Source organism: Tessaracoccus pujii (assembly GCF_055326215.1).
Genome location: NZ_JBUZNP010000007.1, coordinates 11,927 through 127,269 on the forward strand (window position 1 = coordinate 11,927; position 115,343 = coordinate 127,269).

61 protein-coding genes and 1 riboswitch (1 of these 62 cut by a window edge) are annotated in these 115,343 nt (G+C 70.0%); of the genes, 35 read left to right on the forward strand and 26 right to left on the reverse strand.

Features of this window, described 5'->3' with window-relative positions; all coding sequences use genetic code 11:
- Positions 1 to 137 precede the first annotated feature (137 nt).
- Positions 138 to 650 carry a mycothiol transferase gene (locus tag ACZK5N_RS10970; RefSeq protein WP_459018491.1) on the reverse strand — a complete coding sequence of 171 codons (513 nt, stop codon included), beginning with the start codon at positions 648 to 650 and terminating at the stop codon, positions 138 to 140.
- 196 nt (positions 651 to 846) lie between these two features.
- Between ACZK5N_RS10970 and ACZK5N_RS10975 the strand changes: the two genes are divergently transcribed.
- Positions 847 to 3,288 carry a glycoside hydrolase family 3 protein gene (locus ACZK5N_RS10975; RefSeq protein WP_463624946.1) on the forward strand — a complete coding sequence of 814 codons (2,442 nt, stop codon included), beginning with the start codon at positions 847 to 849 and terminating at the stop codon, positions 3,286 to 3,288.
- 54 nt (positions 3,289 to 3,342) lie between these two features.
- On the opposite strand, the gene ACZK5N_RS10980 is transcribed toward ACZK5N_RS10975, so the two are convergent.
- The 4 genes from ACZK5N_RS10980 to ACZK5N_RS10995 all read right to left on the reverse strand — a co-directional run bounded on the left by ACZK5N_RS10980 (position 3,343) and on the right by ACZK5N_RS10995 (position 7,742).
- Positions 3,343 to 4,137, reverse strand: a complete 795-nt coding sequence (locus ACZK5N_RS10980; RefSeq protein ID WP_463624947.1) for an endonuclease domain-containing protein — start codon at positions 4,135 to 4,137, stop codon at positions 3,343 to 3,345.
- A 295-nt stretch (positions 4,138 to 4,432) separates the two neighbouring features.
- A complete protein-coding gene (locus tag ACZK5N_RS10985; RefSeq protein ID WP_463624948.1) occupies positions 4,433 to 5,617 on the reverse strand; it encodes a S8 family peptidase in 1,185 nt (394 codons plus the stop codon).
- A 217-nt stretch (positions 5,618 to 5,834) separates the two neighbouring features.
- Entirely contained in the window at positions 5,835 to 6,563 is a 729-nt protein-coding gene (locus ACZK5N_RS10990; protein ID WP_459018495.1) for an FMN-binding negative transcriptional regulator, read from the reverse strand.
- Between the two features lie 189 nt (positions 6,564 to 6,752).
- The gene (locus ACZK5N_RS10995; RefSeq protein WP_463624949.1) at positions 6,753 to 7,742 is read right to left on the reverse strand and encodes an alpha/beta hydrolase; all 990 of its coding nucleotides are present in this window, start codon (positions 7,740 to 7,742) and stop codon (positions 6,753 to 6,755) included.
- Positions 7,743 to 7,970: 228 nt separating this feature from the next.
- Here ACZK5N_RS10995 and ACZK5N_RS11000 point away from each other — a divergent pair, with 228 nt between their 5' ends.
- Together ACZK5N_RS11000 and ACZK5N_RS11005 are read left to right on the forward strand one after the other, a co-directional pair.
- Positions 7,971 to 8,969, forward strand: coding sequence for a squalene cyclase (locus tag ACZK5N_RS11000; protein ID WP_463624950.1), 999 nt, complete (start codon positions 7,971 to 7,973; stop codon positions 8,967 to 8,969).
- 118 nt (positions 8,970 to 9,087) lie between these two features.
- A complete protein-coding gene (locus ACZK5N_RS11005) occupies positions 9,088 to 9,876 on the forward strand; it encodes an LppM family (lipo)protein (protein WP_463624951.1) in 789 nt (262 codons plus the stop codon).
- A gap of 29 nt (positions 9,877 to 9,905) precedes the next feature.
- Here the strand turns inward: ACZK5N_RS11005 and ACZK5N_RS11010 are convergent, their stop codons facing one another.
- Positions 9,906 to 10,622 carry an NYN domain-containing protein gene (locus tag ACZK5N_RS11010; protein WP_459018499.1) on the reverse strand — a complete coding sequence of 239 codons (717 nt, stop codon included), beginning with the start codon at positions 10,620 to 10,622 and terminating at the stop codon, positions 9,906 to 9,908.
- Between the two features lie 221 nt (positions 10,623 to 10,843).
- Positions 10,844 to 11,887, reverse strand: a complete 1,044-nt coding sequence (locus ACZK5N_RS11015) for a LacI family DNA-binding transcriptional regulator (RefSeq protein WP_459018500.1) — start codon at positions 11,885 to 11,887, stop codon at positions 10,844 to 10,846.
- Between the two features lie 211 nt (positions 11,888 to 12,098).
- Between ACZK5N_RS11015 and ACZK5N_RS11020 the strand changes: the two genes are divergently transcribed.
- The 4 genes from ACZK5N_RS11020 to lacZ all read left to right on the forward strand — a co-directional run bounded on the left by ACZK5N_RS11020 (position 12,099) and on the right by lacZ (position 18,236).
- Complete coding sequence (locus tag ACZK5N_RS11020) at positions 12,099 to 13,388, forward strand: ABC transporter substrate-binding protein (protein WP_459018501.1); 1,290 nt, start codon at positions 12,099 to 12,101, stop codon at positions 13,386 to 13,388.
- A 72-nt stretch (positions 13,389 to 13,460) separates the two neighbouring features.
- The gene (locus tag ACZK5N_RS11025) at positions 13,461 to 14,423 is read left to right on the forward strand and encodes a carbohydrate ABC transporter permease (protein WP_459018502.1); all 963 of its coding nucleotides are present in this window, start codon (positions 13,461 to 13,463) and stop codon (positions 14,421 to 14,423) included.
- Positions 14,416 to 15,228, forward strand: a complete 813-nt coding sequence (locus ACZK5N_RS11030; RefSeq protein ID WP_459018503.1) for a carbohydrate ABC transporter permease — start codon at positions 14,416 to 14,418, stop codon at positions 15,226 to 15,228. The genes ACZK5N_RS11025 and ACZK5N_RS11030 overlap by 8 nt, the downstream gene beginning before the upstream one ends.
- Positions 15,225 to 18,236: a beta-galactosidase, LacZ type gene (lacZ, locus tag ACZK5N_RS11035; RefSeq protein WP_463624952.1), complete on the forward strand. Its 3,012-nt coding sequence runs from the start codon at positions 15,225 to 15,227 to the stop codon at positions 18,234 to 18,236. Before ACZK5N_RS11030 ends, lacZ begins: the two co-directional genes overlap by 4 nt.
- A gap of 61 nt (positions 18,237 to 18,297) precedes the next feature.
- Here lacZ and ACZK5N_RS11040 read toward each other — a convergent pair whose 3' ends face one another.
- Positions 18,298 to 19,689 carry a uridine kinase family protein gene (locus tag ACZK5N_RS11040; RefSeq protein WP_463624953.1) on the reverse strand — a complete coding sequence of 464 codons (1,392 nt, stop codon included), beginning with the start codon at positions 19,687 to 19,689 and terminating at the stop codon, positions 18,298 to 18,300.
- 322 nt (positions 19,690 to 20,011) lie between these two features.
- On the opposite strand from ACZK5N_RS11040, the gene ACZK5N_RS11045 reads away from it, so the two are divergent.
- From ACZK5N_RS11045 to ACZK5N_RS11055, 3 genes are all read left to right on the forward strand, one after another.
- Positions 20,012 to 57,469, forward strand: coding sequence for a hypothetical protein (locus tag ACZK5N_RS11045; RefSeq protein ID WP_463624954.1), 37,458 nt, complete (start codon positions 20,012 to 20,014; stop codon positions 57,467 to 57,469).
- 91 nt (positions 57,470 to 57,560) lie between these two features.
- Positions 57,561 to 58,898: a right-handed parallel beta-helix repeat-containing protein gene (locus ACZK5N_RS11050; protein ID WP_459018507.1), complete on the forward strand. Its 1,338-nt coding sequence runs from the start codon at positions 57,561 to 57,563 to the stop codon at positions 58,896 to 58,898.
- A gap of 4 nt (positions 58,899 to 58,902) precedes the next feature.
- Positions 58,903 to 60,312 (forward strand): phage tail sheath family protein, encoded by a 1,410-nt coding sequence (locus tag ACZK5N_RS11055; RefSeq protein ID WP_459018508.1) that lies wholly within the window; start codon positions 58,903 to 58,905, stop codon positions 60,310 to 60,312.
- A 279-nt stretch (positions 60,313 to 60,591) separates the two neighbouring features.
- On the opposite strand, the gene ACZK5N_RS11060 is transcribed toward ACZK5N_RS11055, so the two are convergent.
- The 3 genes from ACZK5N_RS11060 to ACZK5N_RS11070 form a co-directional block, all read right to left on the reverse strand.
- The gene (locus ACZK5N_RS11060; protein WP_459018509.1) at positions 60,592 to 62,037 is read right to left on the reverse strand and encodes a glycoside hydrolase family 43 protein; all 1,446 of its coding nucleotides are present in this window, start codon (positions 62,035 to 62,037) and stop codon (positions 60,592 to 60,594) included.
- On the reverse strand, positions 62,034 to 62,186 hold the full coding sequence (locus tag ACZK5N_RS11065; RefSeq protein WP_459018510.1) for a hypothetical protein: 153 nt from the start codon (positions 62,184 to 62,186) through the stop codon (positions 62,034 to 62,036). Before ACZK5N_RS11065 ends, ACZK5N_RS11060 begins: the two co-directional genes overlap by 4 nt.
- Before the next feature lie 85 nt (positions 62,187 to 62,271).
- Positions 62,272 to 63,675: an HNH endonuclease signature motif containing protein gene (locus ACZK5N_RS11070; RefSeq protein WP_459018511.1), complete on the reverse strand. Its 1,404-nt coding sequence runs from the start codon at positions 63,673 to 63,675 to the stop codon at positions 62,272 to 62,274.
- A gap of 205 nt (positions 63,676 to 63,880) precedes the next feature.
- Here ACZK5N_RS11070 and ACZK5N_RS11075 point away from each other — a divergent pair, with 205 nt between their 5' ends.
- Complete coding sequence (locus tag ACZK5N_RS11075) at positions 63,881 to 65,815, forward strand: acyl-CoA dehydrogenase family protein (protein WP_459018512.1); 1,935 nt, start codon at positions 63,881 to 63,883, stop codon at positions 65,813 to 65,815.
- Between the two features lie 85 nt (positions 65,816 to 65,900).
- Here the strand turns inward: ACZK5N_RS11075 and ACZK5N_RS11080 are convergent, their stop codons facing one another.
- The gene (locus tag ACZK5N_RS11080; RefSeq protein WP_459018513.1) at positions 65,901 to 66,296 is read right to left on the reverse strand and encodes a four-helix bundle copper-binding protein; all 396 of its coding nucleotides are present in this window, start codon (positions 66,294 to 66,296) and stop codon (positions 65,901 to 65,903) included.
- Positions 66,297 to 66,394: 98 nt separating this feature from the next.
- Here ACZK5N_RS11080 and ACZK5N_RS11085 point away from each other — a divergent pair, with 98 nt between their 5' ends.
- Together ACZK5N_RS11085 and ACZK5N_RS11090 are read left to right on the forward strand one after the other, a co-directional pair.
- Entirely contained in the window at positions 66,395 to 66,832 is a 438-nt protein-coding gene (locus ACZK5N_RS11085; RefSeq protein WP_459018514.1) for an SRPBCC family protein, read from the forward strand.
- A gap of 137 nt (positions 66,833 to 66,969) precedes the next feature.
- Positions 66,970 to 68,463, forward strand: a complete 1,494-nt coding sequence (locus ACZK5N_RS11090; protein WP_459018515.1) for an FAD-dependent oxidoreductase — start codon at positions 66,970 to 66,972, stop codon at positions 68,461 to 68,463.
- 71 nt (positions 68,464 to 68,534) lie between these two features.
- Here the strand turns inward: ACZK5N_RS11090 and ACZK5N_RS11095 are convergent, their stop codons facing one another.
- Positions 68,535 to 69,356, reverse strand: a complete 822-nt coding sequence (locus ACZK5N_RS11095; RefSeq protein ID WP_459018516.1) for a TspO-related membrane protein — start codon at positions 69,354 to 69,356, stop codon at positions 68,535 to 68,537.
- 200 nt (positions 69,357 to 69,556) lie between these two features.
- Between ACZK5N_RS11095 and ACZK5N_RS11100 the strand changes: the two genes are divergently transcribed.
- From ACZK5N_RS11100 to ACZK5N_RS11115, 4 genes are all read left to right on the forward strand, one after another.
- Complete coding sequence (locus tag ACZK5N_RS11100; protein ID WP_459018517.1) at positions 69,557 to 70,927, forward strand: FAD-binding oxidoreductase; 1,371 nt, start codon at positions 69,557 to 69,559, stop codon at positions 70,925 to 70,927.
- A 108-nt stretch (positions 70,928 to 71,035) separates the two neighbouring features.
- Positions 71,036 to 71,620 (forward strand): DUF4956 domain-containing protein, encoded by a 585-nt coding sequence (locus ACZK5N_RS11105; RefSeq protein ID WP_459018518.1) that lies wholly within the window; start codon positions 71,036 to 71,038, stop codon positions 71,618 to 71,620.
- On the forward strand, positions 71,617 to 72,384 hold the full coding sequence (locus ACZK5N_RS11110; protein ID WP_459018519.1) for a polyphosphate polymerase domain-containing protein: 768 nt from the start codon (positions 71,617 to 71,619) through the stop codon (positions 72,382 to 72,384). The genes ACZK5N_RS11105 and ACZK5N_RS11110 overlap by 4 nt, the downstream gene beginning before the upstream one ends.
- Before the next feature lie 35 nt (positions 72,385 to 72,419).
- Entirely contained in the window at positions 72,420 to 74,027 is a 1,608-nt protein-coding gene (locus ACZK5N_RS11115) for a carbohydrate-binding domain-containing protein (RefSeq protein WP_459018520.1), read from the forward strand.
- Between the two features lie 10 nt (positions 74,028 to 74,037).
- Here ACZK5N_RS11115 and ACZK5N_RS11120 read toward each other — a convergent pair whose 3' ends face one another.
- Both ACZK5N_RS11120 and ACZK5N_RS11125 read right to left on the reverse strand, forming a co-directional pair.
- Positions 74,038 to 75,120, reverse strand: coding sequence for a Gfo/Idh/MocA family protein (locus ACZK5N_RS11120; RefSeq protein WP_459018521.1), 1,083 nt, complete (start codon positions 75,118 to 75,120; stop codon positions 74,038 to 74,040).
- Positions 75,104 to 76,036: a DUF808 domain-containing protein gene (locus tag ACZK5N_RS11125; protein ID WP_459018522.1), complete on the reverse strand. Its 933-nt coding sequence runs from the start codon at positions 76,034 to 76,036 to the stop codon at positions 75,104 to 75,106. Before ACZK5N_RS11125 ends, ACZK5N_RS11120 begins: the two co-directional genes overlap by 17 nt.
- Positions 76,037 to 76,206: 170 nt before the next feature.
- On the opposite strand from ACZK5N_RS11125, the gene ACZK5N_RS11130 reads away from it, so the two are divergent.
- The 5 genes from ACZK5N_RS11130 to ACZK5N_RS11150 all read left to right on the forward strand — a co-directional run bounded on the left by ACZK5N_RS11130 (position 76,207) and on the right by ACZK5N_RS11150 (position 80,560).
- The gene (locus ACZK5N_RS11130; protein ID WP_459018523.1) at positions 76,207 to 77,151 is read left to right on the forward strand and encodes a Sir2 family NAD-dependent protein deacetylase; all 945 of its coding nucleotides are present in this window, start codon (positions 76,207 to 76,209) and stop codon (positions 77,149 to 77,151) included.
- A 79-nt stretch (positions 77,152 to 77,230) separates the two neighbouring features.
- Positions 77,231 to 78,463, forward strand: a complete 1,233-nt coding sequence (locus ACZK5N_RS11135) for a dicarboxylate/amino acid:cation symporter (RefSeq protein WP_459018524.1) — start codon at positions 77,231 to 77,233, stop codon at positions 78,461 to 78,463.
- A 35-nt stretch (positions 78,464 to 78,498) separates the two neighbouring features.
- A complete protein-coding gene (locus ACZK5N_RS11140; protein ID WP_459018525.1) occupies positions 78,499 to 79,101 on the forward strand; it encodes a DsbA family protein in 603 nt (200 codons plus the stop codon).
- Between the two features lie 114 nt (positions 79,102 to 79,215).
- A complete protein-coding gene (locus ACZK5N_RS11145; RefSeq protein WP_459018526.1) occupies positions 79,216 to 79,701 on the forward strand; it encodes a flavodoxin domain-containing protein in 486 nt (161 codons plus the stop codon).
- A gap of 106 nt (positions 79,702 to 79,807) precedes the next feature.
- On the forward strand, positions 79,808 to 80,560 hold the full coding sequence (locus ACZK5N_RS11150) for an extensin family protein (protein WP_459018527.1): 753 nt from the start codon (positions 79,808 to 79,810) through the stop codon (positions 80,558 to 80,560).
- Here the strand turns inward: ACZK5N_RS11150 and ACZK5N_RS11155 are convergent.
- The 5 genes from ACZK5N_RS11155 to ACZK5N_RS11175 form a co-directional block, all read right to left on the reverse strand.
- A complete protein-coding gene (locus tag ACZK5N_RS11155; RefSeq protein WP_459018528.1) occupies positions 80,551 to 82,215 on the reverse strand; it encodes a DUF885 domain-containing protein in 1,665 nt (554 codons plus the stop codon). The two genes, ACZK5N_RS11150 and ACZK5N_RS11155, sit on opposite strands and share 10 nt — an antisense overlap.
- 25 nt (positions 82,216 to 82,240) lie before the next feature.
- On the reverse strand, positions 82,241 to 83,281 hold the full coding sequence (locus ACZK5N_RS11160; RefSeq protein ID WP_459018529.1) for an LLM class flavin-dependent oxidoreductase: 1,041 nt from the start codon (positions 83,279 to 83,281) through the stop codon (positions 82,241 to 82,243).
- A gap of 125 nt (positions 83,282 to 83,406) precedes the next feature.
- Positions 83,407 to 84,258, reverse strand: coding sequence for a DUF559 domain-containing protein (locus tag ACZK5N_RS11165; RefSeq protein ID WP_459018530.1), 852 nt, complete (start codon positions 84,256 to 84,258; stop codon positions 83,407 to 83,409).
- A gap of 151 nt (positions 84,259 to 84,409) precedes the next feature.
- Positions 84,410 to 84,470, forward strand: a riboswitch (guanidine-III (ykkC-III) riboswitch).
- A 128-nt stretch (positions 84,471 to 84,598) separates the two neighbouring features.
- Positions 84,599 to 86,146: a choice-of-anchor I family protein gene (locus ACZK5N_RS11170; protein ID WP_459018531.1), complete on the reverse strand. Its 1,548-nt coding sequence runs from the start codon at positions 86,144 to 86,146 to the stop codon at positions 84,599 to 84,601.
- 52 nt (positions 86,147 to 86,198) lie between these two features.
- Entirely contained in the window at positions 86,199 to 88,106 is a 1,908-nt protein-coding gene (locus ACZK5N_RS11175; protein ID WP_459018532.1) for a penicillin-binding transpeptidase domain-containing protein, read from the reverse strand.
- A 166-nt stretch (positions 88,107 to 88,272) separates the two neighbouring features.
- Between ACZK5N_RS11175 and ACZK5N_RS11180 the strand changes: the two genes are divergently transcribed.
- The 3 genes from ACZK5N_RS11180 (at position 88,273) to ACZK5N_RS11190 (ending at position 91,070) form a co-directional block, all read left to right on the forward strand.
- Entirely contained in the window at positions 88,273 to 89,463 is a 1,191-nt protein-coding gene (locus tag ACZK5N_RS11180; RefSeq protein ID WP_459018533.1) for a TerC family protein, read from the forward strand.
- A gap of 12 nt (positions 89,464 to 89,475) precedes the next feature.
- Entirely contained in the window at positions 89,476 to 90,801 is a 1,326-nt protein-coding gene (locus ACZK5N_RS11185) for an MFS transporter (protein ID WP_459018534.1), read from the forward strand.
- 143 nt (positions 90,802 to 90,944) lie between these two features.
- Positions 90,945 to 91,070, forward strand: coding sequence for a DLW-39 family protein (locus ACZK5N_RS11190; RefSeq protein ID WP_459018535.1), 126 nt, complete (start codon positions 90,945 to 90,947; stop codon positions 91,068 to 91,070).
- 70 nt (positions 91,071 to 91,140) lie between these two features.
- On the opposite strand, the gene galE is transcribed toward ACZK5N_RS11190, so the two are convergent.
- From galE to ACZK5N_RS11205, 3 genes are all read right to left on the reverse strand, one after another.
- Positions 91,141 to 92,130, reverse strand: coding sequence for a UDP-glucose 4-epimerase GalE (gene galE, locus ACZK5N_RS11195; RefSeq protein WP_459018536.1), 990 nt, complete (start codon positions 92,128 to 92,130; stop codon positions 91,141 to 91,143).
- Positions 92,131 to 92,373: 243 nt separating this feature from the next.
- Positions 92,374 to 92,997 carry an MBL fold metallo-hydrolase gene (locus ACZK5N_RS11200; protein WP_459018537.1) on the reverse strand — a complete coding sequence of 208 codons (624 nt, stop codon included), beginning with the start codon at positions 92,995 to 92,997 and terminating at the stop codon, positions 92,374 to 92,376.
- Positions 92,994 to 93,584 (reverse strand): TetR/AcrR family transcriptional regulator, encoded by a 591-nt coding sequence (locus ACZK5N_RS11205; RefSeq protein ID WP_459018538.1) that lies wholly within the window; start codon positions 93,582 to 93,584, stop codon positions 92,994 to 92,996. Before ACZK5N_RS11205 ends, ACZK5N_RS11200 begins: the two co-directional genes overlap by 4 nt.
- 108 nt (positions 93,585 to 93,692) lie before the next feature.
- Here ACZK5N_RS11205 and ACZK5N_RS11210 point away from each other — a divergent pair, with 108 nt between their 5' ends.
- The 5 genes from ACZK5N_RS11210 (at position 93,693) to ACZK5N_RS11230 (ending at position 103,950) form a co-directional block, all read left to right on the forward strand.
- On the forward strand, positions 93,693 to 96,350 hold the full coding sequence (locus ACZK5N_RS11210; protein ID WP_459018539.1) for an MMPL family transporter: 2,658 nt from the start codon (positions 93,693 to 93,695) through the stop codon (positions 96,348 to 96,350).
- Entirely contained in the window at positions 96,347 to 98,836 is a 2,490-nt protein-coding gene (locus ACZK5N_RS11215) for a YhgE/Pip domain-containing protein (RefSeq protein ID WP_459018540.1), read from the forward strand. The genes ACZK5N_RS11210 and ACZK5N_RS11215 overlap by 4 nt, the downstream gene beginning before the upstream one ends.
- A 475-nt stretch (positions 98,837 to 99,311) precedes the next feature.
- Complete coding sequence (locus ACZK5N_RS11220) at positions 99,312 to 100,085, forward strand: MIP/aquaporin family protein (RefSeq protein ID WP_459018541.1); 774 nt, start codon at positions 99,312 to 99,314, stop codon at positions 100,083 to 100,085.
- A 23-nt stretch (positions 100,086 to 100,108) separates the two neighbouring features.
- The gene (gene glpK / locus ACZK5N_RS11225; RefSeq protein ID WP_459018542.1) at positions 100,109 to 101,629 is read left to right on the forward strand and encodes a glycerol kinase GlpK; all 1,521 of its coding nucleotides are present in this window, start codon (positions 100,109 to 100,111) and stop codon (positions 101,627 to 101,629) included.
- Between the two features lie 146 nt (positions 101,630 to 101,775).
- Positions 101,776 to 103,950, forward strand: a complete 2,175-nt coding sequence (locus tag ACZK5N_RS11230) for an ATP-dependent DNA ligase (protein WP_459018543.1) — start codon at positions 101,776 to 101,778, stop codon at positions 103,948 to 103,950.
- Here ACZK5N_RS11230 and murJ read toward each other — a convergent pair.
- From murJ to ACZK5N_RS11245, 3 genes are read right to left on the reverse strand one after another with little or no spacing between them, the layout of a single operon-like run.
- On the reverse strand, positions 103,937 to 107,677 hold the full coding sequence (gene murJ / locus ACZK5N_RS11235; RefSeq protein ID WP_463624955.1) for a murein biosynthesis integral membrane protein MurJ: 3,741 nt from the start codon (positions 107,675 to 107,677) through the stop codon (positions 103,937 to 103,939). The two genes, ACZK5N_RS11230 and murJ, sit on opposite strands and share 14 nt — an antisense overlap.
- Positions 107,674 to 109,554 carry a DUF6049 family protein gene (locus ACZK5N_RS11240; RefSeq protein ID WP_463624983.1) on the reverse strand — a complete coding sequence of 627 codons (1,881 nt, stop codon included), beginning with the start codon at positions 109,552 to 109,554 and terminating at the stop codon, positions 107,674 to 107,676. Before ACZK5N_RS11240 ends, murJ begins: the two co-directional genes overlap by 4 nt.
- A gap of 40 nt (positions 109,555 to 109,594) precedes the next feature.
- Positions 109,595 to 111,073: a CCA tRNA nucleotidyltransferase gene (locus ACZK5N_RS11245; protein ID WP_463624956.1), complete on the reverse strand. Its 1,479-nt coding sequence runs from the start codon at positions 111,071 to 111,073 to the stop codon at positions 109,595 to 109,597.
- A gap of 124 nt (positions 111,074 to 111,197) precedes the next feature.
- On the opposite strand from ACZK5N_RS11245, the gene ACZK5N_RS11250 reads away from it, so the two are divergent.
- The 5 genes from ACZK5N_RS11250 to ACZK5N_RS11270 form a co-directional block, all read left to right on the forward strand.
- Complete coding sequence (locus ACZK5N_RS11250) at positions 111,198 to 111,641, forward strand: CHRD domain-containing protein (RefSeq protein WP_463624957.1); 444 nt, start codon at positions 111,198 to 111,200, stop codon at positions 111,639 to 111,641.
- Positions 111,642 to 111,704: 63 nt separating this feature from the next.
- On the forward strand, positions 111,705 to 112,577 hold the full coding sequence (locus ACZK5N_RS11255) for a mechanosensitive ion channel family protein (protein WP_463624958.1): 873 nt from the start codon (positions 111,705 to 111,707) through the stop codon (positions 112,575 to 112,577).
- 226 nt (positions 112,578 to 112,803) lie between these two features.
- The gene (locus ACZK5N_RS11260) at positions 112,804 to 113,250 is read left to right on the forward strand and encodes a hypothetical protein (RefSeq protein WP_459018547.1); all 447 of its coding nucleotides are present in this window, start codon (positions 112,804 to 112,806) and stop codon (positions 113,248 to 113,250) included.
- 99 nt (positions 113,251 to 113,349) lie between these two features.
- A complete protein-coding gene (locus ACZK5N_RS11265) occupies positions 113,350 to 113,757 on the forward strand; it encodes a hypothetical protein (protein ID WP_459018548.1) in 408 nt (135 codons plus the stop codon).
- An 89-nt stretch (positions 113,758 to 113,846) separates the two neighbouring features.
- A protein-coding gene (locus ACZK5N_RS11270) for a transglycosylase domain-containing protein (protein WP_459018549.1) crosses the window boundary here: on the forward strand, positions 113,847 to 115,343 show its 5' portion. It continues 789 nt past the right edge of the window; the window shows 1,497 of its 2,286 coding nt (coding positions 1-1,497); it begins with the start codon at positions 113,847 to 113,849; its stop codon lies off the right edge, out of view.

The following is a 115,343-nucleotide window of genomic DNA, read 5'->3' on the forward strand; positions in this document are numbered from 1 at the left end:
AAGAGTGTTTCCCCCCCTGTTGGCCCTTCCTCCCCCCTTGTTTTGGGTCCCCCCGCGACGTTCTGTGGGCGTGTGGTGCGGTGCGGGGCGCTGCAGGCGACACGGACTGGGACCGCGACGGTGCGGGGCGTGCCCGGTCAGCGACCCGGGAACGGCATCCCGCAGACGTAGGCGGCCTGGGCGATGTGTTGTGTGGCGTCGTCGATGATGCTCACCAGCCGCACGCCACGGGTCACATGGGGAGTCCAGTGGCGGTCCACCACATCGTCGAGGGCGGCCTCGTCGAGGGAGCGGATGTAGTCCTGGAGCGCCTCGACCGTGGCGGTCACGTACTCCACCAGCAGGCCGCCATCGTCGACGACGATGGCGCGGGCCTCGTCGTCCGAGTGACCGTAGCCCACGCCGTCGCCCACCGCGCCGAGGGCGAACCGGTCACGGAAGCCGTCGCTGGTCCATACCTCCTCGCGGCAGGACAGGTGGGTCAGCTGCACGTCGATCTCTCGGCCGCTGTGCCAGAGCAGCCATGCGATGGAGTTGGGATGCCCCCCCGGATGTTGGTTGAGGGTCTCCGGGGTGAGGCAGCCGCGGAAGTCCGCCATCGCTTCGAGAGGGCGGGAGGTGGCGTCGAGGAGGATTTCGAGGGCGTTCATGACTCCTAGTGTCGCGCGGACGTGTGCGGATGGTCCCTCGGGGTCAAATCAGGACATCCGGTGGATGACGAGGCTGTGTCGGCGGCCCTGGCGGCGTCGAAACGCTTCGCCTAGGATGGGGTCTCCACAGAGTGGTGATTTACGGACGGTCTACCATCCACGGACCACCACTCACCGAGCCCTCCGAGGACCCCGCATGCCACAGCAACTCTGGCGCCTCTATCACCGCGCGATGCAGCGCGTATTCAACGGCCTGTCACAGCAGTCGGCCGCCCTGGTCAACATGGACCGTGGGGTCGCCCCCCGCCTCGTCGAGTTGTCGCGCCGAGCGGCCGCCGACGGCGTGGTGCTGCTGCGCAACGAGGGCGCGGTGCTGCCGCTGGCCGGGGAAGTGGAGGTCGCGGTGTTCGGCCGCGTGCAGTGCGACTGGTTCACCGTCGGCTACGGCTCAGGTGGCGACGTGAAGCCGCCGTACCGGATCTCACTGATGGAGGCGCTGCGGGAGGCGGGCGTCGCGGTGAACGGCGAGCTCGCCACCACCTACGCGTCCTGGTCGGAGGCCAACCCGCCGGACGAGGGGTACTGGGGCCACTGGCCGCGACACTTCGACGAGATGCCGCTGGACCCGGGGCTCGTGTCGCGTGCGGCGCACACGGCTGGTGTCGCCCTTGTAGTGGTCGGGCGGGCGGCCGGCGAAGACAGGGAAAGCGTCCTGGAGAAGGGCTCGTACTACCTCACCGACGCGGAGCGCGCCATGCTCGACGCCGTCGTCGCCCGCTTCGAGCGGGTGGTGGTGGTCGTCAACACCGGCAACGTGGTGGACCTGGCCTGGGCCGACGACTACGGCAGCCGGCTCGCCGGCCTGATTCTCGCCTGGCAGGGCGGCATGGAGGGTAGCCGCGCGCTGGCAGACGTGCTCACGGGACGGGTGTCGCCGTCCGGCCGTCTCACCGACACCATCGCCCGGCGCTACGAGGACTATCCTTCCGCCGGCAACTTCGGCCACCGCGCCCACAATGTCTACGCCGAGGACGTCTTCGTCGGCTACCGCTACTTCGAGACGTTCGCCCGGGAGGCGGTGCAGTTCCCGTTCGGGTTCGGCCTGTCGTACTCCACGTTCGAGCTAGGTGCGGCCGAGTTCACGGCCGACGACGTGGTCCGGGTCTCCGTCGAGGTCCGCAACGTCGGCAACCACGCAGGACGGGAGGTGGTGCAGCTGTACGTCGAGGCTCCCGACGGCGCGCTGGGCAAGCCGGCCCGGGCGCTGGTGGCTTTCGCGAAGACCGCAGTGCTGGCTCCCGGCGCCGGCGAACGCGTCGGATTGTCCGTCCCGGTGACCGCGCTGGCGAGCTTCGACGACGGCGGGGCCACCGGCCACCGCTCGGCCTGGGTGCTGGAACCGGGTTCGTACACCATATATATAGGTGCAGACGTGCGCGGCGCGGAGCCTGTTGGCGTCGTCGAGGTGCCGGAACTGTGCGTCGTGGAGCAACTGGAGGAGGCGTGCGCCGTTGACCCGGCCGCCGCGTTCCGCCGGATGGCCGTGCAGCGCACCGGCGGGGCGGCGACGGTTGGGTGGGAGGACGTGCCGGTGCGCACCGTCGACCTGCGCCGTCGCATCCTCGACGGGCTGCCCGCGGAGGTTCCCGTGACCGGGGATCGGGGCATCACGTTGGGCGAGGTGGCGGCCGGGGGAAGGACGATGGAGGAGTTCGTCGCGCAGCTCAGCGACGAGGAACTCGAAGCGCTGACGCGCGGACATGGGCGGATGAACAGCCCGCTCGGCGCGCCCGGCAACGCGGGGGTGTTCGGCGGGACTCTGGACTCGCTGCGGGCGAAGGGGGTGCCCGCGGTGACCTGCACAGACGGACCGTCGGGCATCCGGTTGAGCGCCTACGCGTCGCTGCTGCCGTCCGGCACGACACTGGCGTCCACGTGGGACCCGGCGCTGGTGAGGGAACTCGCAGCCGAGCATGGGCGCGAGATGCTGGCGAAGGGGTCCGACGTGCTCCTCAGCCCAGGGATGAACATCCACCGCGACCCTCTCTGTGGCCGCAACTTCGAGTACTTCTCCGAAGACCCACTGGTGACGGGGCGGATGGCGGTGGCTGTGGTGGGCGGCGTGCAGTCCCAGGGGGTCGCGGCGTGCCCCAAGCACTTCGCTGCGAACAACCAGGAGACCAACCGCAGCCACAACGACTCGCGCGTGTCCGAGCGCGCCCTGCGGGAGATCTACCTCAAGGGATTCGAGATGGTGGTGAAGGAGGCGCAGCCGCAGACCATCATGACCTCGTACAACAAGATCAACGGCGTGTGGGCGCATTACCACTATGAGCTGGTCACCACCATCCTGCGGGGGCAATGGGGGTACGAGGGCATGGTGATGACGGACTGGTGGATGCAGCACTCCCGCGACCCCCACTTTCCAGGCCTGTGGGACTCTGCGTACCGGGTGCGGGCCGGAGTGGACGTGCTGATGCCGGGGTCCACGGTCGACGGTATGCGCCGCGGGAAGGATCGCTCGTTGTCGAGATCGTTGGCTAAGCCCGACGGGATTGGTCGCGGGGAGATCCAAGCCGTGGCCGGGCGTGTGCTGAGGTTCGCGATGCTGTCGCGGCCGTTCCGGGGCGAACGCTGACGGGTCGAGTTTCAGTGTGGGATCCCGGACGGTCTTTCGTCCGGGATCCCACACTCACGAGACACCCGCCAGCCGACACCTCGGGCACCGTCGGCGGATGCCGCTCCAGCCCCTGCCCTGAAGTGCCCGGGCGAGTTGCGACGCGGCCTCGCAGGGCCGCGTGGTGACGTCGTGCCATCCGTATCGCAGCGTCATGTAGCCCTCGAAGGCGAGGCGATTGTCGCGCTGCATGTCGCGGAATGCCTGCTCGTGGCCGAGGTGGCCGTCCAGTTCCACCACGAGTGCGTACTCGTTCCAGACGTTGTCGGAGCGGGTGCCAACGATGACCCGTTCCTGCCGGACCGGTTCGGGCAGGTCGTGGGCGCGGATGATCTCGGTGAGGAATCGCCATTCCAGGACCGATTCGACTCCCTTGGATCCCTCGGCGCACAGGACCCTGAGGAGCCTCCTGTTCCGCAACCGAGTCCGGGCGGCAACCCCCTCGAGTACTTCCTCCGAGGTGACCTTCTCCTCCGCCAATGCCTTGGCGACCAGCGCCACGAGAGAATCCTCGTCGGCCTCCGCCGCGGCATCCAGGATCGCGTTGGTCGGGTCCGTGTGGGTCGGGTCCCCGCTGCCCTTCCTGTGACCCCGGCGGAACACCACCCGCACCGATGGGTCGTTGAGTGAGTCGATGGGGAAGCTTCTGGTGTGCCACACGGTGATCTGCTCGGGAGCCTTGGTGACCAGCCCGTCGAGGTGGGCAGCGGCCAGCCCACTGATGACCGATCCCTCCCCAGCCCTGACGAGTCCTGCCCAGCACCAGCTCGCCCAGCTGGGAGGTGTCAGGCAATACAGCCCGGATGCCATCGTCACCCACCCCGTCCGCCAGCGCTTCGATGCCCCCGGCGGGGCCTTCAGCGCGCTGAGTTGAGAGCTTGAGAGGACCCCTTCCTGGGCCGCGGCGAGTCGGAGCAGGTCTGGGGACGGGTCTTTACGTGCGTGCACGCTCCACTCTTGTCGGGGAAGCGTCAGGAATCCCGCTCCCTGACGAGGCTGTGGAGCGAGCCGATCGCAGTGTGGGATCCCGGACGAATGACCGTCCAAGATCCCACACTGCGATCGGGGCCTGAATCTGGTGCTCTACGTCACCTCACCGGCACTGTCAGAAGGCCGGGTCGGCGTAGAGCAGCCTGTTGGGGGTGTTCCGCCCGACATGCGAGATCACGTCTCTCGTCGCGCTGTCGGTGATGGCGGCGCCCGCTGCGGACGGTGCCAGGGCTTCCCGTTGGAGCAGGCGCGCCACCGCGCCCGCGACGTGCGGGGCGGCCATGGAGGTGCCCGAGATGGTGGCCGTGGCGGAGTTCGACGCGCCGATCCACGCGGAGGTGATGGCCGACCCAGGGGCGAACAGGTCGACACAGGAGCCGTAGTTGGAGTATGAGGCCCGGGCGTCGGTGATCGTCGAGGCGGCCACTGTGATCGCGGCCTTCACCCTGGCGGGCGAGAAGTTGCAGGCGTCCCTGTTGCTGTTGCCGGCCGCCACCACGACGGTCACGCCGTCGGAGATCAAGCGCCCCACAGCGGCGTCCATCGCGGTGGACTTGGCGCCGCCGAGGCTCATGTTCGCGACTGCCCTCTGGTTCGCGTGGTTGCCCACCACCCAGTCGAGCCCGGCGATGACCCCGCTCGTGGTCCCCGAGCCGGAGCAGTTCAGGACGCGGACCGGGACGATCGCCACGTCCTTGGCGACCCCGTAGGTGGTGCCGCCGACCGTGCCGGCGACGTGGGTGCCGTGACCGTTGCAGTCGGTGGGGTCGCCGTCGCCGTCGACCGCGTCGAAGCCGCCCTGGACACGAGTACCGAAGTCGATGTGGGTGGCCAGAACGCCGGTGTCGATGACATACGCCGTGACCCCGTCGCCGGTGGAGTTGAAGGTGTAGGACGTCGAGAGCGGCCTGTCCCGCTGGTCGATGCGATCGAGGCCCCAGGTGGCGTCGGTCTGGGTGACGCTGGCGGTCACCACCTGATCCTTCTCCACGAGGACGACGTTCGGGTTTCTGGTCAGGGCCGCCGCCTGCGCCTCGTTCATCGTCGCGATCATGCCGGGGTACACGTTCGTGAGGACCCGGCTCACGCCCAGACCCCGCCCTGCGCCGGTCGCGGCCTCGGCGCGCGCGTCGACGCCGTCGCGGAACTGCACGGTATAGGTGGCTTTGGCCGACGGCGCCGCCGGTTGAGCCGTCGCCGCGCCGGGCACCATGGCCAGGGGTAGGACGAGAGCGAGAACTGCGAGGGAGCGCTGCCACGCCCGTCTCCCGATGGTGACAGGATGATCGTTCGATGCCATGGCGCTCTCCCCGCTGTCCGAAGCCTGGTCCGAATGTATCCCTCGGGGCCGCTGCAAATGAGGGGCCGGACCTCCCATTTCCGACCCGGACGACGGGGGCCGGCGCCGATGCCGGGGTGCTTGCCAGCGGCACGCTGCAGGCGGTTTCGGAGCCCGGCCGTGGGTTTCCCGCCCCGACTTGTTGCCCGACGCAACAAGGTCGGCGGGTAGCCGGCTCCTAGCCGGGCGGCAGTGGGTCCACGGACGCGACGGCGTCGGCTACCCTCAGGTCGCGGTCACGCCCCCGCTCCCGCAGGCCGTCGACGACGCCCGCCCGGTCTGCGTCAGTCCGGTTGCGCGACAGCTTGAACCGCCCCACCACCTCGGTGATCTCCAGCTCGACCCCGATGATGCTCTGCAGCATCGCGGCCATGTAGTCGGCCGGCGCCTCGTCGTCGGACCAGGGCCCGCGGTGGGCGTCGGGGGAGTGGGGGGTGTCAGACAGCCGGGCGGCGTCGAGCGCCTCGGCCTGGCGCATGACCTCGTCGCGGAGGCGGTCCGGGTCGCGGTGGGTGGTGAGCCAGCCGGCGATCTGCACCTGCTCGTAGTCCCATGTGCCGACGGCCCTGCCCTCCGCACGGCCGCGCGCCGCGCCGCCGTGCTCAACGGGCTGGATGCTCGGGTACCAGCGGGGGCTGACATAGGCGTGCGCGCCCTGGATCACGACCCGGCAGGGGACGCGCGAGCCGAGAGGTAGGTCGAATTGGGCGTTGTGCGCCGACGCGTGGGCGACGAGCCGGTCGGCGTCCCAGGTGGTGGGCAGCAGGGTCGCCGACGGGGACCCATCGCCGCCCGTGATCCACAGCGCCGCACCGACCTCTGCCAGCAGGGCGCGGCACCGCTCGACGTCGTCGACCCGTTGGCTGGCCGGCACGTAGACGGAGCTGGTCGGTTGGGTGGTCTCCATGGGGGCACATCGTACTGCTCGGTTCATCGCCGCCCGCGGGGGCTGCTTCCAGGCGCGGTGGAGCGTCGACCAGCCCCGGCCAGGACAGTTCTACTGGTTCAGCCCAGTCGCTTACCGCCACGAAGTCGCCCCAGCGGCCCTATCCGCATGCTCGCCTCAGGTCGGACCGGAGCGGTCTCGCTCAGCGGGTCAACCCAGCGTGGAGAGCTCCCGCTCGAGCGCGGCCAGCGACTCGGGCGAGATGGCCGCGGGCTGGTAGCCCATCAACTGGCGGACGGAGATCGCCCCCGCGAAGGGGTCGGTCTCCAGGGCGGCGGCCAGCGCCGGGGCGTGCCTGAGGACGGCGTCGGCGGCCCGCTCGTCGGCGACCAGGCGACCCAAAGGCATGTCGAGCCCGAGGCGTCGGCGGTCCACGAGCGTGCGGAACGACTCGGGCTCACCTTCGGTGGCGAACTCGCCGAACACCGTCCGCAGGAACCGAACCGACTCCGGCAGCCACTGCGCCACTGAACCCTCCACCATCGGGCCTTGGCCGTTCGCGGTCAGCGGCTTCGCGAGGCTCAGCCCGTGGGGCCCGAGCAGGTAGATGTGCGACTCGAACGGCACCCCGTGCTCGGCCAGAGCGGCCAGGAAGGCGATGGAGTTGCGAATGGGTACGACGGTGTCGTCGCTGGTGCTGAACAGGAACGTCGGCGGGGTCTGCGAGGAGACGTGGCTGGGCACGTCGAGGAGTTCCTTGCCCACCGGCGGGCCGAACTCCTCGAGCGTCACCGGGTAGCCGGCCACCAGCGCGTCGGGCTTCTCCTCAGCCGCCGTCGCGAGGCTCGCCGCGAGGTGCCCGCCGGCGGAGAACCCGACGACTGCGACCTTCGCCGGGTCGATGTGCAACTCGGCCGCGTGCTCCCGGATCCAGCCCAGCGCGGCCTTAGCGTCGTCGAACGACATTTCAAACGGCGACTCGGCGCCCACGGCGTAGCGGAGCACGAACGCGTTGAACCCCTCGGCGAGGTAGGCCAGCGCCACGGGCTCGGCCTCGCGATCCGACGTCATGAAGTAGCCGCCGCCCGGGAGGACGAGGACGGCGGGTCGTGTCGTGGCGGTGGCGAGCTCGGCGCTGGGCTCCTGGACGTAGCAGGTGAGGGGGGCGTCGTGTCCGACGGTCTGGGTGAAGATCTGCATGGCCCCATTCTTGCGGCACGCCCGAGTGCTGAGGAGCCGGGCCCATCCTGCGGGTCGGTGCCGTGCCACGGCCGGCTGAGGAGCGGCTTGCCCGTCTTTCGGCGACTCTCGCGTCGCCTCCCCCCGGGCACGACACGCCGCAGGAGTGCCCGCTCGTGGCGGTCCTCGTCGTCGAGGTTTGTACTCGACGGCGTGTCGTGCCCGGGAGGGGCGCCTAGGCTCTGTGCCATGAGGCACGACTCGGAACTCATCGGCTGGCTGCTCGACACCGACCCTGCTCTGCGCTGGCAGGTGCAGCGCGACCTCGTCGGGGAGCCCGAGGACGTCTGGCAGGCAACCCGCGCGCAGATGGCCGGCACCGGGATGGCCGCGCGGCTCCTCGCGCTCCAGGACGACGACGGCCAGTGGGCCGGTGGCGCCTACTTCCCGACGCGGGCCGATCCGCGGGCGGTGAACCATGACGACGACGACGAGGGCCAGCCCTACACCGCCACCACCTGGACGCTGAACACCCTGCGCGAGTGGGGCCTGGATGCCTCCGCGCTGGCGGGGACCGCCGAGAAGCTGGCCGCCAACAGCCGGTGGGAATACGACGACCTTCCCTACTGGGGCGGTGAGGTCGACTGTTGCATCAACGCGTTCACCCTTGCCAACGGCGCATGGCTGGGCGCGGACGTCAGCGGTCTGGCCGAGTGGTTCCTCGAGCATCAGTTGGACGACGGGGGATGGAACTGTGAGTGGGTGGAGGGGTCGGGGCGGTCGTCGTTCCATTCCACGCTCAATTCGTTGCGCGGCATGCTGTGGTACGAGCGGGCCGTGGGTGGGCACGACGCGCTCAAGGCAGCCAGGCAGCGCGCGCATGAGTACCTGCTCGAGCGGCGGCTGATGTACCGGCTGAGCACCGGCGAACGGGTGGGGGACTGGGTGGGTTACCTCGCGTACCCGCTGCGCTGGGTCTACAGCGTCCTCAACGTGCTCGACTATCTCCGCCAGGCCTCGGTGTACGACGGGGTGTCACCGGACCCACGCGCCGCCGAAGCGGTCGAGGTGGTCAGGGCGGCGCGCCAGGACGACGGACGCTGGCTCCAGGGAGGGCGCTACAAGGGGCAGGTGTGGTTCGAGATCGACGTGCCGAAGGGTCAACCGTCGCCCTGGCTGACCTTCTACGCGACGCGGATGCTCCACTGGTGGGACGGGGAGGCAGCCGCCACGACTCTTCCGGGTTGATCCTGGGGATAACCCGAAAGGCCTGGGCGAATGGTCCGGGGCGGGGTCTAACGTCGGAACCATGACATCACCTGGGGGGCGCGCACCTGCGCTGGTACTTCTTCCGCTACTTCTGTTGATGAGCGGATGCATCAAGTTCGACACGGACATCCAGATCTCCGGCAGCACGGTTGACATGACCATGTTGATCGCCATGCAGGACGAGTACGCGGACTCGATCGGCGAGGAGTGCGCCCCCGTGGTGGAGGCGGGACGCACCGTCACGCCCTACAACGAGGACGGCTTCATCGGCTGCATCCACGAGATGAAGGGGGTGCCTCTGGCGGAGTTGGCCGACGCTGGCCCGGATCTCAGCATCGTCCACGAGGACGGGCAGTACACGTTCACGATGGCCATGTCTGAGCTCGGTGACGGCTCAACCGATGACGCCCGGATGACGGCGGCCTTGTTCGCGGACTTCAGGGTCGCGGTGGAATTCCCGGCCGAAGTCACTTCCCACAACGGCTCGAGCACCGTCGATGGCACCACTGTGACCTGGACCAACGCGATGGACCTGGCCTCCGACGAGGGCCTCAGGGCCACCAGCAGGGAGCCGAACCCTGTGCTCGCGCTGTTGCCATGGATCGGGGCCGGGCTGTTGGTGGCGGCGGGCGTGGTCATCGGGTTGTTGCTGCTCTGGAACCGTGCCCGGACGCCTCAGCCGGTCATCACTCCGGCCGAAGCCTGGACCACTCAGCCACCAGCCCCGGCGGGTGGCGCTGTCGGAACGCAGTACGGCCAGTGGTCCGCGGGAACCCCCTCGGCGGGGCAGCCGACGCCTCACCAGCACCCGCGGGATGAGCTCTACCCGAACGGCCCAGTCGTCCAGGGCCAGGAACCGGGCAACCCCTGGGGCCCTACTCCCTGACGCCGCCGTCGGCCGTATGGGCCACCTGCCTATTTGGGCTGGACCAGAACCTCGTTCGGCTTTGACTGGGTCACGTACCCGGGGTGCGCGGCGAACAGGTCCTTCAGCTTGGCGAAGCCCCACGTGCGTGAGTCGAAGTCCGACGCGAGGCGCGATAGGTTGCTGCCCACCACGCCGAGGTTGGCCCAGTTGTCGTCGCCGGCGGCGGCGTCGACGGCCTCCGCCAGTAGCTTGTCCAGGAACGCGTCGGTGGTCAGCTTGTGGGCGGTGACCGTCGCCGGCTTGACGGACGGCGCCACCGTCGTCAGGTTCTCGACGTAGATGAAGGTGTCGCAGGCGGCGACGAAGGGCTTCGGCGTCTTGCGCTCCCCGAACCCGTAGACCAGGCGGCCGTCCTCGCGGATTCGGGCTGCCAGCCGGGTGAAGTCGCTGTCGCTGGAGACCAGGCAGAAACCGTCGAGGTTGCCCGCGTGGAGGAGATCCATGGCATCGATGATGAGCGAGCTGTCGGTGGCGTTCTTGCCCGTGGTGTAGCTGAACTGCTGGATGGGCTGGATGGAGTGCTGCAGCAACTCGGTCTTCCACGACGTCAGCTGGGTTGAGGTCCAGTCGCCGTAGGCGCGCCGGACGGAGGCCCGGCCGTACTTCGCCACTTCCACGAGCAGTTGATCGATGTGCTGCGCGCGCGCGTTGTCGGCGTCGATCAGCACGGCCAGGCGCGCCTCGCGGGGGGTTTCATTCGTCATCTCTGTCCCAACAGTTCCGCCGGAGCTCGGGGCCGTGGTCGGCCACTCCAGACGTTGACGAGCCTAGCGCTCCATGGAACGCGGGCCGCTGGCCCACGCGTCGGGGCCGTTTCTCCGTGCACGAAAGTGCGGCAAAGTCCCCCCTCGGCGCCACCTGGGGCCTCCGGGTGTGCTTCCGTCGGCGTGTCGTGCCCGGATCGGGGGCAGGGCGGACGACGTGGTCAGCCCGGCGGTGGGCCCGTGGTGCCGCGGATGAGCAACTCTGTGGGCACGATCACCCGGTCATGCCGCGCCATCGAGACGCCGCGAGAGCGGATCTGCGCCACTACCAGCTTCACCAACTCGCGTCCGATCCGCTGGAAGTCGTGCCGCACCGTCGTCAGCGGTGGGTAGGAGAATTCGCTCAGCGCGATCGCGTCGAAGCCCACCACCGACACGTCCTCGGGGACCCGCCGCCCCGCCTCGTGGAGGGCGCGTAGCAGCCCGAACGCCATCTCGTCGTTGGCCACGAACACCGCCGTGACATCCGGGTCTGCTGCGATCCTGTGCCCGAGCTCGTAGCCCGAACGGGGAGTCCAGTCGCCGATCCAGGGCTCGGGAGTTGGCCGACCAGCCGACTCCAGGGTGCGTTGCCATGCCCCACGGCGCATGAGCGCGGGCTCTGAATCCTCGGGGCCGGCCAGGTGGTGGACGGTCCGGTGACCCAGCTGGAGGAGGTGGCGGGTGGCGTCCCGGGAGCCCTGCAACTGGTCGCCCATGACGGCCGGATAGTGTCCGACCAGACGCGAGTCCGACACAGCAACCGGCATGCCCGCGGGCAACGTGAGGGTCTCCGGGGTGGCCTCCTCCGCGCGGATGATGACCAGCCCGTCGATGGCCTGGTTCGAGATCCGGCGGGCGGCGCTCTCCCAGTCCTGGGCTTCCGCGGACTCCGTCTCGATGCTCAGGAGCGTCACCGTGTAGCCCTCGTCGTCGGCGGCCCGCACCACCGCGCCGGTGGTGAGCACCTCTCCCGTCCGCTCGTAGCGGTGGGCGAGCAGGCCGATGGTCCCGAAGGAGCCGTTGCGCAGCGCCCTGGCCGCCCGGTTAGGTGTGTAACCGAGCTGGGCCATGGCCGCCAGCACCTTGGCCTTCGTCTCCGGACGGACGGGATCTGCGCCTGTGGAGACTCGGGAGACCGTCTGGGCGGAGACGCCGGCCAGCCGCGCCACGTCCTCGATGGACGGGCCGGTCTTGCGTCGTCCTCGACCCGAGACGGTACCCATGGGCCGGAGTCTAGCTGGCCTCCAATGTTGACGTCACCAGGAGTGAGCGATTGCCAAAAAAAGGCCCCGCGGAATGTTATCGGACCGTTATGGTCGGTCGGTGGCGCGATGATCGCGCGCGTGATACGTTTACGTAAACATTCTTGCCAACGCCGGCGGGATGCCCACTGGTCACACAACGGTGTCGGCCACAACGGACTAAGGAAGTCACATGAAATCGTGGAAGAAGCTCGCGGCCATGGCCGTCGTGGTGCCGCTGGCTCTCACCGCCTGCGGCTCAGGCAACACAGGCTCGGAGGCCCCTGAGGGCGACGGCAAGCTGACCGTCTGGACCTGGGACCCTGCCTTCAACATCTATGCGATGAACGAGGCCGCGAAGATCTACCAGGAGGAGAATCCCGACGTGGAGGTCGAGGTCATCGAGACCCCCTGGGATGACCTGCAGACCAAGCTCACCACCTTGGCGCAGTCGCAGGAGACCGGCGAACTGCCGGACATCTTCCTGATGCAGAACAACGCGTTCCAGAAGAACGTCATCAACTACCCGGACCTGTTCGCTGACTTCGAGGACGCGGACATCGACTTCTCCGAGTTCCCGGAGGGCGTCGTGGCCTACTCCACCGTCGACGACGTCAACTACGGCGTGCCGTTCGACAACGGCACCGCCATCAGCGCGCTGCGCACCGACGTCCTCGAGGAGGCCGGCTACACCCTCGATGATTTCACCGACATCACGTGGAGCGAGTTCATCACCAAGGGTGAGGATGTCCTGGCCAAGACCGGAAAGCCGCTCGCCTCCGGCATGGCCGGCTCGGCGGACCTGATCATGATGATGCTGCAGAGCGCGGACGCCAGCCTGTTCGACGATGAGGGCAAGCCCACCATCGTCGGCAACGAGGCCCTCATCGAGTCGATCGAGACGTACAAGGCCCTGGTGGACTCCGGTGTCTTCGTCGAGGTCAACTCGTGGGATGAGTTCATCGGCACCTTCGTGAACTCCAACGTGGCAGGAGTCATGCAGGGCGTGTGGATCCTCGGTTCCATCCAGTCCGCCGCGGACCAGAGCGGCAAGTGGGGCATCACCAACCTGCCCAAGCTCGACAACATCGACGGCGCCACCCACTACACGGCCAACGGCGGGTCCTCCTGGGCCATCAGCGCCAATGCCGACAAGGAGCTGGCTGCGGACTTCCTGGCCAAGACCTTCGCCGGCTCGAGCGAGCTGTACGACACGATCCTCCCCTCGTCCGGCGCACTGGCCAACTGGCTGCCGGCTGCGGACAGCGACGTGTACGGCGAGCCGCAGGAATTCTTCGGCGGCGAGCCCATCTTCACGAAGGTCCTGGAGTACTCGGCAGAGGTGCCCAGCAACAACACGGGTGTCTACTACTACGAGGGCCGTGACTCCGTGAGCGCCGCGGTCACCAAGATCATCGGTGGCACCGACATCGACACCGCGCTCGAAGAGGCCCAGAAGGCCGTCGAATTCGCGATGCAGTGATTTCCTGACTAGTCAGCGTGGTGGGGGCCGGCGTGCCGGCCCCCACCCGCGCGAAAGGTGGTGTGATCGAACATGAGTCAAAGCTCCCGGGTGGCGGTCCGCAAGGCCGCGCCACTCGATGCCCTGGACGGGCAACCGTCCAGGAATCGGCGTCGCTTCGGCATCGAGGCGCAACGCAACCTCACCGGCTGGATCTTCCTGCTTCCAGCCGCCGTCCTCATCCTCTGGATGAACTTCTACCCCATGCTCCAAGCCCTGATCCTGTCCCTGAAGACGGGCCGAGGCACCCGGGTGGACTTCGCGGACCCTCTCTACTTCAACTACGAGAGGCTCTTCAGCGACGAGATCTTCAAGCTCACCGTCCAGAACACGTTCATCTACCTGATCATCCAGGTGCCGATCATGTTGGTCATCGCGCTGGTCCTGGCCAACCTGCTCAACGACAAGAACCTGCGATTCAAGGGCCTCTGGCGCACCGCGATCTTCCTGCCGTGCGCGGTGTCGCTCGTGTCCTACTCGCTGGTGTTCCGGACCATGTTCGCCAACGACGGCCTGGTCAACGACATGCTGATGGGGCTCAACTTCGTTGATTCGCCCGTCAACTGGCTGGGCCAGACCGGCACCGCGCGGTTCGTGATCATCCTGGGCCTGCTGTGGCGCTGGACGGGCTACAACATGGTGTTCTACCTTGCCGCGCTGCAGAACATCGACTACTCGTCGCTCGAGGCCGCCAAGATCGACGGCGCCAGCTCGTTCCAGACCTTCTGGTACGTCACCGTCCCGCAGCTCAAGCCCATGATCCTGCTCACCGCGATCCTGTCGACCAACGGCACCATCCAGCTGTTCGACGAGTCCTGGAACCTGACGCAGGGAGGCCCGGCGTACACATCGATGACGATGTCGCACTACCTGTTCGAGGTCTCGTTCCAGCGCAACCCCAATTTCGGCTACGGAGCCGCGCTGTCCTACGTGATCCTCATCATGGTGGCGGTCCTGGCATTCATCCAGATGAAGGTGGGTGACAAGCGTGACTAAGACCCAGCTGCGCAAGGTCCCGGCATACCTGTTCCTTGCGGTCTCGGCCATCGTGTCGATCTTCCCGCTCTACTTCATGGTGGTCTCGGCCACCAACACCAGCCAGGACGTCCTCAACTCCCGGATGCTGCCCGGCACGGCCCTCTTCGACAACTTCTCCTCGTTGGTGGCGCAGCAGGACGTGGCCTCGGCCATGTGGTACTCCACCGTCAACGCCGTCGGCACCACGGTGCTGGCTCTCTTCGTGTGCTCCATCGCGGGTTACGGCTTCGAGGTCTTCCATTCCAAGGGCAAGGACCTGCTCATGGGCGTGCTCCTGCTGGCCATGATGATTCCCTTCGCCGCGACCATGATCCCCCTGTTCCGGATGTTCGCGGACTTCGGGATGATCAACTCGGTGGGCGCGGTGATCCTGCCCGCGATCGCGACCCCGTTCCTGGTCCTCCTGTTCCGTCAGGCGTCCCGGTCCTTCCCGCACGAGATCATCGAGGCGGCCAGGATCGACGGGTTGCGCGAGTTGAGCATCTTCTTCCGCATCTTCATCCCGACGATGAAGTCCACCCTGGCGGCCGCGGCCGTCATCACCTTCATGACCGCCTGGAACAACTTCCTGTGGCCGAAGGTGATCCTTGTCAACAACAACTTCCAGACCATGCCGATGCTCATCTCGAACCTGCGCGCCGGCTACGTGACCGACTACGGAGTGCTGATGCTCGCCGTCCTGTTGGCGTCCCTGCCCACGATGGTGATCTTCCTCGTGCTGCAGCGCGCCTTCGCCGAGGGCATCACAGGAGCTATCAAATGACGTTCGATCGCAGCAGAATCCCCGACCCCACCTACTTCGCCGAGAACCGGCTCCCCGCACACTCGGACCATCGCTGGTTCGCGGGACCGGCGGAGGCCGCGTCGGGGACCAGCAGTTTCGAGAAGTGCCTCAACGGCGTGTGGAAGTTCCACTACGCCAAGAACCTGTCGCTCATCCCGGAGGGATTCGAGGCGTCGGACTACGACACCGACGCCTGGGACGACATCCGGGTCCCCGGCCACATTCAGCTGCAGGGCTACGACCGCCCCCAGTACGCCAACGTCCAGCACCCGTGGGACGGGCTCGAGGACATCTGGCCGGGCCAGATCCCGCAGAAGTTCAACCCTGTGGGCAGCTACGTCACCCACTTCACCCTCGACCACCCGCTGGCCGACGGCGAGCGCCTGAGCGTGTCGTTCAAGGGAGCGGAGTCCACCATCGCGGTGTGGCTCAACGGCCACTACGTGGGCTACGGGGGGGACGCGTTCACGCCGTCGGAGTTCGACCTCACGCAGCACCTCGTCGACGGCGAGAACAAGCTGTCGGCGCAGGTGTACAAGTGGAGCGGTGCCGCCTGGATCGAGGACCAGGACTTCTACCGGTTCTCCGGGATCTTCCGCGACGTCATGCTCTACCGCCGGCCGGCCGTGCACGCAGAGGACCTGCGAATCACCACGGATGTGGCCGACGACCTCGCGTCGGCGGTGGTGCGGGTCGCCGTGTCGCTGCAGGGGGAGGGCTCCGTGCGGGCCCGCCTGGGCGGGGTCGGCGCGCTGACCACGGCCGACGACGGGGTCCTGACGGTCGCCGTCGAGCAGCCCCGCCTGTGGAGCGCGGAGGACCCGCACCTCTATGACCTCACCGTCGAGGTGCTGGACACGGGCGGCGCCGTCGTCGAGGTGATCCCTCAGCGGGTTGGCATCCGCCGCTTCGGCATCGAGGACGGGTTGTTGAAGATCAACGGCCGCCGCGTGGTGTTCAACGGCGTCAACCGGCACGAGTTCGGGCTCGAGGGCCGGGTGATGAGCCGCGAGCAGACCGAGACGGACATCCGCCTGATGAAGGCCCACAACATCAACGCGGTGCGCACCAGCCACTACCCGAACAACTCGTTCCTGTACGAGCTCACCGACGAGTACGGGCTGTACGTCATCGACGAGATGAACCTCGAGTCCCACGGCATGTGGGACGCGGTGGTCCGGGGGCGCGTCACGTTGGAGCAGGCGGTGCCGGGAGACCTGCCCGAGTGGCGCGACGTCCTGCTGGACCGCGCCTCCAACATGCTCGAGCGGGACAAGAACCACGCCTCGATCGTCATGTGGTCCTGCGGCAACGAGAGCTTCGGCGGCACCAACCTGCGCGACGTGGCGGACCACTTCCGCTCGCTGGACACCCGCCCGGTGCATTACGAGGGCGTCCACTGGGACCCTCGCTACCCGGAGACCACGGACGTGGTCAGCACCATGTACACCCCGGCGGCCGCCATCGAGGAGTTCCTCAGCACCAACCGGAACAAGCCCTACATCCTGTGCGAGTACGCGCACACGATGGGCAACTCGTTCGGCGCCGTCGACAAGTACATCGACCTGGCCTACCGCGAGCCGCTCTACCAGGGCGGCTTCATCTGGGACTTCTCGGACCAGGCGATCCGGCTCACGGACCGGCACGGCACGGAGTACTTCGGCTACGGCGGCGACTGCGGCGAGGCCCCGCACGACGCGGAGTTCAGCGGCAACGGCATCCTCTTCGCCGATCACACCCCCACGCCCAAGATGCAGGAGGTGAAGAAGCTCTACCAGGGCCTCGTCATCGAGATCTCCGGCGATTCCTTCGAGGTGGAGAACAGGCACCTGTTCACCGGCACGTCGGTGTACAAGTGCGTGGTGACGCTGCGGCGCGAGGGTCGCGGGCTGGCCGAGGGCGTCGTCGAGACGGATGTGGATCCCGGTGACACCGGCAACTTCCCGCTGCCCTTCGACCTGCCCGAGGCCGCCGGCGAGTACACCGTCGACGTGTCGTTCCGGCTCCGCCACGCCGCATCCTGGGCCCCGGTGGGGCACGAGGTGTCGTGGGAGCAGGCGGTGTTCACGGTCGCGGGGGCCTCGGCGGCGTTGTCGCCGCGGAGCGCGCCGCAGTTGATCGACGGCATCCACAACTTCGGCGTGCGCGGCCGGCACTTCACCGCGCTGTTCTCCAAGCTGTACGGCGGGTTGGTCTCCTACCGGTACGGGTTGAGCTCGGACGGTGGCCGGGAGCTGTTGCGCGCCATCCCGAAGCCCAACTTCTGGCACGCGCCCACCTCCAACGAGCGCGGCTGGAACATGCCGTTCCGCGACGGTCAATGGGCCCTGGCAAGCCGGTACGCCGAGGCCAGTGAAGCCGGTCCCTCGGCGGAGGTCGTGGAGGACGCCGTCGTGATCCGCTACACCTACGAGCTGCCCAGCAGCCCGGCAGGGGAGTGCGACGTGGTCTATCGGGTCGACGGCGAGGGTCGCGTGGAGGTGACACTCACGGTGCGGCCGGGCGAGGGGTTGACCGACATGCCGGAGTTCGGGCTCATGCTGGTCACGGATCCCGAGCTCAACCGGCTCAGCTGGTACGGCGAGGGCCCGGAGGAGAGCTACGTGGATCGTCGCGCGGGGGCACGCCTCGGGGTGTGGTCGGCGGACGTGTCCGAGCAGCTCACCCCCTACATCAGGCCGCAGGAATCTGGCAGCCACACCGGCGTCCGCTGGGCGACCGTGACCGACGTCCACGGCGCCGGGCTGCGGTTCGACTCGGTCGACGAGCCCATGGAGTTCTCGGCCCTGCCGTGGACCCCGTTCGAGATCGAGAACGCGGCGCACCCCGTGGACCTGCCGCCGATCCAGAAGACGGTGCTGCGCCCGGCGCTCATGCGTCGCGGCGTGGGGGGCGACGACTCATGGGGCTCCATGACCCACCCCGAGTACCGCCTGCCCCAGTGCCAGGAGCTGGTGTTCACGTTCGGGTTCCAGGGCATCCGCTGACCTCGTCTCCTGAGGGCCGCCTCCGCTTCGGCGGGGGCGGCCCTCAGGAGCGGGAGACCACTCAGGGGGCGTCGTAGATGCTGCCGCCGATGAACTCGCGCAGGATCGAGTTGAACGGGACGCGTTCCGTGGCGATGGGCTCGAAGAAGGTGAGCAGGTTCAGGAGACGGTCGCGGGTGTCGACGTGAGGACTGGAGTCCGGGATGGTCCCCAGTGCCTCCTCAGCGAAGGGTCGCAGCGCGTTCAGCTCGTACATCATGCTCGAGTTGAACATCACGTCGGCGTCCTCCTGGAAGTGGAACACGGAGGCGTACTCGCCGCGCCGCACGCTGTCCCATTGGTCGACGGTGACCTCCGGCGAGATGCCGCGGTGCTCGTGGTCGCGGACCATGCGGCGCAGCAGCCGGACCTCGGTGGTCGGCACCCGGTTCATCAGGTCGATGTTGAGTCCGCCCAGGGCGCTGACGTAGACCTTGAACACGGCGCTGCGGTGGATGCCCTCCACCAGCCTCGGGTTGAGGGCGTGGATCCCCTCGATGACCAGGATCTCGGCCGGCCCCACGTGCAGCGGGGTCGTCACTGGCAACCGGCGTCCCGTCACGAAGTCGAAGCGGGGTACCGCCACGGCGTGGCCCGCCACCAGCTGTTGGATCTGGTGGGTGAGGAGGGGCAGGTCGAGCGCGTCGAGGCTCTCGAAGTCGTACCGGCCGTCCTCGTCGACGGGGGTCCTTTCCCGGTTGACGAAGTAGTTGTCCAGCGACAGCGCCACGGGCTTGAAGCCGTTGACCTCCAGCTGGGTGGCGAGGCGCTGCGTGGTCGTGGTCTTACCCGACGACGACGGCCCCGAGATGGCCAGGACGCGCAGCGCCCGCCGCTGGGCCAGGATCACGTCTGCGATGTCCGCGAGTTGCTTCTCGTGCAGGGCCTCGGCGATGCTGATGAGCTTCCACGGACGCCCGGCCCTGAGGTAGGCGTTGACGTCCGCGACCACCTCGACGTCGACGCGGTCCAGCCACTCCTGGCTCTCCGAATAGGCGGCTGACAACCGGGTCGGCGGAATGAGAGGCGCCCCGTCGCCCTTGTCGACGTCACCGAAGTCCACGATGAAGCCCTGCGCGAAGGGAATCACCTCGAAGGGTTCCACCTGACTCGGCTGCGGAAGCGCGGGGTACACGACACGGGCCACCACGTCGCCCACCTGGTAGACGTGGTACCCACCGTCACGACCGAGGAAGGTGATGCTGCTCGAAGGGTCGAACGCCCACTCCTTGAGCCGCACGCCGATCTGGTGCACCTCGCGAGTGGAGAGCGCCGATCCCACCAGGTTGCAGAAGACGCCTTCCAGGATGGAGTACGAGGTCTTCAATCGTTCATCCGGGAACAGGTCGTGGATCGTTTTGATCAGACCCAGCTTGACCGTCTGCCGCCCCTGACGGAGGTGCGTCTCGCGCATGGTCGACCCTTTCATCGAGTTGGGACGAACCTACTCGCCGCGGCCCCCTGACGAGTTTGTTCCCTGGGACAACATGGCGGGCCTCCTCTCAGCCTGCCGGAGGGGCCCCGCGAGGCCCTGCCATGAGGGCCGCTATGAGTGGAGAGGGCGGCTCCGCGCCTAGCCAACAAGCTGTCGGGGCATAGACCCTCACGCCTTACCCAGGGCGTCGGGACGGCCGTCAGCCGGGGTGTCTGAAAGTGACCCTTGTGGGTTCTCAGGAGCGGCCCTAGCGTCAAGCTCGTTCGCCCAGGACTCGTACGCACCAGCGGAGGGGGGGCCCATGGACGCGCAGTCGCCGGCATCGGCCACCCGCTCGGGTGGCCGCCGCGAGTCAGCCGTGGGTCGCGACCCCGGCGACGTCCCCAGACCGCCCGGAGCTCCCACAGTGGGCCAGCGCGTCATCGGACTCGTCACCGCCCTCGCGCTTCTCCTGGGGCTGTCGGTCTTCCTGCCGCAGCAGGCGGCGGCGACACCCCCGGAACCCGCACCTGTCGCCGAACCGGCTGTTCCCGACGCCGACGATCGGGCTCCGCTCACCGATGATCCGGCCACCCGGACCGTCGTCCGCGTCCTGCGGCTACCGGACTCCACGACGGTGGTGGTTCTCCCCGCCGACGAGGCCAGAGCGCGCATCGACGAGGCGCTCGCAGAACTCCAAGCAGCGGCCGACAAGGCCAGACGCGTGGAGCAGGCGCGGCAGATCCGCCAGGCCAAGGCGCAGCAGCAGGTCCAGCAGCGGGTGGTTCAACAGCGGCAGAAGGTCCAGGCGCAGGCTCAAGCGGTCTCGAAGGTCGAGGCCGCGAAGGCGGACGCCGACGCGAAGCTCCGGGAGGCGTTGGCCGCGTTGGCCAAGGCGTTGTCCACCAGCCAGTGCACCACGGTGGGCGGCACGAACGGCCAGCCGGCCTCGATCTCGTGCCCCATGGCCGACGGCTCCGAGGCCAGCGTCTCCGGCGACGACAACGTCCAGGTGACGGTCCCGACGCCGGCGCCCGTTCCCAGCCCTCAGCCCCCCGTCAGCCCCACGCCCACCCCGTCGCCCTCACCGACGCCCGAGCCGAACGCCTCCGAGCCGGCCGACGACGCTGAGGGCATGTCCGCGTCCAGCCTCCCCGACGAGCCCGTCGCGGAGTCCCTGAGCTCGGGCGACCTCGCCGCCGCGCTGTCGGCCGCGAAGGCGGACTGGCAGGCCGTGGGCGCGGACACCTCCGGCATCGCGGCGTCGGTCGGTGACCTGTCGGGTCTGGGCCTCGGCTCCGCCTCCGGCAGCTCGATCGTCATCGACACGGATGCCGCCGGCTGGGGTTGGTCGCGGATGAGCCTGGCGACGGTGGTCCGGCACGAGGTCGGCCACGCGCTGGGTCTCGGGCACGGCTCCGGTCTGATGGACGACACCCTCGAGCCGGGCGAGAGCCACGGCGTGAGCGCCGGCCTCCTGCCGCAGCCCGAGCCGGCCCCCGAGCCTGAGCCCGCCCCGGCACCCGAGCCCGCTCCTGAGCCGGCCCCGGCACCCGAGCCCGCTCCCGAGCCGGCCCCGGCACCCGAACCCGCCGGTGACACCGCGACCACCGACAGCCCGGCGCAGACCGACGAGGCGACCACCGAGGTCGTCGTCGACGCGCCGAGTGACGAGTCGGTGGCCTCGGCGCCGGTAGCAGACTCCGCCGTCGCCGATCTCGAGTCCGCCGATACGGCCACCGACCCCGCCACCGCAACAGTCCCCGCCGACGCGACCGACCCGGCCGCGACACTCGACCCCGAGCCCGGTGCTCCGTCGGACGACCCCACCGAGGTCGGGACGGACGCCACTGCGGAAGCGGGCGAGATCGTGGTCGCCGTGGCCGAGCAGGCCGGCGCCGAGGCGCCCGCCGGTGACGCCGTCGACACCCTCGCGGCCACCCCGATCGACGACGAAGCCCTCGCCTTCGCCACCACCACCACCGCCGCCGATCCGAGCGCCGCCGACCAGAGCACCGCGACGACCGTCGCCACCTGGCTGGTCGACGGCGCCACGGCCACCCTGCAGGGCTCGGTGGCCGGTGGGACCCTGAGCTACGACGCCGCGACCGCGCAGTTGGTCTTCACCTCCCCGGGTGGTACCGAGCTCGTGCTCCCGGCCGCCGGGCTCGCCACCGTCGTGGTCACCGCCGCCGATGCCGCGGACCTCACCGTCGATCTGACGGGCTTCAACGCCCGCACCGACGCCGTCCTCGATCTCGTGGTCGACGGCTCCGCCGGCACGCTGACGGTCGTCGGCTCGGGAGCGCCCCTGACGCTGAGCTCGGACTCGTCCCGGCTCGCCGGGCTCCTGCTCTCCGGGCTGCGCACCACCCTGGCGTTCGTGGCACCGCAGCTCGCCGCGATCCTCGACGCAGGCGACGGCTCGGTCCGGCTCACGGGCGAGATCCGGCTGACCGACACCGGCGCCGAGCTCACCATCCGGGCACGCCACATCACCGTCGCCTCGGGCACCACCGTCGACACCCGTTCGGCGGGCCGCTCCGGCGGCATCACGCTGACCGCGTTCGACGAGCGCGACACCGGCGCCTCGGCGTCCGTGCAGGTCACCGGCGCCACGCTGGCCGGCGGGGCCATCACCCTCGAGGCGCAGGCCCGGGCCCTCGGCGGCGCCGCGGCCACGTCGTCGGCCGCCGTCCTGGTCCGCGATTCCCGCCTCCTGGCCGACGGCGACGTGACGCTGTCCGCCGCTTCCGACGCTCGCGCCGTCTCCGCCACGACCGACGGCACGGCACGCCCGCTCGACGCGGCGCTGCTGTCGGCCACCAGCACGGCTCGTGCCGGGATCGACGGCGGGTCCGTCCAGACCCTCGCGCAGCTCATCGTGCAGGCACGCAACACCTCCGCCCTCGCCGGATCCGCCACCGCGGCCGCCGGCCGGGTGAACCGCACCACCAGCGCCTGGCTCGCGGGCGGCGCCGTCGAGTCCGGCGGCGTCACCGTCGACGCCAGCGCCGCCGGCACCCTCAGCCTCGGCGCCTCCGGGACGCCCACCGCCGCGACACTCGCTGCCGCCGGACTGAGCGCCGCGCAGATCGCCGCCCTCGGCCGCGTCGCCCCGCAGACGGGTGCCGTCGCTGTCGGCATCCTGCGCAGCCTCACGGAGGCCGCTGTCACCGGCGGCACGATGACCCTCACCGGCGGGAGCCTCTCGGTCACCTCCTCGGCCACCGACGTCAGCACCATCACCGCCGACGGTGGCGCGCGCTCGGGTGTCGCGGTGCTGCTGGCCGACTCCACCACCACCGCATCCGTCGACGGCACCACCGTCGCGGGCGCCCTGGACGTGACGGTCGCGGCCACTACCACCGAGACGCGGACCGCCTCCGGCCTCGGCGCCACCGCGCTGGCCCTACTGGTGTCCAACGCCGACACCTCGTCGCGGCTCAGCTCGGGAGCCCCGCTGAGTGCGGCCGGCGACGTGGCCGTCTCGGCGCGCCAACTCGTGACCGCCACCGCGACGGCCGACGCCATGGCCCTGCTCCTCGGCACCCACCGCGTCGACGCCCGGGTCCTGAGCCCCGTCACCGCAGCCGGCTCGATCGACATCCTCTCGTTCGACGGGTCCGTCGCGCGGGCCACAGCCCGCCCGGTCCCCGTCGCCGTGTCCGTCCCGACCCTCTCCGACGCTCTGGCCCTCGCCGGCAGCCCGGCCGCCGCGGCAGCCGGACTCGCCGTCGCCGTCGGCGCCGTCCCGGTGAACTCCTTCGCGGCCACCGTCCTCACCACGCGCGTCACCACGCTGGTCCCGCTCGGCGCACCGCTCGCTGCCGACGGCCACATCAGCCTGGCCGCGGTCACCGCGGGGAGCGCGTCGGCGACCGTCACCGGTACGGACAAGGCCGCCACCGGTTCCGCGTTCGCCCTCACCCTCGCCCGCTTCGCCGCCGACGCCACGGTCCTCGCGCCGATGCACACCGACGGCGACCTCACCGTCTACGCGGGCCGCGGACCCCCCGCAGCGGCGCACACGTCAACCACCAGCATCCCCGCCGTCCCCGGCACCGCAGTCCACCTCGTCACCTTCACCGCCACCGTCGAGCAGCCCACGGCAGCTCCGGTCCCCAGCACCACCGTCGTTCCCCCGGCCGGCGCGGTCCTCGTCACCGCAGCCCTGGGTGGCAGCCTCACCGCAGGCGCCGCGACCCTCACCTTCGCCCCCGGCTCGCTCCCCGCCGACGCCTGGATCACCATCACCCCGCGTGACGCCGCCGTCGCCGGACTCCGCACCGCCTCGCTGATCTACGACCTGCGTGCCGTCGACGCCCACACCGGCGCCGAGATCACCACCTTCCGAATCTCGCCGGTCCTCACCGTCGTCGTCGACGATCCGGACGCCCGCATCTGGTACGTGGCGCCCGACGGCTCACTGCAGGCCATCGCGACCACGTCCGACCCCGCCACCGGAACCCTCACCGCCGCGCTGCCGCACTTCTCCGACTACGTCGCCGGCTCACCGCTGGCCACCATCTACGACTACGTCGTGGCCATCGTCACGCAGTACGTCACCACCGGCGTCACCAACCATCCGCTCGGCGACCTCACCTTGGGCGACGCGGTCTCCCTGACCAACGTGCTGCTGTCCTTCGCGATTCCGACCGCCGGGACCGCCGCAGGCCTCTACAACGGCTCCGTCTCGCTCACCGGCGCGCTGGCCCTCGACCTCACCGTCGGCTCCTGGCGGATCACCGCGGGCGCCGTGCTTGCCGGCACCTACGTGCTGACCGACCACGCCCTCGGCGCCGGCACCCTCACCCTGACCATCACCGGCCTCACCGTCACGGTGCGGTCGGGCGCGACCACCGTCGCCACCTTCACCGCCACGACGGCGACCATCAGCCAGTCCGGCTCCAACGTCACCGTCACCGCGACCGGCGTCGGCGGCAGCATCGGTACCGGCCCCGCGCAGCTGACATTCACCGGCGGCGGCAGCCTCACGGTCACCTCGTTCGACGACAACGGCGACATCGCGCTGTCGCTGTCGGTCCCGAGCGTCACCGTCGGCGGCTCCACCGGCGTCACCCTCTCCGCCGTCACCGTCAGCTACGACGGTGTCGCGGGACTCTCGGTCCAGGCCACCGTCGCCGTCACCGTCGGCTCGGTCGTCCTCACCGGCACCGCGACCCTCACGCGCCAGGGCGACGCGTTCAGCCTGGCCGTCAGCGGCCTGGCCGCCACCGCCGGCATCGGCGGCTCCGCCCAGAGCGTCGCCATCAGCGGCGGGTCCGGCACCCTGCTCCTCGGCACCCAGGTCAGCGGGACCATCACCGCCACGATCGTCGCGGCCGGCTACATCGACGCCAGCCTCGCCGGCACCGTCACGTTCGGCGGCGGCAACGTCCGCGTCGCGCTCGCCGCCCGCAACCTCAGCCTCGATCTCGACGGCGGCCTCACCGTCAGCGCCGCCGTCGTCGGGCTCGTCGTCCAGGTCACCCCGACCGGTACCACCTACGCGCTCGACGCCCGCGGCGCCGTCGCGCTGACCGGCTTCCCGGGGGTCGCGGTCAGCGGCGCCTTCGCCGTCCGCGTCAACACGTTCCAGGCCGCCGTCAACGAGACCGTCGTCTTCGCCGACGGCTCCGGCAGCGTGGCCATCACCTTCACCTCCCCCGACGAGATCGCCACCGGGACCACCGCGTACCTCCGGTTCAGCGGCGTCGGCCTCACGGTCGCGGTGCTCGGCCAGCAACTCACCGCGGACCTCGCGTTCACCAAGACCAGCGGCGGCTTCACGGTCAGCGTCACGAACCTCGGCATGGTCTTCTCGGCCGGCGGCGGCACGCTCGCCACGTTCACCGGGACGGGCACCACCAACACCCTGACCTTCGACGACGCCGCCAACACCCTCGCCGCCTCGCTCACCGGCACCCTCACCATCGCGCTCCCCGGACTCGCGTTCAGCGGCAGCCTCAGCCTCGGCCTCAGCACGGCCGGCGACGGGTACGTCAAGATCACCGGCTCGCCGGTCGCGCTGACACTGGCCGGGCAGTCGGTCTCGTTCACCACCTTCGAGTTCGCGCGCGCCACCGCCGACGGCATCACCACCACCCGCATCAAGGCATCCGGCGGCACGCTGACCATCACGGCCGGCACGACGAACCTGCTGTCGGCCGGCGGGATCACCGGCGACCTCGTCCTCACCGCGGCCGGCACCGCGGGCCGCCTCACCGTCGGCACCCTGACGTCAGTCGTCCCCGGCCTCGCCTTCACCGGCGCGCTGAGCCTCGCGGTCAACACCGGCGCGGCGGCCGTCGGCGACCTGCCCGCCGGGCCGTACCTGCGGGTCCAGGCCGGCGCGAGGCTCACCGTCGGCACCCTCGAGCTGACCGCGACCGTGGCCGTCGAGCGCGGCGTCGACGGCGCGGGCGCCACCATCCTGCGCGTCGGCGTCTCCGGCGCCTCCGTCGGCCTTGTGGCCGTGAGCGTCAGCGGTGGGTACGGCGTGCTGCTGGTCACGGCCTCGGGCTTCGCCGCCAGCCTGACCGGCACCGTCGCCGTCGCGATGCCGAACATCTCCCTGACCGGAGCCCTCACCGTCCAGATCAACACCACGGGCTCCTCGGTCGACACCACCATCGCCGTCGGCGGCACCGACCAGAGCCTCGTCCTCCCTGGCGGCGCTGCCTACCTGCGGCTGCACGGCGCCAACGTCGTCATCGACGTCCTCGGGCAGCGCGTCACCGGCACCGTGACGATCGCCCGCGCGACCGACACCACCATCGAAGTCACCGGCGCGTCCGCCAGCTTCGGCGACGGCGCCGTCACCCTGACCGGCGTCACCATCAACCTCACCGCCAACGCCACCGGCCTCTGGGGCAGCGTCAGCGGCACGCCGACGGTCACCATTCCGGGCCTGGCGATCACCGCGGCGGTCACGGTCCAGTTCAACACCGACACGATTGCCCATGACACCATCGCACCCGCGACCGTGCGCGTCGGCGCCGCGACCCTGGCGGCCACGTTCGCCGGCGTCAGCATCACCGGCGGCAGCATCTGGGTCACCCGCACCCCCACCACGCTCACCGTCGAGATCGCCGGCGGCGGCGCTACCCTCGGCCCCGTCACGATCTCCAGCGTCAACGGCTCCCTCAGCCTGCTGCCCGACGGCGTCGCCGGCACCCTCACCGCCTCCGTCACGCTCCCCACCATCGCGGGGATCACCTTCGGCGGCACCACGACCTTCAGCGTGCAGGTCAACACCACGTCGACCATTCAGGGCACCCTGCCGGTCGGCCCCTACCTGCGCGTCGTGATCACCGGCATCGAGGTCACCGTCGGCACCGCCGGGCGCATCACCGGGTCGTTCGCGGTCACCCGGACCGCCACCGAGACCGTCATCGCGGTCACGGGCGTGACCGGCTACCTCGGCACCAGCACCACCGCCTCCCTCGTCGACGGCCAGGGCGTCCTCATCCTCCGCACCGGCGGCTTCGCGGGCTTCGTCTCCGGCAAGGCGGCGGCCAGCAGCAGCGGCGTCAGCGTCAGCGGGTCCGTCCTGCTCCAGGTGAACACCCTCACCACCGCCATCGACACCGTCGTCGACGTCGGCGGCACCGACGTCGTGGTCAAGATCAAGGCGGCCACCTCGGCCAGCACTCCGCTGTTCAGCATCACCGCGACCAACGTCACCGCGTCCATCGGCGACTTCGTCACCATCGAGGGCGACTTCACCTACACCGACTCCGATATCAACGGCCTCCCCGCCCGCGTGCTCGCCGCGACCGGCCTCACCATCTTCCTCGGCCGCGGACCGGCGTACACCCCCGACGGCGGCATCAACCCGCTCGCGGTCGGCGTGCTGCTCACCGACGCCACCCTCGGCCTGATCGAGTTCGGCGCCGGCCACGCGCTGGTCGCCACGGGCACCGTCCGCCTCATCGGCGTCGCCGGGGTCACGGTCACCGGCACCACCAGCGTGCGGGTCAACACCACCGGCCAGGCGGTCGACACGACCATCGAGATCCCCGGCAGCACCAACCCCGGCGTGGCCGTCCTGTTCACCACCAACGCGACGGTCAAGGAGTTCGTCGTCTCCGGCGCCGCGCTCGCGTTCGGCGGCCAGACCCTCACGGGCACCTTCTCGTTCGGCCGGACCCCCGACGACATCACCCTCGGCGTGACGGGCGGCGCCATCGCCCTCGGCGACGCCGTCACCCTCGGCGCCATCACCGGTGGGCTCGTCATCCGGCCTACCGGCATCGCCGGCACCCTCAGCGCCAGCCTCAGCGTCCCCAGCGCCGGGCTCACGGTGCCGAGCGCCTCCATCGCCGTCAACACGTCCGCCACCCAGGTCGTCATCGGCTCGACGACGCTCCCGGCCGGCCCGTACCTGCGCGTCGCCGCCATCGGCGCCTCCCTCACCATCGCCGGCCAGAGCATCCAGGCCGACATCGCGCTGGAGCGCCTCACCTCCGGCGGCGTGCCCACCACGATCATCGGGCTGGGCAACGTCGCGCTGTTCCTCGGTGACGACCGCGGCGACGGCCCCGGCAGCAACGACATCGGCTTCCGCCTCAGTGGCGGCTCCGGCCTCATCGTGCTGACCGCCACCGGCGTGGCGGCACGCATCGAGGGCCAGCCGTCGATGCAGCTCGGTGCCTCCGCGTCCCTGAGCGGCACGGTCAGCTTCGCGATCAACACCACAGCCGCCCGCGTCACGGCCTCCATCGTCGTCGGCACAGAGACCCGCACCCTCGACGTCGCCGCCGGCCCGTACCTCCGCTTCGAGGGCACCGGGCTCAGCCTCATCGTCCTGGGCCAGAGCATCTCCGCGTCCGTCGCCGTCGAGCGCGTCACCGCGCTCACCTCCGGCGGCGCGCCTGATCCCGCCCGCACCGTCCTGCGCATCGCCGCCACGGACGTCACGCTCGACATCGCCGGCATCGTCTCCCTCACCAACGGCACCGCCCTCCTGCTGCTCAGCTCCGCCGGCTTCGCCGGCCGGATCTCGGGCGACATCGCGGTCAACGTCCCGCAGGTCAGCCTGTCCGGCGGCGTCGCCGTCGAGTTCAACACCGCGACGACCGCGGTCAACGAGCGCTTCGTCCTCGGTGGCGTGACGACCTCACTCCTCCTTCCCGAGGGGGGATTCGTCCGCGTCGCGGGCACCGCCGTGTCGCTGACCATCGCCGGGCAGTCGATCACCGCCGACGTCGTCGTCCAGAAGAGCGGAACCGAGACCCGGCTCACCGTCCGCAACGCCCGCGTCGTGCTCGGAGGCGGAACCCCGCTCGTCACGCTCGCGCAGCCCGCGGCTGGCGAGACCGGCGACGTGGCCACCTTCGTCCTCGACACGGTCGGCAGCTACGGCGCCATCGCCGTCGGCGTCAGCGTCGCGGTGTCCGGCGTGTCCATCACCGGCACCGTCACCATCGCCTTCAACACCACCGTCACACCCCAGAGTTTCGCCGGCTCCGGCTGGGCGACGCTCCCCGCGGGCCTGCTCCGCCTCGGCGGCCAGAACTTGACGATCACCGTGCTCGGGCAGAGCCTGATCGCCGACGTCACCCTCGAGCGCCGCACCACCGCGTCGGGCGCCGTCGTCACCCGGATCGGCATCGCCAATGCCCGGCTGACCCTCGGCCCGCTGTCGGCCACCGGCGGGACGGGCCTCTTCATCGTGACCAGCGGCGGCATCGCAGGCGCCCTCACCGTCACCATCGGCGCGGTCAGCACCCCGTTCAGCTTCGGCGGCACCCTCGACCTGCTCGTCAACACGACCACCGCGCGCGTCACCGAGACCCTCGCCGTCGGCGCCGGCACCGTGTCCATCGACGTCCAGGCCGGGCCGTACGTCCGGCTGTCCGGCACCGGCATCACCCTGGGCATTCTCGAGCAGAGCCTCAGCGGCGACGTCGCGTTCGAGCGCGCCACCGCGGCCGGGGCGGACAAGCTCCTCGGCACCACCGACGACACCACGGTCACGCGCATCGCGGTGGCGAACGCCGAGCTCTCCATCGGAGCCGGCACCGCGCGCCTGGCGCTGACCGCCGGCACCGCCCTCTTCGTCCTGCCCACCGGTGGCGGCCTGGCCGGCCGCGTCTCCGGCACGGTCGCGCTGACCGGTGTCGCGGGGGTCGCGATCTCCGGCGCGCTGGCCCTCGAGATCAACACGACCGGGCTCAAGGTCACCGAGACCATGCGGGTCGGCACCGGGAGCGTCACCGTCGACCTCCCCGCAGCCACCGGCAGCTACCTTCGGTTCGCGGGCATCGGCCTCAGCATCGTGATCGCCGGCCAGAGCCTCGCCGCGGACATCCTCGTCACCCAGAGCGGCAGCACGCTGAGCGTGGTAGTCAGCAACGGCGAACTCGCGTTCGGCCCGGCCGGCTCGCCGGTTGTCCGAGCCACCGCCGTCACCGGCACCCTCATCATGACCGCTGCGGGCATCGTAGGCTCGCTGTCGGCCACGATCACCGTGGCCATCCCCGGCGTGACGCTCGGCGGAACCGTCGCCGTCGCCGTGAACTCGGCGCTGGGCACGCTGGCCGTCGACGTGGCCACCGCCACCCTCGTCATCGCCGGGCAGAGCCTCGGCGCCACGAAAGTGAGCATCCGCCGCACCGCCACCGGCGACGTGTCCCTGGTCGTCGACAACCTGACGCTCACCCTCGGCACGTTCGTCAACGTCACCACCTCGCACAACTGGGACGGCACGCTCCTCGTCACCGCCCAAGGCGTCGCGGGATCCTTCAGCGGCAACATCACCGGCGTCTTCACCATCCCCGGCATCACCGTGTCCGGTCAGGTCCGGTTCGCCGTCAACACCAGCCCGGTCGCGGTCCGCCGCCCAGACCTCGGCATCGACGTCCCCGCCGGAGCGTTCCTGCACGTCGAGATCATCGACGGCCAGCTCGCCGTGACCGGCGGCCCCTCCTTCCGCGGCAACTTCCTCATCGCCCGCAGCACCTCCAAGGTGGGGCTGGTCACCAGCACGGTCACCACGATCGCGTTCACCGGCGTGAGCGTGGCGCTCACGCAGTCCGGCGGCGGCTTCTCCGTCACCGAGGGCCAGGGCGCATTCCTGCTGCTGACCGGCGGCATCGCGGGCCTCTTCAGCGGGCGGATCTCCGCCGGCGGCGGCGGACTGTCGGCCGACGCGCAGGTCACCGTGCGCTACAACGGCACCACCGGGACCATCGACCAGACCGTCACGGTCGGCGGCGTGGACATCCCGATCGTCTTCACGGCCGGCCAGGTGGCCGTCGGCACCACGCCCTACGTGTTCGCCCAGGTGTCCGGCGCGGTGAAGATCGGCGACTTCGTCGAGGTCTCCGGCACCTTCGCGTTCGACTCCGCGGGTGGGCTCGTCACGGTCAGCAGCCTCACTGTCTTCGTCGGCCAGGGCCCAGGCTTCATGCCCGACGGCACCACCCTCAACCCGTTGGCCAAGGGCCTCCTCATGACGGGCGTCAGCGGCTCCATCAAGGGCAGCGGCACCAGCCGCGTCGTCGCGATCGCAGGCACCGTGTCCCTCATCGGCTTCCCGGGGCTGACCCTCAGCGGCACCGTCCAGGTCCTCTACAACGAGACCCTCACCGAGCAGGCGCTCCCCATCGGCCTCGACACGGTCACGGTGGCCGAGGGCGCGACCGGTGCCCCGATGATCCTGGTCGTCGGCGACCTCACGCTCGGCATCGCGGGGCAGCGTCTCACCGGATCGTTCGCGTTCGAGACCCTCACCGGCGGCGGCCTCCGGCTGAAGTTCGGCACCGCGGCCCGCGAGGGTGGCAACCCGCTGACCCTCAACCTCGGCGACGGCGTCGTCCTGGCCACCGTCGCCAGCGGCGAACTCGAGTTGACGCCGGCCGGCGTCGCCACCGTCCTCGTGGCGCAGCTCACCCTCAACGCGGGCGACGCGTTCACGCTTACCGGCGGCATCGGCCTGCAGATCAACACCACCGCCACAGCGCGCACCATCCAGGGCCTCACTCTCCCCGCCGGATCCGTGCGGGTGCAGGTCGGCACGCTCACCACGCCCGCGGTCCTGACCATCGGTGTGCAGCAGCTCAGCGGCGTCTTCCTCTTCACCCAGATCCTCGGCCCCGTCCCCGCCGGAGCCCCCGCGGGCACCCAGCCCTCCAGCACCGCCATCATCGCGGCCTCCGCCCTGACCCTCACGCTCGGCACCTCGACGGCCGGCGTCAAGCTCACCGACGGCTCGGCCATGTTCGTCATCGGCGCCGCCGGCGTCGCGGGCCGCGTCCGCGGCACGGTCACCTTCCTGCTCCCGCCGACCAGCCCCGTCCAGTTCACCGGCACGTTCTCCATCGCCGTCAACTCCGGCGCGGCCGTGAACCAGACCGTGGTCCTCGACGGCACCACCGTCGTCCTCGACCTGCCGCTCGGCCCGTTCATGCGGATCGAGGGCACCGGCGTGGCCCTGGAGATCGCCGGCCAGCGCATCACCGGCGACTTCACCTTCACCCAGCAGGGGACCGGCAGCGGCGCCACCACGAGGATCACCCTCGCCAACGCGCGCGCCGCGTTCGGCGACGGCACGCGGGAGTTCGCCGTCTTCACCATCAGCGCCGGGTTCTTCACCATCGACGCGACCGGTGTCACCGGATCCATCACCGGAACCGCCGCCCTGACCGTCCCCGGCGTCGAGCTCACCGGCGGCTTCACCATCACGCTCGCCGCGGCCACCAGCAGCCTGTCAGTCACCGTGACACTCACCAGGCTCGCGGTCGGCGGCTTCGAACTGACCGGCGGCACCCTGCTCTTCACGAGCACGACGGTGGGCGGCGCCCGGGTCATCAACGTCGCCGTGACCGGCATGAACGCGAACTTCGGCGCGCCGATCGGGACGCTCACGTTCAACGGCGCCCTGCTCATCGGCCCGGCCGGCCTCGCCGGCAAGCTCACCATCGTCGGCGGTCCCATCGCGCTCGGCACCGGATTCTCCCTGGCCACCACCGGGCTGACGTTCGAGATCAACCGCGCAACGCAGGCCGTCACGCTCGCCGACGGCACCCGCCTCCAGGCCGGCCCGTACCTGCGGATCGCGGGGGACAACATCGCCCTGCAGCTGGGCAACGTCACCCTCACCGCGTCCCTCGCCTTCCAGCAGGCGACGACGTCGGCAGGCCTGACCCGCACCGTGGTCGCGGTCGCCGCCGGCCGAGTGCAGCTCGGCACCGAGCCCGCCATCCTCACCGGCGTCGACGGCCTCATCGTCATCACCCCCGACGGCATGGCCATGAGCCTCGCCGGGACCCTGGACCTGGGCGCCCTGCTGCCGGCCGGCGTGACCGTATCCGGCGCCTTCTTCCTGCAGATGAACAATTCAGCGGTGCGGGTGACGGAGAGCGTCACCGTGGGGGGCCGCACCGCCGTGCTCGACCTCCAGGGTGGGCAGTACGTCCGCGTGGGCGGCACCGGCATCACGCTGGCGATCGCCGGGCAGAGCCTGAGCGGCGACATCTCCTTTGAGCGCTACCTCGACGGCGCCGTCTACAAGACCCGCATCGTGCTGGCCAGCATCAACCTCAGCCTGGGCGACGGCGTGCTCACCCTCACCGGCGGTGCCGGCACCATCAACCTCACCCCGGCCACTGTCTCCCCGGCGGCCCCGGCGAGCATGGCCACCACCGCGGCCGGCATCACGGGCACCGTCTCGCTCAACGTGCCGGGCGTGGCGCTCACCGCCCCCATGAAGCTCGTCATCGACACCTCAGCCTCGAAGATCGAGGTCAGCACCACGGCGCCGTTGACGCTCGTCGTCGCCGGCCAGCGGCTCACGGGCAGCTTCACGTTCGCCCAGAGCGGCACCGGGGCCACGCGCGTCGTCAAGGTGACGGCCACGGGCGTCTCCCTGTTCCTGGGCGACGACCGGGGCACCACCGGGACCGGCGACGACCGTGGCGTCTCGCTCACCGGGGCCAGCGGCGTGTTCCTCCTGACGTCCGCCGGCATGGCCCTGGACATCACCATCCCGAGTGTCACCCTGACCAACCTGCCCCCGGGCCTGATCAGCCTCCCGGCGTCCGGCCTCACGTTCAGCGTCCAGATCAACACCACACCGGCACCGGTCGCGCTCAGCGGCTCCGGCCTGCCCACCGTCAACCTGCCCGCCGGCCGGTTCGTCCGGGTCACCATCTCCGGCGGCATCACCGTCCTCGGCCAGTCGATCAGCGGCACGTTCCAGTTCGAGCAGGCCACCGGAGCCGGCGCCGACCGCACCCTCGGGACCACGGACGACGTTGCAGTCCTCCGCATCGCCGCCATCAACGTCAGCCTGTTCGTCGGCGCGGCCGGCACCAGCTCCACCGACTTCGTCGGGCTCTCCGTCACGGGCGGCACCGCGCTGCTGCTCATCACGCCCGAGGGCATGGCCGGCACCATCTCCGCCACGGCCGACGTGCGGTTGGGCAACGGCATCGCCGCCCTCGGCGTCACGGTCGCGGTCGCCATCAGCGACATCCGCCGCATCGTCGCGACCAAGCTCGTCGGTGTCGCGGTGGACGAGACCTTCCAGGTGGCGGGGGAGACCCTCAAGCTCACCCTGCCCGCGGGTCCGTACCTCAAGGTCAGCGTGACCGGCCTGGACCTCACCATCCAGGGCCAGCGGCTCACGGCCGACGTCTCCTACGAGCAGATCACTACGTCCGGCGACGGCGACCTCGCCACCACCGCGAACAACGCCACCACGCAGAAGATCCGTTTCGCCAACGTCAGCCTGCGCATCGGCACCCCGGACCGCGACATCGTCGTCGTGCGCGACGGCTCCGGCGCCTTCGACATCATCAGCAAGGCCGCCGACCCCGCGGGCATCGGCGGCATCGCCGGCCGGATCCAGGCCACCGTCGACCTCTTCATCCCGGGCGTCACGTTCTCCGGCACGCTCGAGGTCCGGATCAACACGCTCACCACCACCGACAAGGTCATCGACACCGTCACCGTCAAGCCCGGGTTCCTCGTCGCCGGCCGCAACATCACGGTCGAGGTCATGGGCCAGCGCCTGGTCGGCAACGTCTCCGTGCAGAAGGACACCGCCACCGGCCGCCTCGAGCTGCGGATGGAGAACACGACGCTCGAACTCGGCGACGGCACCCAGTGGTTCGTGCGGGCCACAGTGCTCGACAGCGTCCTGGTGATCGACCGGGCCGGCATCTACGGCGCGCTCATCGCGACCGTCGTGGTGAACCCGGCCGTCGCGCCCGACGTGACCGTCAGCACCGCCATCGCCATCCAGGTCAACAACACCCTCACTCAGCGCATCGTGGACGGCCGAGTCCTGGCGCCCGCCTCGCTGCTCATCCAGGCGGGGCTCACCGGCACGCCCGCGCAGATCACCATCCTCGGCCAGAGCATCAAGGGCGTTGCGCTGTTCGAGCAGCGCACCGCTGCCGCCGGGTCGCGGATCGTGCGGATCGCGTTCACCGAGGTCGACCTCTTCCTGGGCGACGCCGGCACCAACGGGATCGACCCCGTGGGCGGCCGCATCGACGACATCGGCCTGCGGCTCAGCGGCGGCCACGGCGCGTTCCTCATCACGCCGACCGGCATCGCCGGCGAGGTCAGCGGCAGCGTGGCCCTGCAGGGCCTGCCGTTGCGCATCACGGCCACCCTGAACCTGCAGCTCAACACCATCAAGGTCGACGGTCAGCCCGCGGCCGTGAACGAGATCTTCCAGTTCAGCGGCGTCGTCGTGACCACCGAGCTTCAAGGCAGCGGCACCGTCGCCGAGCAGCAGAAGGTGCTCGTGCAGGCCCCGTCGGGCACCTTCACGCTCGCCTACGACGTCAACCTCGACGGCATGATCCAGAGCACCGAGATCACCGCGGCGCTCGCGGTCGGTGCCACTGCGCTCACCGTCCAGAACGCGCTCAACGCGCTGCCCGGGATGAGCCCGGTGGGCGTGTCGGCGGCAACCGGTGGCTACCTCGTCACCTGGACCGCCCTCGGCAACCGGGTGGCCCTTCAGCCGAACGTCAAGGTGCTGGCGCTGCCCAAGGGCCCGTACCTCCGGGTCGCCGCCACCGGCATCACCATCGAATTCGTCGTCCAGGACAACCCCGCCCCCACGGCCGACCAGGTGTTCTTCATCACCGCCGATTTCGCCTTCGAACGCCTCGGCGAGGGACCCACCGCCATCTCCCGGATCGCGTTGGCCAATGTGAGCATCGGCGAGACCCAGGACATCGGCGGCATCTCCGCGGCCAACAACCCGGGCATCGTCTCCGGCTCCGGCTTCATCGTCATCTTCCCGCCCAACGTGGACGTGGCCTCCGGCACGCCCGTCTCGATGACCACCACCGGCGGCGTCGCGGGCGTCATCATGGGCACGGCCCAGGCCGCCGGCGGCGGCGTCACCGCAGGCGGGTCCGTGGGCTTCATCTTCAACACCACCGGAGCCAACGTCGACCAGTCCATCGTGGTGGGCGACGAGACGCTGACCGTCAAGGCCACCGCCGCGCAGACTTTCGCCTTCATCGCCCAGGACATCGAGGTCACCTTCGGCAACGTCCTCGAGATCCGCGCCGGCCAGTTCGTCATCGACGGCAACTCGTTCTCCGGCGCCGGCCTCGAGATCTTCATCGGCTCCGGCCCGCTCCGGCGCAACGGCGTCGTCAATCCGGACGCGATCGGCCTGCTGATCAAGAACGCCTCCATCGTGTTCCTGCGCGACGCCGGAGGGTGGGCGATGCGCGCCACCGGCACCATCGGCCTGCTGGGCCTCGACGGCCTCGGCATCAGCGGCACCGTCACCTTCGAGGTCAACACCTCCACCAACGCGCTGAACCCCGGCACGCTGGGCAGCCTCACGGGCAACCTCGAGGCCGGAGCATTCAACCTGCTCGCCACCGGCGTGCAGATCACCGCAGCCAACATGGTGACCCTGTCCGGCGCCCTGCGGATCAGCCGCCAGCCCAACGGCACGCTGGACCTCGCGCTGCTCAACGCCGTGGTCACCGTGCGGATCGACACCACCAACATCGTCAGCCTCGCCGGCTCCGCCACGTTCACCATCTCCCCGTTGACCGGGTTCCAGCTGGGTCGCTTCACCGTCACCGACTTCAAGCTGTTCCCGACCGCGCCCATCGCCGCGCCGACTGCCGCCATCCCCGTCCTGGTCACCGGCAATCTCATCACCCCGGTCCGTGGAACCGTCGCCTCCGGTGTCACCGCGTTGACCGTGCAGTACACCACGTCGTCGGGCCGCATCAGGACGTCGTCGGTCAACGGCGACGAGCTCGAGGTCCTGGTCAGCGGCAGCACCACCCCGCTCGTCCTCAGCACACCCGTGGCGGCGGGGCTCAACAGGTGGACCTACTCCCTCACCCTGCCCGGCGGAACCTCCGTGGTCAGTGTCCGGTTCATCGCGGGCCGCGTCATCGCCGAGGCCGCGACCAGCCCGTTCGCCGAGATCGGCACCCTGCTGGGCTCCGTCGAACAGTTCTACACGTTCCAGGCCACCGGGACCCAGACCAAGCCCGGCCCGATCGCGTCGCTGCCCGCCGCCACCATCAGCGTGCAGCAGCTCAACGCGCAGGGCTACCTCGACGTCACCTACACCTCCGTGGCGAAGGACGCGACGGACAAGGTTCTCCCCATCGACAAGGACTTCCTCGGCAACTCCAGCCTCGCACCGTTCACGATCACCGGCCCCGTCGGCGACCTCAAGTACACCAGCGGCACCACCCCCGACGTCCTCGGGGCACCCGTCCTGATCGCCGGCGGGACCCCCGGCGCGACCTCGGTCACCTTCCGCTACTTCCTCAAGGACAAGACCCCCACCAACACCCTGGGCCTCTTCTCCGGCGCCGGCACCGTCACCATCCAGATGCTCGAGGGCCGGTCCCGCAGCATCGACGGCGGCACCTACGTCTACAACCAGGTGCAGACCCTCGCGCTGACCCTGAGCACCGCCCCGATCGGCGAGAAGACCACCGATGGGCCGATGACCATGGGGCCGCTGACCCTGCAGGGCCCGACGGTGGGCCTCGGCGGATTCGGCTTCTCCAACAGCAAACTGGTTCTCTCCGTCACCCTCGGCGTCCAGCGCGCCTCACTCGCCTTCGGCGGCGACCCGGCCACCCCGGGGCAGCAGACCGCCGCCCAGACGCAGTCCGGCGTCACCGTCGACCTGCTCGGCCTGCTCGGCTCCTTCGAGATCGCCGTCGACGTGTTCGGGCTGCTCGGCGGAACCGTCGACATCGCCCCCACCGGCAAGTGGAACATCCAGATCGCCTCCCTCGACGCGCAGATCCCGAAGGTCGCGCGGCTGCAGGCCACCGGCATCCGGTTCGGCTACGACCCGAAGGCCGACGCCACCCAGGAGATCATCCGGATCAACACCGCCACCATCACGTTCCCGAGCTTCGGCGTCACCGGCACCCTGCGCCCCTATGACCCTGCGCTGAAGTCCAACATCAGCCGCAACAACGACGCCACCCTCACCGCCGGTCAGATCCCCGGCCTCACCATCTTCGGCAACGGCTTCCGCCTCGGCACCGCCGAGCTTGCCTACGGGCTGCCCGCCATCCCCGACGGGAACGCCGTCACGCCCACCTCGGCGGACAAGAAGATCACCTTCGGCGGCATCCTCGAACTCGACGACATCCGCATCGGCATCTCCGGCCTCGACGTCCGCTTCCCGGTGGCGGGCGTGCCCACCACCGACGGCAAGGCCGGCTTCACCGGCATCATCTACATCGCCACCGGCGGCGCGAAGCTGTTCCCCGGCAAGTCCTTCGGCGCCACGCTCACCGACCGCAACACCGCCGACGACAAGCGCCAGGACGGCACGCCCGACGACGAGGCGTTCCGGATCGCACTGAGCTTCACCAACGGAGTGGTGGACAGCTTCCAGCTCACCGTCGACACGCTCGAGATCCGCCTCGGCACCTACGTGACCCTGACCGCCCGCGACTTCCGCCTCGACACCGGCGCCACCGGAACCCAGATCATGGCCAGCTTCGGCTCCGTGGGCGCCAAGGTCACCATCGGCTCCCTGCAGCTCAGCGGCGAGGGCCGCAACTTCGCCATCCTCGGCAACGGGTCCTTCGACGCCCTCCCCGGCTTCGGCGTGTTCATCTCCATCGGCTCGGCCACCGGTGAGAGCTTCAAGTGGCCGTCGTTCCTGCCCGTGAGGATCGACGCGATCGGCATCACCTGGGACGACGTCGAGCGCCGCCCGGCCGACTTCGTGCTCATCCTCTCGGCCAGCGTCACCGGCATCCAGGGCCTGCCCGGCGTGCAGGTCACCGGCGCCATCCAGGGCATCCGGATCCAGCCGTCGCTGCTCGCCGAGGGCAAGTTCCCGATCATCGGCCTCGACGCCCTGGCCGTCAGCGTCAAGGGCAAGATGTTCGGCGGCGACGTGTCGGCCAGCCTGGTGGGCGGCATCCTCAAGCTCGACGCCACGCACAACATCATCGGTGTGTTCGACACCACCACCGCGGTGGCCCAGCGCATCTTCTACTTCGGCCTCGAGGGCAGCATCTCCATCGCCGGCCTGGCGGGCTTCGGCATCCGCCTCGGCCTGTCCGAGCTCGGCCCGCTGGCGGTCGCGATCTCCGCGAACGTGCCCGGCGGCATCCTGCTCGAGCCGAACTCCGGCCTGTCCATCAACGACTTCTACGGCGGCGTCGAGTTCTTCACCACCCTCCCGTCGATCGAGGACCCGTTCGCGCTGCGCTCGTCGGCCTTCCAGCTTCCCACCGTGCTCACTGCCGACCAGTGGCTGGCCAACCTCCAGACCCAGGTGGCGAACCAGGCCAAGGCGCTCGCTGCTGATCCGAGCAAGAGCGGGTTCGCGGCCGCGTTCACCTCGCCCATGGTGATCACCGGCTCGGCCAAGATCTACTCCATCTACACCTCCCAGGCCGTGTTCAACGGGCAGGTGACCGTCAAGATCTCCACCGACGGCAAGTTCCTCGTCATCGGCAAGCTCAACTTCGCCGCGGACAACATCTCCATCAGCGGCCGCCTCTACGCCGACCTGTCCAAGGTGGCCACCGGCAGCGTCGTCATCCTGTTCCTCGCCGACATCCCGGACCAGGTGCGCCTGCTGACGCTCTACGGCAAGCTCAAGATGGGCTTCCGCAACTCCTCCGGCCAGGAGGTCACGTTCGACGTCGCCACCCTGCCCGACCCCGTCGCCACCGCCACCGCGCCCACCGTCACGCTCGGCGCGCCGTCGGTGAGCGGCGGCACGGTCCAGCACTCCGTCATCAACCAGGCCGGCACCAAGTACGTCGACGTCGTCTACACCCCACCGCCGGGCGCATCCCTCAACGCGGCCAGGATCCTCGACGGCACGACGACCTTCACCCTCCCCGGCCGCACCGTCACCGTCGTGCCCACGGCCATCGTCTCGGTCACCACCGCCGACGGCATCGCGTTCGTCCCGCTGCAGCTCGACGCCACGGGCGCCTACGCCACCCGGCCCGACGGCACCCGGCTCAACATCCTGGCCAGGGCCGGCATGACTGACGACGCCCTGCGCCTCGCGGCCGTGCAGGCAGGCGGCATCACCCGCTTCCGCTACGACATCGGCTCCGCCGACCTCGCCCTCGGCACCTGGACCCTCACGTTCGCGGCCGGCACCGTCCGCAACGCCGACGTCACCACCCCCTCCGGCACCACTACCGGCGCGGGCAACGCGCTCACCACGCTGACATTCGCGGTCGTCGGCACCACGGCCACCCTCGCCAACCCGACGCCGAGCGCGGCCATCGACATCAACGTGCTCAACGGCCGCGGCTGGATCGACATCACGTTCACCAAGCCCGCCCTGTTCACCATCGACCCCGCCTCCATCACCGACCTCGCGCCCGAGTTCACGCTCGGCGGCGCCGGGGTCGGCACGGCCCGCCCCGATGCCGGACAGGCCCCGTCCCTCACCGGCAGCACGTCGACGACGATGACCTACCGCTACTGGCTGACCGGCCGGTTCGCGGCCACGGGCGACGTGACCGTCACCTTCCTCCCCGGCTCCTGGTCCTTCATCCTCACCCTTACCACCGCCCTGACCGTCACCGACGCCCCTGATGAGACCGGCGCGGGCAGCGTGGCAGTGCGGTTCCCGACCGGCGGCCAGGCGGGCGTGCCCGTCGGCTTCACCGTCGACCCCGACTCGGTCATCTCGCGCCTCAACGGCTTCAGCTTCGGCGGCACGGGCTGGGTCCTCACCCGCAACACCGCGGCCGCCATCACGGCCACCGACGTGCCCGGCGAGTTCCGCATCCCCGTCACCGTGACGACGGTGGGCTCGGGTGCGCTGACGGCGGCGCTCACCGCCGCGCAGGTGAGCTACACCGGGACGGTCACCGCCGGCTCGCAGGCCGGTCAGGTGATCACCGTCGCGCCTCGCACGTTCATCGACGTCGACTACACCGAGCCCGGGTCGGGCGTCTCGCTCGACGTCGCCACCATCCTCGACCTCGCGCCCGAGTTCGACCTGTTCGGCGGCGGCCTCGGCACCATCCAGCTCGACCTGTCGCGGCCCACGGTGCAGCTCACCGACGGCCTTCCCTCGGGCGTGCTGCGCTTCCGCTACTGGCTGACCGGCGCCTTCGATACCGGCTTCGCCGTGTCGCTGCTGCCGATCGCCGACAGCTGGGGCTACCGCGCCGCGACCGTAGCGCTGTCCGGTGGGTCCGTCAGCATGACCGCCGGGCAGGGTGCCAAGTCCCAGACCCTGAGCTTCACCCTCCCCACGGCGCCGACCGGGTACTCCTACGACGCCGACACCATCCGCAGCGCCGCCTTCCTGGCCAGCCTCACCTTCACCGCGCCGTCGGGATGGACGGTCGTCGTCGACCCGAGCGGGACGATCGGGCTGAGCGGGCTGACGCTCACCGTCCCCGTCCACGTTTTCCGCGACGATCCCACCCTTGCCGGGGGACCCGTCTCGGTGAGCCTCACCGCCATGGGTATGCCGGTCCTGGCCGCCACCGCGGCAGGTCTGCTCACGACGTCGATCGTCGGCGAGACCCGCAACTTCGTCGACGTGCCGCTCACGCCGCCGACCGGCATGACCATCAAGCTCACCAGCATCGGCACCGACGACATCACCGTCACGGTCAACGGCACGCTCGTCACGATCACCGGCGCGACCTACCTCGGCACGATCGACGGGGTGGTCTGGGTCCGCTACACGCTCGGGACCACGTTGCTCGCCAGCGACGCCGTCGTCGTCCGCGCCGCCACCAGTGGCGGCTGGACCCTCGTGGCCGCGGGCGGCGCCGAGTCCGCCTCCACGGCTGCGGCACCCGCCACCGGCACGCAGGTCGGAGTGCCCGCCGACGTGACCTTCGGCACCGGCACCGGAACCGCCGTGGTCCGCAGCCGCACCCAGACCTACCTCGACGTCACCTACCTCCCGCCGATCAACCCGACCACCAAGCTGCCGTACGCCATCACGGCCGGCTCGATCGGGTCGAACGACTTCACCATCAGCGGTGCGGGCTCGGGTGCAGGCCTCACGTACCTCTACGCGGCGGACCTGGGCGGAAACACTTGGCGCTACATGTTCGAGGGCACCTTCGTCGCGGGCCAGGTCATCATCACCTTCCAGCTGGCCAACGTCGAGGACGGCTCCGGCCGCAGCCCACCCGCCGGCACCACCACGCAGCAGACCTTCCGGGTGGTCGGCGCGACGGCCGACGTCGTGCGCACCGTGCCCATCGTCGACAATCCGGAGACCGTCGAGGTCGAGTCCGGCGAGACCACCCAGCCGGTCAACGGGGCCACCATCGGCCGCGACCGCCTCAACACCCTCAAGTACCTCGAGATCCGCTTCGCCGGCACCTCCGGCTTCGGAGTCGACCACACCACCATCAATGGCGACGAGCTCGAGTTCCGCGCACCCGACGGCACCCTCATCGCCCTCGGCGCCCCCGTCCGCGTCGGCACGTCCGACGTGTACCGCTACAGCTTCACCGCGACCCTCGGTCTCGGCAAGTACACCGTGACGTTCCTCGCCGGGCGCTTCGCCGACCTGGGCGGCAACCTCAACGCCGCCGAGACCGAAGAGCTCATCCTGGCCGCTCCCACCTCGGCTCCCGCCAACCCCGGAGCCGGCTCCGTCGTGGACGCCAAGGACCTCGAAGGTCGCGGCTGGGTGGACATCACCTTCGCGAACTTCCCCGGCACCGTCGCCGTCGACCGCGCCACGATCACCGACGCCGACGCCGAGATCACCATCAACGCCGGCGGGAAGGAACTCACCGTCATCGGCGCGGCCATGTGGCTGGGCGGCAACACGTTCCGTTACTTCTTCTTCGGCCACACGTCGGGCGACCTCGCCATCACGTTCATCGACGGCTCGTGGAGCAGCGCGCAGGGCACGCTGTACGCCGCCGCCGACCACACGGCGCCCACGCCCGAGTCGAACCTCACCGCCGCCGTCATCCTGCCGCGATTCTGGGTGTCGGTCCGCCTCGCCCCGACCTTCGGCACCACCGTCAACACCTCGACGCTGGGCTCCAACGACCTGACGCTCAGCGGCGCGGGCCTCACCGGCCTCAGCTTCGTCGACGTCTGGTTCGGCGCCGACAACGCCAACGGCAGCGGCCTGGCCTACTACTCGTACACCAAGACCGGCACCATGGCCGCCGGCACCCTGACCGTCACGCTGCACGCCGGTGCCTGGGCCGATTCCGCGGGCAACCTGGCCGAGGGCTCCGCGCAAACCATCAAGGTCATCGAGCAGGGGCAGTCGTTCTTCATCGAGCTGTCCGGCGGCATCCTGCTGCAGGCCGCCGAACTCCTGCCCGAGCCGCTGCTGCACATCACCGCCGAGGTCGTGCTGGAGATCGACTTCAACCGCAAGTCGTTCATCCTCACGTTCCAGGGCCAGATCTCGGTCTACGGTCTCGGCACCATCGGCGCCACCGCCGGCCGCTTCGTGCTCGTGATCGGCACCTCAACCGCCAACCCGATGCATCCGATCCCGCAGCTGTGGGGCGTGGCCAGCATCGAGACCAACTTCTCCGGCCTGGAGAAGTACGGCCTGTTCCTCGGCGGGTCGGCGCAGCTGCGGATGAACCTCACCAACGAGGTCAAGACCGAGACCCTGACCCTCAAGGGCGTTGGCCCCGGCGGCAGCGACCTCACCGACACCTTCGTGCTGCAGCCGTTCAGCTTCGGCTTCCAGATCGTCGGCCAGCTGGTCCTCAAGCCCGGCGGCACCGAGCTGATGCGGGTCCAGGGCGGCGTCTACCTCAACATCTCCATGGGCTCGAACCCGCGGATGGACATCTTCCTCACCGGCACGCTGTCGTTCGGCTCCGGATCCGCCCGCCTCGAGTACGGCTCGGTCACCGGCGTGCTCATCCTCGTCGCCGGCACGCGCAACGGCCTCCCGTTCTTCGGCGTTGCGGGCAGCATCAAGGTCTCGAGCGGCGTCGGCATCGGCCTGCCCGACGTCGGCACGCTGTTCTCCGCCAGGGGCTCGGTCTCGGTGATCTTCAACACCACCATGGCTGAGCAGTCGTTCACGGTGCCGACGGCGTTCCTGCCGCTGCTGCTGCCCGGCCAGTCGCCCACGTTCATCATCCCGGCGTCGGCGCCCGGACTCGACGGCCAGCCCATTCCAGGCGCGCTCCCGAGCGTGTACATCACCGCGATCGTCGAGGCCGAACTCACCATCGGCGGCATCCTCACCCTGACCGGCATGATCAAGCTCACCGCGGGCGTCAACGCCGAGGGCGCGTTCATCCAGATCGAGGGCGCGGTCGGCACCACCATCCAGTACCTCGGCGCTCTCACGGGCAGCCTCTATCTCGCGGTCTACATCGGCCCGCGCACGGGGATCGTCGGCCGCGTGCAGCTCACGCTCGGCGCCAACTCCATTCCGGGCGTCAGCCTCAACGGCCAGTTCCTTCTTGAGATCAACAGCTTCGCCACGCAGCAGACGATCCAGACCTACGAGCTGGAGACCGCCAACGTCGGCGGGCGCCAGGTGTTCGGCGGGTTCAAGCGCGTGGGCGGCAACCTCGTGGTCGCCAACGAGACGCTCGGCGTCGTCGCGGGCTTCCGCATCGAGATGTACGGTTCGGTCGTCATCAGCAACGCCCTCGACATCTTCGGGCACGTCGTCTTCACGCTCAGCTCGGGTGGCATCACGCTGGTGGTCAACGGCAGCGCCACGCTGCCCATCCTCGGCACCCTGTCCATCGTCGACTCCGGCTTCTCCATCACCTCGAAGGGCCTGGTCGCGCGGATCGACATCTCGCTGAACTCGAACTTCGGCGCCTCCATCGACCTCGGGTTCGCCGCGTCCGCGCTGCTGGAACTCAACACCACCGGTGCCGACGCCGTCCTCGGGTCGACCACCGTCAAGCCGGGCCTCAAGCTGCGGATCGAGGGGTCCATCAACTTCCTCGGCTTCGCCAAGGGCAGCGGCTTCGCCGAGATCCGCCTCGGCGGCGGCTCCTTCGTCATGGCCTTCGGCGTCGCGTTCGACCTGGCCGGCTTGAAGTTCTCCGCCAACGGCATCGCGGGCATCTACAGCGACGGCGTGGTCATGCGCGTGTCCGTCAGCGCCTCGGCGGACGCGTTCGTCTTCAGCCTGAGCGCGTCTGGAACGCTGTCGCTCAACACCACGGGTGAGGTTCGAGAGGGAGTCGAGCAGGGCTTCAAGCTGGAGATGACCGGATCCGTCACCCTGCTCAAGTTGTTCAGCTTCAACGCGGGCTTCACCATCGAGGTGGGCCGCCCGCGGCCCTGCGTGGAGAACGTGCCGTGCACCTTCCAGGAAGGCTCGTGGTACCTCAACGCCTATGCCAGCCTCGACTTCTTCGGCTTCAACCTCAGCGGGTCGATCTTCCTGAGCTCCGAGGGCGATTTCAGCCTCAAGCTCTCCGGTCGGATGCAACTGGGTGGCAGCTTCATGGGCATCCGCGGCAGCTTCTCGCTGGAGGTCTCCTTCCTCAAGCACCAGGACGCGTGGGGAATCACCTACTACACGCTGTTCATCGGCGGCTCGGCGAGCGTCGAGGTGTACTTCGACTTCAAGATCTTCGAGATCAGCCTCGGTGTGGGCCTCGAGTTGTCGGTCAGTGCCGACTCCCGCGAAGCCGACATCAACGGCGACGTGCCGCTGAAGTTCCGCATCACGGTGCGGTTCAAGGTCCTCGGCTCGTGGTACTCGCGCAGCGACACGTTCACCATCGGCACCGTCCGGTTCCCCGTCACGCCCTACCTGGCCAGCAACGGACGGACCGACTATCTGGCCGACCCGGACACCTCCGGTACCTACCGCAACCTGCGCGCCTGGGAGGCCAGCGACACCCAGCTGTACCTCAACGTCGGCGCGCTGCCTCAGCGGCAGGCCCGCAACGTCTCCGGAACGGTGGAGAACGAGACCGTCCTCATCGAGCAGCTCGGCAACCTGGACGGCAACGGGCGCGCCACCATCCAGATCACCGCCTTCGGCTACACCAGGACGTACCTGCACGTGGCCCGCGTCTACGGCTACTTCGGCAGTGGAGTCGACTCGGTGACCGTGGACGCGAGCGTCAAGATCCCGGTGCTGCTCGACGGCGGAGCGGACAACGACACGATCGTCCTCGCCGGCTCCCCGGCCGCGGCACTGCCATCGGGCACACCGTCCAGCGACTCGGCGTTGTGCGCCACCAACCCGTCGACCTTCGCCGGCAGCATCCTCTGCGGCGGCGACGGCGCGGACCGCCTCACGGTGACGAACTTCGCATCCGCAGTGGTCGACGGCGGCGGTGGCGATGACATCATCACCCAGACAGGCACAGGCACTGTCCGGTTCTACGGCGGCGCGAACAACGACACCCTCACCGGAAACACGCCCAACGCCAAGCTGTACGGCGACGGCGGCAACGACACCCTGCAAGGCCCGGCCGCGCTCTACGACGGCGGCGCCGGCGACGACCTCATCCGCGCCACCCACGCGATCTTCGCCAGCCCCGAGACCCGCCCGATCGTCGGCGGCGACGGCACCGACACCCTGGAGCTGCTCCTCACCGACGGCAGCGACACCTACACCATCACCAACCCGTCGACGAACCTGCTCCGCCACACGCTCGGTGGCACCACCAAGGAGTCCTTCGACATCGAGCGCCTGAGCCTCGACGCATCCGCCGGATCCGACGTCATCACGCTCAACAACATCAACGGCAACAGCTCCGGCCTCACCAGCATCGAACTCCAGCTCGGTGGCGGCGGCCTCGACGTCGTCAACGTGCTCGGCTCCACCGGTGCCGACAGCTTCACCCTCGGCACGCACGTGGGCGTCTCCACCGGCACCCGCACCACCGTGACGCTGGCCGGCTCTATCGGCTACACCGTCTACATCGCCGGTGGCGTGCGCTCTCAGGGCGACCGGCTCGTCGTCCGCGGCATGGCCGGCAACGACACCATCGACGCCTCCGCCGTGACCGTCGACCAGCTGGCGCTCATCCTCGACGGCGACGACGACTCGACCGTCGGGACCGTCGGTGACGGCAACGACGTGCTGATCGGCTCGCGGTTCGACGACGTGTTCTTCCTCGGCGGCGGCAACGACACCGTGACCGGCGGCCTGGGCCGGGACACCTTCGACGACGAGGGCGGCACCAACACGCTCGTCGAGTCCTTCGAGGGCGTGGACTTCGGGCTCTACGACGACGTGTTCATCGTCGGCATCGTCGCTGGCCTCGATTTCGCGGCGGGCGCCGTCGTCGAGGCCCTGGACGACCAGTTCGCCTTCGTGCGGCTCACCTCGACCGGCGACCGCGCCACCACCATCCTCGTCGGCGACGTCGACGGCCGCGTCAAGGTCGGCACGCTGACCTACGAGGTAGACCCGTGGACCCGCACCGCGTTCCTCGACCCCGGGCTCGGCAACGACCTCGTCCGCATCGAGCTCACCGGCTCCACCGGCCTCGCCGTCCACGTCCAGGGCTCCGCCGGCACCGACCGCGTCGTCGTTCAGGGGACCACCGCGCCCGACGACCTCATCCTCGACGTGGTCAGCAGCCCGCCCACCGATACGCACGCCAACCGGATCCGGCGCGTTTCCTTCGCCACCGGCACCATGAGCACCATCGGCACCATCACCTACGGCGGCGTCGAACTGGTCGAGATCAACACGCTCACCGGCGGCGACCGGATCGCGATCCGCGCCCTCCAGGTGGAGACCCTCCTCAACACCGGCGAGCACACCGATACCATCGCGGTCGGCTCGAACGCGGCCGGCGCGGGCACCACGGGCAGCGTGTGGACCAACACCGGCGGCACCGTCGACGCCGTCGACGCCAAGCTCACCGTCATCGGCGGCACCGGCCCCGGTGCCATCACCGGCAACGACCTCCTCGCCGTCGACGACACCGGCGACACCACGGCCAACACCGGCGACCTGACCTCCACGCTGATCACAGGCCTCGGGATGGCCGTCGGCATCACCTACAGCGGCGTCGAGTTCCTCACCATCGACCTCGGCTCCGGCGGAGACACCTTCACCATCCACAGCACCCACGCCGGCAGCACCGCTCTCACCACCCGCAACGGCGCCGACCTGGTCGTCGTGCGCAGCGTGGCCGGCATCACCACGGTCCACACCGGCGACGACGACGACATCGTGCGCATCTCCTCGACGCTCACCGGCGTCGGCGGCGACCTGGTCGGCATCACCGCACCCCTGACGATCACCGGCGGCCTCGGCACCGACACCCTCTACCTCGACGACGCCGGCACCGTCCTCGACCGCATCGGCGTCCTCACCGGCACCAGCGTCTCCGGCCTCGGCATGACCGGCGGCTCCCCGAAGCCGAGCCTGGTCCAGGTCGTCAGCGTCCTCGGCGCCGTCGACGGCCGCTTCGCCCTCAACGTCGCGGGTGTCGGCACCACCGGCCAGCTGGCCTTCGACACCTCCGCCGCCCGCATGCAGGAACTGCTCGGCAACCTCGTCGGCCAGAACAACGTCCGGGTCACCAAGGCCGGCGGGCGCTGGACCGTCCAGTGGACCGGCACCCTCGCCGACACCGCAGGATGGGGCCACACGCTCACCGTCGTCCCCGTGACGGGCTACCCGCTGCTTCCCGCCACCGTGGCGCCCAGCGTCCTGCGGATGACCGACGGCCGAGTGGACTACTCGCTGTTCGAGACCCTCGACCTCACCCTGGGCTCCGGCAGCGACGTCCTCAACGTCGACAGCACCCACGCCGGTCTCACGAAGGTGCACGCCGGCCCCGGCGACGACCGCGTCAACATCGAGTCCCTGTCCGGCACCACCGTCATCGAGGGCCAGGCCGGCAACGACTGGCTGCTCGTCAACGCAGTCCCCGGCCCCGTCGGCAGCAATCCGATGAACGGCCAGCGCCTGACCCTCGACGGCGGGGCCAACTCCGACAACTACCTGATCGACCTGTTCGGTGTGGGGAACAGCCGGATCGACGTCATCGACGTGGCAGACGGCGGCACCAATGTCCTGGCCGTCAACGGGTCCAGTCTGGACGACACGTTCCTGTTCCGCCGCGGGATGATCGCGCAGCTGTCCAACCGCGCCTCGGGCAACTGGTTCATCGACGCCGAGATCGTCACGTATGGCGCCACCATCACTGGCGGCGTGCTCGTGGACGGTCTGGCGGGCGACGACGCCTTCGCCTTCGACGACACCTCGTCGGTCCTCACCGTGACCGGTGGCTCCGGCAACGACGTGTTCCGCTTCGGCCAGCTCTACACGGGCTATGCGATCACCGCCCCCACACCCGGTACCGTGCAGGCGCACCTGGGCTTCGGCGACTTCTCCCTCCCGACATCCGCGACGGCAGACCCCGCCTACTTCACCGAGCACTTCTTCGCCTCCACCCGAGGCTGGCTCACCAACGGCGTGTCCTTCACCGCGCACGTGTACGGCGGCTCGGGCGACGACGTGTTCGAGGTGTTCCGCAACGTCGCCACCCTGAACCTCTACGGCGAGGCCGGGGACGACACGTTCATCATCCGGAGCTTCGTCCACGAATCAGAACTCACGGCGCTCGACGCCGGCGAGGGCCGCAACTTCATCCAGTACGCCTCCAACGCGCCGGTCAACATCGACGGCGGCTCCGGCTTCGACCTGGTGGTCCTCATCGGCACCGAGTTCAACGACGTCTTCGTCATCACGGCGGACGGTGTGTACGGCGCCGGCCGCGTGGTGCGCTACGTCAATGTCGAGCGCGTCGCGATCTACGGCATGGAGGGCGACGACGTGTTCCACGTGCTGTCGACGAACCCGGCCGTCGAGCTGTCGATCTACGGCGGACTCGGATCCGACCGGATCGAGATCGGCGGCCAGGGCGTGGCTGTCCAGGCCGACGACCTCCTCGGGCACACCGGCCTGATCAGGCACTCGGTGGAGAGCACCGTGAGCGCGTGGACCGGCATCCCCGTCGACGGCATCGCCGCCGAGATCATGGACAACGACGAGCCCACCGTCGTGGTGGCGCCGGCCGGTGGCCAACTCGTGCTTGTCGAGGGCGAGGAGGGCGTGCTCCTGGTGCGTCTCGCCTTCACGCCGACGTCGAACGTCCTGGTCACCCTGGTTGGGCCTGCGGTGAACCCGCTGTCGCAGAGCCGCTCCCGCGCCCTCGAATTCTGGAACGGCAGCACGTGGGAGACGTCCATCACGCTCACGTTCACAGGGACCGCGCAGCAGGAGGTCAGAGTCCGCGCGACGCAGGATCTGGCGGCCGAGGGCGAGCGCATGCACCCGATCGACGCCATCGTCACCGGTGGTGGCTACGACGGCGCCCTCGTCGCGACGACCTTCGTCCGCGTGCTCGACGACGACGCTCCCGAGGCGGCCGTGGTCGAGCCCGACGGTGGGCTCAGCGTGGTCGAACCCACTGGCGGCATCGGCGGCACCACCGCCACCTACGAGGTCCGGCTGACCCAGCGGCCCCTGGCCACCGTCACCGTCCTGGTCAGCGCGCCCGACGGGCTGCAGTTGTCGCTCACCGGTTCGGGCTGGTCTGAGACCCTGACGCTCACCTTCACCACGGCCAACTGGGACACGGCGCAGACGGTCCGTGTGCGCGCCGTGGACGACACCGCCGTCGAGGGCCAGCAGGTTGCCGCCATCACCGCAACCGTCACCTCCGGCGACGCCATCTCCGGCGCAGTGACGGGCCTGGGTGCGGTGCCGAACGAGTTCGCCTTCGCCTCCGGCCTGGCCGACGGCGTGCTCAAGGGATACCTGATCGTGCTCACCAGCGGCGATGGCGCGGGCCAGGTCCGGCGCATCTGGCGGAACACGGCCACCACCATCGAGATCGAGGGCGAATGGGACGTGGCGCCCGGCACGGGAGACACGTTCACCATCCTCGGTTACACCGCGCCCGCGACGAGCACGCAGATCGTCGGGACCGTGACAGCCATCTCCGGCGACCACCGCACCGTCACACTCAGCGGCGTCACGCTGCCCACCGTCAACGGCGGCCTGGCCGGGGCGCTCCTGCGGCTCGTGGGGGCCAACGGAACCGCGACGTACCGCACCATCGCCTCCAACACGGCCACGACCATCACCGTCATCGACGCCTGGGCATCCGACACCTTCACTCTCGGCGTCAGCCAGGTCTACGTGGCGGAGCTGCTCGGTGCCATCGTGCCCAGGGCCACGGTGCTGGTGCACGACGGCGACACCCCGGGCGTCGTCATCGCGCCCGTCGGCGGCGACATCCGGCTCGTCGAGGGCGCCACCGGTAGCCAGTTCGGCGCCACCGGCCAGTACACCGTGCGTCTCAGCACCGCCCCCACAGCCGATGTGACGGTCACGATCCAGGCCATCCGCTCGTACACGTACGGCGGCGACTGCTCCACCTCCGATGGCTGCTACGAGATCCAGCTCGAGTTCGTCCTGGGCTCCGGCCAGAGCCTCGACGGCGACGGCAATCTGGTTCTCACGTTCAAGCCCACCAACTGGTTCAAGACCCAGACCGTCACGATCCGCGCAATCGACGACACGTACGTCGACGGTGGCCTCGTGCAGGAGTTCGCCGACTCGGCCCGCCGCACCCACCTGATCCAAGGCCCGCTGTACGTCTCCGGTGGCGACGACCCGCATCCGCCGGTGCAACTCTCGCTGGACGGCTACCTGCCGATCGCGATGCCGGGCGAGACGTCCACCGAGCCGCAGCCGGTGACGGCCAGCACCGGGCGCGCCATCGAGTCGGCACAGGTCGACACCCTCATCGTGCACAACGAGGATTCCCCGGCCAACGACACCGGCGTGCTGACCAGCACCCGCATCACGGGCCTCGGCATGGCCACCGACTACGCGCTGGCCGGCCGCCCGGTGCTCGGCGGCATCCGCTACTCCGACTTCGAGGATCTGCAGATCCTGCTCGGCTACGGCGACGACACCTTCACCGTCGAGAGCACCCACGCGGGCACCACGACGATCAACGCCGGCCTCGGCAACGACACGATCACGGTACTCACCGTCGACGGGCACACCAGGATCATCGGCGGCCCCGACGCGCTCGGCCTCGGCCGCCCCGACAACGACCGCTTCATCGTCGGCACCGCGACGGGCCTTCTCGACCTGCTGCGCGCGCTGCTGGTCCTCGAGGGCGGCGTCGGCACCGACGTGGCCACCCTGCGTGACTTCGGCGACGACAACCACAACCTCGGCTGGCTGACCCAGGACACCGTCACCGGGCTGGACATGACCCCGCGCGCCTCCCTCGACGAGCTGGGCCGCCCGCTCGACCGCCTCTACTCCGTCACCCCCCAAGCCGGGGCCACCCACTTCACGATCATGCTGTCGCAGGTCGTGGGCGGCGTGGCCAGCGGCATCGGTGCGGTGACCTTCGCGGTGGGCACCGCCGCAGAGGCAGTCCGGATCGCCCTGCAGAAGCTGCTGTACCCCACCACCACAGGGGCCGACGAGGGCGTCTCGATGAGCTGCGGACTGACGGGCGACACTCGGTGCGCGGCCAGCGTGTACGTCTGGCTCGTCGGCGGTACCTACCTCATCGGCTTCCGCGGCGAGGTCAACGAGTCCACCACCCTGCCGGTCACCATCCAGCTCACGGCGCTCGGCGCCGGGGCGGCCGCCGTCGATACCGATTCCCGCGCGGGCATCCGCTACCTCGGTCTCGAGACGCTCAACCTGCAGCTCGGCTCCGGCAACGACGTGCTCAACATCCGCGGCACGCTGCCCATCACCAACGTCTCGTTCGGCATCGGCGACGACCGCGTCTACATCTCCTCGCGCGCCGACGTCGGCCTGACCGAGAAGCCGCAGTTCCTGGCCGGACACCTCGACCTCATCGAGGGCACCCTCAACCTCGACCTCGGCGCCGGCCGCCACACCCTGCTGCTGAGCGACGAGGACGCGGGCGCCGGCGACACCAACGTCCTGATCACCGACGTTGCCGCCGCGGCCCGGGCACGTGACGCCGCGCTGGCCCTCACCGGCGAGATCTTCGTCGTCGGACTCGCCCCCGCCGGCATCTCGTGGCGAGCGGCGACCACCGGTGGCAACTTCGCCGACGGCATCCGGATCTGGACCTCCGGGTTCGACGACCGCATCGTCATCGACGGCACCCATGAGCGCAGCGACGTCCGCACCACCACGTGGCTCAACACCGGCCTCGGCAACGACCACGTCACCGTCAACCTCACGGCCGGCCAGGACGGGTTCTTCGTCCTCAACACGCAGGGTGCATTCGATAACCTCCTCGACCTGAACGCGGATCTCGACGACGGGGACGAGCCGGCCGCGGCCGACCGCGTCATCTCGGTCGTGGTCAACGGCACCACCACCATCCCGCTGAGCCGCTACACCGTGAGCTCGCGCCTCGCCCTCATCGGCCTGTTCGACTCGCTGGTGCCCGGCGACTCCGTCGTCGTGACGCTGCACCTGACGTCGTGGACGGTCCAGAGCGTCGGCTCGTTCGCACTCGGGACGACGGCGGGCCTCGTGGGCTACCGCGTGTGGGTCAACGGCCGCCTGCTCGCCGCGAACGAGATCACGCTGACCGGCAGCACCCTCACCTTCGCCGCGCCCAACCAGCGCGACGGTTCGGCCGCTCACGTCGTGGTCGAGGTCACCCGCTCGGCCACACAGACCTTCCAGGTGCCTGCCACCGGTGCAATCCTGCCCGTGGGCCTGACCGACGACGACACCGTGGTCGGCACCGCCTCCACTCTCCCCCTCATCATCTTCGGCGGGTACGGCAACGACGATCTGCGCGGCGGCCAGGGTGCCGACGTCATCTTCGGCGACCGCGGCGTGGTGCAGTGGCACGACGTCTCCGGGGCCACCCCCGTGCTGGTGGCGCAGTCCGGCAATGGCGGCGTGGACGACTTCACCGACGGCGTCATCCGTCCCTCCACCGTCGTCACTGTCCGCGACAACTACCTCGGTGGAGCCGACACGATCCGAGGGCTGGGCGGCGAGGACGTCCTCATAGGCGGAACCGGCAACGACCGCATCGACGGCGGCGACGGTCGCGACCTCATCTTCGGCGACAACGTGCTTCTCGACCGCCGCACGACACTCGGCAACCACACCAACCCTCGCTTCCGCGTCCTGGGCGGCACGCAGATCTACTCGACGGCAGGCGGAAACGCAGCGGGCACCGCACAAATCACCGGCGCGTGGCAGAACGACCCCGCCGGGGCGACCCCCTGGAGCGACTTCCGGATCACCCTGCTCGACCACACCTCGACGACCGCAACAAACCTCTACGGCAACGACTACATCGCCGGCGGCGCACATGACGACGTCATCTTCGGCCAGCTGGGCGACGACGTCATCCAGGGCGACGGCTCCATCGACACCGCACTGACCGGCGGCCAGGACGTCTCCGCGGCCCGCGACGCCAACGGCCTTCTGGTGCTCAACCCGTCGTTCGAGGCAACCACCGACGGCGACGACTACATCGAGGGCGGCGGCGGCGCCGACACGATCTTCGGCAACCTCGGCCGCGACGACATCATCGGCGGCAACTCCAGCCTCTTCTCGCTGATCACGTCCGACCTGCGCTCCGATGCTGCCGACTTCATCTTTGGTGGCGCGGGCACCGACATCGGTCGCAACGACGACACGGCCGGTCACGGCCGCGACTCGGACACCATCGTCGGCGACAACGGCAACATCTTCCGGCTCGTCGGCATCAACGGCACGGCCGGCGCCGGCTACCTCGCGTTCAACTACGACAACTACGGCGGCCCCGCCAACGAGCGCCTGATCCCGCGCGCCGTCGACCTGCTCGACTACACGCCTGGCGGTCCGGACTTCCTGCCCGCGGCGCTCACCGGCAACATCTACGGCGACGACGAGGTGCACGGCGAGGCCGGCGACGACACCGTCTACACCGGCGCCGGCAACGACGTCATCTTCGGCGACGCCGGCGACGACGACCTCATCGGCGGCTGGGGACACGACTGGATCTCCGGCGGCACCGGCATCGACGGCATCCTCGGCGACGACGGCCGCATCTTCACCGCCCGCAACGGCACCGCGGAGCCTCTCAACGGCATCGCAGCCACCACCCAGCGCACCATCTACACGCCGGGCAAGGTCCAGACCGCGATCCTGTACCCGACGGACAAGCTCAACAAGACCGTCGACCTCACCCCGTTCGCCGCCGACGGCGCCTGGAGCAACCCGCTCAACCCGATCGCCTACGCCAACGACGTCATCTTCGGCGGCTGGGACGACGACTTCATCCACGGCGGCTCCGGCGACGACGCCATCTCCGGCGCCGAGGCGCTTGTCGAGGGCTACGGAGTGGGCGGCGTCCGCAGCGACTTCACTGTGCCGTTCAACGACGGGAGCCTCCTCGGCTTCGACCCGACCACCGGCATGTTCCCGCTCTACGACGAGTACGCGCCGATGAAGAAGATCATGCTCGGCGGTGGCGAGTGGTTCCTCAACTTCTCGCACCTCGACGGGCGCCCAGTCGGCGGTGTCTTCACCGACGGCGACGACGTCATCTTCGGCGACCACGGCAACGACTGGCTCGTCGGCGGCACCGGCCGCGACACCCTGTGGGGCGGCTGGGGCAACGACCTGCTCAACGCCGACGACGATCTCACCACCAACGGCGGACTCAACGACCAGCCCGACACCCACTCCACCTACGAGGATCGCGCCATCGGTGGCGCCGGGCTCGACATCCTCATCGGCAACACCGGCGGCGACCGCCTCATCGACTGGGTGGGCGAGTTCAACAGCTACCTCGTGCCGTTCGCGCCGTTCGGCCTCGGCACGGTCAGCCGCCAGGTGCCCCCGGGTCTCTACGACTTCCTCTACGACCTCTCGGAGGCACAGGGCGCGGACTTCACCGTGGCTCAGCTGGCCGGCCCGATGACTGAGGACCGCAACGGCGAGCCGTTCGGCGAGATCGGCCTCATCGTCCAGCAGGACGAGTTCTGGCAGGAGCAGACCGGTGGTCCGCGCGACCCGCAGCCCGGCAACGTGCCCGGCGGCAAGCGCGACGTCCTCCGCGCGGCCGACTTCAACTCCGGCGCCCAGGCGTTCTTCGCGGACTCCGGCACCTTCGTCGCTCAGGGCGGCACGCTCAACGTGACCGCGACGTCGACCTCCGGCGACGCGGTGGCGGTGTGGTACATCGACCAGTACCTGCCGATCTACTACGAGATCCACGCACAGGTGTTCCTGACCAAGCCCACGGCGGGCTGGAAGGCCAACGCCTACGTCATCTTCGACTACTTCAGCCCCACGGACTTCAAGTTCGCCGGCGTCGACCAGTCCACCAACAAGCTGGTCATGGGTCGACGTACAGCGGCCGGCTGGTTCGTCGACGTGCAGAGCTCCATCTCGGGCGGCGTGAAGTACAACACCTGGTACACCATGCTGGTGGCGGTCAACGGCACCACCGTGACCGTGCTGCTGGGCGGGACCGTGGCGTTCACGTACACCTTCGCGCCTCGGATCATCGACGGCGTGGCGGTGGGCCTGAACAAGGGCTTCGTCGGCGTCGGGTCCAACCAGGCGCGCGGCAAGTTCGACAACATCTCCGTGGCTGTCCTGCCGCCGCAGATCACGCTGGACGTCACCGAGAACTTCGACGACGGTGCCGGCCTGGCCGCGGACGTCGAGCAGGGCACCTGGACGGCGTCGGGTGGCTCGCTCGGGTCGACCGGGACGACGACAACCCCTGCCGTGACGCTTCTGGACCTCGGCGACACGCTTGAGGCCAACTCCTACCTCGAGATCACCGCGACGTTCACCCTCGGCGCCGGCGCCGTGGCCGGCCTCGTCTACGACTTCTACAGCATGGACGAGTACAAGTTCATCGTCCTCGACGTGGCGGCGCAGCGCATCGTGTTCGGCCACGTCACCGAGGGCCAGTGGTACGCGGACGAGGTCGTCGCCCGCACCCTGGTGGCCGGCCAGCCCTACACGATGCTCGTGACGATCAAGGGGGCGTCGGTGTCGCTCGTGCTCAACGGCGAGTTCATCCGCTCGCGCTCGTACAACTCGGCCTTGGCCGACGGCCGCGTGGGCCTGATCGTCGATGCGGGGTCGGCCTCCTACGACTCGGTCCGGATCCGCACCGACGGATACACCCCGCCCGATGCCCTCAGCGCGACCGCCGCCACGCTGACTGAACCCGCTGCGTCTGAGCCGATCCCGACGGAGCCTGTGCCCACCGACCCGGTTGAGCCGGCGCCGTCGGATCCTGTGCCCACCGACCCGGTTGAGCCGGCGCCGTCGGATCCTGTGCCCACCGACCCCGTCGAGCCGGCGCCGACCGAGCCCGCTCCCGCGCCGACCAAGCCGCGCAAGAAGTAGACGTCGCACCTGTCGCTCCTCTCAGGAGACCATCGCAAACGCATCAAAGCGGATGGACGAACCGCTGCCTCACTGCGTGTAGCGTGAGCGCATGAAGGCCGTAGTGGGACTGGCGACGTCGATCCTCGCGTCCGCTCTGCTCATTGCCTGCACCGCGGCCCCCGAGCCCTCGCCCACCCCGTCGGGCACCCCGTCGGCGTCGTCGTCGGTCTGGCCGGTCGCCCACTGCCGCGACCTCGCCATCATGGTCGGCGCCGCCCTCCAGCGCGTCGTCGACTCCTACGAGCAGCCCACGGGTCCGCAGAGCACCGCGTCACCCGTCGCGACCTCCACGCCCACCCCCAGCGCCGACGCCGACGCCGACGCAATCCAGGACACCCTCGCGGAGGTGCGCGAGGCCGTCGAGAAGCGCTACTGCGAGGCCGCCCAGATGCGCGACGACGTGGACGCGAGCATCGACGAGGTCCGCGCAGAGACGCCGCTGGCGGAGGCGGTGCGCGCGCGGCTCGTCGCCGGCCTCGACGGACGCATCCCCGAGCAACTCGTCCGGCGTGCGCTCTACCCCGACGACGACCTCGCCGAGGCGCTCGCCGAAGCACCCTCGGGCTCAACCCTGCTCCTCAGCGAGGGCACCTGGGACCTGACCGAGCCGCTGGTCCTGCTCAGCGGGGTCATGCTCGAGGGCAAGGGGATCGACGAGACCCGCCTGACCTCCAGCGCCGACGAAGCCGCGATCCTCGTCGCCACCGCCGAGACCATCGGACTCAGCTCGATGACGGTCGCCCGAGACACGTCCGCCCCCGGCTCCGGGCTCGTCGCCGGCGGGGCGGCCACCGTTATTCTTCGCGACGTCGAGTTCTCGGGCGGTCGGCCCGACGAGACCGGTGGGGGAGCCGGCGTCATGCTGGTGGGCGGCGACGACGACGCGAACCGGCACACCACGTTCGAGGCCACCAACGTCGCCTTCCGCGACAACGGGTGGGCGGGTCTCGCGGTCGCCGGCGCCCACCGGGTGAGCGTGGTCAACGCGACGTTCACCGACAACGGCGAATGCGGCCTCTGCTTCCTGGGGGAGTCCGACGGCTCGGTCACTGATGCCACGTTCGATGGCAACGGGATCGGCGTCGCCGTCGCCGAGTCCGCGCGCCCCACCCTGCTGGACGCGACCATCAGCGGGGGCGAGGTCGGCCTCCAGATCGATGGGTCCGCCGCGCCCATCGTCGAGGGTGCCCGCGTCTCCGGGGCGAAGCGGGCGGCGATCATCGCCGGCGGCACCTCGACGGGGGCGATCGCGGGAGCGACCTGCACCGACGTGGAGTTCGGGATCGTGGTCACCGACACCGCCGCGCCCACCCTCACCGACAACGACTGCGCCCTGGCGCGGGGCAGCGTCGGCTCCGCCTCGCCCTCGCCGACTCCCGGAGGTTGAGACGATGCCCTACATCGAGGAGATCCCCGCCCCGACGGCGATTCCGCCGCTGCCCACCTCGGTGACGGGTTTCGTCGGGGCCTGCGGCGACGGTCCGGTGGACACCCCGGTCACGGTCACCAGCCCGGGCGAGTATCACGCCCTCTTCGGGCCGAGCCTGGGCGTCGACCAGCCGCTGGGTCACGCCGTCGACCTGTTCTTCGCCAACGGCGGCAGCAGTGCGATCGTGGTCCGGGCCGCAGGCCCTGCCCCTGAGCAGCTGGTCCCCACCGACGGCGCGGGGGGCATTCACGCCCTCGATGACAGCGATGTGACGGTCCTCGCGATTCCCGGTCTGACGGCCGCCCATCAGCCGCAGGTGAGCGCCGCACTCGCGCTCTGCGCGGCACGCCGCGCCGTGATGCTGCTCGACCTGCCCGCCGGCCCGTTCGACTCCGAAACCAGGTCCGGGGTGCAGCAGGCGGGCCCGCACCGCGAGCGGGCCGCTGCCTACCATCCGTGGCTCGTGGTGGGCGGGGTGGCGGTGCCGCCGTCGGGCGCCGTGGCCGGGGCCATCGCACGCACCGACGCCGAGCGCGGAGTGTGGAAGGCGCCCGCCAACGTCGCTCTGCACGGCATCGACGGACTCACCGAAGCCCTCGACGGCGCGGCGAGCGACCTGCTCGCCCAGGACGGCGTGAACGCCCTGCGCCAGTTCCCGGGTCGCGGCCGGCTGGTGTGGGGTGCCCGCACCCTCGCCGGCGCGGAGAGCACCGAACCGGCGAAGCGGTACCTCTCGGTCCGTCGCCTCACCGACCACGTCCTCGGCTCCGTGGCCGCGGGGCTGAGGTTCACCGTGTTCGAGCGCAATGACGCAGCCCTGTGGGTGCGGGTGAGGACGATGGTCGAGAACTTTCTGGTCGACCTCTGGCGCCGGGGCGCGTTGCAGGGCGCCAAGCCGGAGCATGCGTACGGCGTGCGGTGCGGACTGGGTGAGACGATGACTCAGGCTGACGTCGAGGCGGGTCACCTGATCCTCGAGCTCTTCGTCGCGACGGTGAGGCCCGCCGAGTTCGACGTCCACCGCCTGAGTCTGCAGACCCAGGTCGCGGCCGGGGACCCGCCGGTCGGTGATGCCCTCGCCGGGCGGATCCTCACGCGCCCCGACCCCGCGTCGGCGAATCTGCGCACCGTCGACCTGGGGCAGGTCGTGTCGCGCTACATCGGGGAGACGGAGAAGAACCTTGCCGCGGTGTTCGACGCGGCGGAGCGCGACGGCGCGGTGTTGCTGTTCGACGAGGCCGACGCGCTGTTCGGCAGGCGGACGGGGGTCCGCGATGCCCACGACCGCTATGCCGACCAGAAGATCAGCCACCTCATCGAACGGATGGCAGGCGAGCGCGGCGTCGAGGTGCGCTGGACCTCCGAGGATTAGTCGACGCCCGGGCCTGCGGCAGGCGTTCCCCCAGGCAGCGCTTCGGACGCGTCAGGGGCGCGGCGACCGTTCTGGAGGAACGATTCCCGCACGGCTCCGAGCCGCTCGCCGTGGGCTCAGGGGCGGCCAAGGGTGGGGCGGTGTAGACGTAGGCGGTTCGGCCGGCGCCCCCGACGCGGCAGCTCAGATCGCGGGCCTGCGCGAAGGCCTGGACCCGCAGTGGCTTCTGGACCCCGACAGCATCGACCTCGTCGCGTGCGTCCGCGCCAGCCTGTCGCTTTACACCGACCACCCCATGCCATAGGTGAAGCGACGGCACCTCGAAGTTCCCTCGACGGCGGCGATGCCGACCATGCGCCCGGTGAACCCGCCCGCCACCTCGGTGGAGACGTAGCGGCCGTCTACCTCTGCGAGGGCCTGCCAGCCGTCGTCGGTGAGGACGGACAGCGTGACGAGGTCGGGCTGGCTGGCGGGCCATCCTCCCACCGGCTCGGGGATCCTGGCCGAGAGCCGCAGCGACACCGACGGCGTGGCCGGGCGGGGACAGGAGCCGAGCACCTGCCGCACCGGTCCGATCTGGGCCACCGCGGACACCTCGTCGGCCGAGGTCTCCACGCCGTACCAGTGGGCGTCGTCGAGATAGAGCAGCAGGCGGGCGCTGCCCTCTACCTCGACGGTGGCCCGCCAGTCGTGGTCCATCACCCTGACCATCAGCGGGCGCGCCCCGTCGACGGCGGTCAGGGTCAGCCCGTCGACCGCCGTCGAGACGCCCCGCAGGTCGCCCGACGGGGAGACCCAGCGTGGGTCCAGTCCGTCCGTGAACGAATCCTCGACGCGGTTGTCTCGGGGGGAGTAGTCCTCGGCGGGGTCCGCGAAAACCGGCCAGCCGTCCTCCCACTCGACGGGGCTGAGGAAGGTCTCGCGGCCGAGGACGTGGAACTCGGGGAACCCGCCGTGCGGACGGGTGCCGTGGTAGACGGCGAACCACTGGGCGTCGGGCCCCTCGACGAGGTCGGCGTGACCGGTGCTCTGCACCGGGTGATCGGTGCTGCGGTGGGTGAGGACGGGGTTGGCGGGGTTGCCCTCGAAGGGGCCCATCGCGGAGCGGCCGCGGGCGACGCTGACGCTGTGGCCGCGGTCGGTGCCGCCCTCGGCGATGAGCAGGTACCACCAGTCGCCCACCTTGTAGAGGTGGGGCCCCTCCGGGTTGCGCATGCCGGTGCCGTTCCACAGCTGGCGGCGCTCACCGAGCACCTCGCCGGTGGCCGGGTCCACCGTGACCTGCTGGATGCCCTGGGGGAAGCCGCACCACGTGACCAGGCAGGTGCCGTCCTCGTCCCAGGCGATGTCCGGGTCGATGCCGACCACGGGGATCCTGACCGGGTCGGACCACGGGCCGGCCGGCTCCTCGGCCGTGAAGAGCAACTGGCCCTCCCGCACCTGGTTCATGTTGGTGGTGATGAACCAGTAGCGGCCGTCGTGGTGGCGCAGCGTCGAGCCGTAGATGCCCGACGACGCGCCGCCGGCGGTGAGGTCCGTCTGCCCGGGGCGGTCGATCACGTTGCCGACCTGGCGCCAGTCGACGAGGTCGGGGCTCAGATGCACGGGCGCGCCCGGGAAGTACTCGAAGCTCGAGTGTGCCAGGGCAAAGCCGTCGGGCGTGCGACAGACCGTGGGGTCGGACCAGAATCCGGGCAGGACTGGGGTGAGGTTCCGGTGGGTCACGAGGGTTCCTTTGCACGTCGTCGTCGGGCCTGGGCGAGGAGATCTTCGACGGCCCCTCGTGCCTTCATGGCAGTCTGCCCGCTGATCTCGCCGAAAGCGGTGAGGATCTCCGCGGAGAGGCGGAAGTCGCGGCGGATCAGCTCGCTCATCGATGTGAGGGCCCGATGGTAGTGCTCGATCGCGCACACGAGCACGTGATCGAGCGACGGGAGGTGGGAGCCCGGAGGGCTTCGTCTAGCCGGCGTTGGCCCAGATCGTGGCGCTGCGGCGGATGAGTTCGTCGAGGTCTGCCCCGGGGTCGTGGGGGCATGGTGGTGCCGCGGCGTGGGGTTCGAGTTGCTGCAGCCGGTGGCGCTGGTGCTGCCTGGGCCGACGGGCGGGGTCGATGTGTCTTGGTGGGGTGAACCACGGCATCCCGGTGGCGGGGTCGAGGTGGACCTGCCATTGGGACTCGGTCGATTGCTGGGGGTCTGGTTCGACGAGCCGATGATGATAGGGACACAGCAAGACGCCGTTGGCTAGGCACGACGAGCCGCCGGCCCACCACGGACGAATGTGATGCGCCTCGCAGGCGGCCGGTGCCGCGGTACAGCCGGGGAACACGCAGCCCTGGTCCCGCTGCAGCAGCGCCGCACGGATCGCGGGGGTGAACAGGCGATGGGTCCGGCCGACATCCAGCGGCCGCGATGCCGTGCCGAGGACGATGGGGATCAGCCCGGCGTCGCAGGCCAGGCGGCGGGCCTCCGCGGCTGATAGCCCTTCCGCCCCGCCCGCCCCGCCGGTGTCGAGGAGGGCGACCGTCCCGAGACCAGTGGTCAGCGTCTCCAGATCGAGGGTGATGTGGACCTGGGGCCGGTCCACCCCGTGCCTGGGTAACCCGCCGCTGCCTGCCGCGTGCTGGACGAGCAGGACCAGGGCATCAGCGCGTCTGGTGTCCCTGCCCGGGGCCTCGCCGGTGTGCTCATACGCCGTCGACGGTGGCATCAACGCATCCAACTGCGCCGACAGGAGGGCCGCGTCGGCGACCGGGACCTGCCCGGTGATCCGCATCGACCCGTGGAAGTCCGGCGCCAGACGCAGGAACCGATCCCGGCGTGCCGCGGCCTCTTCACGGGCCAGGCGTTTCGCGTCGTCGGCATCCGACTGGTCCGGGCCGACCACCTCGACCAGCCGGGCCGCCAGCACGCGTAGCTCTGCCGGGCCGAGGGTGTCGACGTGGGCCAGGATCAGTTCCTGGCACTCGATCAGCTGGGCCCGCGTCAAGTGCTCGGGCAGCTTCCGCAACCCGCCCACGATCGCTTCGGCCTGCGCCAGCGACACCACGCCGTCGTTCAACGCTGCACCGATCAACCCGAACCGTTCCCCCAGATCGGAGGCGAGCCGCAGCGCGGCAGCCGCCTGCGCTGGGGTGCTGCGCACCGACTGGCGGACCTCCTCCACCACCGCCTCCGCCGCAGAGACCCTAGCCTCATGCAACAGGTGCAGCCGCAACCCCGCCAACTGGGCCTCCGCCTCAGCGACCACCTCCACCAACCCACCCAGCCGTGCCACCGCCGCGACACCCGAACCCAACGACCCCGCGACACCCCACAGCGCGGCGATGTACCGCTGCCCCAGGTCCAGCATCGAATCGCTCACGCGTACTATTCTAACACCACGCAGCCCACATCCGGGGCCCGGGAAGCCAACCTGGGCAAAGAATCTCTCCGGGCGATCTTTCGGGGCTCCGTCGGCGAAGGGCAGCTCTTCTCACGCGGACCGCCGGAACCATCGGCGGTGCATCAGCAGTCGCCGCGGGAGCGACCGCCCAGGAGTATCGTGGAAGGCGTTCCTGGAGGGCATCATGAGCACAACGACTCACCCCACAACCGCGCCCACCCAAGGTCCCAGCGCACGCGAGGCCCGCACAGTGGCGGAGGCGGCACGACAGACCGAGTGGACGAAGCCCAGCTTCGGCAAGGAGCTGTTCCTCGGCAGACTGCGACTGGATCTCATCGAGCCCTGGCCCACGCCCAGCCCGGCGGCCAGGGCCAAGGGCGAGAGCTACCTCACGCGCGTCGAGGACGCGTGCCGGCGCATCGACGGCGCCCGCATCGAACGCGAGGCGAGGATCCCCGACGAGACCTTCGCCGAACTCGCCGAACTCGGGGCCTTCGGGATGAAGATCCCCGAGTCCCACGGCGGCCAGGGTCTCACGCAGTACTACTTCAACAAGGCGCTCACGCTGATCGGCTCGGCCAACCCCGCTGTTGCCGCCACGCTGTCGGCCCACCAGTCCATCGGCGTCCCGCAACCCGTCAAGATGTTCGGCACCGCCGCCCAGCAGGAGCGCTACCTCCCGCGCGTGGCCGCCGGTGAGGTGTCGGCGTTCCTGCTGACGGAGCCCGACGTCGGATCGGATCCCGCCCGGCTCGCCACCACGGCCACGCCCGACGGCGACGACTACGTCCTCGACGGGCTGAAGCTGTGGGCCACCAACGGCACCATCGCCAGCCTGTTCGTCGTGCTCGCGCGCGTCCCGGCCACCCCGGGCAGCCGGGGCGGCATCACGGCGTTCATCGTGGAGGCGGACTCGCCCGGGATCACCGTCGAGAGACGCAACGCCTTCGTCGGCCTCCGCGGGATCGAGAACGCGCTCATCCGGTTCCACCAGGTGCGGGTCCCCGCGGCCGACGTGCTGGGCAGCGTCGGCAAGGGCCTGAAGATCGCCCTGGCCACCCTCAACACCGGCCGGCTGTCGCTGCCCGCCATGTGCGTGGGCGCCGCGAAGTGGTCGCTGCATGTGGCGCGCGGGTGGGCGGGGGAGCGCGTCCAGTGGGGCCGGCGCGTGGGGGACCATGAGGCCATCGCCACCCGGATCGCCTTCATCGCGGCCACCACCTACGGCTTGGAGTCGACGCTGGACCTCGCCAGCATGCTGGCCGACGACGACGCCAACGACATCCGCATCGAGGCGGCCCTCGTCAAGCTCTACGCCTCCGAGATGGCGTGGCGGATCATCGACGACCTCGTCCAGATCCGCGGCGGCCGCGGCTACGAGACGGCCGAGTCGCTGGCGGCACGTGGGGAGCGCCCTGCCGAGGTCGAGCAGCTCATGCGCGACGTGCGGATCAACCGGATCTTCGAGGGATCCAGCGAGATCATGCACCTCCTCATCGCGCGCGAGGCCGTCGACGTCCACCTCGAGGTGGCCGGCGAGATCATCGATCCCGAAGCGACGACGCGCGCCCGGGCCGAGGCCCTGGCGCGGGCGTCGGCCTTCTATGCCAGGTGGCTGCCGATGCTGGCGGTCGGCGCAGGCACCGTGCCCGGGGCTTACCGGGAGCACGGGCCACTGGCGGAGCATCTCCGCTACGTGGAGCGCGCGGCCAGGCGGCTCGCCCGGGCTATCTTCGCCGGGATGGCGCGCTGGCAGGGCCGGTTGGAGCATCGACAGGCCTACCTGGGCCGGATCGTCGACATCGGCGCCGAACTCTTCGCCATGTCGGCCTCCTGCGTGCGGGCCACGGCCGAGCGGGATTCCCACCCCGAGGGCGTGGAGCTCGCAGCGGCGTTCTGCGAGCAGGCCAGGGTGCGGGTGGATGCGCTGTTCGGTGCGCTGTGGCACAACTCGGACCGCAGCGACCGTCACCTGGCCCGCCGCGTGCTCGACGGGCACTATGCGGGCTTGGAGGACGGGGTCCTGCACGTCGCCGACGACCTGCCGTGGGTCGCGGCGTGGGAGCCGGGCCCGGCCACGGTGCCCGACGTGCGACGCCGGATTCCGCGACCGCGGTAGACGCCCGGCTCCTCAGCTGGGGGACAGGATCCGGCCGCGCGGCTCGTGTGTCAGGTCGACCGGCCTGCTCATGGGTCCCCCGTGATCAGGCGGGCCGTCCGCGGTAGGCCGTGCACAGGTCTTCGCAGCGACGGCACGCTTCAGCGCAGATCCGGCAGTGCTCATGCATGTCCGCGTGGCGCTCGCATTCGGTGGCACACGCCCCACACGCGGCGACGCAGGCCGCCAGGACGGCATCCACGACGGCCGGGTCCGGGTCGACACGACGGGCCAGCACGCGCTCGGCCGCCGCGCACACGTCGGCGCAGTCCTGATTCAGCCGGATGCAACCGCGCAGGTCGGCCACCATGTCCTCCGCCAGGCACGCGTCGGCGCACAACCCGCACACCTGGGCGCACTCCGACAGCGCCGCCAGCAGGTCTCCGAGCTCCGCGGGCTCCGGGGTGGTGATCGGATGGGTTCGCAGCATCTCGAGATGCATCGTTCTTCTCCTCCCGTGGAATGGCCCGGGGCGGGCCCTCCTTTTCTCCCCGTACCCACTCCGGGAGGTCCCAAACGCCAGGGACATAGCATGGGCGAATGCATGCGAGAGCCTGGTTCGTCGTCGAGGTACCGGCGGATTGCGCTCCGGCGGAGGCGCTCCGGCGAGTGCTCGACCTCCGTGCCCACAGCCGGCTCATCCCACTCACCACAGTCACCCCCGCGCTGTCCGCCGGCGAGCTGGGGGTGGGGTCGCGGTTCGTGGGGCGCACCGCCGTCGGCCCGGTGGGGTTCGACGATCCGATGCGCATCGAGGAGCTGTCCTTCCTGCCCGACGCGGAGGCGCGGATCAGCAAGCAGGGTCGCGTTATCCGCGGCGACGTCCGGGTCCGGGCCACGCCGTCGCCGACGGGGAGCCTGGTGCGATGGGAGCAGAGCGTCCACCTCCCCTGGCTGCCCGGCTTCCTGCAGCCGATGGCGGCGAGGGCGCTTCAGTTCGGCTACCGGCGGGTGTTGGTCAGGTTGCTCGCAGCCTGAGCCGGTTCCGCGACCTCTCCCCGGCATGCTCGCCTAGCTCGCCCGCTAAGCACGCGGCGTTGGCCATGGGGAGAAGGTGGATCTCGCCGACCGCTCAACACCACCGGGATGTTGGAGCATGATGAGACATGGAACCCATGAAGTCAGTCTGGTTCGCCACCCGTCCCTCGCTCAGCGAGCCGTCGGGAACGTTCCCTGAGGGCGCCCACCTGGACACCGCCGTCGCCGGTGCCGGGATCACGGGACTCACCGTCGCGGCGCTGCTGGCCAGATCCGGGCAGCGTGTCGCGGTCGTCGAGGCGCGATCCGTTGGCGCCGTCGCCACCGGACACACCACCGCGAAGGTGTCGTTGCTGCAGGGCACGATCCTCTCAGACCTCAGGTCCCACCAGTCCGACGACGTGCTCCGCGCCTATGTCGAGGGCAACCGCGAGGCGCAGGCCTGGCTGGTGCGGCTGCTGGAGGATCGCGGCGTGGCGTACCAGCGCAGGACCGCCTACACCTACGTGGCGGGCGACGCCGCCGTCATGGGCCTGCGCGCCGAGCTGGACGCCTGCCGCACGGCGGGTCTCGAGGCCGAGTGGACCGTCGACACCGAACTGCCGTTCAAGGTGGCCGGAGCCATCGCCCTCGCGGACCAGGTGCAGATCCACCCGCTGCTGGTCCTCGACGTCCTGCTGGCCGAGCTTGCCGCGCACGGTGGCGTGCTCGTCGAGGACGCGCGGGTCACCGATGCGGACTCAGGCGACACCGTGACGATCACCACCACGCGCGGCGCGCTCACCGCAGACCGGCTCATCCTCGCCACCGGCAGCCCCATCCTGGACCGCGGCGGCTACTTCGCCAAGCTCGCGCCGATGCGTTCCTACGCCACCACCTACCGCGTGCCCGGCGACATCCCGCAGGGGATGTACCTGAGTGCGGACAGCCCGTCGAGATCGCTGCGCACGGTCCCGGTCGACGACGGCGAGCTGCTCATGGTGGGCGGGAACGGGCACGTGGTGGGGCGCACCGACTCCGAGGCCGAGGCGGTCGGGGACCTGCGACGGTGGGCACAGGAGAACTTCCCCGGCGCCGAACCCCTGCACGCCTGGTCCGCGCAGGACTACCGGTCTGTTGACCGTGTGCCGTTCGTCGGGCCCATGCCCCGCGGTGGGGGGAAGATCTTCGTCGCCACGGGCTACAACAAGTGGGGCATGACCAACGGCGTCGCGGCGGCGCTGAGTCTCAGCGCGCAGATCCTCGAGGGGTCGATGCCGTGGGCGGAGACGCTCCGGTCGCGGCGGCCCAAGCCCAAAGCGGTCATCAGCGCCGTCGCGCCAAACGTCAAGGTTGCCGCGACCCTCGCGCAGGACTGGGTCCAGGCCAAGCTCACCGCTTTACCGACCGAGTCGCCTGCCGAAGGCAAGGGCGTCGTCGGTCGCGGGGAGAGCGGCTCCCCCGAGGCGGTGTCGACGGTGGACGGAGTGACCTGCCGCGTGTCCGGGGTCTGCACGCACCTGGGTGGCGTCCTGCGGTGGAACGACGCGGAGAGGTCGTGGGACTGCCCGCTGCACGGGTCGCGGTTCGCCGCCGACGGCGCCCTCCTCGAGGGTCCGGCGGTGGCCGATCTGCGACGGCTCGAGGGCTGACCTCTTGCACCCCAAACGCAGTGGGGGATCCTGGACGGTCATTCGTCCAGGATCCCCCACTGTGATCGGCCTCAGGCGCGGGCGTGCGCCGTCGTCGTGCTCACGGACGAGTGGCGGAGGCGAACGGCGAGCGCTGAGGCCACCACCGCGGCCGCAGCCAAGGCCGCCGCGACACCGGTGATGGTGGATTCAGGCGCGTCGGTCAGGCGCCCCACCGAGATCCAGCCCAGACCCCACGCCATGGCCGCGGCGACCGCGAACCGCCCGCCGAACGCCCGTGCGAGCACGCCGCCCAGCGCGGCCGCGACCGCGAGCGCCGCCACGGCCAGGTACTCCGAGACGGGGGGCGCGGGGTCCACGCCCGAGTCCACCAGGGTCGCGGTGATGTTGGCGACGGTGGCCACCGAGACCCAGCCGAGGTACAGGCCGAAGGTGCCGTCGACGACGAGGCGCTCGGCCCACGTCGTGGCCGCGCCGTCGGCGTCGGCGGGGATCTCGGTGAGGCGCCGGACCAGCAGCCCGAGCACGAGAGCCAGCGCCACGATCACCGCGACACTGGCCCACAGCCACCCCACCTGCGTCACGAGGAGCCAGGAGGCATTGAGCACCATCGACGCGGCAGCCGGCCATCCGATCGATCGCGCGAGACGGCTCGCCGTGTTGGCCGGCAGCCATTGCCAGATCACGTAGGCGATGAGGCCGGTGTAGATCACCGACCAGATGGAGAAGGCGGTGCCGGCCGGGGCCACGAGGGTCGCGGTGGCGGACAGGCTGCCGCCGGCGCTCTCCTCGACCCGGGTCCCGATGACGCCGATGCCGAAGAGCGTGCCGACGATCATGAAAACCGCGCCGGCGGTGATGACGATCTGGCGGAGTCGATCGTTGTGTCGCATGAAGCTCATTCCTCTGAGTGGCAGGCCCGAATGTAACCTTGAACAAAGCTTATACAATCTCGTCGCTCAGTGCTAGCCCGGCGCGCTGTTTTGACGCGCGGTGAGTCGAAGCCGGATGGATCGCCGCTGGTCACGGACGTTCCGCCCGCCACGGCCGACGAACGCTGGGATCGCGGTCGGGTTCGGAGCACAATCCGGGCATGGACACGGCGGCACTGGCCAGGCTCGCCTCCGGGATCCACGGAACGGTGACCTCCCCCGCGGATACCGGATATGACGCCGCGCGCCAGGTATGGAACGGTGCGATCGACAGGTCGCCGGCACTCGTCGTCGCGTGCGCCGGACCCGACGACGTGGTGCAGGCGGTCCTGTTCGCCAGGACGCACGGACTCGGCGTGTCCGTCCGCAGCGGCGGGCATCATGTCGCCGGCCTCTCCGTGATCGACGGTGGCCTCGTGATCGACCTCGCGCCCCTGCGCGGCGTCACCGTCGACCCTGACACCAGGACTGTGCGCGCCGAGGGAGGCGCTCAGATCGGGGATGTCGACGCCGCGACCCAGGTGCACGGTCTCGCGGTCCCGCTCGGCGTGGTGTCGGAGACGGGCGTGGCGGGGCTAACCCTCGCCGGCGGGTACGGATGGATGCGCCGCAAGCACGGCCTGAGCTGCGACAACGTCCTCGGTGCCCATGTGGTCACGGCCGACGGACGGCTGGTCCATGCGAGCCCCGACGAGCACCCGGAGCTGTTCTGGGCGCTCCGCGGCGGCGGCTGGGACCTGGGGGTCGTCACGGAACTCGAGTACCGCGCCCACCCCGTCGGCCCGGACGTCTTCCTGCCCTTCCTGACCTTCCCGTTGAGCGAAGGGCGCAGCGTCCTGACGGGCCTGGACGAGTTCGCCCGCTCCGCCCCCCGCGAGTTCGGCTCGATCGCGGTGTGCTGGAGCTTCCCCGAGGCGGACCCCTTCCCGAAGGAGCTGTGGGGGCGCGACTTCATCGGTGTCGCCGGGCCCTACGTCGGCGATCCTGTCGAGGGGGAGCGCGTCTGCGCCGAGCTGCGCGGGCTCGGCACGGTGCTCACGGACATGGGGTCGGTGGTGCCCTGGGTGGACGCGCAGCGCTTCTTCGACGAGGACTACCCGCGCGGGCGCCGCTACCACTGGAAGTCGGCTCACATCCGCTACCTCGACGGCGACGTCGCGGACACCCTGGTGGACTTCGCGGCGCGGCGGCCCTCAGCGCTGACGTCGCTCGACGTCTGGGTCAACGGCGGAGCGATCGCGGACGTGCCGGGCGACGAGACCCCGATCGCGGACCGGACCGCCCCCTACATGATCGGCATCGAGTCGAACTGGGACGACCCTGCCCGGGACGAACCCAACGTCGAGTGGGCACGGTCGACGGCGAAGGCGTTGGCGCCCTACGGCACCGGCGGCACCTACCTCAACTTCGACGACATGTCCGACCCCGAGGCGTCCCGGCGGGCCCACGGAGACAACGCCGAGCGACTGGCCGGCGTCAAGGAGCTCTACGACCCGTCCGGGCTGTTCCGGTCGAGGACCACGGCGCGCTGACCCGGACGCGAGGACTCGTAGCGGCGGCGCAGGGCGCCCACAGGACCCCCACAGACTCGGCTGGCGGAATAGGGACTGCACCCGCACCGTCACACCGAGGAGTCCCCCGTGTCCACCACCGCCCTGCTGTACCTGGCCAACATCGTCGCCATCGCCATCCTGACCCTGGGGCTCTACTTCCCCAGGCACGGGCGCCGCGACCTCGTGGTCGCCTACCTCGGCGTCAACATCGGCATCATGGCGGTCAGCTCCGTCCTCCTCTCCACCGCGGTGGGGGCAGGCCTCGGCCTCGGGCTCTTCGGCGTACTGTCCATCATCCGGCTGCGTTCGGACGAGTTGGCCCAACACGAGATCGCGTACTACTTCAGCGCCCTGGCGCTCGGCCTGCTCAGCGGCCTCGGCGCCGAGCCCGTCATGGCGCTCAGCCTCATGGCCGTGGTTCTCGGCGGCATGTTCGTCGCTGATCACCAGTTGCTGCTGCGGGGCTACAAGCGCGAGGTGGTGGTGGTGGACCGCGCCATCACCGACGAGGCCATGCTCATCGGCTACCTCCAGGACCGGCTCGGCGGCACCGTCAAGCACCACGCCGTCCAACGGCTGGACCTGGTCAACGACACCACCACCGTCGACGTGCGCTACCGCTCCACCGCGCCGGCCCGCACCCGCCGCGTCGCCATGGCGGAGGCACGATGACCGCCGCGAGCCTCCCGCACCGCGGGATCGCCGCCCGTGAGCCGGTCACCCTGGACGAGCTCAACCGGAGCGCCGCGCTGCTCACCCGGGTGGACCGCAAGTACGTGCTGACCTCCGCCGAGGCGGATGCGTTCGTCCTCGGGCTGCCCCGTGACGCCAGGGTCCTCGAGATCGAGGGCCGCCGCCGCTTCGGCTACCACTCCACCTACTTCGACACCCCGGCCCTCACCTGCTACCTCGGCACCGCTCACCGGCGCCGCCGTCGCTACAAGGTGCGCACCCGCCGCTACCTGGACACCGACCTCCAGTTCCTCGAGGTCAAGACCCGCCGCGCTGGCGCCACCGTCAAGCACCGCGTCCCGTGGGAGGAGCCGATCCGCCGCCTCGACGGCGACGCGCGCCGGTACGTCGTCGAGGCTCTGGGTGAGGAGCAGCTCCGGCTCGACGGCGACCTCGCACCCGTCCTCGACGTCACCTACACCCGCTCCACGTTCCTCATGCCCGACGGCGCCGCCCGCGCCACCGTCGACACCCACCTGGAGTGGTTCGACCGGCAGACGGGCGACGAGCGGTCGGCGGACGGGCTGGTGATCGTGGAGACCAAGTCCGGCTCGGGTCCGTCGGCGGCGGACCGGGTGCTCTGGGGTCGCGGCCACCGGCCCGTGGCCATGTCCAAGTACGCCACTGGGCTGGCCACGCTCCGCCCAGACCTCCCGCACAACCGCTGGCACCGCCTGTTGACCCGGACCGAACTCGCCGCCTGACGGCTCGAACACCACCACACCCATAACCCGGAGATATGACCATGAACCCCAAGAAGATCCTCGCCACGCTGTCCTCGCTCGCTGTCGGCGCGCTGCTGGTGGGCTGTGGCGCCACCGGAGTCGAGAGCACGGCGGCGGCCGGGACGGTCGCGGCCGCCTCGACGACGCCTACCGCGACGACCACCGTCGACGGGACTGCCTTGACCGTCGAGACCGCCCGGGCCGCGAACGCCACCCCTGATGCGGCCGACACCTCCTGGGACGAGGCGTCCGCCACCACCGTCACGCTGAGCGGCAGCACCGCGACCGTCGACGGCGAAGGCGCCACGGTGGACGGCACCACCGTCACCATCACCGGCGGAGGCACCTACGTGCTCAGGGGCTCGCTGAACGGCCAGGTGGTGGTGAAATCCGCCTCCGACGACGAGGTGAAGCTCGTCCTCTCGGGTGCGGAGATCACGTCCGACACCGGACCCGCCGTCACGTTCGCCGACGCGGGGGAGGCGGTGGTGGTGCTGGCCGACGGCACGAGCAACGCGCTCACCGACGCCGCCACCTACGCGGACACGTCCGAGGAGGCCGCCGACGCTGTCCTGTACTCGAAGGCGGATCTGACCATCGGCGGCGCCGGCTCCCTCACCGTCACGGGTCGATACCTCGACGGCATCGCAAGCGCCGACGGCCTTGGCATCAGCGGAGGAACCATCGAGGTCACCGCGGCCGACGACGGCATCCGCGGCAAGGACCACCTCGCCATCACCGGCGGGACGGTCACCGTCGACGCGGCAGGTGACGCGCTCAAGTCCACCAACGACACCGAGGCCGGGTCCGGATTCATCGACATCTCAGGCGGGACGGTCTCCCTCACCGCCGGGGTGGACGGCGTCGACGCGGCCACCGACGTGATCGTCTCGGGGGGGTCGATCACGGTGGACGCGGCCGATGACGGCCTCCACGCCGAATGCACGCTGGTGATCGGTGACGGCGAGGTCACCGTCACCCGCTCCTACGAGGGCCTCGAGGCGCAGTACATCGCCATCGCCGGTGGCATCGTCGACGTGACCGCCGACGACGACGGTCTCAACGTCTCGGCCGCATCCACCGGCACCACGGACACCACGCAGCAGCAGATGCGCGGCCCCGGCGGTGGCGGTGGCGTGGTCGACGGACTGGCGCTGGTCACTGGCGGCACGCTGACCATCGACAGCGGCGGCGACGGATTCGACTCCAACGGCAACGCCGAGATCACCGGCGGCACGGTCATCGTCAACGGGCCGCTGAACGATGGCAACGGCGCGCTCGACGTCAACGGCACCTTCACCATCAGCGGCGGCACGCTGCTCGCGGTCGGGTCCTCGGGGATGGCGGAGGCGCCCGACGCCGAGTCGGCGCAGGGCTGGGTGCAGGCGCAGACCTCCGGCTCGTCCGGCTCGACGTTACAGATCCTGTCCGGGTCCGACGTCGTGGCCGAGTTCACCGCTACCAAGGACTTCGCCAACCTGGTCTACTCGAGCGAGGCGATCACCAGTGGCCATGAGTACACCGTCACGGTCGACGGCCAGTCCACGACGGCGACGGCGGGCACGTCGACCGGAGGCGGCATGGGAGGCATGGGCGGTGCCGGCGGCCGCCCCAACCGCTGACCTCCGGGGGTCAGGCCCAGACGTCCGGGGCAACCCGGACGTCGCGGCCCGTCTCGGCAGACTCGACGATGGCCATCCCCAGCGCGTGGTCCTGACACGCCTCCGCCAGCGGATACGGCGCGGGACCCTCGCCTCGGGCCCAGGCCCCGGTGTCTGCCAGCATCTGGGCCACCGCGATGTCGTCCTCCGACAACCGGGTCCCGGCCCACCCGTTGCGGTAGACGATCCGTCCCTCGAACGACACCGACACCACGTCGTTGCCCTCCAGGTTCAGGTCGACGCCGGTACGTCGGGAGGACAGCGGCGAGGTGACGACGTCGCCGTCGACCCACCTGGTCACCTGGTTGTCGACGATCTCGCCGTGCGTACCCCGGACTACGATGCGCCGGGCCCGGAGCGGGTTCCACCACTGGTTGTCGACGAAGTTGTACAGCCCGGTGCGACCGTCGCCGAAGTCGAGCGTCGCGATAGCCGTGGACCGAGGCTCCGGCTGCGGATTCTCCACCCATCCCTTCGGGGTCAGCGGATCGAGCAGCGGTGCGACGAAGGAGCGGGCGTTCACCGTCGCCGCGGCCATGCCGGCGCCGAGGAAGGACCGCATCATCGAGGTGGCGTGGTAGAGGTGCGTGGACGAGACCTCCACCGACGTCGGGGTGCCGATGGCCCCCGACTCCAGCACCGCCAGGCGGGCCGCGTGCCCGGGCATGAGCATGTACTGCTCGGCCACCTGCACCAGGCCCGATTGGCCCACGGCGGACCAGAGTTCCCTCAGGCCCTGGACAGTGGGTGCCGGTGGCGTTTCCGCGAGGACCCGCGCCCCGCGGTCGACCAGATCCGCGATGACGCCCGGCATGGCCTCCCACGTCACCGCCGCGGCCACGAACTCCGGCCCCGAGGCGAGGGCGTCGTCAAAGGTCCGCACCACCGGCACGTCCCATGCCCGGGACATGCGCTCCGCGGAGGCGTCGGAGTGGGCGAGGATCGCCGTCACCTGGAGACGTTCGGGAGCGGCGTGGGCGAGCCGCAGCATGAAGTCCGTGCGCCGGCCTGAGCCGACGACGGCGAACCGGACCGGCTCAGTGGGCGTCGGCATGCTTGTCCTTCCGCGGGATGAGGTGCATGATCACCACGACGACAGCGCCGGCCACGATGCCCAGCACCGCGGACGCGAACGTGTTGACCAACCAGCCGGCGAAGCCGCCGGCCGCCTCAGCGGCGAGCACCTCCCAGTGGTGCACGAAGTCGTAGATGACGGGCCAGCCGAGATCGTTGATTCCGACCAGCAGGATGTGGCCACCCACCCACAACATGGCGGCGATGCCCACCGTCGAGAGCACCGCCATCACGATCGGCATCGCCTTGACCAAGCCCTCGCCCAGCGCCCTCGTGGCCGGCCGTTGCGCCATGTGCAGGCCGGCGTCGTCCATCTTCACGATCAGCGCCACCGCGCCATAGACCAGGGCGGTGATGCCGAACGCGACGACCACCAGCGTGATGGCGCGCATCCAGAAACCGACATCGGCGATCTCGTTGAGGGAGATCACCATGATCTCGGCGGAGAGGATGAAGTCCGTGCGGATGGCGCCGCTGACCATCTTGTCCTCCTGGTTGTCCCCCTTGATGACGGCCGGCGCCTCCTTGGCCTTGGAATGGCCGCTGACGGCCTCCCAGATCTTCTCCGTGCCTTCGTAGGAGAGGTAGAGGCCGCCCACCATGAGCAGCGGCGTGAGCGCCCACGGCAGGAACTGGCTGAGCAGCAGGATGGCCGGGAGGATGAACAGCAACTTGTTGCGGATGGAGCCCTTGGCGATCTTCCAGATCACCGGCAACTCGCGGTCCGGGGTGAAGCCGTGCACGTAGCGCGGGGTGACGGCGGTGTCGTCGACGACCACGCCGACAGCCTTCGTCGAGGCCTTCCCCGCCGCGGCCGCGATGTCGTCCACGGAGGCCGCCGCCGCGCGGGCGATGGCCGCCACGTCGTCGAGTAGTGCTGCAAGGCCACCGGCCATGGGGTCCCCTCTCACAGGTGTCGGCCCGATTCTACGGGCCACGGTCGCTCGCGCCGTTGCGCCAGTGACAGGAGACGGGAGTGGCCCTCGCCAGTGGTGATTCACGGACGGTAGACCGTCCGTGAATCACCACTGTAAATCCCACCCGACTTGGCCCCAAAAGAGGGCACATGGGCAGCGCACCTGTTCCGGACGTGGGCGGCTGGTTCCGCACCGCCACGGATGCTGTCGCGCTGCCGTCGTCGCCCTCCTGGGGACCCGGAACGGGCGAGTTCGGCCTGCGGTCCCACGACGACGATCTAGCCGCGGCAGCAGATCTCTTCCGCGGCCGCGCCACCATGGTGCTCACCGGCGCGGGGATGTCGACGGGCGCGGGCCTGCCGGACTACCGCGGCCGCGACGCCGTGCCGCGCTCGCCCATGACCTACCAGGAGTTCGTGGGCTCGGACGTCAGCCGTCGGCGGTATTGGGCGCGAAGCACCGTCGGGTGGCGCTGGTTCGCCCGTGCCCGTCCCCATCGCACGCACCTCGCGCTCGCGGAGCTGGGCGAGCTCACGCCCTTGACGGGCGTGGTGACGCAGAACGTGGACGGGCTGCACGGGGAGGCGGGGTCGCGGCCGGTGGTGGACCTGCACGGCAACCTGGCCCGCGTCGTGTGCCTGGGGTGTCGGGCGATGACGCGCCGCGAAGCCCTGCAGGAGCAGTTGCTGGCGCTGAATCCCGGCTTCGCCGAGCGGCTCGACGCTCTCGCGGAGAACAGCCGCACCGCGCCCGACGGCGACGCCGAGGTGGACCGCACCGAGTCCTTCCGCTACCCGGACTGTCTCCGCTGCGGGGGGATGCTCAAGCCGGACGTCGTGTTCTTCGGGGAGAACGCGGACCGCTCCGTCGTCGATCGGGCCCATGCCATGCTGCAGGAGTCCTCGGCCCTACTGGTGCTGGGGTCGAGTCTGTCGGTGATGAGCGGCCTGCGTTTCGTCCGGCGCGCCGCCCAGGCGGGCGTGGACGTGATCATCGCCAACGACGGCGCCACGCGCGGCGACGACCTCGCCACACTGCGCATCCACGGCCGCCTCGAAGACGTGCTCGCCCGCTGGGTCCAGCTCCTCCGCTGAACGCATCCGACGCTGAGCCCAGCCGGGTTAGCCGGAGGCGACTGGGAGGATCCCCGACGGCTGGGTTAAGTTAGCGCGCATGAGCACAGCCGCCTTCCAGAAGAAGAAGTTCACGTTCGGACTTCTGCCCCAGATCGTCGTCGCCATCACTCTCGGCGTGCTGTTCGGGAACTTCTTCCCAGACTGGCTGACCCGCGTGTTCGTCACGTTCAACGGAGTCTTCGGGCAGTTCCTCGGCTTCGCCATTCCGCTCATCATCCTGGGCCTCATCGCGCCCGCCATCGCCCAGCTGGGCCGGGGGGCCGGCCGCTGGCTCGCCGTCACCGCGGCGCTGGCCTACGGATCGACGCTGACAGCGGGATTCATCGGGCTCGGCGCGTCGCTGCTGGTGCTGCCGAGGGTGCTGCCGGAAGGCGGCGCGCCGTCGCTCACCAACCCCGACGAGGCGCTGCTGGCTCCCTACTTCGCGCTGCAGATCCCGCCGCTGTTCGGTGTCATGTCCGCGCTGGTGCTTGCGTTCATCGTCGGCGTGGCGCTCACCGTCATCGAGGGCGGGGCGCTGCAGCGCGGGTTCGAGGAGTTCCGCGAGGTGATCAACATGGTCATCCAGAAGATCCTCATCCCGCTCCTGCCCGTCTACATCTTCGGCATCTTCCTCAACATGACGCAGGGCGGCCAGGTGGTCACCATCATCGCCACGTTCCTCGGCGTCGTGGTGTTCGTGTTCATCCTCACGTGGCTGATGCTGCTGCTGCAGTACACGGTCGCCGGCGCCATCACCGGCCGCAACCCCATCACGATGCTCGTCACCATGCTGCCGGCCTACGCCACGGCGCTGGGCACGTCGTCGTCGGCGGCCACCATCCCGGTGACGCTGCGCCAGGCGATCAAGATGGGCGTGTCGCAGCCCGTGGCGGCGTTCGCCATCCCGCTCAACGCCACGATCCACCTGGCCGGCTCCACCATCAAGATCACCTGCTTCTCTCTGGCCGTGATGATGCTGGCGGGCATCGAGATCAACGTCGGGGTGATGATCGGCTTCGTCATGATGCTGGGGGTCATGATGGTCGCGGCTCCGGGGGTTCCCGGCGGCGCCATCATGACGGCGGCCGGGCTGTTGTCGACGATGCTGGGGTTCAACGAGGCGCAGGTGGGCCTGATGATCGCGGCCTACATCGCCATCGACTCCTTCGGTACCGCCACCAACGTGACCGGCGACGGGGCGCTGGCGGCCATCGTCGACAAGTGGGTGTCGCGGTCCAAGCACCGGGACGAACTGGCCGACGAGCCGGGCATCGGGGCCCTCGTCTGAACGCGCCTCAGCCTCGCGTGTGGTGAGATGGATCCATGACGACAGACGTTGACTTCTGGTTCGACCCGATCTGCCCCTGGGCCTGGATGACCTCCCGCTGGATGCTCGAGGTGGAGAAGGTCCGCGACGTGAAGGTCACCTTCCACGTCATGAGCCTGTCCGTCCTCAACGACGGCCGCGACCTCCCCGACGGCTACCGCGACCTCATGGACCGCGCCTGGCTGCCGGCCCGCGCCGCGCTGTTGGTCGAGCAGCGACACGGCTCGGACAAGCTCCTCGAGTTCTACACGGATCTGGGCACCCGCTTCCACCCGGGCGAGGAGGAGATCGGGCCGGAGCCCGTCGCGGCCGCCCTCGCGGCCGTCGGTGCGGATGCCGACATCGTGGACATCGCCCAGACCGACGCCGTCGACGACGACCTTCGCCGTTCGCACCATGAGGGCATGGACCCCGTGGGCGACGAGGTGGGCACGCCGGTGCTGCGGGTCAACGGCATGAGCCTGTTCGGCCCCGTCATCTCACCTGCTCCGAAGGGGGAGGCGGCCGGTGATCTGTTCGACGGGTTCGTCAAGGTGACGGCCTACCCCGGCTTCTACGAACTCAAGCGCACCCGCACCGTCGGGCCCATCTTCGACTGAGATGTCGCCGCCCCCGCCAGGCGGGGGCGCTCCACCTCATTAGCACCAGACAATTGGATCAAATGACACACCCCGGTGTGAGGACGCCAGAGGCGCCCGGATACCGTGTCTGGCATGGGCAAGGTTCTGGTCGCGTACGCCACCCGCGGGGGCACGGCCCGCGACATCGCCGAGGCAGTCGGTGCTGAGCTCCGAGGGATCGGGCAGGAGGTCAGGGTGGCGGATCTGAAGACGATGCCACCGGTCGACGGAGCTGATCTGGTGGTTGTCGGCAGCGGCGTCAACGCGGGCAGCTGGTATTCCGAGGCGACGGGGTGGGCCACGGCGGAGCAGGGCGCGCTGCGCGCCACCAGGGTCGCGGTGTTCAACGCCTGCCTCAACGCCGCGGAGCCCGCCAAGCGGGCCGAGTCGCTGGCCTACAACGCCGCGATGGCGGAGCGGTTGGGCGCCGAGGCCAGTGAGTCCTTCGCCGGCCGATTCGTTCCGCAGCATGTGAGCTGGTGGCGGCGGTGGTTCCTGCACACCATGCAGAAGCCCGTGCAGGACCACCTCGACCTCGACGCGGTGCGGGCCTGGGCGTCGACCCTGTCGGTCCGCTGAGGGTGCGGCCCGGGTCCGCTGTCAGCGCGTCCGGGTCTCGAAGCATCCGACGCGGGCGCCGAACGACCCCCGCCACGTGACCTCCGCACCCGCATACCATCGACGTATGCGACGTCGTGTCTTCCTCCTCGGCGCGGCGGCACTGCCCGCGGCCGCGTGCGGCGGCCCGGTGTCGCTACCGGTGCCGGACCTCGATGCCGACCTCGGCGGCTGCCGCACCCCGGATTCCCTGGCGTCGTTCTCCACGCTCGGTGGGGCGCCGCTCCGCTACGAGATCACCGGCTCGCCGCAGTCCTTCAGAGCGGACCCGCGGTTCATCGACCTCCTCGAGGAGTGGGTTGCGGACTGGGTCGCGGTCAGTGGGCTGGGGCCCCTGACGCGCGTGTCCACCTACGGTGCCTTCGTCGACAAGTGCGACTCCTGGCACGCCGCCGGCCGCGCGTTCGACTTCGCCGAGCTGGTGCACGAGGGCGGCTCCGTGTCCTGCCGCTACGACGTCTGGGGCGAGGACCCGGCCCAGCTTCCCGGCTACTGGCGGCTCGCGGCCTCCGTCGCCGCGCGGTTCACCTACACGCTGACCTACCGCTATAACGCGCAGCACCACAATCACATCCACGTCGACAACGGCGTCAACGGCTACGAGCGGGCGTCGTTCCGGGAGCGGTCGGGCGCTCAGGTCGACCTGGTGCAGGGGGTGCTGCGGCATGTGTTCGGCCGCAACGTCGAGGCGTCGGGAAGCTACGACGAGCAGACGAAGTCCGCGGTGCGGGCGGTGCAGCGGGAGCTGGGAATCGGCGTCCCGCTGGCAGATCCCGACGGTTGGCGGGAGTTCCTCACGGGTGCCGCGGGTCAGCGCTGAGCTTTCAGCGCCTCCCGCAGCACGTCCAGGCCGACCGAGCCGAGGTCCAAGGCGCGCCGGTGGAACTCGCGCAGGTCGAACGCGGCCCCATCGCGGGCCGCCGCCTCATCTCGCGCCCGCTCCCACAGTCGCTGCCCCACCTTGTAGGCGGGCGCCTGGCCGGGCCAGCCCAGGTACCTCTCCAGCTCGAAGCGCACGAACTCCTCGGCCATGTTGACGTTGGCCTTGAGGAACGGCCAAGCCTTGTCCGCGTCCCACGTGCCGCCGCCCCACTCCTCGGGGGCCGGCTTGCCGAGGTGCACGCCGATGTCGAGGACGACGCGGGCGGCCCGCATCCGCTGCGCGTCGAGCATGCCCATCCGGTCGCCTGGATCGTCGAGGAAGCCGAGCTGCTCCATGAGGCGTTCGGCGTACAGGGCCCAGCCCTCGCCGTGCCCGGACACCCAGCAGATCAACCTGCGCCACCTGTTGAGCTCGCCGGCGCGGTAGGCGGCCTGCGCGATCTGCAGGTGATGCCCCGGGACGCCCTCGTGGTACACCGTCGTCTTCTCGCGCCAGGTGCCGAAGCTCTCGACGCCCGGGGGAACCGACCACCACATGCGCCCCGGCCGCGAGAAGTCGTCGGTGGGGCGGGTGTAGTAGATGCCGCCGTTCTGGGTGGGCGCGATGCAGCACTCGAGCCGACGGATGGGGTCCGCGATGTCGAAGTGCGTGCCGGCCAGGGCCTCGACGGCCGCGTCCGAGGTCTCCTGCATCCACTGCTGCAACGCGTCGGTGCCGTGGAGTTGGCGGGTGACGTCCTCGTCGAGGAGGCGCATGGCCTCGTCGGCGGTGGTGCCGTCACCGTAGAGCTGGTGCGCCACCTCGTCCTGCTCCGCGGCGATGCGGGACAGCTCCTCGCGACCCCACTCGTAGGTCTCGTCCAGGTCGATGGTGGCGCCGAGGAACAGCCGCGACAGCCGCCCGTAGCGTTCCCGGCCGACGGCGTCGGCCCGCGGCGCACGGGGAGCGAGCTCGCGCAGGCTCCCGGCCAGCCGGGCGTAGGCGCCGCGAGCCAGGTCGGCGTTGTGGCTCAACGCGTCGGCGAGCGACCCGGACACGTCCGGGGAGGCCGCCAGGGAGGTCCAGAAGGAGCCACCCCCAGCGAGCTCGTCGGCCTGCCTGATGCCCATCTCCATCTGGCGGAGCGCCGGCGCGGGGCCATGGGCGACGGCGTGGCGCAGCGACTCGATGTACCCGTCGACGGCTGCGGGTACGGCGCCCATGCGCGCGGCGATGATCTCCCAGTCGTCGGTGGTGGCGGTGGGCATGAGGTCGAAGACGTCGCGGATGTACTGGAGCGGCGAAGCGATGTTGTTGAGCTGGGCGTAGTCCTCGCCGGCCTCGAACAGCTCGAGATCCAGCCCGAGGCGTTCGCGCATCGCGGCGGCGGTCACGGTGTCGACGTCGTCGACGGCCTTCGTGGCCTCCACCAGGCGCAGCGCCTCCCGGGCGGTCTCGGCCCGCTCGGCCAGGCCGGCGGGGGAGAAGTCGTCGAGCTCGTGATCGTGGCCCGGCGCGCCGATTTCGGTGGCGGTGATGGGGCTGAGTCTGACGAGGGTGTCGACGTAGGCGTCGGCGACCTGGTCGAGCCGGCTGGTCACGCGTTCGGTCATGACCCCGACGCTACCAGCGGGCTTGTCAGGCGTCGGCCAGCATGTCCTTGACCAGCGGAACCACCTCGGTGCCGTAGAGGCCGATGGTGTCCATGATCGCCTCGTGCGAGAGGCGGCCGGTGGACACCTTGAGCTGGAATCGCTGCGCGCCGAGCGTCCGGAAGCCGTGGGCGACCTTGCGCGCCACGGTTTCGGGTGACCCGACCGCCATCGCGCCGTGGTCCGCCTCCTCCTCGAAGTGCGCGCGGTTCATGCGGCCCCAGCCGCGCTCGCGCCCGATCGTCGACATCTGCCTCAGCCAGGGCTGGAACATGCGGTCGCGGGCCTCGTCGTCGCCGCGCGCGATGTGTCCGTAGGAGTGCCAGCCGACGGGCTGCGGGTCCTTGCCGAGTTCGTCGAGGGCGCGACGGTGGAGGTCTGCGAACGGGGCGAAGCGATCCACCGGTCCCCCGATGATGGCGAGCATCAACGGAAGCCCGTAGTTGGCTGCGCGGAGCACGGACTGCGGGCTGCCGCCGACGGCGACCCACGTGGTCAGCGGTGTCGCGGCGAGGCGCGGGAAGAGTTCCACGTCGTCGAGGCTCTGCGCCAGGGTGCCGTCCCAGGTCTGGCGGCCGCCGTGGATGAGCTGCGCCATCATGGCGAGCTTCTCCTCGAAGAGGGCCTCGTAGTCGTGGAGGTCGTAGCCGAACAGGGGGAAGGATTCGGTGAAGGACCCGCGGCCGGCGATGAGCTCGGCGCGTCCGTTGCTGAGCGCGTCGAGAGTGGAGAACCGCTCGAACACCCGGACCGGATCCTCGGACGAAAGGACAGTGACCGCGGTTGCGAGTTTGATGCTCGAGGTGACGGAGGCGATGGCGGCGAGCACCATCTCGGGCGCGGAGATGGCGAAGTCCTCGCGGTGGTGCTCCCCGACGCCGATGGCGTTGAGGCCCACCTCGTCCGCCAGCACGGCCTCAGCGACGACGTTGCGAATCACCTGGTCGTGGGGGAGGAGCGCGCCGTCGGCTCCGGCGGTGACGTCGCCGAAGGTGTCGATGCCGAATTCGAGCCGGTCGATGTCCATGGGTCCTCGCAAAGATTGAGAAGTCAACTACCCTCAGCCTAGCCCACAGGTCAACCGCGGGGGCGGGACCCCAGTGGCGGTCCCTGCGCTCAAGGTGGTGCAGGGTGACCGCCACTGCCGACTCGCTACCGCGCCTCGAGCTGCTTGACCATGGCCGACACGGATGACGGCATGGTCGTCAGGGCGGAGTGGGTGAAGCGAAGGACGGTCCAACCGGCGAGCGTGAGCTGCACGTCACGGGCGCGGTCGGCGATGAAGGACTCCAGCGATCGGTGGAACTCCCATCCGTCGAACTCGAGCGCCAGCCTCAACAGTGGAAAGGCGACGTCGAGAAGATAGTCCCTGTCCTTCACTGTCACCCGATGATTGGTCACCCACCCCGTGATGTGCGCCTTACGCAGCGCAATGTGGGCTGCGCGCTCCAGTTCGGACCAGGGAAGGTCGCGGGATTCGCGGAGCAGACGCGCCCGATCGCCGTTGCCCGCGCGGTCCTTGCCGAGACGAAGCGCGGTCCAGAGGTCTTCCAGCGTGGTCGCCCTGCGCCGCAACGCCTCGTCGATGGCCGCCCCGCCCATCGAATCGGTCAGGTCGAGGACGGTCTGGGCGGGAGTGGTGACGAACTTGTCCCCGTCCCAATCCCGGAGATCGGTCCCGACCGTGCGTCGTTCGAAGCTGAACCCGGCAGCACGGCGCACCCGCGGCCCCGCGACCTGCACGGCTTCGAGCTGCAATTCGGGCCACCAGGTGAGGTGGGCGGCGGTCTCCCGGACGAAGGTGGCGTTGGGGTGGAGCGCGCTGATTGCCGCCACGCGCGCCTTCACGGTGGGCGCCCAGTCCGGCAGTGCGTAGGCGCCACGCAGGACCGGCGCCAAGTGGCCCGACTTCACGGCGCGATCGATCCGGTCCGCCAGATGGGGATGCTGCCTAGGGCAGATGATCCCGTCGTCGGTGAGGATGGTTGTGATGTCGCTATGCATGCCTCCCTTGTTCGGAAGCGGACGGCCCGGTTTCCCCCTCGGGGTTGCCCTGTGGACAACGCGGAAACGTACCCGTAGCGGCGGTCACCCCCCGGGTGTCTGAGCGTGGGGAGCCGCACGGGGGGACCGTCTCCGCGCCGGGTGCCCGCATGGGCTGCGGTGACCCGCCCCGGACGACGGATCAGTACCTGGTGACGACAAGACTGGTCCACTCTTGAAAGGATTTCGTCCAACGATTGGGCCATTCTGCTGGCCTACGGCGTCCTCGAGGCGGTCTGGGTAACAGCGATCGGCCGCTCCGACGGGTTGCGCCGCCCCCTCCCCGCCCTCCATCGCCGGGTCAGGAGACCTGCCACACGGTGGTCGTGCCGCTCACCTCGTTGCCGACGACGAGCAGCGGGGTGCGGTTCGGGCTGTCCGAGGCGGGGATGAACAACAGGCCCTCGGGGCCGAAGTCACCCTCGTTGCGGAAGATGCCCTGCGCGACGGGGGCGGCGGGGTCGGTGACGTCGAACACCGCGATCGCGCTCGCCCGCTCCAGGCCTGCGAACACGTACGTGCGCCCGCCGATCTTTCCGGTGGTCACGCCCTCCGGCTCGGGGCCCTTGTTGTCGGAGCGGGTGTCGAACGTGAAGTCGTCGGCCGCATCCGCCTCGCCGTTGAAGATCGCCGGGTAGTCCTCGGCCATCATCTGCTCCAACTGGTCGCCCGAGTCCCACACGAGCACACCGGAAGCGTCACGGATGGTGATAGAGCGTGCGCCGTAGCTCCACAGTTCGGTGTAGCCGTCCTCGCCCTGCGGCGAGTCGATGACGACGTTGAGCCGACCGATCGCCGAGTTCTCCTGCAGGTCGTCGGCGTTGGTGAAGGCCCCGGTGTCGAGCGTCAGGTCCTTGACGCGGGACTCGTCCACCCACCCGTCATACTCGCGGGCGTCGCCCTCGTTGGCGGTGACGGTGAAGGTCTTGCCCAGGGCGTCGAACGTGGCGATCGCGTCGGGCATGTAGAGGCCCTTGACCGGCCACTCCGCGATGTTGATTTCGCCGTCCTTGTCCGACGCGTCCAGCCCGAAGCCGGGAAGCGAGTGGTCCTTGAGCCCCAGCGCGACGATGTCGGTCACGGTGGCGGTCCGGATGTCCACGATCGCCACGGCGTTGTTCTCCTGCAGCGTGACGAAGGCGGTCCGCCCCGACTTGTCGACGGCGATGTACTCCGGCTCCAGGTCCTGAGCGGCGGTGGCGCCCGGCCCGCTGACCCGAACCCCCTCGGCGCGCAGCGCCTCAGCCGTGAACGACGAGAAGTCCGCGGTACGGACGGTCGCGCGGGCGGCGCCGCGCGTCACGTCGATCACCGACACCGACCCCTCCGGGTCCACCTGTCCGTCCAGGTAGCCCTCAGGCTCGCCCTCGTTGGCCACCAGCACGGTCTTGCCGTTGGGCGTGAACGTCACCATGTCGGGCAGCGCGCCCGCAGGAACCGTGCCGGTCTGCGACAGCGTGCGGGCGTCGAAGAAGACCACCGCGCCCGGCAGCTGCTTGTTTCCGGCGGCCTCGGCCACCGCGACCAACCCGTGGCTCACCGCGACACTGTTCGCCCCCGGTGTGGCCAGTTCCCCGACCTTCACCGGATTCGACGGATCCGACGCGTCCAGCACGTCGACGGTGCCTGCCTCCGCATTGACGACGAACAGGCGGGTGGTCGTCTTGTCGAACGCCACGATCTCCGCCGCCGATTCGTCCCACCCACCCCCGACGTAGGTGCCGAGCACGTCGAGGGTGATGCCGGATGGCGGGGCTGCGGGGGCGGTTGCGGGAACCAGGAAAAAGGCGCCGGCGGCGAGGGCGGCGAGCGAGCCGCGCAGCGCAGGGCGGGATGAAGATGCAGTCATGCCGGCGACGCTAAGCGCCCAGCGAGAACGCCAGGTGAACGGCGCGTGACCGTCAGCGGAACAGCGAGACGATCAACGGCGCCGCAGTGGTGCCGCCCGAATCTCCCACCTCCACGAACGACGCCACGGCATGGGTGGAGTTGTAGGCGATCATCCACGCGCTCGTCTGCAGGGCGCCGGCCTGCCCCCATTGCGCGGTGCCCGTCTTCGCGCCCGTCATCAGCCCCTGGAGCGAGCGGCCCGTGCCCGAATCCACCGTCGCCTTCATCAGGCCCTGCAACTGCTGCGCCTCGGCGGCGGAGAGCGGGGTGGCGGTGGGGGAGGTCTCCTCGCCCTTGACCAGCCACGGAACGACGGTGCGGCCGGCCGCGACCGACGCCGCGACCGTGGCCATCCCCAACGGCGACATGGTGACCTGCCCCTGTCCGATCATCGAGGCCGCGCGGTCGATGGAGTTGCTCGGCGCGACGGTGCCGAAGTTGGCCGGGAAGCCCACGTCGTAGTCCGTTCCCACGCCCAGCGAGCCCGCGGCCGCGTTGAGCTGCTCTGTCGTGATGGACTCAGCCGCGCCGGCGAATGCCGTGTTGCACGACTGCGCGAACGCCGTGGTGAGCGGGATCCGACCGGTGGCGCCGGACGGGTAACCCGAGTAGTTGCCGAATGTGTAGGTGCCCACCTTTAGCGAGGTGGGGCACTCCACCGTCGACGACGGCGTCAGCCCCGCGCGCAGCATGGCGAGCGCCGAGACGACCTTGAAGGTGGAGCCCGGGGCGTACTTCCCGAACGTGACATGCGGGTACGTGCCCCCGGCAGGTGACTGCGCCGCGGCGAGTACGCCGCCGGTCTTGATGTCCAGGACCACCAGGGCCGCCATGCCGGTCTGGGCGCTCAGCACCTCCTCGGCCTTGGACTGCAGGTCCCGGTCGAGGCTGAGGTCGATCCCCGAGCCCACACTCTCATCCTGCTGGAACAACGCCTTCTCCGGCGCCGGCGACGGTCCTTCCGACGAGGCGTTCGCGCGCGGCACCAGGTCCACCCGCACCAGCGGCACCCCGCTCAGCTGATCGTCGTAGCGCGCCTGCAGCCCGCTCAGGCCCACCCGGTCCGTGACGGTCAGCGTGCCGCCCGACTCGTCGATCATCTCCTTGGTGGGGGCGCCGACGGTGCCCAGCAGCGGGGCGGCGAACGAGCCGCCGGGCCCGACGATGGCCGAGATCTCCCGCACGTGGGAGCCGGGCACCTGCGTGATCGTGGGCGGGATCTCCGCCTGCACCATCGTGGCCGCGACCACGAACGCCTTGGGACCGTTGGCGAGAACCTTCCTGGTGAACGCGGCCGGGTCCACCTCCAGGATGGCAGCCAGGTCCGCCGCGGCGGTGCCCCACTCCGCCGGCGTGACGGAGGCCTTGTCCAGGCCCACCTCGTACATGGCGCCCTCTTCGACGATGGCCACGCCGTCGCTGTCGTTGATGGGGGACCGGCGGCCCTCGCGCTTCGTGTGCCGGAGCCGGGTTGCCCCGGTGAGCTCGGGGTGGATGATCGACGGCGCCCAGTCCAGCCGCCACTGCCCGCCGGCGTACCGGAGCCTGGCCTTGGTGGGGTAGGTCCACCCCTCGTTGCCGAGGGGGTAGCTCATGGTGAGCGTGGCGACAGCCACGTCCTCGGTGGCCTCGTAGGTGACGGGTCCGGCGGTCACCTCAGGGTAGATCTCATCCATGCCGGCGAAGATGGTCTCGAAATCCGCCTGAGCCTCGGCCGCGGGCTCCACCATGGGCAACGCCGAGACGTCCCGGGCGTTGAGGGCGGCGACCACCGCCGCGACCGCGTCGTCCGCGGGCGGCAGGTCGTCGCGGACCTGTGACGACCCACTGGGGCTGGGCGACGGGGTGTCCGGCCCCGGGGCACACGCCCCCAGGAGCACACTCAGCGCCATGGCCAGGGCCAGAAGTGGTCGTCGCATCGGACCTCCTGTTCGCGCACCAGGGTACCCGCGAACCCCTGACAGAACCCGGAAACCACGCCCCCACCACGGTGTTTGTCGCCGAGCGTGGCGCCGGTACCCTGGAACAGTGCTCCGCGGACCCGGTCTCGGCGCGCCATGACCTCTATTCAGGAGCAGATCTCAGTTGAACGTACCCCTCTGGGTGTGGGCCCTCACCATCGTGGTCATCCTCGGCCTCCTGGCCTTCGACTTCTTCTTCCACGTCCGCAAGGCGCACACCCCCACCCTGAGGGAGGCCGCCGTCTGGTCGGCCATCTACGTGGGGCTGGCCGTGCTCTTCGGGATCATGGTGTGGGTGTTCGGTGGGTCGACGATGGGCGCCGAGTACTTCGGCGGCTACATCACCGAGAAGGCCCTCAGCGTCGACAACCTGTTCGTGTTCCTCATCATCATGTCCAGCTTCGCCGTGCCGCGCGAGGACCAGCAGAAGGTGTTGCTGTTCGGCATCGTCTTCGCTCTGATCGCCCGCACGGCGTTCATCTTCGCCGGCAAGGCCATGATCGAGACGTTCTCCTGGACGTTCTACCTGTTCGGGCTCATCCTCATCGTCACGGCCGGCAAACTGCTCGCTCCGGAGAAGGAGGGTGAGGAGGAGGGTGCGGACAACTTCGTCATCAGGCTGGCCAAGAAGTACCTGCGCACCACGGACCACTACGACGGCGACAAGCTCTTCACCGTCGAGAACGGGCGCCGCGTCCTCACGCCGATGCTGCTGGTGATGGTGGCCATCGGCGGCACGGACATCCTGTTCGCGCTGGATTCGATCCCGGCTATCTACGGCCTCACCACCAACGTGTTCATCGTGTTCACGGCCACCGCCTTCTCGCTGATGGGCCTGCGTCAGCTGTACTTCCTCATCGACGGCCTCCTGGACCGGCTCGTGTACCTCAAGTACGGCCTGTCGCTCATCCTCGGCTTCATCGGCGTCAAGCTGATCCTGCACGCGCTCCACGAGAACAACCTCCCGTTCATCAACGACGGTGAGAACGTCAACGTCTACGAGATCGAGATCGGGCTGTCGCTGTCGGTGATCCTCGGCATCCTCGTGGTCACCGTGCTCGCGTCGCTGCTCAGCCCCACCGGCAAGCTGAAGACGACGGTGGGCACCATCCACCGCCTGGCCCACGGCTACCTGCACACCGAATACCACGGCAACGAGGCGGACCGCGAGGCCGACTACCAGCGCATGCTGGAGGCTGAGGCCCTGCTCACCCGCTTCGACCAGGAGAAGGTCATCGAGCTCATGGATGATTCCGGCGCGGCCTGGGCCGTGGACAAGGCGCACCGCCTCCACGCCGACATGACGCGCCGCTGACCTCGTCGCCCCATGCAGGTGATCGCCGCCCTCCGGCGGCTCTGGCGCCACGCGTCGTTCCGCAGGCTCATGGCCATGCGCACGCTGAGCCAGGCGGCCGACGGCACCCTGCAGGTGGGGATGGCCTCCTACATCCTCTTTTCCCCCCAGTCCCAGCCGGACGCGGCCGCGATCGCGGGGGTGCTGGCCCTCACGCTGCTGCCGTTCACCGTGATCGGACCGTTCGTGTCCCCGCTGCTGGACCGCTGGCCGCGCCGGAATGTGGCCTTGTATTCGGACATCGCGCGGGCCGGTCTCGCCGCCGTCATCGGCCTGGTGATCGCCTCGGGCGCGACGACGGGCGCCTGGGCGGTGGTTCTCTACGCGGCCCTGCTTGCGGCGATGAGCATCAACCGGTTCATGCTGGCCGGCCTGTCCGCCGGGCTGCAGCACACCGTCGATCAGGACGAGTACCTGACTGCGTCGTCGATCCTGCCGACGGTGGGGCCGCTGGGCCTGGTGATCGGCGGCATCCTGGGCTTCCTGGCGCGCGCACTGCTCGGCGACGTGTTGCCGGCGCACCAGGCGGACGCCGTCGTGTTCGCGCTGGCCGCCATGATGTTCGTCGGCTCGGTGCTGGTGTGCCGGGGGTTCGGACGCGGGGCGCTGGGCCCGGATGTCGCGGCTGATCGGGTCGGCGTCGGCGCGGTCCTCGGGGGGTTGGCGGAGGCGGCGCGGCACCTGCGCACACGGCCCGCGTCGCTGCTCGCGCTGGGTCTCATGGCCGCGACCCGGCTGCTGTTCGGGGTGTGGAGTGTCGCGGTGATCCTGGCGTCGCGGCGCCTGTGGCACCCCGTCGACCGGCCGGGAGACGCTCTGGCTGATCTCACTGTCTGGGGGCTCTTCACGGGCGCGGGTTTCGTGCTGGCCGCCCCGCTGGTGCCGGCCATGGTGCGGCACTTCGGACTGCGCCGGAGCGCGGCGCTGCAGCTGGCGGGGGCCGCCGTAGTATCGCTGGCCATGGCGTTCACCACCGATAAGCCGCTCCTCATCGCGGCTGGCTTCCTCATCGGGCTGATGGTGCAGTCGTACAAGATCTGCGCGGACACCGTGGTGCAGGCCCACGTCGACGAGGAGTACAAGGGTCGCGCGTTCACGTTCTACGACGTGGGCTTCAACGCCGCCTTCGTCCTCGCGGGCGGGGCCGCCATCGTGGTGCTGCCGCCGACGGGGCTGTCGACGGCGGCCCTCCTGGGCATCGCTCTGGCCTACGCCGCGTGCGCGGTCGTCCTGCTGGCGGTGAGTGCGCGGCTGGGCCGCGGAGTGCTTGAGCGCGGCACCGAGGACCTGCTGGCCTGAGGGGTCAGGCCGACGATCGCATCCGTGCGGGGACGAGTCTGGTGGCGGTTCTGGCCGCGACTACGCGGCCACATCCAGCGGTGAAGCGGAGGGCCACGAGCTTGCGTCGCGTCGCGGCCCTGGCTCGGCTTACAGTGGGGCTCATGATGCGCAAGCTCTTGTGGATGATGGCCATCCTGGTCGTCGTCTCGGCAGTGTCAACCGTCGTGGACCGCCGGGAGGCGGCCCGCCGTCGTGAACTCTGGGCGGAGGCGACCGACCCGGCCTGACCCGCAGGCCTCCCGCAGAACGTGGCGTGCGCATGCACGCACGCCGCGCTCTGCGCAGTGCGTCGCGGGGTCAGTAGCCCAGCATCTCCTTGCGCACGGGCAGCCAGGCGATGGCGTCGCGCACCGCCTCCTGTTCCGTGAGCTTGGCCTCCCAGCCGAGGATGTCCTTGGCCTTCGACGAGACGGTGTAGACACCGGCGACGTCACCGGGGCGCGAGGGGCCGTAGGCGACCTTGAGCGGGTCACCGGAGATGGCCTCGAAGGAGGCCGCCAGCTCCTTGACCGTGACGCCGCTGCCGGTGCCGATGTTGAACACCTCGTACGACGAACTGGCCGTGGCCTTGTCAAAGCCTTCCAGCGCGGCGACGTGTGCCTGAGCCAGGTCCCAGACGTGGATGAAGTCGCGGATGCCGGACCCGTCGCGGGTGGGCCACTCGACCCCGGTGACCGTGAAGGTCTCGCCCTTGGACCAGGCCTCGAGCAGCTTGGCGAGCACGTGGCTGGGCTTCTCCAGCTGCTGGCCGGAGCGCAGCTTCGGGTCCGTGCCGATGGGGTTGAAGTACCGCAGCGAGAGCACCTTGACGTCGGAGGCCTTCGTGAAGTCCTCCAGGATCATCTCGACGATGTACTTGGTCCGCGCATACGGCGAGCCGGGGGACAGCGGCGAGTCCTCGGTGACGACGAAGTTCTCGTCGGGGGCGTAGATGGAGGCCGACGACGAGAACAGGAACCGGTGCACGCCGTTGCGCTGCAGCGCCTCGAGCAGGGTCACGGTCTTGGACACGTTGTTCTCGTAGTAACCCAGGGGCTGCTCGACCGACTCCGGCACCACGATCTTCGCGGCGCAGTGCACCACGGCGTCGATGGAGTGCTCGGTGAAGATCCGGTCCAGCAACGTGTCGTCGGCGATGTCGCCCTCGTAGAGGACGCGGTCGCCGATGAACTCGCGGCGGCCGGTGGAGAAGTCGTCGAGGATGACCACCTCGTGTCCGGAGTCCTCGCACGCCGATGCGACGGTGCTGCCGATGTAGCCGGCGCCGCCGGTGATCAAGACCTTCATTCGTTGCCTTCCCTGGAGCCTGCGCCCATCCTATTGCCGCGGCGCTGCGGCTGCTCGGGGGGCGTCCCCTGGGCTCTTGGGGGGTTTGAGCCGGATCTGGATGTCAATCGGCTTGGATCGTTCAAAAGGAGGGATTTGGGAGTTGAGATCCAGATCCGGCTCAAGCCCTCATCGCGAGAGCCGTGTCCGGCTCAAGCCCTCGCCGCCAGAGCCGTGTCCGGCTCAAGTTCCCGGGGGCGGGGATCACCAGCCCCGGCGGATCCACTCCGGGAGGGCCGGACGCTCGGCGCCGATCGTCGTCGACGGGCCGTGGCCGGTGTGCACCACCGTCTCGACGGGGAGGGTGAACAGCCGGGTCTCGATGGACCCGATGATCCGCTCGAAGCTCGAGTAGTGCCACCTCGTCGCGCCGGGGCCGCCCTCGAAGAGGGTGTCGCCGGAGAACACGCAACCGAGCGCAGCCGCGACGAACGACGTCGATCCCGGAGTGTGGCCCGGTGTGTGCCTCGTCTCCAGGACCACGCCGCCGGCCGCGAAGGTGTCGCCGTCACGCAGCGGCTCGAACCGTGCCCTGCCGTGCTCGGCCTCCCACAGGAACCGGTCCGCGTCGTGCAGGTGCACGGGCGCGCCGGCCAGGGCGGCGACGTCGAGGGCCGCCCGGATGTGGTCCCAGTGACCGTGGGTCAGCAGGATCGCGGTGACGATCCGCCCCGCGACGGCGCGGTCCACGGCCGCCGCGTCGTGGGCCGGGTCGATCAGTACCACCTCGGAGGCGTCGCCGACGATCCACACGTTGTTCTCGTGCACCGGCGGGCCGGCGGGGTCGCTGTTGCCGGCGGTGACCAGGTGCTCGACCCGCGCGGTCATGACGTCCCCCGGGTGACCTGGTGGGCGACGGTGGCGACGAGGCGGTTGCGTAGCTCCGGGTCCGCGCTGGCCGCGGTGCGCGGGTAGTGCCAGATGGCCTCGAAGATGAGCAGGACGTCCTCCACAGGGATGGTGAACTCCAGCCCCGCGCGGGCGGCGGCCGACGTGACGAGGTCCACGTAGAGGGGGAGGACGTCCTTGCGGACTTCCTCCACGCGGTGGCCGAACTCCGGATCCCGGTAGGCGCGCAACTCGATCTCCATGAGCGTGCGCAGCACGGCGGGGTTGCCGCGGTTGACGTCGAGGATGCCGCTGACGATCTGCTCGGTGTTCATCTCCTCGGGCAGCCGCGCCAGCGCCCCCCGGTACATCTCGACCTGGTCCTCCGCCACGTGCCGCATCACCTCGACGCAGAGGTCGTCCTTCGTGCCGAAGTTGGAGTAGAACGCGCCGCGGCTGAAACCGGCAGCCTGGCAGAGGTGCTCGACGCTGGTGGCATCGATCCCGCGCCGGCTGAACTCCTCGATGGCCGCCTGCACCAGCCGTCGCCGCGTGTCCTCGCGCCGGGGCGTGGTATCGGTCGTCATGGTCACAGGTGCCTCCAACGGGCGTGGATTCAGAGATGTAGGCGAACCGATGCATAGTTGTATCGGAGCCTCACGCGCTCCGCTCACTCTACGGATAGGGCCCCCCGCATGTCTGCTGTGCTGTACGCCGTCGGCCGCTGGTGTTATCGGCGTCGGCTCACCGTCGGAGGACTGTGGCTCGCCGCGCTGCTGATCCTCGGGGGCGCGGCGGGGGTTTTCATGGGGTCGTTCAACAACGCCTTCGAGATCCCGTCCTCGAAGTCCCAGGAGGCCCTGGACAAGCTGCGGATGACGTTCCCACAAGGTGCGGCGCTGTCCGCCCTGGCGGTGGTCGTCGCCCCGGAGGGTCACGAAGTGACCGACTCGCGGGCGGAGATCGAGGACGCCGTCGCGGAGTTCGGGGAGCTGTCCATGGTGGAGGCGGCCACCTCGCCGTGGAACGAATTCGTCGACGGACTGGTCTCGGACTCGGGGCGCGCCGCCATCATCCAGCTCAGCCTGAACTTCGACGGCCAGACCCCGACCGAGGAACAGCTGGAACCGATCACCGAGGTGGCCGACTCGCTCGAAGCCGCGATGCCGGAGGGCACGCAGGTCAGCATGGGCGGCGAGGCGTACAACATCGAACTGCCGCACCTCAGCGTCATCGAGGCCATCGGTCTCGCCGTGGCGCTCGTGGCGCTGACGGTGGTCCTCGGTTCCATCGTCGCCGCAGGCCTCCCCCTGCTCACCGCCATCACGGGGGTGGGCATCGCGATGGCGCTGATGTTCCTGCTCACCCGCATCTTCGACATCAACTCCACGACCCCCCTGCTCTCGGTGATGCTCGGCCTGGCCGTCGGCATCGACTACGCCCTGTTCATCCTCTCCCGCCACCGTGACCAGTTGCGCGACGGCCTGGACCCCGAGGAGTCTGCCGGCCGCGCCGTCGGCACCTCCGGGTCGGCAGTGGTGTTCGCCGGACTCACGGTGTTCATCGCGCTGCTGGGCCTCGGTGTGGCGAACATCCCCTTCCTCACCGTCATGGGCATCTTCGCGGCGGTCACCGTCGCGTTCTCGGTGGCCATCGCGCTGACGTTCCTGCCTGCCCTGATGGGCCTCATGGGTGAGCGGATGCGCCCCAGGCCGAGCAGGACGGCGGCAGCCCCGAAGAGGGGCGGCGGGGCGTTCGCGTGGTGGGTGACCCTCACCACCTCGCACCCGGTGGTCACCATCGTGCTCGTGGTGAGCAGCCTGATGGCGCTGGCGCTGCCCGCGTTGGGGCTGCAGGTGTCGCTGCCCAACGCCGGCCAGCAGCGTCAGGAGCAGCCCGCGCGGATCGCCTACGACCTCCTCAGCCAGCACTTCGGTCCCGGCGTCAACGGCCCGCTCATCGTCACGGCGGACATCATCGGCTCGACGGACCCGTTGGGCCTCATGGCAAGCCTCAAGGCGGACATCGAGACCATCGACGGCGTGGCCGACGTCCCGCTCGCCACGCCCAACCCCAACGCCGACACCGGCCTCATCCAGATCGTCCCCACCACCGGCCCCGACGACCCGGCCACCGCCGACCTGGTGCGCGCTCTCCAGGACCGCCAGGACGACTGGGAGGCCGAGTACGGCGTCACCACCAACGTGACGGGCATCACCGCCGTCCAGATCGACATCAGCGAGAAGCTCACCGCCGCCCTGCTGCCGTTCGGGATCCTCGTGGTGGGGCTGTCCCTCATCCTGCTGGCCGCCGTCTTCCGGTCCGTGTGGGTGCCCGTCAAGGCGACGGTGGGCTACCTGCTCAGCGTCGCGGCCGCGTTCGGCGCCACGACCCTGGTGTTCAATCACGGCTTCCTCAAGGAGGTGGTCAACCTCGAGCGCGGCATGCCGATCATCTCCTTCCTTCCGATCCTCCTCATGGGCATCCTGTTCGGCCTCGCCATGGACTACGAGGTGTTCCTCGTCAGCCGCATGCGCGAGGAGTACGTGCACGGCAAGACCCCGCTGGAGGCCATCCGCGGCGGCTTCGTCGCCTCGGGCCCCGTCGTCATGGCGGCCGCGGTCATCATGATCGCCGTGTTCGCGTTCTTCGTGCCGCAGGGCATGAGCGCCATCAAGCCCATCGCCTTCGCGCTGGCCGTCGGTGTCGCGGTGGACGCGTTCCTGGTCCGGATGACCCTGGTGCCGGCCGTGCTGGCGCTGCTCGGTGAGCGCGCCTGGTGGCTGCCCGCCTGGATGGACCGGATCCTCCCCACGTTCGACGTGGAGGGTGAGGTCCTGTCCACGGAGATGGCGCTCAAGGGCTGGCCCGGGGACGGCTCGCTGCTGTACGCCGATGGCCTCGCCGTCGACGGCGTGGTGGGCCCCATGGACCTTCGCCTGGTCCCCGGAAACTTGGTGGGGCTGGTCGGGCCGGTCGGCGCGCGCACGGGTGCCGCGCTCGCGCTGAGCGGGCGCCTGGAGACCACCGCCGGCCGCGCCAGGGTGGCCGGGGCCCTCCTGCCCCAGGCCGCGGGGAACGCCCGCCGTCGCGTCACCTATCTCGACCTGGCCCACGTGGATCACCCGGCCCGCGCGCTCGCGCAGGTCAGGCCGGGGCGCCTGGTGTTCATCGACTCGGTGGACCTCGTCACCTCTCCAGACGCCGAGGAGGCCCTGGGCGGCCTGATCGACCGCGTCCGCGGCGACGGCGCCGTCGTGCTGTGCGCCGCCGTCGAGGAGCACCTCACCCACTTCATGCTGGACGGCATCTACGCCGCCCCGGCAACCGCTCTCGAAGGGAGCAGGGCATGACACCCGAGACTCTGTCCGGACGTCGCCTCACCTGGCCGGCCGTCGTCGCGCTGGCGCTGGTTCCGCTGCTGGCCGTGGCCTCGCTCATCGGACTGGGCCGGCCCGGCGCCGACGAGCAGATCGATGCCGCCGTCGTGAACCTCGACGAGGCGGTCACCGTCAACGGCCAGATCGTCCCGATGGGACGCCAGCTTGCGGCCGCCATGATCGAGCGCGACGGCGACAACGTCACCTGGACTCTGGCGGACGCGCCCAGCGCCTCCGCGGGGCTGCGCTCGGGGAGGTTCTCGGCCGTGGTGACCATCCCGTCCAGCTTCTCCGCCTCCGCCACCTCGTTCTCCGCGAACGAGGCCGCGACCGCGGTGCAGGCCACCCTGCAGGTCCAGGTCAGCGACAACGCACCGGTCACGGACGCGCAGGTGGCCCAGGAGATCGCCCGCCTGGCCACCGACACCGTCAACTCCACCCTCACCGAGGGATACCTGGACGGCATCTACGTGGGGTTCAACACCGTCGGCGAGCAGTTCACCACCATCGTCGAGGGTGCCGAGCAGCTGAACGACGGGTCCGCGCAACTGGCCGACGGGGTACTGCAGTCCTCGCAGGGCGCCAACCAGCTCGACGACGGTATGGCCCTGCTCTCGGAGAACGGCCCCAGGCTGGCCGACGGCGGGGACCAGCTCGTGATCGGCATCGGCGAACTGCGCTCGGGTAGCTCCCAGCTGTCCGAGGGGGCGGGTCAGCTGGCGGACGGCATGGAGCAGTACGCCGACGGGGTGGACCGGTTCGCCGCCCAGACTCCCGGCCTCGTCGACGGTGTGGGCCGGCTGGCCGACGGCGCGGACCAGCTGCTCGGTGGGTTGCCCGCGTTCGCCGACGGCGCCGCCCAGGCGGTCGGTGGAGTCGGGCAGCTGCGCGACGGGCTGGATCAGGTGATCGTGGGCCTGGACCAGCCACAGGACTTCTCGGACCTGGAGCTGCTGGCGGGCGGCGCACGGCAGACCGCCGTCGGCGCGGCCGGGGTGTCGGGCGGGCTCGGCCAGGTCCACGAGGCGATGCAGGGCTTCAGCACGGGCGCGATCCCCGCGCCCGACCAGGTGGCGGCGCTCGGTGGGCAGGTCGCGGCGGCCTTCGAGTGCCCGGTGGCGGACTCCACCACGTGCGACATGCTCCGCGACACCTTCGCGGCGGGTGCGTCGGCCGGCGTGACCGCGGGCTTCCGGGCCGGCACGGGCACGGCCTCCGCGGCGCTGACCACCCCCGACCCCGCGACCGGGATGTCGCTCCTGACGGGAGCCGAGGGGGTCGCGGGCGGCGCGGACCAACTGGCCGACGGCGTCGACCGGCTCGTCACGGAGCTGCCGGCGGAGACCCAGGCCCAGCTCGCGGAGCTCAAGAGCGGCCTGACTCAGATCCGCGACGGCGCCGACCAGCTGGCCACGCAGGCCAAGCCCATCGTCGACAACGCGCCCGCCATCTCGTCGGGCGCCACCCGGCTCAACGACGGCATCCAGCAGCTCGACGAGCAGCTCGGCGCACTGCCGGCCGGCGTGGATCAGCTCTCGAGCGGGGCGCGCCGGCTGGCGTCGGGCACGGCTGAGCTCGCTTCAGGAACCGCGCAGCTCGACGGGGGCGTCGGGCAGCTCGAGACGGGCGCGGCCACCTTCGTCGACGGCGTGACGCAGTACACCGAGGGGGTGTCGTCGGCCGCGGACGGGACGAGCATGCTCGCCACCGGGCTCGCCCAGCTCTCGGACGGCGCGGGGCTGCTCGACGACGGTGTGGCCACCTTCGCGACAGAGCTCGCCAAGGGCGCGGACCAGGTGCCCACCTACTCCGCGGATGAGCGTGCGACGCTGGCCTCGGTGGTCGCGGCCCCGGTGGACAAGCCCGACGACGTGATGCAGTCCGGGCGCGTGCCGCTCGTGTCGCTGCTGTTGGTGGCGGCGCTGTGGCTGGGGGCGATGGCGAGCTTCGTCGTGGCGCGTCCGGTCCCGCGCGACGTGGTGACGTCCCGCGCCTCCAGCCTGGCGCTGTGGGCCAGGACGGTGTGGCTGCCGCTGGCGGTGGTCGCGGCGCAGGCGCTGGTGCTCGGCGTCGTCGGAGGCGTGGTACTGGAGGCCGGGTTCGCGAAGACCGTGGCCCTGGCTGCCCTCCTGGTGGTGCTCGGAGCGTCCTTCGTGGTCGCCAACCACGCCCTGTCCGCATGGTGGGGCAACGCGGGCCGCGCCGTCGCGCTGCTTCTGCTGGTGGCGACGGTGGCCCTCGGGCTGTCGTCGGCGGCGTCGTGGCTGTCGCCGGTCGCGGCGGTGTCTCCGTTGCAGAACGGTCTACTGCTGGTGCGGACGTGGCTGGCCGGTGGCAGCGGGGAGATCGGCCTGGCGGCGATGGCGGTGCTCATGGCGGCCGTGGGGCTGGCGTTGTCCGTCCTGGCCATCTCGAGCCGCCGTCGGCTCACGGTGGACCAGTTCCGTCGCGCCGCCTGAACGGGTGGTCTCCCTGAGCGGGGTCTCCCTGAGCGTGTGGTCTCGACGGGGGTTGAGCCGGACACGGCTCTCGCGGAATCACTTGAGCCGGACACGGCTCTCGCGGAGTTAACTTGAGCCGGACACGGCTCTCGCGGAGTTAACTTGAGCCAGAGCCGACACTCGTGGGCCGTGAAACGTTAGAATGCACAATTTCAGCCCGCGAGAGCAGTTTCAGGCTCGACGGGGGGCACGGAGAGCCGTGTCCGGCTCAATTCCATACCCGACCAGCCGCTGACTGGGGGGATTGCGGGGCCACCGAGCTGTCGACTTCCCCAAAGTGCACTGTGAGCGCGCTCCCGTGCACGAACGTGCATGGTTGTTGCAACGACGTGCACCAGAGAGTTGGCTTGTCAGAGGCGGCCGACCAGGTCCGTCATGAGCATGCGTCGATGTTGACGCCAATCTGACAAGGCTGTCAGGAACGGAGTGAGGGATGGAAACCTCTCTGGGTGTTGTCTTCCTCTCGGAAGTCGTGGGATCAGCAATGCTGCTGCTACTCGGTGGTGGTGTCGTCGCTAACGCGATCCTCACCAAGACCAAGGGCAACGGTCAAGGATTCCTATTCATCAACTGGGGCTGGGGTATCGCGGTCTTCGCCGGCGTCCTCGTCTCGTACAAGTCAGGCGGCCACCTCAACCCCGCCGTCACGCTCGGCGTCCTCTCCTCCGGTTCGGAGACCTACGCCGCGGGTGTGCCGATCACCGCCGCTTCCACCGTCGTGTACTTCGCCGGTGAGCTCGTCGGAGCCATGATCGGTGCGGTCCTCTGCTGGCTGGCCTACAAGGATCACTTCGACGCAGAGCCGGATCCGGCCCTCAAGCTCGCCGTGTTCTCCACAGGTCCTGGCATCCGCAACTACGCGATGAACGTCGTCACTGAGGCCATCGCCACCTTCGTGCTCGTGTTCGTGATCCTCGGCGCAGGCAAGTTCACCGGCGCGGGCGGCGCTGACCCGGTCAACATGGGCTGGCTCGGCGCACTCGGCGTCGGCATCCTCATCGTCGGCATCGGCGCGAGCCTCGGCGGCCCCACCGGGTACGCCATCAACCCGACGCGTGACCTCGGTCCCCGCATCGTGCACGCCATCCTCCCCATCAAGGGCAAGGGCAACTCCGACTGGGCCTACTCCTGGGTCCCGATCGTCGGCCCCATCATCGGTGGCGTCCTGGCCGGCCTTCTCGCCGGCGTTCTCCTTCCCGCAGTCTGATCTGAAAGGAATCGAATACAGCAATGGCTGACAAGTACGTACTCGCAATCGACCAGGGAACCACCAGCTCCCGAGCCATCATCTTCGACCACAGCGGACAGATCGTGTCCTCGGGTCAGAAGGAACACGAGCAGATCTTCCCGCGTGCGGGATGGGTCGAGCACAACCCCGTCGAAGTATGGGACAACGTCCGCGCCGTCGTCGCCGAGGCGCTCAGCGGCGCGTCGGTGAACCACCAGCAGATCGCGGCCGTCGGCATCACAAACCAGCGCGAGACCACCGTCGTGTGGGACAAGAACACCGGTGAGCCGGTCTACAACGCCATCGTGTGGCAGGACACCCGCACCGCCAAGATCGTCGACGATCTGGGCGGCGACGAGGGCCAGGACAAGTACAAGGCCCGCGTGGGCCTGCCTCTGGCCACCTACTTCTGTGGCCCCAAGGTGAAGTGGATCCTCGACAACGTCGAGGGCGCCCGCGAGCGCGCCGAAGCGGGCGACCTCGTCATGGGCACCATGGACACCTGGGTGCTGTGGAACATGACCGGCGGCGTTGAGGGCGGCGTGCACGTCACCGACGTGACCAACGCCTCGCGCACCATGCTGATGGATCTCAAAACCCTCAGCTGGGACGCCGACATCGCGGCGGACATGACCATCCCGATGTCGATGCTGCCGGAGATCCGCAGCTCGGCCGAGGTCTACGGCGTCGGTCGAGCGGGGGGTCTGCTTCCGGACGTCCCGATCGCGGGCATCCTGGGCGACCAGCAGGCGGCCACCTTCGGCCAGGCCTGCTTCGAGCCCGGCATGGCGAAGAACACCTACGGCACCGGCAACTTCATGCTGCTCAATACGGGCGAGGCCATCGTCCCGTCGACGAACGGCCTGCTGACGACGGTGTGCTACAAGATCGGCGACAAGCCCGCCATCTACGCACTCGAGGGTTCGATCGCCGTCACCGGCTCGCTGGTGCAGTGGCTGCGCGACAACCTGCAGATGTTCACCTCCGCGCCTGAGGTCGAGGAGCTGGCCAGCACGGTCGAGGACAACGGCGGCGCGTACTTCGTGCCCGCGTTCTCGGGCCTCTTCGCCCCGTACTGGAAGTCCAGCGCGCGTGGCGCCCTGGTGGGCCTCACCCGCTACGTCAACCGTGGTCACATCGCCCGCGCAGCACTGGAGGCCACGGCCTACCAGACGCGTGAGGTGCTGGAAGCCATGGAGGCGGACTCGGGCGTCAAGCTCGCCGAACTCAAGGTCGACGGCGGCATGACGATGAACGAGACCCTCATGCAGTTCCAGGCCGATCAGCTCGGCGTCGACGTGGTTCGCCCCGTCGTCGCGGAGACCACGGCCCTGGGTGCCGCGTACGCCGCCGGCATCGCCACCGGCTACTGGGAGGGCGAGCAGGACGTCATCGACAACTGGGCAGAGGCAAAGCGCTGGACGCCTGTGGTCGACGAGGCCGAGCGCGAGCGCCTGTTCCGCAACTGGAAGAAGGCCGTCACGCGGACCTTCGACTGGGTCGACGAGGACGTCAAGGAGTGACACTCCGAGGCTGAACGTTGCCACGACGGGGGGCGCCGGGAGACCGGCGCCCCCTTTCGCGTGCCCTGACCGTCATCAGGTATCTCGCTGCTGCCGGCGATGCGCGGGTCGGGTTCGCGCCGCCGAATGCGGGTTAGCCTAGGCGCATGGCGGAGCACGAGGTCTTGTCGGTGGGCGGACGCGAGATCAAGCTGACCTCGCCGGACAAGGTGCTGTGGCCCGGCGCGGGCATGGCCGACGGCGTGCCCGTCACGAAGCGCGGCCTCGCCGAGTACCTGATCGCCGTCGCGGGCGAGTTCCTCCACCTCAACGGGGACCGACCCATGACCCTGCAGCGGTTCCCCGAGGGCATCGACGGCGAGGAATTCTTCTCCAAGCGACCCCCGCAGGGCGCGCCGTCGTTCCTGCGCCGGGTGACCTGCACCTACCCGTCGCGCCGACGCCACGAGCAGCTGACCTTCGACGAGCCGGCGGCGCTCGCGTGGGCGGCCCAGATGGGCACCATCACGTTCCACCCGTGGCCTGTCCGCACGGCGGACCTCGACAACCCGGACGAACTGCGCATCGACCTGGACCCCCAACCGGGGCGCGGGTTCCGTGACGCCGTCACGGCCGCCGTCGCGCTGCGCGACGTGATGGCCGAGGCCGGATTGAAGGCCTACGCGAAAACCTCCGGCAACCGCGGCGTGCACGTCTATGCACGCATCCGACCCACGCACGAGTTCCAGGACGTGCGGCACGGGGTGATCGGGATCGCGCGCGAGCTGGAGCGCCGGATGCCGGACCTGGTCACCACGTCGTGGTGGAAGGAGGAGCGCGGCGAGCGGGTCTTCGTCGACTTCAACCAGGCCAACCGCGACCGCACCATCGCCGCCGCCTACTCGCCCCGCCCGCTGCCCGGCGCGCCGGTGTCGACACCGCTCACGTGGGAGGAGCTTCCCGACGCGGATCCGCGGGAGTTCACCCTCCGCACCCTTCCGGCGCTGCTGGAGCGCAGGGGATGCGCGTGGGCGGACATCGACGAGGAGCCGGGTGACGCCACCGGTGCGCTCGCGATGTGGGAGGCGGACCTCGAGCGGGGCCTGGGCGAGCTCAACTTCCCGCCCGACTACCCGAAGATGCCGGATGAGCCGCCGCGCGTGCCGCCGAGCAAGCGTCGCGCGGACCGGGACGACGACGAGTACCTGGCGCCGAAGGCCGAGCGTGACGCAGAGTGGGGCACCGCGATCGCCCCGCCCTACGGCCCCATGCTGGCCAAGCCGGTGAAGAAGCTGCCAGAGGGAGAGTTCCTCTACGAGCCAAAGTGGGACGGGTTCCGTGCCATCGTGTGGCGCTCGGGGAACCAGGTGGAGATCGGTTCGCGCAATACCCGCCCGATGACCCGCTACTTCCCCGAGTTGGTGGAGGCCATCGTCGAGAACTTCCCGGACCACTCCGTCATCGACGGCGAGATCGTCATGATCGATCCGGATTCCGGTGACCGGCTCAACTTCGATCTGCTGCAACAGCGGATCCACCCCGCGGCGTCGCGGATCAGGAAGTTGAGCCTGGCCACCCCCGCCAGTTTCGTCGCGTTCGATCTGCTGGCGCTGGGCCAGGACAACTACGTCGAGCGGCCGTTCCGTGAGCGACGGGCGGCGCTCGAGAAGGCGCTGTCGGCCGCGACCGCGCCCATCTTCCTGACGCGGGCGACGGAGGACCCGAGCGTCGCGGAGGAATGGTTCGAGCAGTTCGAGGGCGCTGGACTCGACGGCGTGATGGCCAAGCCGCTCGGGGAGCCCTACGTCGAGGACAAGCGGGTGATGTTCAAGTACAAGCATGAGCGGACCGCGGACTGCGTCGTGGCTGGATACCGCACGTACAAGGACTCCGACGACGCCGTCGGCTCACTGCTGCTCGGGCTCTACACCGACGACGGGGTGCTCAACTCGGTGGGCGTCATCGGCGCCCTGCCCATGGAGCGCCGCCGGGAACTGTTCCTGGAGCTGCAACCTCTGGTCACGACGTTCCAGGACCACCCGTGGGCGTGGGCGGAGCCGGAGGAGGCGACGCCCGACAACCGCGATCAGTCGTTCCCGCGCACCCCGACGGCCGCCGCCCATTCGCGCTGGAATGCCAAGAAGGACCTGTCCTTCACCCCGCTGCGGCCTGAGCGCGTCGTCGAGGTGCGCTACGACCACATGGAGGGTGAGCGGTTCCGGCACACGGCGCAGTTCGTCCGGTGGCGCGAGGATCGCGACCCGGCATCGTGCACGTACGACCAGCTCGACGAGCCGGTCAGCTACGACCTGGCCAGGGTGCTGGGCGCTACCGGACCGTGATCTCCGCGATCTCGGCGCGGAAGCCACCTTCCACCGGCGGCAGGTTGGTGATGTAGACCATCAGGTACTGCGTCTCGGTGGGGGAGCTCAGGGTGATCGTCGCCTCACCGGTGGCCGCGGCGTCCGCGCCTACGACCTCCCAGTCCGCTTCCGTCCGTTCCGACGGCTGCTCGCCGGAGGGAACCCTCAGCTCCAGGGCGGTATCCCCGCCCACCAACGTCACCGTCGCGCTCGTCACGGTCGTGGGCGCGCCGAGGTCAAGGATCAGGCCGACGCCCGGCTTCTGGCCGCCCATGTCCGCGCGACGCAGGTAGCGCATGGTCACCCAGGTGGTCGCGGCGTCGCCGTCGATCACGCCGGCCGCGCGGTCCCCGTTCTCCTCGCCGTTGCCGCCGTCGACCTCCGGGTCGAAGTCACTCACCGCGACAATCGTGGGCGCGGCCCCCGTCTCCGACGGCGACTGCGACCCTGCCGTCGGCGAGCCGGAGCGCGACCCCGAGGGCGTCGTGGTCGCCTGGTCCGGATCCGCCGTCCACAACGCGATGAGCGAGGCGACGGTGATGAGCGCCACCAGCGCCAGCAGGGCCCAGAGCGCGCGACGCGTGCGCGGCCTGTCCGACTCGGTGGTCGCGGCGGCCCATGGCGCGGCATCGGCACCGCCGCGGCGGGGGCCGACGGTGGCGTCGGCCGACTCACCCGGCAGGTCTCCGCCGCGGGACAGGCCTGCCGTGCGGGCCAGGGTGGAGGCCTCCGGATCGTCCGTTCCGACGGCGGCGTGGGGCACCGGCGCCCACGCCCCGACCCGGGTGGGCGCGTCGGGGCGGCGGTACAGCTCGTGCTGCGTGCCCGTGCTGAACGTGTCCGCGCCCTCGATGGCGCGCACGCGCTCCTCCAGGTCGGCTGACGCGTCCGCGCTGCCCAGCACGGCGGACAGCGCCTCGGTGAGCTGCGCCGCCGAGGTGATCCGTGGCTCGCTCATCGCCCCACGCTGGGTGAGCGTGACGGTGCAGATCCGGTCCAGCGCGGGGGAGACCCCGGCCTGGACCTGGTGCGGCGGGGCCGTCTCGCCCGCGACGACCGGGGCCGCGGGCATGCCGAACGCGGCCCGTCCGGGCCACCGGCGCACCAGCGCGGCGTACAGCAGCATGCCCAGGCCGACGACGTCGGAGCGCTCCCGCGCGGACCAGGCGTGCCGGTCGTCGTCGCGGCCGGCCAACGCGGCCTCCACCCCGAAGCCGGCGAGCCGCACCGCTCCGGAGGTGGTGATGATGACCGTGTCCGGGCTGAGCTGCTCGTGGAACAGCCCTTGGGCGTGCACCACGACGAGGGCGTCCGCGAGGTCGCGCACGATGTGCGCCGCCTCCAGTGCGCTGAGAGGCCCGGCCGCCAGGATGTCCGTCAGCGACCTGCCTGGTGCGTACTCGCGCACCACGTAGGCGCCGATGCCCTGGGTGGGGTCCAGCACCTCGTCGGCGTCCAGCACCCGCAGGAAGCGGGAGTCGGTGGCCACGGCACCCTTGCGGGCGGCCACCATCAGCTCGGAGATCCGCGGGTCGCCCGGCGCGACGACGTGGACGACGACGTCGCGCGAGAGCACCTGATCGTGCGCCCGCCAGGTCTCCGTGCCCAGCCTGTCGGCGAGCCGTTCGAGGAGCTCGTAGCGGGTGCTGAGCAGGGTGCCGACGGCGGCGATCCTGCTGCCCTGCTCGCCCCGGAACAGTCCGGGAAGGTCGAAGGGGCCGGTGGGCTCATCCGCCACCGGGGGGTGCAGCAGCCGTCCGGTGGTCTCCTCGTCGGGCTCGGTCGGGGGGGCGAGCGGCGACAGCGCGCCCATGGGACCGGTGGCCTCGTCGGCGTAGTGAGGCGGCTCGTCTGCCGCCGGGTTCCCGTCACCGGGCGCCGGCTCGGAGGGGCGATGGAAGCTGTGCTCCGTGACGGCGGGGCGGTTGCGCACCACGGTGGCGGGGCCGGTGTCGAACGAGTCGATCATGTCGTCGCGAATTGCCGGGACCACGGCGGTGAGGTCCTCGGCCTGCGAGCCCCCTTCCTGTGAGGCGGTCCCGCCTGAGCCCTCGACGGCGGGGCGACGCCTGCCGAGACGGCTGGCCACCAGCCCGGAGAGGCTGCCGAGCTCCTTGACGTGCAGGAGTTTCCCCACGATCAGGAAGGCCGCGAGGATCAGCAGCCCGCCGACCAGCAGGGCCACGATGTGCCCGAGGATCCTGCCCGGTACCGCCGTCATCAGCCACCCGGAGAGGTAGTAGGCCGCGGCCCCACCCACCGCCGCCCCCAGGACCAGGCGCACGAGGTGCATGCCCAGCGCCCGGCCGTCGATCCCCGGGACCCGCCGGCGTAGCGCCTGCCAGGTCACGAACACGCCGACGGTGTATGCCAGGGAGTAGGCCAGCGCCAGCGCCGCGGCCACCCACGCGGAGGAGTTCACCCACCAGACCAGGGCGATCGCGCCGCCGATGTTGAGCGCGGCGATGAGGCTCTGCAGGAAGAACGGGATCCTTGTGTTCTCGAGGGCGTAGAACGTGCGCAGGCACACGAACTGGACGGTGAAGGGGATGAGGCCGAGGGCGAACGCCATGAGCGCCCATGCCACCCAGATGGCGTCGCCCGCGCCCGTGCCGTGGCCGAAGAGCAGGCCCGCCATCGGCCCGGCCAGGGCCAGGAAGGCGACGGCGGCAGGCACGATGGCCACGAGCGCCAACCGGATGGTCGTGGTGAATTCGGCGGCCACTGCGTCGAGGTCGCCCTGCGCGGCCAGCCGCGAGGCATTGGGCAGCATGGCGGTGGCCAGCGACACGGTGATGAGGGAGTGCGGGAGGATCCACAGCAGGTGGGCGTTGGCGTAGACGGCTACGCCGGCGCCCTCGCCGCCGGCCGTGGCGGAGGTGGCGAGGCGGTTGACGACCATCAGGCCCAGCTGATTGACCGCGACGAACCCGATGGTCCACTTCGTCAGCGAGAAGGTGTGCCCGAGCCCTGTGCCCTTGAGATCGAAGCGGGGACGGATCTTGAACCCGAGCTGTCGGATGTAGGGCAGCATCACCAGGGTCTGGGCGGCGATGCCGAGCGTGGAACCCAGGCCGAGCAGCAGGATCTGTGGCGTGGTGAACGGGCCGCCGTGGTTCTCCTGATTGCCCCACACCACGAAGTAGAGGGCCATCACGGCGATGGCGATCACGTTGTTGGCGATCGGGGCCCACATCATCGGGCCGAACTTGTCCCGGGCGTTGAGCACCTGCCCGAGCAGGAAGAACGCGCCGTAGAAGAAGATCTGCGGCAGGGTGAGATAGGTGAGGGCCACCATGGACCCGTACTGCGCGGCGAGGTCCGCCTGGCGCCAGTCGTCGGAGGTGTAGATGGCCGTGACCAGGGGGGCGGCAATCGTGATGAGCACCGCGACCGACGTCACGATGAGCATGAAGGCGGTCATGATCCGGTTGGTGTAGGCCTCGCCGCCGTCGTCGTCGTTCTTGATGGCGCGCACGATCTGCGGGACGAGCACCGTGTTGAGGGCCCCGCCGGCGAAAAGGATGTACAGCGAGTTCGGCACCATGGTGGCCAGCCCCAGCATGTCCGCCTGCCTCGTGCCGTTGCCGAGGATGAACGCCACGAGCATCACCCGGATGACGCCCAGCACGCGCGAGATCATGGTGCCGGAGGCCATGATGGCCCCGGCCCCCACAAGTTTCCTGGTGCTACTGACTTGGCTCACTGTTCTCCTTTGGCCGCCCGTTCGCGTTGCACGGCGCGGATGCGCAGGGCGGTGCCGCCCACCACCACTGCACCCGATACGAGGATGATGATCCAGCCGACGCGCCCGAAGTCGGTGGCCGTGATTTCGATCGGCACCGCGGCCCCCAGCGGTTCGCCGTCCAGGGTGGTCACGGTCGCGCGCACGATCGCGACCCCGTTGGCGGTGGCTTCCGGGGAGATGTCCACCGTGGCGGACTCCCCGGGGCCCACGGTGACGGGGCCCACCTCCGGCACCCGGATGCGCTGCGGCGAGTCCGACGTGAACCGCACCAGCACCTGGATGGGCACGCCCAGTCCGTTGCTGACGGTCGCGGGGAACGTGTTGGTGCGGGAACCCATGACGAACGACTGGGCGGCCCTGATCGTGATGAGGGAGCTGTCCACGCGGGCCGGGGAGGCGGACTCGACGTAGGCCACGGCGGCCGACTCGACAGGGAAGTCCTTCGAGAACGCCGTGGCGCCCAGGGCAGCCAGGTCCGCCGGCCCCTCGACGCCGAGCAGCCGGCGGAGGAACTCGGCGTTGCCCGCCGCGTCGTCCAGCGTGGCGGACAGGTCCGGCCACGGGGCCACCGCGACCGTATCCGGCCACACGATGGGTGAGCGCGGCGTTGCGGCCGGGGCTATGTGCCTCCGCCCGGTCCCGGGCGCGGCGTCAGCTTCCGCTGCCTCGACCGTCGCGATCACGTACAGGGGGGGACGCTCGGCCAGCAGTTCATCGGCGATGAGCCGGCCGGTGCGCACGCCCGGGGGCAGAGCGGTCAGCGACGACGGTGGCGCGGCCCCGAGGAGCCGTGGGGTGCCGGTCTCGCTGCCGGTGGTGCCGAGGAGCACGACGGTGTCGAGGCTGCCGAGCCGCTCGGCGAGCGCCTCACCGGCAGCGGCGTCGATCACCGCGACACTCGGGAGCTCCAGCACCTCCTCCGGGGTGGCCGCGCCAGACCAGCCGAGGACGGCGTCCAGGGAGCCGGTGGCGTCTGCCCTGGCCAGGTCCGGGTTCCCGTAGGGGAGGCGCCAGACGCGGTCCTGCGCTGCCAGGGCGTCGAGGCGCGCCAGCCAGCGGAGGGCGACGCCGCTGCCCGGCGTGGGCACCCCGCCGACGACGTGTTCCTCCGTCATCCGCTGCACCGCCTCGAGCAACGCCGGATCGACGGCGGCCGTCACCCCGTCGCGCTCGGCGCTGGACAGCAGCGTGTCGAGGCGCCCCGACAGGTCTGAGGACAGGGCGCCGTCGACGAAGTCACCCTCCGGCAGCCAGGTGGGCGGGGCGGTGAGCAGGACGAGGGCGCTGGACTCGACTGGGCGCGTCGTGGCCGCGACGACCACCTGGTCCTCGCCCACCACCTGGTTGCCGCCGTCCGCGGGGACGCCGCGCACCTGGACGCCAAGCAGGTAGCCCGCGTCGTCGGTGGTGAGGGCGTACTGGCCGGCGGTGAGCTGCCCGACCGTGGTCCTGACGGTGAAATCGGCCCGCTGCCCGGGGGCGAACTCGTCCTCGCGGGTGAGGATGTCCAGGTTGCCCAGTTCCTCGTCGTAGAGGCGCGCGCCGATGGGCACGTCCGCGGTCACCTGCGCGAGCTGACCGGGGGAGGTGATGGGCGTGCTGAGCCGCCAGAAGTGGACGTTGACGTAGCGGATGGGGACGGTGGAGACGTTGGTCAGGGTCCCCGTGACCTCGACCACCTGAGCGTCGTCAGCCAGATCGAGGGTGGGCGTCGAGACGCTGGTGAGCTGCACATCGAGGTATCCCGAGGCTGCTTCCGCCGGGCGCGGGGGCAGCGCCATCGCCAGTGCGAGCAGCGCTCCCACCAGCAGCGCGCGCGCGAACCGACCGACCATCACCGTCCCATGGTAGTTGCCGGAGGCCGCGCGCCCGGGGTCACCGCCCGGCGCGATCGGCCCACCACCGCGTCAACAGCGCCACGGCCTCGTCGTGGGGGACGGGGCCGTGCTCGGTGCGGTGCTCCAACAGGAAGGCGTACGCCTCCCCGACGGCACGGCCCGGCGGGATGGCGAGAATCTCCATGATCTGCGTCCCGTCCAGGTGCGGCCGCAGGGAGGCGAGCTCCTCCTGCGCGCTCAACTCGTCGATGCGCCATTCCAGCTCCTCGTAGGCGCGGCGAAGCTTCGTCGCACGCTGCCGGTTGCGGGTGGTGCAGTCCGCGCGGGTCAGCATGTGCAGGAGTTCCAACTCGTCACCGGCGTCGCGGACGTAGCGGCGCACCGCCGCGTCGGTCCACTCGCCGTCGGAGTAACCGTGGAAGCGCAGGTGCAGCTCGATCAGCTTGGCCACCGACTTCACCACGTGCGTGGGGTAGTTGAGGGCCTTGAGCCTTCGCGTGGCCAGCTTGGCGCCGACGATGTCGTGGTGGTGGAACGTGACCTTGGGGCCCTCGAACTTCCGCGTGGCGGGCTTGCCGATGTCGTGCAGCAGCGCGGCGAGGCGGTTGACGATGTCCGGCTCGTGCCCCCGGGCCTTCTCCAGTTCGATGGCCTGATCCACCACGGTCAGCGAGTGCTGGTAGACATCCTTGTGGCGGGCGTGTTCGTCCACCTCCAGCTGCAGCGCCGGCAGCTCGGGCAGGATGTGCTCCGCGATGCCGGTCCTCACCAGGAGGTCCAGGCCCACCCGGGGGTTGTCGGTCAACAACAGCCCCGTGAGTTCACCCTGGACGCGCTCGGCGGACACGATGGTGATCCGCTCGGCCATGTCCGTCATGGCCTGCACCACCTCGGGCGCCACCCGGAACCCGAGCCGCGACGCGAACCTGGCGGCCCGCATCATCCGCAGCGGGTCGTCGGAGAACGAGTGCTCGGGCGTCGACGGTGTGCGCAACAGCCCGTCGGCCAGGTCTGCGAGGCCGCCGTACGGGTCGACGAAGGAGCGCGTGGAGATGTCCACCGCCATGGCGTTGACGGTGAAGTCTCGGCGGAGGAGGTCGCCGTCGATCGTGTCGCCGAACGACACCTCGGGCTTGCGCGACTCGCTGCGGTAGATGTCGGCGCGGAACGTGGTGACCTCGATCTGCCAGTCCTGCTCCTCGGCCCGCTTGAGCGCGCCGATGGTGCCGAATTCCTTGCCGATGTCCCACGTGGAGTGCGTGAAGCGCTTGAGCAGCTCGTGCGTCTGATCCGGGCTGGCGGAGGTGGTGAAGTCCAGGTCGTGCCCGAGCGAGCCGAGCAACGCGTCGCGGACGGACCCGCCCACCAGGTACAGCTGGTGCCCCTCGGTCCGGAACAGGCTGCCCAGGTCGTCGATGACGGGCGCGATGCGCAGTAGTTCATGCATCGCGTTGGTCTGCGCTTGGGTGAGGCTCGGCACGGGGAACGAGTCTACGTCGTGCGGGTCCCGGCGCATTACTCGCGTCACGCTCCTAAACCACTGAGCCTGCTGAGCGCGCTGTGGGTGGTGCCCGGAGCGCGACCTTCCCGGCGTGACCGCCGCCGCCTACCGTGGACGGAGGGTCGTCGAAAGGAAACACATGTCCATTCATCGCCGCCTCCGGACGCTCGCCGTGATCGGCTTCTCCGCCGCGCTCCTCGTCGGAGCCCCCGCCGCCGCGCAGGCCGCGCCGGGAACCACGGTGCACCTCGCCGGCGCCAACGAATTTCCTCCGAACGCGAGCCCCGCCACCGGCCACTTCACCTACCAACTCAAGGGCCAGCGCCTGTGCTACAACCTCGCGGTCGCGGATCTGTCGGCGGGGGTCACCGGCGCCCACGTTCACGCTGCGCCGGCCGGGTCGAACGGCGGCATCGTGATCCCCCTGACGGTCGAGATGGGGGAGACCGCATTCGTGACCGACGCCTGCGTCGACGTCGACAAGGCCCTGATCAAGTCGATCCGTCGCACGCCTGAGCAGTATTACGTCAACGTGCACTCTTCAGCGATCCCGTCGGGCGAGATACGGGCGCAGCTCGGCTGACCGTCCGACCCAGCTCGCCGGCGCGTCCCCAACCGCTCCGACGGGCGGTGTAATGATGGCGCCATGGCTGATGTGTGGGAGAAGCTGCTGCTGAGCGGCATCGTGATCGTCGTGGCGCTGGTGCTTCGCGCCGTGCTGAGGCACGTGATCAAGCGTGTGGTGGCGGCTTTGGCGAGCAAGCCCCAGGACCGCAACGACGACCTCGGCGCCAAGGCACGCGCGATCCTCACCAGGGCGGGCGGCCTGGGCGATGAGCGGCAACGGCAACGGGTGGCCACGCTCGGGTCCCTGCTGCGCAGCGTGGTGGACGTGGTGCTGATCGTCGTGGTGACTCTCACCGTTCTTGCCACGTTCGGGGTGCCCATGGCCCCCCTGCTGGCCTCCGCCGGCGTCGGGGGCGTGGCCCTCGGGTTCGGGGCCCAGTCCCTGGTCAAGGACTACCTGTCCGGCATCTTCATGCTCGCCGAGGACCAGTTCGGCGTCGGGGACCTGATCCAGGTCGGGGATCTGCGCGGCACGGTGCAGGAGGTGACCCTGCGGGTGACCAAGTTGCGGGACCCGTCGGGCACGGTCTGGTACGTCCGCAACGGCGAGGTGCTGACGCTGGGAAACGTCTCCCAGGGCTACTCGACGGCGACGGTGGAGGTGCCGGTGGCCATCGACGAGGACGCCGAACGGGTGCAGCAGGTGCTGCGCAGCGCCGTCGGGACCATGGGCGAGGAGCCCGAGTGGTCGCAGGTGCTGCTGGAGAACCCGATGGTGCTCGGCGTCGAGTCGATGAACGAGGGCACGATGGTGCTGAAGATCCTCCTCAAGACCGGCCCGGACCAGCAGTGGGGCCCGATGCGCGAGGCGCGCGCGCGAGCCCAGCGGGCGCTGGCGGCCGAAGGGATCCGGGGCCCCATCCTCCCCGGCCTCAACCGCCCCGCCCCCTGACCCTCGCGCTCCTCGACCCTCGCGCTCCCCGACCTTCGCGCTCCCCGACCCTCGCGCTCCCGCTCCTCCGTGCACGACTCGCCGTGCACGTTCATGATGGGCCCCGCATGAGCCCTCCGTATGTGAGAACTGCGTGCTTTCGTGCGCGAGGATTCGTGCTCCGATTCGACGCCCGAGGCACGGGTTCGGAGTACCGTTGAAGTACTACTTGTGGTCGGAGGACCCCATGATCAAGCGGGTTTTCGTTGACGTCGCCGCCGGATTGGGTCTGGCGATCGCGGGCCAATTTCTCCAGTTCGCGGCCAGCCTGGCCGGGCCCCTGCTGGGGCTCCCGATGCCTTACGAGAGTGCACCTGAGGACGGGACCATCCCCGCGGCGTTGCTGGACCAGATCAACGCGATGTTCTGGCTCGCCGCGGCCGGCATGATCGTCCTCAGCTTCCTTGTGGCCATGCTGCTGAAGACCCGTGCAGTGTCCGACGGACTGCGGCGGGGGGCCGTGTGGGTGGCTGTCGTCGGCCTCAGCCAGTTCCTGTTGAGCCTGGGCAACGGCATGGTTCCGGTGTTCGGTCTGCTCGGCACGTGGGCCTACCTGGTGGCCGTGTTCGCGGGCCCGGTGCTGGCGGGCCTCCTCGGCTCCCGCCGCAGGCACGACGCCCCGGTCGCTGCCTGACCTGAGTGGCGGCGCGGTCGGCCCACGTGGAGTGGCCGGACGGTGTCTCCCAATGTCTCGGCGTGCAGGTGCGCGCCGACCGAAGAGAGGTGGTGCGTCATGACCCAGATGATCGTCTCGGTGCTCGTCGGTCTTGCGGTGGCGGCGCTCGTCGTCGTCCTGATCCTGCGCGCCGCCAGGGGGGCCTCGGCACCGGGCGCGAGCACCGGCCTGGGCTGGGCGTCGTTCGCGCTCGGCGTCCTGACGCTGCTGCTGGCGGCAGCCGGCTATGCCTTCGCCCCCGAGTTCGCATCCGAAGCTGAGGCCGAGGCAGCGTCGGGGCAGTTCGACTCACAGGGCCTCTACCTGGTGGGCACGGCCACCGGCATAGCTGCCGCGGTCACTGCGGCCATGGCTCTCAAGCGGGGCGATCGCCGTTGGCCGACGTGGGTAGGGCTGCTGATCGGGGCGGCGGTGATCGGTGCCTGGGTGTACGTGATCGTCTACGTCATGTTCAATCCGTACTGAGCCCGCAGGTGCTGTTCTTTGGTGCTCCGCCGCGCGCCATTTACCCTTGAACGGAAGTGGTGTCAAGGGAAGACGGGTAGAGGACCTCTATGGCTCAGACGAACGCGAGGCGCGCAGCTGCGAAGAAGTCGACGGCACGGACGGTGTGGAAGCGCATCGGTCTCGGTGCCCTCGTGCTGTTCATCATCGCCGGACTGAGCGGGCTCGGTGCCTTCGCCTACCTCTACTCCAGCACGGATCTACCGGACCCCAACGCGGACTTCCAGACCAACACCACCTTCCTCTACTACGACGACGGCACGACGCAGCTCGGCTCGCTGGCGGTGCAGAACCGCGTCACGCTGGACTACGCCGAGATGCCCCAGCTGATGAAGGACGCCGTCGTCGCTGCGGAGAACCGTTCCTTCTGGGAAGACCCGGGCTTCTCGGCCACCGGCATTGCCCGCAGCGTGGCGTCGATCGCCACCGGTGGAGAGCTTCAGGGTGGCTCCACCATCACGCAGCAGTACATCAAGATCCTCTACCTGGACTCCGGGCAGCGGCTCTCCCGCAAGGTCAAGGAACTCTTCCTGGCCATCAAGATGGGCCGCGAACTGCCCAAGGAGGAGATCCTCGAGGGTTACCTCAACACCATCTACTTCGGCCGCGGTGCCTACGGCATCCAGGCGGCGGCTAAGTCGTTCTTCCTCAAGGACGCCAAGGACCTGACGGTCGACGAGACGGCGGCGCTGGCCGCGATCCTGAACAACCCGGCGGGGTTCAACCCGTCGGGTGGTCAGGAGAAGCTGGACCGCCTCCTCGGCCGGTACCAGTACGTCCTCGACGGCATGCTCGACATGGGCGCCATCTCCCAGGCCGAACACGCCGCGGCGCGCCCTCAGTTGCCGGTGTTCCCGGATGTGCCGGTCAACGACCGCTACGGCGGCCCCAAGGGCTTCCTCATCAAGAGCGTCGAGGACGAGCTCCTGGCGCAGGGGTTCACCGAGGCCGAGATCCAGGGCGGCGGGTTGAAGGTCACCACCACGCTCAACCAGGCGATGCAGACCGCGGCCGTCGCCACCGCGCAGAAGTACACGGCGCAGGCGGCCGAGGACGCTGAGGGTGACCCGGATCCGTCGAAGCTGCACGTGGCGATCAGTTCCGTGGACACCGCCACCGGGGCAGTGCTCTCGATGTACGGCGGCCCCGATTACGTGCAGAGTTCCCGCAACTGGGCGACGACGGACCGCCCCGCGGCGTCGACGTTCAAGACGTTCGCCACGATCGCCGGGCTGCGCAACGGGTTCTCCCTCAAGTCGCTGTTCAACGGCGACACCTTCACCCCCCGCGGCGACACCCAGACCATCCGCAACGAGTTCAGCAACCAGTACGGACCCGTGACCCTGCGGCAGGCGACGGCGGAGTCGATCAACACCGCCTTCGTGGACATGACCGAGCAGATCCCCGACGGCGCCAACCAGGTCATCACCGCCGCGAACGACGCGGGCGCCCCCTCGAGCCGCGGCTGGGACGCCAACAACCGCATCGCGCTGGGCGCGGCGGAGGTGAGCCCGCTCAACATGGCCAACGCCTACGCGACGCTGGCC

Bases quoted from the DNA above. Each gene is read 5' to 3' on its own strand.
- ACZK5N_RS11005 (WP_463624951.1), top strand. From the start codon at position 9,088: ATGAGCGGATGCATCAAGTTCGACACGGACATCCAGATCTCCGGCAGC.
- ACZK5N_RS11155 (WP_459018528.1), bottom strand. From the start codon at position 82,215: ATGACCGAACGCGTGACCAGCCGGCTCGACCAGGTCGCCGACGCCTAC.
- ACZK5N_RS11160 (WP_459018529.1), bottom strand. From the start codon at position 83,281: ATGGACATCGACCGGCTCGAATTCGGCATCGACACCTTCGGCGACGTC.
- ACZK5N_RS11115 (WP_459018520.1), top strand. From the start codon at position 72,420: ATGACCATGAACCCCAAGAAGATCCTCGCCACGCTGTCCTCGCTCGCT.
- ACZK5N_RS11045 (WP_463624954.1), top strand. From the start codon at position 20,012: ATGGACGCGCAGTCGCCGGCATCGGCCACCCGCTCGGGTGGCCGCCGC.
- ACZK5N_RS10975 (WP_463624946.1), top strand. From the start codon at position 847: ATGCCACAGCAACTCTGGCGCCTCTATCACCGCGCGATGCAGCGCGTA.
- ACZK5N_RS11220 (WP_459018541.1), top strand. From the start codon at position 99,312: ATGGAAACCTCTCTGGGTGTTGTCTTCCTCTCGGAAGTCGTGGGATCA.
- ACZK5N_RS11260 (WP_459018547.1), top strand. From the start codon at position 112,804: ATGATCAAGCGGGTTTTCGTTGACGTCGCCGCCGGATTGGGTCTGGCG.
- ACZK5N_RS10970 (WP_459018491.1), bottom strand. From the start codon at position 650: ATGAACGCCCTCGAAATCCTCCTCGACGCCACCTCCCGCCCTCTCGAA.
- ACZK5N_RS11025 (WP_459018502.1), top strand. From the start codon at position 13,461: ATGAGTCAAAGCTCCCGGGTGGCGGTCCGCAAGGCCGCGCCACTCGAT.
- ACZK5N_RS11095 (WP_459018516.1), bottom strand. From the start codon at position 69,356: ATGCGACACAACGATCGACTCCGCCAGATCGTCATCACCGCCGGCGCG.
- ACZK5N_RS11040 (WP_463624953.1), bottom strand. From the start codon at position 19,689: ATGCGCGAGACGCACCTCCGTCAGGGGCGGCAGACGGTCAAGCTGGGT.
- ACZK5N_RS11140 (WP_459018525.1), top strand. From the start codon at position 78,499: ATGACGACAGACGTTGACTTCTGGTTCGACCCGATCTGCCCCTGGGCC.
- galE (WP_459018536.1), bottom strand. From the start codon at position 92,130: ATGAAGGTCTTGATCACCGGCGGCGCCGGCTACATCGGCAGCACCGTC.
- glpK (WP_459018542.1), top strand. From the start codon at position 100,109: ATGGCTGACAAGTACGTACTCGCAATCGACCAGGGAACCACCAGCTCC.
- ACZK5N_RS11080 (WP_459018513.1), bottom strand. From the start codon at position 66,296: ATGCATCTCGAGATGCTGCGAACCCATCCGATCACCACCCCGGAGCCC.
- ACZK5N_RS11020 (WP_459018501.1), top strand. From the start codon at position 12,099: ATGAAATCGTGGAAGAAGCTCGCGGCCATGGCCGTCGTGGTGCCGCTG.
- ACZK5N_RS11245 (WP_463624956.1), bottom strand. From the start codon at position 111,073: ATGCGCCGGGACCCGCACGACGTAGACTCGTTCCCCGTGCCGAGCCTC.
- ACZK5N_RS11055 (WP_459018508.1), top strand. From the start codon at position 58,903: ATGCCCTACATCGAGGAGATCCCCGCCCCGACGGCGATTCCGCCGCTG.
- ACZK5N_RS10995 (WP_463624949.1), bottom strand. From the start codon at position 7,742: ATGCAGATCTTCACCCAGACCGTCGGACACGACGCCCCCCTCACCTGC.
- ACZK5N_RS11190 (WP_459018535.1), top strand. From the start codon at position 90,945: ATGATGCGCAAGCTCTTGTGGATGATGGCCATCCTGGTCGTCGTCTCG.
- ACZK5N_RS11255 (WP_463624958.1), top strand. From the start codon at position 111,705: ATGGCTGATGTGTGGGAGAAGCTGCTGCTGAGCGGCATCGTGATCGTC.
- ACZK5N_RS11215 (WP_459018540.1), top strand. From the start codon at position 96,347: ATGACACCCGAGACTCTGTCCGGACGTCGCCTCACCTGGCCGGCCGTC.
- ACZK5N_RS11205 (WP_459018538.1), bottom strand. From the start codon at position 93,584: ATGACGACCGATACCACGCCCCGGCGCGAGGACACGCGGCGACGGCTG.
- ACZK5N_RS11130 (WP_459018523.1), top strand. From the start codon at position 76,207: ATGGGCAGCGCACCTGTTCCGGACGTGGGCGGCTGGTTCCGCACCGCC.
- ACZK5N_RS11250 (WP_463624957.1), top strand. From the start codon at position 111,198: ATGTCCATTCATCGCCGCCTCCGGACGCTCGCCGTGATCGGCTTCTCC.
- ACZK5N_RS11210 (WP_459018539.1), top strand. From the start codon at position 93,693: ATGTCTGCTGTGCTGTACGCCGTCGGCCGCTGGTGTTATCGGCGTCGG.
- ACZK5N_RS11100 (WP_459018517.1), top strand. From the start codon at position 69,557: ATGGACACGGCGGCACTGGCCAGGCTCGCCTCCGGGATCCACGGAACG.
- ACZK5N_RS11065 (WP_459018510.1), bottom strand. From the start codon at position 62,186: ATGAGCGAGCTGATCCGCCGCGACTTCCGCCTCTCCGCGGAGATCCTC.
- lacZ (WP_463624952.1), top strand. From the start codon at position 15,225: ATGACGTTCGATCGCAGCAGAATCCCCGACCCCACCTACTTCGCCGAG.
- ACZK5N_RS11090 (WP_459018515.1), top strand. From the start codon at position 66,970: ATGAAGTCAGTCTGGTTCGCCACCCGTCCCTCGCTCAGCGAGCCGTCG.
- ACZK5N_RS11075 (WP_459018512.1), top strand. From the start codon at position 63,881: ATGAGCACAACGACTCACCCCACAACCGCGCCCACCCAAGGTCCCAGC.
- ACZK5N_RS11165 (WP_459018530.1), bottom strand. From the start codon at position 84,258: ATGCATAGCGACATCACAACCATCCTCACCGACGACGGGATCATCTGC.
- ACZK5N_RS11135 (WP_459018524.1), top strand. From the start codon at position 77,231: ATGAGCACAGCCGCCTTCCAGAAGAAGAAGTTCACGTTCGGACTTCTG.
- ACZK5N_RS10985 (WP_463624948.1), bottom strand. From the start codon at position 5,617: ATGGCATCGAACGATCATCCTGTCACCATCGGGAGACGGGCGTGGCAG.
- ACZK5N_RS11000 (WP_463624950.1), top strand. From the start codon at position 7,971: ATGAGGCACGACTCGGAACTCATCGGCTGGCTGCTCGACACCGACCCT.
- ACZK5N_RS11110 (WP_459018519.1), top strand. From the start codon at position 71,617: ATGACCGCCGCGAGCCTCCCGCACCGCGGGATCGCCGCCCGTGAGCCG.
- ACZK5N_RS11015 (WP_459018500.1), bottom strand. From the start codon at position 11,887: ATGGGTACCGTCTCGGGTCGAGGACGACGCAAGACCGGCCCGTCCATC.
- ACZK5N_RS11050 (WP_459018507.1), top strand. From the start codon at position 57,561: ATGAAGGCCGTAGTGGGACTGGCGACGTCGATCCTCGCGTCCGCTCTG.
- ACZK5N_RS11125 (WP_459018522.1), bottom strand. From the start codon at position 76,036: ATGGCCGGTGGCCTTGCAGCACTACTCGACGACGTGGCGGCCATCGCC.
- ACZK5N_RS11170 (WP_459018531.1), bottom strand. From the start codon at position 86,146: ATGACTGCATCTTCATCCCGCCCTGCGCTGCGCGGCTCGCTCGCCGCC.
- ACZK5N_RS11185 (WP_459018534.1), top strand. From the start codon at position 89,476: ATGCAGGTGATCGCCGCCCTCCGGCGGCTCTGGCGCCACGCGTCGTTC.
- ACZK5N_RS11120 (WP_459018521.1), bottom strand. From the start codon at position 75,120: ATGCCGACGCCCACTGAGCCGGTCCGGTTCGCCGTCGTCGGCTCAGGC.
- ACZK5N_RS11085 (WP_459018514.1), top strand. From the start codon at position 66,395: ATGCATGCGAGAGCCTGGTTCGTCGTCGAGGTACCGGCGGATTGCGCT.
- ACZK5N_RS11175 (WP_459018532.1), bottom strand. From the start codon at position 88,106: ATGCGACGACCACTTCTGGCCCTGGCCATGGCGCTGAGTGTGCTCCTG.
- ACZK5N_RS11145 (WP_459018526.1), top strand. From the start codon at position 79,216: ATGGGCAAGGTTCTGGTCGCGTACGCCACCCGCGGGGGCACGGCCCGC.
- ACZK5N_RS11150 (WP_459018527.1), top strand. From the start codon at position 79,808: ATGCGACGTCGTGTCTTCCTCCTCGGCGCGGCGGCACTGCCCGCGGCC.
- ACZK5N_RS10990 (WP_459018495.1), bottom strand. From the start codon at position 6,563: ATGGAGACCACCCAACCGACCAGCTCCGTCTACGTGCCGGCCAGCCAA.
- ACZK5N_RS11240 (WP_463624983.1), bottom strand. From the start codon at position 109,554: ATGGTCGGTCGGTTCGCGCGCGCGCTGCTGGTGGGAGCGCTGCTCGCA.
- ACZK5N_RS11230 (WP_459018543.1), top strand. From the start codon at position 101,776: ATGGCGGAGCACGAGGTCTTGTCGGTGGGCGGACGCGAGATCAAGCTG.
- ACZK5N_RS11265 (WP_459018548.1), top strand. From the start codon at position 113,350: ATGACCCAGATGATCGTCTCGGTGCTCGTCGGTCTTGCGGTGGCGGCG.
- ACZK5N_RS10980 (WP_463624947.1), bottom strand. From the start codon at position 4,137: ATGGCATCCGGGCTGTATTGCCTGACACCTCCCAGCTGGGCGAGCTGG.
- ACZK5N_RS11010 (WP_459018499.1), bottom strand. From the start codon at position 10,622: ATGACGAATGAAACCCCCCGCGAGGCGCGCCTGGCCGTGCTGATCGAC.
- ACZK5N_RS11200 (WP_459018537.1), bottom strand. From the start codon at position 92,997: ATGACCGCGCGGGTCGAGCACCTGGTCACCGCCGGCAACAGCGACCCC.